Genomic DNA, 109,589 nt, shown 5'->3' with positions numbered 1-109,589 from the left:
CAGGGTGATATTTGAGTGGTCACCCAACCTTTGGAACCAGCTAAAACGGTTACTTGACAAAGACCGTGTGGTACTATAAAATATATTAACGTAGGCAGAGTCTGGGGCTTTAAGGAGTCTGCTGAAACCGCACAGCAAGGGCGGACAGCTTTGGGCTGTCCATAAACGTAGAACCGTGCCCGGCCTGGCGAGTCTAAACGAGGGAGGTGTATGTATGTACGCCGTTATTGCTACAGGAGGCAAGCAGTATCGTGTGAAGGAAGGTGATGTCATTTTTGTTGAGAAATTGGCAGCCGGAGAAGGCGAAACCGTTGAAATCACCGATGTGCTGGCCGTAGGTGAAGGAGAAGACCTGAAGGTAGGCGCTCCTTTTGTTGACGGGGCAAAAGCTGTATTAAAGGTTCTGAGCCATGGTAAGGCCAAGAAAATTATTGTCTTTAAGTATAAGGCCAAGAAGAACTACCGTCGGAAAACCGGTCATCGTCAGCCATATACAAAGGTAACTGTAGAAAAAATTGAGGCCTAGGGTTGAGGGCTATGATAATTGTTTCGGTTGACCGTTCAAATGGAACAATAAATGGTTATACTGTCAAGGGGCATGCCGGATACCGGCCCCCGGGTGAGGATATCGTGTGTGCTGCCGTTTCTATGCTGTCTCAGACCACGCTGTTGGGACTGGTGCGTTTTATCAGGAAAGGCCTTGCCTATGACATTGATGCTTCAGGCACATTAAGCTGCAGGCTGCCTGATGAGCTGAGTAAAAAAGAACAGCTGCAGGCCCAGGCTATTTTGGAGACAATGGTTTTGGGACTAAAGAATCTGCAGGGAAACTATAAAGGATATGTAAGAGTATTTAGGAGGAGGTGGACCTCGTGATTAAAATTGATCTTCAGTTATTTGCCCATAAAAAAGGGGTGGGCAGTTCCCGTAACGGTCGTGATTCCAACCCCCAGTACCTTGGGGTGAAACGCGGCGAAGGAACTGTTGTTACCGCCGGGAACATTATTATCCGCCAGCGCGGCACCAAGATTCATCCGGGCAATAATGTAGGCATAGGAAAAGATGATACACTGTTTGCATTAATTGACGGTGTGGTCAAGTTTGAAAGAAAAGGCAAAGACAAGAAACAGGTCAGTGTATACAGCAGGGCAGAAGCTGTTGTATCATAATAATGCTGCTTAGGGCGTCTCATATGAGGCGTCTTTTTTTTTCTTGTTTTTTGGGATAAGGGACATATTCAGTGAAATAATAACGGTATGACTAAAATTTTCAGTAAACCAGGGGAAAAGCATTATCAGGTCATTATTGTCGGGGCCGGGGTGGCTGGGCTTACAGCAGCCTGTTTCCTGGCCAAGGCGGGTATTCAGGTGCTGCTGTTGGAGCGCGGTCCATATCCGGGTTCCAAGAGTGTCAGCGGGGGCGCTGTTTATTCACTGCCTACCCGGGAACTCCTGCCTGATTTCTGGGAAGAAGCGCCTGTTGAGCGTGTTCTGGTAGATCAGCAGTACTGGCTGATGGCAGAAAGGTCTGCAGTTAAACTGGGCTTTACCAGCCTGGAGATGGACAGTAAGCCATATAACAGGTTATCGATAATGCGGGCCGTATTTGACAGGTGGTATGCCGGAAAAGCCGTATCAGCCGGCGCCGAACTTCTGACCTCCTGTAAGGCCGAGGACCTCATATTAGAAAGTGACCGCGTTTCCGGGGTCAGGGCCAGCGGCGCCAGACAGGGTGATATCAGGGCAGATATGGTAATTCTGGCTCAGGGAGCCAACCCAATGCTGGCGGAGCGGGCAGGTCTCATCAAAAAAACCAAAGCCTCAGCCATGTCATTATATGTCAAAGAAATTATAGCTCTTCCGGAGGAAGTAATAAACGAAAGGTTTAATCTCACCGGGAACCGGGGGGCTGTTATCGGCCTTCTTGGCGAAGCTACGGCAGGGCTCCCGGGTACCGGTTCTATCTATACTTTCAAAGAACATGTGGGTATTAATGTAGGGGTGGGTGTAAAAACTCTAACCCGTAAAAAAGTAAAAATAAGTGAGCTTATGGCGGCCTTGAAGGGTCATCCCGTTGTAGCGCCCCTCTTGAAGGGCGGAACTACGGTAGAGTATCTGGCCCACATGATACCTGAGGGCGGTTTTAATGCGGTGCCGCCATTGGTCTTTGACGGGATGGTGATAGCAGGTGACTCCGGAGGCTTAGTTAATGGAACCCATGGGATAAACCTGGCCATGTATTCAGGTAAATTTGCGGCTGATGCTGCCCAGGAAGCAGTCAAGAGAGGGGACTGTTCACGAAAAGCATTGTATGGTTACCAGAAAAAACTGGAAAAGAGTTTTATCTTTAAAGATATGAGGGCAAACCGTGAGGTTTCCGGCTTGTTCCAAAAGAATCCGACCCTTTTTGCTGATTATATAGGTTTGCTTAACTCAGTATCCACACACCTGTCTATGGTATATCCGGTGTCAAGAAGAGTGAAACGCAGGCTTATCAGGCGTGCCGTTTTAAACGAACAGCCCCTTGGAAAACTTTTGGCAGATGCCATTAAGGCAGTGCGAGTTATGAGGTAGTGCAGATATATGGTGAACTAATGCGGGAGGGGAACTTTTGAAAAAAGGCATCAGCATAATTAACGAAAAAAGATGTAACGACCTCTGTACCGGCACAGATTGTGTATATGTCTGCCCTGTAGGGTTGTTTACTTCATCCGGCAGCGGAGTGACCTTTCATGAGGAAGGACCCTGCCTCGAGTGCGGCGCCTGCCGCCTGGTCTGCGATAATATCATATTTGATTACCCGCCGGCAGGTGAGGGCGTTTTACACCGGTACGGGTAGACCGGTAAAGGATTCATACCGGCAGACGAGACTAGGAGGTGAAGGCAGTGGAAGAAAAAATAAGCAGCCAGCAGGCATTTATCCTGATGGTGCTGGTGTTAATCCCCCCAATTATATGAAGTGTGCCGATTATTACTGTCGGCGACAGGTATCAGGATGTCTGGATAGCTGCTGTTCTGGCTACGGCAATGGGCGCTATTAATGCATTTCTACTGGCAAAACTGGCCGGTCTGTTCCGGGGGCGGACGGTTCTTGGCTTTATGGAGGATTTGGGTGCAGGTGTTTCAGCAAAGGTTGTGGCCTTTATTTTCACGGTTTTTTCGGTGCATATGGCCAGTATAACCCTGAGGGACTTTGCCGAACTGATGGTCACTTCCTTTTATCAGGAGACCCCGTTGATAGTTTTTATTGTTGTCATGGCTGTTTTGGCGTACTGGCTGGCATACATGGGGATTGAGGTTACCGCCAGGGTGGCCCAGTTTGTATTCCCCCTTATTATAGGAGGGATTGTATTACTGAACCTGTCATCCCTTAGTCTTGGCGGGGCGGAAAATATGTTTCCCCTCATCGAAAAAGGAGTGTCTCCGATTGTCCGCGGCGGAATAACCCACTGGGCTTTTTTTGCTGATGTGGCCATATGGTTTTTGCTGATACCACATCTCAACAGCAGTGTGAAGAACTATAACTTTTTGCCTCTGAGTGTGCTGGCAAGCGGACTGCTGCTGGTATTCACTGTTTTTAGTATTGTCCTGGGAATTGGAAACAGGATAGCAGTATTGAGAATCTATCCCTATCTAACCCTTCTTGAGGAGATTTCGCTGGTGGAATTTATTGAACGTGTTGAGGGATTTTTCCTGATAATCTGGGTGGCCTCCAATTTTCTTAAAATCGTTTTATTCCTTTATGCAGGTTCCATAAGCGCCGGCCACCTGTTTAGGCTGGGTGACCACAGGGCTGTACTGCTGCCCCTGATGATAATTGCAGTAAACCTGTCTGTGCTCCTGTTCGATAATTACCAACAACTCAGGTATTTTTTCAGACCGGAGGTCTATGCGCCCTCTGCAGCAATAATCCAGCTGGGAATACCCGCATATATCACGGTTTTGTGGCTGTTTCGGAGTAGAAGTGCGGACAGGATGGCAGACTGATAACAGTTAAAGACAATAATTAACTTAGGGTGGTTCAAATGTTCAAGAAATGGAAAAGAATTATCAAAAAGGCATTTGTAAAACCGCGTAATGAGTCCCAGGCAATTGGCAGCGGTGAGTCCAAAGAGCCGGTCTCGGCAAACCTGAACAAAAACATGACACACCTTAAAGCCGTATTTGACAGGTGTACAGATATCATCTTCCGGGAATTTGAGGCAGCCATCGGTGGTGGAGTCAAAATTGCCATGGTGTATATTGACGGGCTCGTCAACAAGGAAATGCTAACCGAAGACCTTGTCAAAACGCTGATGTATGACGTCTCCAGTCTGAATTCCTCAGCTCCTGTCAATGATCCTGCCGGCTATTTGAGCAGCAGGATAATTGCCTTTACCGAGGTTAAGGTTCAGGATAACCTGATGGATGCAGTACACTCAGTATTAAGCGGTGAAACCATTTTGTTTGTTGACGGAGTCAGCAAGGCTTTTGCCCTATCCACTCAGGACTGGGTACAGCGCGCGGTTACCGAGCCAGCAACGGAAAATGTTGTCCGCGGCCCCAGGGAGGGTTTCACTGAAAGCCTGCAGACAAACTATACTCTGATAAGGAGGCGCATCAAATCATCACGCCTGAAGTTTGAAACCATGAAAATCGGGGCGATTACGAAAACTGCCGTCAGTATCGGATATCTTGAGGGTATAGTTAATAACAAGATAGTTGATGAAGTAAGAAACCGGCTGCAGAGGATTGATATTGACGGAATCCTGGAAAGCGGCTATATCGAGGAATACATAGAAGATGCCCCGATGACTGTTTTCCCCACTGTTCAGGCAACTGAACGGCCTGACAAGGTTGCCGGGGGGCTGTTGGAGGGCCAGGTAGTTATTCTGGTTGATACCACCCCTTTTGTGCTGCTGGTGCCGGTCACTTTTCCACAGCTCCTCCAGGCCAGTGAGGATTACTATCTGAGGTGGCCTTTTGCCAGTTTTATCAGGTTTATCAGGTTTGTCACCCTGAATATCGCGCTGTTGGCGCCGCCCCTGTATATTGCAATTACCACCTATCACCAGGAGATGCTTCCGACCCCTCTGCTGATCTCCATTGCCGCCGCCAGGGAAGGGGTGCCCTTTCCTGCCTTTGTGGAGGCTATGCTTATGGAGACAACTTTTGAAGTGCTCCGGGAAGCAGGGGTGCGCCTGCCCAAGGCTGTCGGCCAGGCGGTAAGTATTGTCGGCGCTCTGGTGATTGGGGATGCGGCGGTTTCGGCAGGTCTGGTCTCACCAGCTATGGTTATCATAGTAGCCCTTACGGCAATATCGTCTTTCAGCCTGCCGTCATATTTCGGGGCCTTTTCCCTGCGTATTCTCAGGTTCCCGCTGATGGCTTTGGCTGCCGCCCTGGGGTTGTTTGGCGTCATGGCAGGGCTGCTGGCCCTGTTGATACACCTTTGCTCCCTAAGGTCCTTTGGGGTTCCTTATATTTCACCGTTGGCGCCCACATCCTGGAGAGACCTGAAAGACATGTTTTTTCGCGCGCCCTGGTGGAGCATGGTCACCCGGCCAAGAATGACCGGAGTGAAGGAACCGGCCCGGCAGGACTATAAGCAGAAGCCCAGGCCGCCCGGGCGTCGTCCCGGGAGTGGGAGCGGCAAATGAAAAAAGACGAGAAAGTATCCAGCATCCAGATGCTGTTTCTCCTGGTTACTACTGTAACAGTGACAGGGTTCCTGTTTGTGCCTTCCATCACCGCCAAGTTTGCATTCCAGGACGGCTGGATTTCCGTAGCTTTGTTTGCTACCATTTTTGGGATAATTGTGGCTCTGGTATGTACGCGGCTGGGTTTATATTATCCGGATAAATCTGTGGTGGAATATGCCCCCGAATTAGTGGGCAAATTTGGCGGTAAACTGATTGGATTGCTTTATGTATTATTTTTTATCCATGTTAATGCAGTTATAGTCAGGGAATTCGGGGACTTCCTGGTAACTGCGTTCCTGCCGGAAACCCCGCTGCTGGTTTTCAATTTAATTGTTGTCCTGCTGGCAGCCTACGCTGTGTATAACGGGATGGAAGTCCTCTGCAGGATGAACCAGTTCCTGTTCCCGATGTTTATAGCGGCTTTTGGTTTTATGGTATTCTTACTAACTGAAAATATCAGTTTTGATAATTTTCTGCCTCTGATGGAACACGGGGTTAAGCCGGTAATCCAGGGTTCACTGGTCCCCGGCGCCTGGAGAGGGGAGATTGTGCTGATCCTGATGTTTTTGCCTTTTTTGAACCAACCCCGGGAAACGGGTCAAACCCTGCTAACCGCTGTCGGCGTGATTGGTTTATTTCTGACCCTGACTGCGGTTACCAGCATAGCCGTATTTGGGCCCTTGCTCACGCAAAACATGGTATTTCCGATATTGGAACTGGCCCGCTATGTTAGCCTGGGGAATTTTCTGGAGCGAATCGAAGCAATAGTTATCATTGTCTGGGTGGCCGGAGTCACCGTCAAGGTGGCGGCATTTTACCTGGCTGCAGTACTGGGGACTGCCCAGTGGCTGCACATTAAAGACTACCGGCCCCTGGTTTACCCTGTCGGTATATTTATTTTAGTATATTCCGTGACCATATTTGAAAATTCCCGGGAACTGGTCGAATTTCTGGCAACAATCTTTGCGCCCTATGCTTATCTTTTTGAAATAATTATTCCCATGGGTTTACTGGCCGTGGCGCTGATCCGGAATAGAGGGGGGCAGAAACAGTGAAAAAAAAGTTAATTGCTTTTGTGATGATTCTTAATCTGCTGCTCATCCCAGGCTGCTGGAGCAGGAGGGAAGTAGAGGACCTGGCCATCGTGACCGCCATCGGGATTGACCGCATGGTTCTTGAAGGGAAGGAAAAGGACAAAATAAGCGTCCTGGTGGCCCGGCCCTCCCAACTGGGGGGGCAGCAGACTAAGGCATCTGCGGAAACTAATGCGGACTGGCTGGTCAGTGAGGTGGGGGACACCTTATATGATGCCATGCGCAAAATACACCGCAGGAGCCCCAGAAACATGAGGATTTATCATAATGAACTGGTAATTATCAGTGAGAATTCCGCCCGCGACGGGGTTGAGGATGTGTTTGATTACCTGCAGCGGCACAAGGATATCAGGCTGCGCACCTGGATGTTCGTCTGCCGCGGGGAAGCTGGGGAAGCCATGAAAGTATTGCCTGAATTTGAAAATATGCTCTCTGAGGAGATTTCGGAAATACTGGTGAAGTCAACTCCCGGTGTCTCAGAAACCCTTGCGGTTGATCTGAGAAAGTTTAGTGATGCCCTGGTGACCCCGGGATGGGATGCCGTGCTGCCTGTCATCAGGGTAATTGAATCGGGTGAAGCCGCAGGAAGCAAGCGTGAGGAGAAAGAGGCCGGGCAGACAATTATGCTGGAGGGTCTGGCAATATTTCACAATAATCGGCTGGCCGGATTTATGTCACCTGAGGAGGTAACGGGTTTTCTTTATATCATTGGGGAAACCCAGAGAGGAGCTATTACCCTGGAACATAAATCCGGAAACGGCAGCCCATCCCAAATCGCTTTGCTGATATCACGGGCTTCAAGTAAACTCAAACCGGTATTTCAGGAAGGCCGTCTGGTGATGGAAATAAACATTAAAGCCGAGGCCGATGTGGTGGAGGTGCAGGGAGATGCGGCTGTAGGCAGCCCGGAGGTCATCAAAGAGCTGAACCGGGAGTTCGGCCAAAAGGTAAAGTCAATTGCTGAAGGGTCACTGGAAACAGCCCAGAAAAAATTTAAAACAGATATTTTCGGGTTCGGCAAAAAAGTGCATCAAAAGTATCCTGATTATTGGAAGGAGGTGGAGCAGGACTGGTATGAGATATATCCCGAGGTGCCTGTCACTGTAAAAGTGGATGCCAAAATAAGGAGAACATCTGTTATTGCAGACCCATTTCAGATTCGATAGGAGGAAACCCCATTGACTATATTTTTGTTGATTATAGTATTTACAGGGATAATTGCTCTGGAAACGCCGGCTATGCTCAAAAAGCGTCAATGGCGGGAGTTAGCCGCTTTTGGTGTTTTGATGCTGGGAGGAATGGCGCTGACATTTGCCCAGGCCCTGGGACTGCCTCTGCCTAATCCCACCACGGGAATAGAAGTGATTTTCAGCCCTGTTGCCGATATGATCAAAGATATTTTGAGCTGAAGCAGGAACTGTATTGGCGTATTTTTTGCCCGGGGCAGGAAAAAATAAACATTGGGAGAATACATGAAAAGATAATTTGTTATGTGGAGGTTTCCCATGGTGAACGATATGATTGAGGTTTTAAGGGTGCAGAGGCATGATTTCATGAATCACCTTCAGGTCATTCTGGGCCTGCTGCAGCTGCAAAAGTATGATCGGGCAGGTCAGTACATAAAAGAGATTGCCGCAGATATGGACCGGGAAGGGGCTTTGGCAAGACTTGGGGCGCCGGGGGTAGTATCGGCTGTGCTTCTGGCGGAGGTGGCAGCCGGGAAGCAGGGTGTTAATATCTCCAAAAACATTGGGGCAGGGCTTGACAGAGGTCTGCGGCATGAAATGACTGTTGCTGAAATAATCAGAGAAATGCTGGCCTTGGCAGTCCGCCTCAGTCAGGCAGAGCCCTGTTCTGGTGGCAGCATCGATTTTGAAATTGCCGAAAAGAACGGAGAATATATTTTTCAGGCCGGTTTCCGGGCCCGGGAGGGAGCAGACAGCCTGGCCCTGGATGCTGGTATTGTTTTTATTGAGGAAGCTGCAGTAAAAGTGCAGGGCCGCCTGGTGACAGCAGTTTCCGCAGACGGGATAACAGTAATCACTCTGTCGGTGCCCAGTAATTAAGTTTCAGGAATGTTAATTAAGTGTCATGAACGCTATAACATTTTTCAAAAAATAACCGAAATTCAGGTGATGAAATTGTTTTATGATAAAGCAAAAGTATATGTTAAGGGTGGCGATGGCGGAAACGGGGTTGTTGCCTTCCGCCGGGAAAAATATGTCCCTCTGGGCGGTCCCAGCGGCGGTGACGGTGGTAATGGGGGAAATGTTATCCTCACTGCAGATGAGGGATTAAGGACACTGGTGGATTTTCGTTACCAGAGGCATTATAAAGCTGACCGGGGAGAGCACGGCCAGGGCAAAGGTATGCACGGCCGCGGCGCAGAGGACATGATGGTAAGGGTTCCGGTAGGGACCGTAGTCAGGGATGCCGAAACAGGAGCACAGCTTGTCGATATGACCGTTCATGGACAGCAGGTTGTGGTTGCTGCCGGCGGTCGGGGCGGCCGGGGCAATGCCCGGTTTGCCACCTCAGCCAATAATGCCCCGCGGATTGCTGAAAAGGGAGAGCCGGGACAGGAAAGATGGCTTCAGCTGGAATTAAAACTGCTTGCTGATGTCGGATTGGTCGGTTTCCCCAATGCGGGTAAATCAACAATTATATCGCGGATTTCTGCTGCCAAGCCCAAAATAGCTGATTATCCTTTTACTACCCTGGTTCCCAACCTGGGTGTGGTCAGGATGCCTGACGGCCAGAGCTTTGTGGTTGCTGATATTCCTGGTCTCATTGAAGGAGCTCATCAGGGTGCGGGACTGGGACATGAATTTCTGCGCCATGTGGAACGTACCAGGGTGCTGGTCCATCTTGTCGATATGGCGGGGGTCGAAGGCCGTGAGCCGATAGCAGACTTCAGGACCATCAACCGCGAGTTGGAGGCTTATAACCCCAGGCTGGCTAAACGGCCGCAAGTGGTTGCCGCCAATAAGATGGACCTTCCCGGGGCTGCCGAAAATTATGAGATTTTTAAAGCAGAGCTGGGTGAAGGTTTTGAAATTTTCCCGGTTTCTGCTGTGACCGGTGAAGGAGTTGAACTCCTCCTGTTCAGGGTGGCTGAGGCGCTCGCTGAGGCAGTTCCAGTTGAGTTAGAGATAACTGAACCGGAAAAGGTGACCCGTGTGTCGGCAGAACCCCGGTTTATAGCTGCCAGGGAAAATGAAGTATATGTGGTGAAAGGGCCGGAGGTCGAAAGGCATTATGCGATGACAGACTTTAACAATGAAGAGGCGTTAAAGCGTTTTCTGCGTATATTGAAGGCCATGGGTGTTGACGACGAACTGAGGAAGCTTGGAGCCCGGGACGGTGATACCATTAGAATAGGCAGCCTGGAATTTGATTTCATGGATTAGACTCTGCATTCAGAAGGAATCTGGCAGAGGAATATTAAACGTGATATAATATGGCTTAACAGTTCAGCATAGAGGAGGTTCCCTATTTTAATGCAACAGGATATAAACTTAACAGGAAAACAAAAACGCTACCTTCGCGGGCTGGGGAGTACTATAGACCCTGTAATCCAGATCGGTAAGGGAGGCGTTGTGCCTGGAATAATTAAGCAGGCAGATGATGCTTTGGAGGCCCGTGAACTGGTCAAGGCAAGGGTACTAAACAACTGCCTTGAAGACACAAAACAGGTGGCCGGGGTTCTGTCACGGGAAACAGGAGCGGCCCTTGTCCAGGTTATCGGACATACGTTCCTCATGTACAGGCCGTCATCGGGAAACCCCGGCATAGAGCTGCCATAACGGGAGGGAGAGAATTGGCGCTGGATTTAGATGAGCTGCGGAACTTTATAAATATAAAACGGATTGTAATTAAGGTAGGTTCCAGTACTCTGAGCTATCCTAACGGGAGACTCAACATCACTCAGATGGAACGGTTGGTCAGGGAACTGGCTGATTTACAGAACCGGGGTATGGAAGTGATTCTGGTGTCATCAGGAGCCCAGGGAGCCGGTATCGGTAAGATGGGAATGTCCCGGAGGCCAAAAACAATACCTGAGAAACAGGCAGCTGCCGCCATTGGACAGGGTCTTTTGATGCATATGTATGAGAAGCTCTTTTCGGAGTACGGGATAACAGTTGCTCAGGTGCTGCTTACCAGGGAGGATATCATGGACCGGAAACGGTTCCTGAATGCCCGGAATGCTCTGAATGCTCTCCTGGGAATGGAAACTATCCCCATTATCAACGAAAATGATACCATTGCAGTTGAAGAAATCAGGTTTGGTGACAATGATGCCTTATCTGCTCTGGTTGCCAGCCTGATAGAAGCAGAACTCCTTATCATATTATCAGATATTGCCGGTCTTTATACAGGCAACCCTTCTACTGATAAAGATGCTACCCTGATTCCCCTTGTTACCGAGATAAATGAGGATATTGAACATACCGCCGGAGGCAGCGGTTCAAGGCTGGGAACCGGGGGCATGGTCACCAAGCTGCAGGCTGCAAAAGTTGCCATGAATTCAGGTTTTCCCATGATTATTGCAAGCGGCAGTGAGAAGAGGATAGTGAGAAGAATAATCGCTGGGGAGCAGCTCGGAACCCTGTTCCTGCCGCGGGAAAACAGGCTGCACTCGAAAAAACGCTGGATTGCTTTTGGCTCAAATGTTCAGGGGATAATCATCATTGACAGCGGAGCCAGAAAGGCTCTGACGGAGGAGGGGAAAAGCCTGCTCCCATCGGGTATTGTCAGTGTTGAGGGCGCCTTTGAAATAGGGAATACGGTAAGTGTATTTCATGAGGATAAGGAAATCGGCAGGGGAATTGTCAATTATTCGTCTCTGGAAATCGATATTATCAGGGGCAAGAAGACCAGGGAGATTGCTAAAATACTCGGGTACAAAGACTTTGATGAGGTAATTCACCGAGACAACTTTGCATTAAATATTTAGGGGGAGATCAAATGGTAAGGGAAGAAGTGGTCAGTAAAGCGGCACTGGCAAAGCAGGCAGCCAGGCTGCTCGGGTCCGTATCTACCGCTGTCAAGAACCAGGCTCTCCTGGTAATGGCTGAAGAACTCCTGGACCGGGCAGATGAAATAGTTGCAGCTAATAAAATTGATATGTCCAAGGGCAGAGAGAAGGGGCTGTCGGCAGCGCTGCTGGACCGCCTGCTGCTGACAGAAAGCAGGATTAACGAAATGGCTGCCGGTTTAAGGGAAATTGCCATGCTTCCAGATCCTGTCGGTGAGATAATATCTATGTGGAAGCGGCCCAATGGTCTGCAGGTCGGGAAGATGAGGGTTCCCGTGGGGGTCATCGGCATCATTTATGAAGCCAGGCCTAATGTTACTGTTGATGCTGCAGGCCTCTGCCTGAAAACAGGCAATGCCGTTATTCTCAGGGGTGGCTCTGAGGCCATTTATTCCAATAAGGCGATTGCGGGGATTATTTCCGAGGCTGCCGTAAGGGCCGGGATACCCGAAGGCGCCATCGCGCTGATTGAGACAACTGACAGGGAGGCTGTTGAAGTCCTCCTGAAACTTAACGAATATATAGATATCCTGATTCCCAGAGGCGGTCCGGGGCTTATTCAGAGAGTTGTGAAAAATGCCACGGTGCCTGTTATTGAGACCGGGGTCGGCAACTGTCACGTTTATGTTGACAATGAAGCCGATCTGGAGATGGCCAAAAGGATAGTCATAAATTCCAAGACACAGCGGCCCGGAGTCTGCAACGCCATGGAGACACTGCTGGTACATCAGGATGTGGCCGAAACTCTGCTTCCTGAACTGCTGGAGACAATGAAGCAGGAATATGGAGTGGAAATCAGGGGATGTCCTGCTGCCAGAGCATTGGTGAATTGGGTAAAAGAAGCTGTGGAAGAAGATTACTATACAGAGTATCTTGACCTTATAATGGCTGTCAGGATTGTCGCTGATATTGATGCTGCCATGGATCATATATACAAGTATGGCACCAGACACACTGAGGCCATAGTTACCACCAATTATAACAAAGCCCGCCGGTTTGTCCAGGAGGTTGATGCGGCTGCAGTTAACATCAATGCTTCCACCAGGTTTACCGACGGCTTCCAGTATGGTTTTGGAGCCGAAATCGGCATCAGCACTCAGAAGCTGCATGCGAGAGGACCGATGGGGCTCACCGAACTGACCACTACCAAATTTATTGTGTATGGAGACGGCCAGATAAGGAAATAGAAGGAAAAGGACATGTGTGGGATGGTTACTGCTGACAATGCCATTGCGCGAAAAATCGGTATCATGGGTGGAACCTTTGACCCGATACATTTTGGGCATCTTTATATTGCTGAGTGTTCCAGGCACAGGTTCGGTCTGGAAAAAGTGATTTTCATTCCGACCGGCGACCCGGTGCACAAGAGCAGGAAAGGGATTACCGGCCCAGCCAGGCGTATGGAGATGACTGCTTTGGCGATCAGGTCAAACCCCTATTTTGATATTTCCAAAATTGAAGTAGACCGCCCCGGTCCGACTTATACGGTTGATACCCTTAACGAGCTTCATGGTGAAGGCACAGGTGACCGGATATTTTTCATCACAGGCGCTGATGCCATCATGGAAATACTGACCTGGAAAGATGTGGACCGGGTATTCCGATTATGTGAATTCATTGCCATAACAAGGCCGGGGTATTCCTTTAAGGAGATAGACCAGGTCCTTAGCAGGTTAACAAAAACACAGAGGGAAAGGATTCATTTCCACCAAACCGGCGGTATCCTTATTTCCTCAACCGATATTCGCCAGCGAGTTCTGTGTGGGGCGCCTATTAAATATCTTGTCCCGGAAAAAGTGGAGGAATACATTAAAGAATACAGGCTTTATCTTCCTGAATAGAAAGGATTCAATTGAACATAATATTTACTAGATTCGACCTAATAAAATAGTATCAGGCAAGTAGGTTCCCGTTTCCAGAATTCATTCCAGACAGCTGTCTGTTTTCCAACGGCACCCTGGGTTTCTCGGAACCTTGGGTGTCATTTTATTCAGGCAGTTTCTTACTAAGAAAGAGAGGTGATGGTCAAGGTGGTCCGCACACTTTATGTCGGCAATCTGCCATGGGCAACCAAGCCTGAGGATTTGGAAGAGTTTTTCAAGGAGCACGGAGAAGTAGTTGGCAGCCGAATTATCACAGACCGTGAAACGGGTCGGTCCAGAGGCTTTGGCTTTGTGGAGGTAACTGACGAGGATGCTGATAAAATGATTGAGACACTGAACGGCGCTGATTTCCAGGGCAGAGCCCTTACGGTAAATGAGGCAAAGCCCAGAGCCAATGAATAAATGACCGGAAGCCTCCTCTGTAAAGTACAGGGAGGTTTGTTTTTTATATTTTGCTGTTTTGGGGGAGAATAGAATGTTAAAAGCACAGATAGAGAGATTTGTCAAAAGTTCATTATCCGATTTTCGCTACCGCCATACACTGGGCGTGGCCCAAACTGCAGTAAAACTTGCAGGTCTTTATGGAGTGGACAGTACGAAAGTGGAAATTGCAGCATTGCTTCATGATATTGCCAGGGACTTTGATGACTCGCTCCTTCTGGAAAACTGCCGTAAATATAACATAGCAGCCGATGAGACGGAAAGAGCGGTACCGGCTCTCCTGCATGGCAGGGTTGGTGCAGAAATTGCTGCCGAGCTTTTTAAAATCACCGATGGTGAAATCCTGGATCCGGTCAGGTATCATACAACTGGTCGGGAAAACATGACAATACCTGATGAAATTTTGTTCCTCGCCGATATGATTGAACCGGGCAGGGATTTTCCGGGTATTGCGGAGCTGCGGGAATTAGCCTTTAAGGACCTGGACCTGGCAGTGCTGGCGGGGCTTGATTCAACTATCAGCTATGTAATTAAAAAGGGTCTCACAATACATCCCGCCAGCATTGAAGCGAGAAACGTCCTCGTGAGGAAAATTAAGGAACGCGGGGTTATTTAGAAGGAACAAAGGGTTTTGAAGACGAATATATATGTAAATAAGCAGGAATTATAACCGGGGGGGAAGCCGATTTGACCCTATCACCAAAACAGATTGCCTTGCTTGCTGCTGACGCGGTAAAAGACAAAAAGGCGAAAGATGTAGTATTACTTGATATTAAGGAAATTTCTGTTGTCTCTGATTATTTTCTTATTTGTACCGGCCTTTCATCAACACAGGTTAAGGCAATAGCTGAGAATACTGAGCAGAAGCTTGAAGAGCACGGAATTACCAAACTGAGGATGGAAGGGTTCAGGGATGCTCATTGGATCCTGATTGATTACGGTATACTGGTTGTTCATATATTTCAGGAAAGTGACCGGGAGTTTTATAACTTGGAACGCTTATGGGGAGATGCCAGGGTGGTTGATCTTTAACCGCCTTTTTTTAGTAGAGAGGTAAATTGAGGTTGAAAGGATTGAAAATATTGGACGGAAGAAAGAAGCTTGGGACCAGGGAAAGACTTGAAATGAAAGAAGTATTTCGCAATTCCAAGCCGGCAGAGAATGTCAAGAGAGGTGATACCCTCAGGGGAAAGGTATACAATATTATTGATACCGGAGCTTTTGTACTTACTGATGAGGGATATATAGGTTTTATCCATGTGCATGAACAGCCCCATCCCCTTAAAAAAGAGATGGCAGTTGAAGGAAGGGTTACTTATGTAAGAGCGGACGGAAGGGTGAACCTGTCTCTTCGACCCTTGAAAGAATATTCACGGGTAACTGATGCGGAAATACTTCTGGAGGTTCTTAAGAAAAGAAAGGGCGCGATGCCGTTTACCGATAATTCTCCCCCTGAAGTTATCAGGGACAAGTTTGGTATCAGCAAATCGGCATTTAAGAGGGCTCTTGGAAAACTGCTGAAAGACGGTCTGGTAGCTGAAGAAGAGGGCTGGATTGTTCTCAAGGGAGAGGACCTTTCATGATATATACAAATTTTGCTTTGATATATGACCGCTTAATGCAAGATATCCCTTATCAGGGCTGGGTCAGTTATCTGGGCAGAATGTTCGGGAAACACGGAATAAATCCGGGGCACATTCTGGACGTCGGGTGTGGGACCGGTAATGTCACTATCCCCCTTGCTGAAACCGGCTTCCGGATAACCGGCCTGGATATGTCCCCGGAGATGCTCTCACTTGCAGAACAAAAGGCTCGGGCCAAAGGCCTCTCGATAGAATGGCTGCAGCAGGACATGAGAAAGATGGAAACCGGTTCCTCAAAATTTGACATGGTAATTTCCATGACTGACAGCTTGAATTATATGTCCGGAGATCGGGAACTTGAGGAGGTTTTCCGCAAGGTGAAACAGTGCCTTAAACCCGGAGGCTGGCTTATTTTTGATTTAAATTCACAATATAAGCTGAGCAGAGTGTTTGGAAATAATACTTTTACCTTAGTAGAAGATGATATCAGTTACATATGGGAAAATTTTTATGACCCGGAGACACATTCCTGTACCATGGACCTGACCTTTTTTGTCAGGGAGCAGGACGGCAGATACCGGAGGTTTACTGAACGGCATCGGGAAACAGGTTATACTGTTGCCGCGATAAATAACCTCCTGGATAAAGCGGGTTTTTCAGTTGCGGCGGTTTACGCTGAAAATTCCTTTGATGCCCCGGTGGAGACAACGGAAAGAATATATTTTGCTGCCTGCAGCAATGCGGAGGATAAGTGAGGCAGCCTCTAAAGAGGGGCTGTCTTTGGCTTTCGGAGTTATAGGGGAATAATTGCTTCCGGGAAGAATTTTAAATAGGTGCTTGACAAAAGTAGTAGTACTAATTAGTATAGAAATATAAATTGATGTAATTGTGCAAATTTTCAATCGGTGACATAATTTTTTGATGAGGTTATAATATGAAACGTACAAAGAAAACCAGGGGACGGTCCCGGATTCGGGACTATTCCACTTTAACCGGAATAAGAAAAAACAGATTTTCCGTACTTATTATTTTCTCAGCCATAATGACAATAAGCCTGCTCTCTTTTGCCATGCCCAGAGAAGTTCAAAAGTTTGTTTTTTTAATTTCGGGTATTCCGGTAATTTACAGTTCACTTGTCCTGGGGGTTAGGAGTGGCATAGCTGCAGCAGCTGCCGGATTTGGGATTCATCTCTATTCTTCCCTTGATTATTTGTTAAGGGATTGGATTGCCGGTCATTACACAGGGGTATTGGTTGAGAATTTCATCATTGTGGCAGCTTTTTTCCTGAGCATGCTGTTTATTAGCAAAGTGCTGGTTGATGAACGGGAGGCACAGGTCAGGTACAGAAAACTGGCCGGCAACTATGCCCTCCTGGTCGGAAAGCTTAAAACTGCAAATGAAGACATTACTGAGATGTTTACCAGTACAATCAAGGCCCTGGCTGCGGCAATTGATGCCAAGGATGCGTATACCAAGGGGCATTCGGAGCGGGTTACCGAATATGCAGTCAAAGTGGCCGGGGAGCTGGGTCTTTCCGAGCCTGAAGTGGATCACGTAATGTATGGGGCTATTATGCATGATATCGGGAAGATTGGAATTGATGAGAAGATACTCAAGAAACCCGAGCCGCTCAGCAGGCATGAGTATAGGCAGGTGAAGAGACATCCCGAAATAGGGGCAGGTATCTTATCATCCATTAAAGTTCTGGAACCGATAATTCCTATTGTGCTGCATCATCATGAGCGGTTTGACGGAACGGGTTACCCGGCGGGGCTCAGGGGGGATAAGATACCCATTGGAGCAAGAATTGTCGGGGTTGTTGATGCTTATGATGCCCTGACTTCAAGCAGGCCTTACCGCAGCTCTACATCTATGTGGCCGGCGGTGGAAGCCCTGCAGCAGGAATCCGGGAAACAGTTTGACCCCAGAGTTCTGGAAGCCTTGATAGCGGTTTTGGCCGGTGAAGCGGAGCAGACTCCGGGGTATTCAGAAGTGTCGGGTGTAAGTTAGCAGGTGTTTTTTCCGCAAAACCCAAAAGCGCCCTTAACCCGGTTGACTTTTCCAAGGGTTTTTAGTAAAATAACATACGTATTATGTTTAAATATTGGTAATCAATGACGGGAAGTATTAGAGGGCTGGTGCCTCTTAAGAGAGCTGCCGGAAGGTGCAAGGCAGCGGGGCAGGCCTTTGAACTCGTCCCTGAGATGTGCAGGCGAAATATGATTTAGTAGTCTGTGCCGGGCAGTCCGTTATCCTGCGAAATAAGTGGGCAGACCGGGTATAGACAACCGGATGCCAATTTGGGTGGTACCACGGAAGCAAGCCTTTCGTCCCTTTTGAGGGATGATAGGCTTTTTTGTTTTTTATGAAATTACCTTTGCTTGGGAGAGTCTCATCAATTAATTTCAAGGAGGAATCAATTTGGCCAGGAGGTTAACTACAGTAGAAGAAGCGCAGGAGGTCAACAGGCAGGAGGGTGTTCTGGAACTTACCCTTGGAGAGCTGCTGGATACCCAGGCGCGCCATCATCCGGATAATGATGCCCTGGTATATGTGGACAGAGGATTGAGATATAATTATACTCAATTTAATGATGTATGCCGCACCGCGGCAAAGGGATTAATGAAAATGGGCGTTAACAGGGGTGATCATATTGCCATTTGGGCTACAAATGTGCCGGAATGGGTGGTTACCCAGTTTGCCACCGGGAAAATGGGCGCTGTTTTAGTTACAGTGAATACCAATTACAAGGCTTTTGAGCTGGAATACATCCTGAAACAGTCTGATGCCACTACCCTTATTTTAATTGATGGGTGGAAGGATTCCAGTTATACCGGGATGGTTAATGAGTTATGTCCTGAGCTTGCGGAATCACAGCCCGGAAAACTGAATTCGGAAAGACTGCCGGTGCTTAAGAATGTTATCTATATTGGGGATAACTGCCCATCGGGAATGTTCTCCTGGTCACAGCTAATGGAAATGGGGGCAGCAGTTCCGGATGCGGAACTCGATGCGAGGCAGAAATCCCTTGAAGCAGATGATGTTATCAATATGCAGTATACATCTGGGACTACCGGGTTCCCCAAGGGAGTAATGCTGACACATAAGAACATCGTTAATAATGCTATCGCGGTATCAAACTGTATGAACTTTACATACCGGGACAGGCTTTGTATCCCGGTGCCCTTTTTTCACTGCTTCGGTTGTGTGCTGGGTACACTGACCTGTGTTGTTGCGGCGGCCACTATGGTTCCCATTGTATCCTACAACCCGGTACAGGTCCTGGAAGCCATAGAAAAAGAGCGCTGTACAGCGGTTCATGGAGTCCCGACCATGTTTATTGCGGAACTGAATCTGGAAGGCTTTGATAAATATGATCTGTCAGCGTTGAGAACCGGGATTATGGCTGGTTCCCCCTGCCCAATTGAAACCATGAAGCAGGTAGTTGAGACAATGGGGGCCAGTGAAATTACCATAACTTATGGACAGACAGAGTCAGCTCCGGCTATTACCATGACCCGGACCAATGACCCTATTGACCTGAGGGTGACTACTGTGGGGCGTAACATTCCGGGAGTAGAAGTGAAAATAGTTGACCCGGAGTCAGGCCGGGAAGTCCCCAGGGGTGTCCAGGGCGAACTCTGTGCCCGGGGCTATAATGTTATGAAAGGCTATTACAAGCTGCCGGAAGCCACCCATGCTGCTATTGATGGTGATGGATGGCTGCACACCGGCGACCTGGCCACGATGGACGAACAGGGCTACTGTAAGATAACAGGTCGTGTCAAGGATATGATAATCCGCGGCGGGGAGAATATATATCCCAGGGAGATCGAGGAGTTCCTCTATACCCATCCCATGATTCTTGATGTTCAGGTGGTGGGAGTGCCGGATATCAAGTATGGTGAGGAAGTCATTGCATATATCCGACTCCGGGAAGGAGAAGAAATGACAGCGGAGGAAATAAAGGAATACTGCCAGGGTAAAATTGCCCGGTATAAGATTCCCCGGTATGTGCAAATAATTGAGGAGTTTCCCATGACTGCAAGTGGGAAAATCCAGAAGTACAAGCTGAGGGAAATGGCCATTGAAAACCTTGGCCTTCAGGATGCTGCTTCAGTGGAAACAGCTTAACAGGAGGAGATAAAGTGAAAGAACGCTATGATTTTTCGGCAATCGAAACCAAATGGCAGAAAATATGGGAAGAAACCGGCTTGCATAAGGTTGTTGACAATGACACCACGAAGGAAAAGTATTATTGTCTGGAGATGTTTCCTTATCCGTCAGGGAATCTGCACATGGGACATGTGAGGAATTATTCCATCGGTGATGTGGTGGCCAGGGTTAAAGCAATGCAGGGATACAATGTCCTCCATCCCATGGGCTGGGATGCCTTCGGGCTGCCGGCAGAAAATGCGGCAATTAAGCATGGCATTCATCCATATCAATGGACCAGAAGCAATATTGAGAACATGAGAAAGCAGTTGTCAAGGCTTGGTTTCAGCTATGATTGGGACCGGGAGGTAACCACCTGCACCCCGGACTATTACAGGTGGACTCAGTGGCTTTTCCTGCAGTTTTATAAAAATGGCCTGGCCTATAAGAAACATGCGGCTGTAAACTGGTGTCCGGGATGTGTTACGGTTCTGGCCAATGAACAGGTGGTTAACGGAGCCTGTGAACGCTGTGGGACCGGTGTGGAAAAAAAAGGTCTGTCCCAATGGTTTCTTAAGATTACCGACTATGCTGACAGGCTTCTGGCTGATATTAAAAAGCTTCACGGATGGCCGGACAAAGTTAAGATTATGCAGGAGAACTGGATCGGACGCAGCGAAGGGGCTGAAGTGAACTTCCGGGTGGACGGTACTGATGATATTATTACAGTATATACCACCAGACCTGATACCATTTACGGGGTTACTTTCATGGTGCTGGCTCCGGAGCACCCGCTGGTGGCAAAACTGACCACCGGAACTCCCTATGAAGCAAGTGTGAGGGATTTTGTGCGCCGGATGCAGAATTTAAGTGAGATTGACAGGACATCGACAGATGCCGAAAAAGAGGGACTCTTTACCGGGGCCCATGTGATAAATCCCATGAATGGGGAAAAAATTCCGCTGTTTATCGCCAATTATGTATTGATGGACTATGGGACCGGAGCTGTTATGGGGGTTCCGGCACACGACCAGAGGGATTTTGATTTTGCTACCAAGTATAGTCTGCAGATTCGGGTTGTTATCCTGCCGGAGGGAGTTCCCGACAAATATGTGCAGCTGACACAGGCTTATGATGCTGAAGGAGTCCTGGTCAATTCCGGGCCTTTTGACGGGCAGAACAATGAGGATGCAATAAAAAATGTGGCCGCCTATATGGAAGAAAAGGGTATTGGGAAGGCAATGGTCAACTTCAGGCTGCGGGACTGGCTCATTTCGCGGCAGCGTTACTGGGGCGCTCCGATTCCCATTATATACTGTGATAAGTGTGGTGAGGTTGCGGTTCCTGAGGAACAGCTTCCGGTACATCTGCCAACTGATGTGGAATTTAAGCCTACAGGGAAGTCACCACTTACCGATTGTGAATCCTTTGTAAATGCAGTATGCCCTGAATGCGGCGGTCCGTCCCGGCGGGAGACAGATACCATGGATACGTTTATCTGTTCATCATGGTATTACCTGAGGTACTGCAGCCCCCATGATGACCGGAATGCTTTCACCAAGGACAACGCTGCTTACTGGATGCCTGTGGAGCAGTATATCGGCGGGGTTGAGCATGCTATCCTGCATCTGCTTTATTCCAGGTTTTTTACCAAGGTCTTTAAGGACCAGGGGCTGGTTGACTTTGATGAACCCTTTACCAACCTGCTGACCCAGGGGATGGTTCTCAAGGATGGGGCCAAGATGTCCAAATCAAAGGGGAATACGGTAAGCCCTGAGGAAACCGTGGCTAAGTACGGGGCAGATACGGCGCGGTTGTTTATCCTATTTGCCGCTCCTCCGGAGCGTGATCTGGAGTGGAGTGATGCTGGAGTTGAAGGTGCTTACAGGTTTCTCAACAGGGTCTGGCGTCTGGTTTATGCGTATATTGACAGGCTCAATGAGTCTCCGGCATCAGAAAAAGTCTCTGAGGCTGACAAGGAGACCAGAAGGCTGACCCATTATACTATTAAAAAAATTACAGATGATGTGAACCAGAGGTTTAATTTCAATACTGCCATCAGTACCATAATGGAATTTGTTAACTGGCTGTACCAGTACAGGGAGAAGAACCCGGTACGCAACAGCCCCATTGAGGCAGAGGCAGTAAACACCCTGGTTATACTGCTGGCGCCGTTTGCGCCCCACTTTGCTGAGGAACTCTGGCATGAGCTGGGTTATCCGGACAGTGTCCACAAACAACCCTGGCCTGAGTATGATCCTGCAGCCCTGGTTCAGGATGAAGTAGAGATAGTGGTCCAGCTTAATGGCAAGGTCAAGAGCAGGATGACGGTGCCGGCTGATATAGATAAAGATGAAATGGAAAAATTTGTTCTGGAACAGGATAAAATTGTGGAGCTGATATCGGGGAAACAGGTGGTTAAGGTTATTGCAGTACCCAAGAAACTGGTAAACATTGTGGTGAAGTAACCTTTAAAGTATTTAATAAGATAGGGGTAGATGTGTTCTGGAAGGCGGAGTCTGTCGTCCGTCCGGCCAGCGACCCGCGAAGCGGGAGCTGATGCCGGCGGAGACGTTGCCCGCCGGAAGAATACATCTACCCCTATTTAATTCAAATGTTTAAACAGCAGAGGCTTTTGGAAAACAACCCAGTTGTTGGTGAGATTTTGGCCAAACAGCCGGGCATGTATTCTTATACCCATTTCTCGTCTGGAAGCGTTATCAGTGACCCGGGATTGTACTCCTACCCACAGATACTGCTGCCGCGGTCCCATGACACAAACCTTGTACTCAGCATTTTCATTGGTATTTTCTAACTGGTTGATGATTTTCAGGAAATCTGTTCTGGTGATATTTTTCAGAAGTGTGCCATAAACAAAGTGGTGCGCATCTGCCGGGTAGTTTCGGGAATTTGAAAAATTCACCTTTTTCACCACCTCGGAAATCCACATTTGCTGCGCCTGCGATGATGCCGATTATTAATTATTTTAGATAATTATAACATGAAATAAAGCTATTTTTCAGAAAATTTTATAAAGTGAGCAGGAAAAATTTAATAGATAGAGAAATTTGGTACAAATCGAATTTTCGGCTGGCCAAGTCTGTTTATGGGGTGATTATTGTGCAGAACAAGAATTATAAGATGTGTTTTGATATCATGGAACTGGAGGGGCTTAATGAAGCCCAGGCTTATGAAAAGGGGCTCACTGCAGGTCAGGCCCTGGATTACCGGACTGAACGCAGTATTGAACGCGCTAGAAACGAGGTAGTGGCTTTTGGGCTGCTGGCTCATGAACGGTGGGAAAAATCGGGGGAATTCAAGTATGTGCTGCTTCATGAATATATCAGGGGCTTAAATCATGGCCTGAAGGAAATGGCTGACCGTCTGACTGAACGGAAGACAGCGAAGCATACTGACAGGGCAGAATAACAACCTTGGGGGGATAATTATGTTCCGGAAGAAGGTCAAAAAGCGGGGTATAGTATGCCTGGCCAGCCTGTTTGCCCTTTTATTTTTCTTTTGCGGATGTGGCAGCCAGAGTGAAGATGACGCTGAAAAAACCACCACAGAGGTTCTCGGTGATTCAATGATTATTGGATTAAAGCATATTACCGGCGAGTTGTCACTGAAAGAGCTTGTAACTGTTAAGGCACAGGGGAATAGGGTCAAAATGAGCAGGATTGACCGGGCTTATGTTTTTGAAGTATCTCCGGATATGAAGAGTATTGCTTATGCTGCTGATGACGGTATCTATGTAAGCAGCTCTAATGGCAGTGACAAGCGGAAAGTCACCGGAATGACGCCAAAGCTTGATCTGAATTCTCGCCAGAAACGGCTTATCGGCAGAGTTATGGCCTGGTCCCCTGACGGTAAACAAATTGCCTTTGTCAGCGGCGGGGATCTTTACATTAAAAACATTGAGGATACTGATCCTGCCAAACTGGTAGCCAAAAGAACTCAGGACCGGGTAACCGTTTCTGATGGTTCGCCTGCACTGGCCCTAAGGATAGATGGAATAGTCTGCCCTGACTGGCTTGATAACAGTACACTCATTTACCAGGACTTCTATATGGAGTTCGACGGTCAGGCTGAGTACCATTATAATATTATGAAGATAAAGGCAGACGGCTCGGAAAAGCAGGTTATCATCCAACAGGGGCGGGAACCATTGGTTTCTCCTGACAGGGAAAAGATTCTCTATCACATCGCCAATGACCGCGGTGGAGAAATAAGGACAGCTAATACTGAGGGGGCAGAATCTATTGTGATTTCAGATCTCCTGGGTTCTGCCAGGGAACCGATGGCATATTCCTGGTCGCGGGATGGCAGCTATATAATTTTTGACGGGTTTGCCATTAGTGCCGGTAGTGGTCAGAAAGCTGTTTTTTCCGGACAGCCTTCACCGCTTGACCAAAGCGGGATAATTGTTGGTGCTCTGCCGACATGCTCCCCTGATGGACGTTGGATTGCCTTCCCGGGAGACGGTGTTCCCAGACTTGTTGAGGTAGTGGAGGGCAATTTTGTTTATGACCTGTCGGGGGCCTTAAATCCATTGAAGGGACTGACAGCGATTTCTTGGGTCGAAGGCTGGTAAGCCTTGCGCAATTTTTCGCTGCAGGGGATAAACTGCTTAATGTGTGAGGGAAATCACATCCGGGTGGAAGCTGCTTCGCAGCGGACACCCGGTTTTTGTATTATTATTTAAGTAAGGTATAATATTGTTGGAGGCCCTGCGGAAACATATAGTAAATAAGGCAGGGGAGGGGATAATTATGATAAATGCCAATAACAGCGAAAACCTGTTTTCCGGTTTCGCTTCGGATTATGACCGGATGATTGATTGGGAAAAAAGGCTGACACGGGAAGCCCCTTTTTTTAAAAGACTTTTTGCGGAAAGGGTGTCGGGAAAGGTCCTGGATACAGCATGTGCAACAGGACGCCATGCATTAATGTTTGGTTCCTGGGGCCTACAGGTGGCAGCTTCTGATGCCAGCTCAGAGATGATAGACAGGGCCAGGGCAAATGCCCTGAATTCAGGATATGATTATGGAAACGGCATTCCGGGCAGTTAACAACCTTTTGGAGGATGACGGACAGTATTTTCTGCAGATAAGAAACTATCCCCGGATATATGCAGTAAATGAAAGGTTTATGCCACTTAATTCGTATCAGCAGGAAGGTAAAGAGTACCTTTACCTTCGCATGAACGACCTTGAACCAGAAATTGTTACCTTTAACATTCTTATTTTATCCCGGGATGAAGCAGGGAAATGGGCCTATCGGGTGGAATCGGAAAAACTTAAGCCCTGGACCTTGAAAGATATTGTTACAGGTCTTGGAAATGCAGGAATGAAAGCTGTTGGGGTATATGGGGATATGTTTTTTAAACCATATGACCCCGGAAATTCACAGGATTTGGTTATCATAGCTGACAAAGCATGATTTGTGGCAGCTAATGATTTAATGAAGCTGGGGGGATGAATAATGGAATGGACCAAAGAGGCATTGACGGAGCTTGAACAAGTGCCGCGGTTTGTCAGACACATGGCCAAAAAGGCAGTAGAAAAAGCAGCTAAGGAAGAGGGAATTGACAGCGTAACCCCCGAAATTGTCCTGAAAACCAAAGAGAAGTATTTTTCTCTCGTGGGTAAGGAAAAGGAGGGGGGCAGCCGAACTACTAAATTAGCTGTAGTCAGGTGTCATACTGTTGCTGAAGTATGTCCCGGAGTTGGCTGTCTCAAAGCCTTCACACACCGCAAACTAAATTTCAGCGAATACGGCCCTGACACCGAAATAATTGGCTTCTTTACCTGTGGCGGATGTTCCGGCAGGAGGGTGTCACGGCTGGTTGAAAAGCTGCTGGACCACGGACTTGATGTTGTTCACCTAAGTTCCTGCATGTGTATGGATGATGATGACTATCCCAGGTGTCCTTTTAAAACCCAGATCAAGAAGGCCATTGAGGCCAAGGGGGTTAAGGTGGTTGAAGGTACACATCACTAAATAAAGACAGTATTCAAGCAGAGGCGGCCTGTCATCAGGCTGCCTCTGCTGATTGACAAACTCTATATTTTTTAAGTATTAAAATGTAACCAAGGACAGGGGTAGATGAATTCCTCGGGCGGGCTACATCTCCGCCGGCATCCACTCCCGCTTTGCGGTCGCGGGCCGGACGGACGACAGACTCCGCCCTCTGGAACACATCTACCCCTGTCTTATAACACTTTAATGCTCAATTTTGTTGACTTTGTCAGCTAGCAGAGGCGGCCTGTCATCAGGCCGCCTCTGCATATTACGGCGAGAGTGATGAGCTACATATTATGTTTCGGGCCGGTAAACAATAGTATCATAGCCGGCGGCCATTTTGGTTCGTTGCAAAGGAGGAAAAATTACATGAATATCACCAGAGATATGACTGTGGGGGATATCCTGAAGGCAAACCCAAAAACGGCCGATGTTTTCAGGTCTTTAGGGATGCAGTGCCTGGGCTGCCCTTCTGCTACAGGGGAGACAGTTGCCGGGGCTGCCAGAACCCATGGGGTTTCCGAGGCAGATCTCCTGCAGAAACTCAATGCTGTTGAACAGGGAGAAATGTCAACTGCTGCCCGAGCTTTGGCTCAGCCTAGAGGCGCCGTTTTACAGAGGGACAAAGAGACATTTGCCATTGTGCCTCATATGCCCGGAGGGATAACTAATGTGGAAACCCTGCGTAAAATTGCAGATGTTGCTGAAAGGTATCATGCGGCAGCGCTGAAATGCACCTCAGCCCAAAGAATAGCAATTGTGGGACTAAAACACGGTGATGTGGAAAAAGCATGGAATGACCTGCAGATGGACCCCGGTCATGCGGCGGGGCTTTGTGTCAGAAGTATAAAAATTTGTCCGGCGACTACATTCTGTAAACGCGGTCAACAAGATGCAGTAGGTCTGGGTCTGGAACTGGATAAAAAATACCATGGCATGGACCTGCCCAGTAAATTTAAGATAGCTGTCAGCGGCTGTCAGAACTCGTGTTCAGAGCCTGCTGTCAGGGACCTTGGAATTATGGGTACACCCAAGGGCTATGTTTTAATGGTTGGCGGAAATGCAGGACTTAATCCCAGACTTGGTGATAAAATCGCTGCAGAGCTGGAACCGGACCAGGTGTTAGATTTGGTTGATAAGATTATTAAATGGTATAAGGATAACGGGAAACACAATGAACGCATAGGAGAATTGATTGACCGCATAGGACTGGACAGGCTTAAACAGGAAGTCTTGGGACAGGTTGCAGCACGACGCTAAGGCGCAAAGAGTGTTTCTAAGGCAAAATAGGGCGCACTGTTGCGCCCTATTTTGCCTGTTTCTTATTAGTGGGGGATTTTTTCTGTTTAACTGACTTAAGATAATCCTCAAACATTTTCAGGTCTGAACCTATTTGTTTCAGTAGAACTTCTTTATTCATAGTGTTTCCTCCGCTTTTGGTTTACATTACCAGTATAGACAGGAAACACTTTAATTATACCTTGCCGGAACTGTTTTTTTTACCAGCCCCAGCCTCCGCCAAACCCTCCCCCAAACCCTCCCCAGGGGAAGAACGGAAAGAACGGGAAGAACGGAAAGAATGGAAAGAAGGGGAAAAAGGGAAACTTGTGGAATCCGCCAAGTCCGCCAGGTCCGCCAAACCCGCCGTCAATTCTTGCCGGGACGTTATAAGGGTCATAGAAATCATTGCGATAGTACATAAATATTTATACCTCCTCATTGACTCAAATTTAACTGGAAATAATCTACCCTCCTAAGTTGCTGCTTCAATTCCTTGTAATTGGCAGTTTGATAACATAATAAGTTTCTTCTGTATATTATGTTAAGCGACAAAATATTGCTCCTGAATGTTGAATAGAAAACCCTTCCTTTAAAAAAATATATTGACGACAAAAAATGACAAAAAAAACAAATGATGTAAGATATAATAAATACAGTAAAAAATTACAGAGTTGTTGGGGTGGGGTACATGTGGACAATTGATAGGAAACATCTGTTAATGGGAGTGGCCCTTCTTTGTGCAATCGTGTTTGGGATTGGATTTAAGGCAGGCCAAATGAAGGAGCAAAAAAACTTCAGACCGGTTATTGCCCAGGCGGATTCGGAACAGGAAAAAAGTACTGAAGATGCCCTGGGACCAGATGGAGCGGAGGGTCAAGGCGAAGTAAGCGATAAAGTTGACCCTGTAATTAACGTACATGTCGCCGGCGCCGTCGAGAAGCCGGGAGTATATACCTTTGCTGAAAATGCCAGGGTATTGGAAGGGGTAAACAAGGCAGTTCCAGCCAAAGATGCAGACCTGGCAGGTATAAACCTGGCTGAAGTGATGCTGGACCAGCAGCAGGTTATTGTTCCCCGCAGGGGCGAGGCGGCCGCATCGGCAGGAATTTCAACTGCGTCCGGGGCGAGCGGTAATACTGTCCAGACAGGAAACGGCAGAAAAACCGGCAAAATAAATATCAATACGGCCGGAGCTGCGGAACTTGTTAGACTGCCGGGGATAGGCCCGGCAACAGCACAGAAAATTATTGACCGGCGTAAGCAGCAGGGAGGGTTTAAGGATATCCGGGAAATAATGAATGTCTCGGGTATTGGGGAGAAGAAGTACAGTGATATCAAAGACCAGATTACTGTTTGACAATATAGGAAATGCGGAGGTGAACTATGTCCAGACCCCTGGTACTGATGCTGATATTTTACACATCAGGAATAATTATCGGATATCTTCTCCATCTCCCTGCATATCTGCTGTTATGTGGTGTTCTTCTTGCGGCAGCCGGGGCAGCAGTCAAAAGATTTGCCGCAAAGGCTGAGATTGCTGCAAAGGGTAATATAAGATTATACTTTTATGCGGCGGCGCTATTGTGCGGGATTTTTATGTGTCGTCTTGAATTATATGTTTTGGAAGGCAGCATTGATTTCCTGGCCGGCAGATACACGGTCTTTACCGGAACAGTGATCACTGAGCCGGACAGGCGCGTTGACAGGACGGACTATGTCGTGAAAACCGAAATGATTGAGTACTCTATACACAGTGACGGCACCCGGGCTGTGACAGGATTCCGGCCCAGAGGGCGGGTGCTTGTTACCATAAAGGGGCCAGGACCGGAATTTGGTTATGGAGACAGGCTGCAGGTTGCGGGAGTGCTTCAAAAAACCGAAGATCCCGGAAACCCCGGGGAATTTAATTATAAGAAGTACCTGGAGGATAGAGGGATTCGTCTGGTACTTAAATCAAGGAACGGAGCAGGACTGAGCAAAATTGGGACAGGCACGGTAAATCCTCTGGTGAAGTTTAGTATTGGACTGAAGGGGAAATTAGTCTCGGTGATAAACAAAAATATGCCTGAGAAGCAGGCAGCTCTGATGGAAGGAATTCTATTCGGTTCTACCGGGAGGATTAATCCGGAAATAAAAGAAGATATGGCTTTAGCAGGTGTTGCCCACATACTTTCGGTTTCGGGATACCATGTCGGCCTGGTGGCAGGTTTTATTATCCTGGCAGGGAATACCCTGGGGTTAAGGAAACCGGTGTGTGATGCTTTGGCAGCGGCTACTACCGGGTTATATGCCTTAATGGCAGGCGCGGGTCCTGCGGTGACACGGGCGCTGATTATGGCCTGGGTATTGCTCTTGGTAAGGTATGTCCGTCAGGAGTATGACTGGCCAAGCTCTATGAGCCTGGCAGGGCTGATAATTTTGATAACAAATCCTTTGGCATTATTCGAGCCGGGTTTTCAATTATCGTTCTTGGCTGCATGGGGCATACTTTGCCTGGCTCCATTGTTTAAAAGGCTTAACAGGATTTTGCCTCCACTGGGCCAGGCTTCATCAGTTGCCTTTGCAGCTCAAATTGCAGTATTTCCAGTGACGGCATATTATTTTAATTATTTTTCGCTTTTTTTTCTTCCGGCTAACCTGATAATAGTACCCCTGATAAGTATTGTCATGCTTCTGGGCGGCATCGCAGCTATTTTGGGGCTTTTCTGGAATCCACCGGCCGAAATTCTAAGTATTTCAGCTGCTGCGGTTCTGGATGTCGCCTTGTTGGCAGCCGGAGTGTTGGCAGGGCTGCCATTTGCAGCCATAAATCTCAGACCGCCGGGCATTATAAAAATCACCTGCTATTACCTAACCTTGGGCCTTCTGATAGAATTTTTCAGGAATTATGAACTCCGTATCAGGGCAAAGCGACTGTGGTATCTTAACCGTTCGGCGCTTGTCCTGGCAGCCCTGGGTGTGTTGGTGGTTCTGCTGTGGGGCGGGATGGCATACAGCAAGTCGGGAATTTTGGAAGTAACATTTATAGATGTCGGTCAGGGTGATGCTGCATTGGTGCAAAGCCCAGGAGGCAGGAATCTCCTCATAGACACGGGAGGTTTTCCTGATAGCCCAACAGGGTTTGATGTCGGAAAACAAATACTGCTTCCTTTTCTTAACAGAAAGGGAGTCAATGATATAGATATTTTGGTGCTCACCCATCCGCATTTGGATCACATCCAGGGAGCATCAGCTTTGCTTGGTAAAATCAAGATTAAGGCCATAGTGGTGGCTCCACAGTTTGCCCAGTATGCGGAAGGTGTCGAGCTGAAACAAAAATTAATCGAGAGGAATATTGAAATCAGAGAGGTTAGTGGAGGAGAAAACATATATTTTGGCGAAGACATAATCCTTGAGGTTTTAAGCCCCAATGGCAGTACAGCTGTTAATGCCAATGATGATTCACTGGTAATCAGGCTGGGATACCGGGATTTTAGGATAATGTTTACCGGTGATGCTGAAACTGTCCCCCTGGAGGCAATTAGTGCAAGCGGTCAGGACTGCGGGGCAGAAATTGTCAAGATACCCCACCATGGAAGCGGTAATGCATGGACAGAGGATTTTTTTCGGGCGGCTGATCCTGAGATTGCAGTGATAAGTGTTGGTCAAAACCTTTTCGGGCATCCTTCACCGAAAGTCCTGGAGGGCCTGAAGCAGATGAATATAAGGGTTGTCAGGACAGATCGGGATGGCGCTGTTACTGTCAGGTCGGACGGATATGGTTACAAAGTCACTACTACAAAAGGGATGAATCGAATTGGATATTAAGGCATTGGAAAACAGTCTGAAAAGGCAGCTAATTTCTCCGCTGTACCTGTTTTACGGAGAGGAAACCTACCTTAGGGACCAGTACCTGGAAAAGTTTAAATCCCTGCTCCCGGATGAATGCCGTGACTTTAACATGGACATTATCGACGGTCGGGATACACCTATGGAGTCAATCATTAACATGGCCACGACCCTGCCTTTTCTGGCTGAGAAAAGGCTGGTCATTGTTAAAAATGCTGAGTTCTTTAAAGCAAAACGTAAAAGTCAGAAAAAAGGTGACAAAGGGGAACAGGATGAGGCAGATGGAGAAAAGCCTGATTCGTCACAGGATACCCTCATCGGGTACCTGGAAAGCCCTGTTGATTCGACCTGCCTGATTTTCTGCTCGGATTCGGTGGACAGGAAACGAAAAATATACAAAAGGATTGAGAAAAATGGTCAGGTTGTTCAATTTGCTCAATTGAAGGGGCGTGACCTGACTGAATGGATAAATCGGACCGCCAGGAAACTGGGGAAAACAATTGATCCTGCAGCAGCGGCGGGACTTGTCACGGCTGCCGGCAGTAACCTGCGTCAGCTTAGAACTGAGCTTGAAAAGCTGGCCTGCTATTCGGAGAGCAGCGCTATTACCGCTGCGGACGTGGAAATGATGGTCAGCAAGACAGCCGAGCTGAGCATTTTTGAGCTGGTTGATGCTGTGGGAGACCGCAATTACAGTAAAGCCATCAGGCTGGCCCGAGAGATGGTCTTTCTCGGTGAACCGGTTATCAGGATACTCTATATGGTAGCCCGCCAATGCAGGCTGCTGCTTCAGGCCAAAAGCCTCCTGGAAACCGGTGTTTCGGCAAGGGAAACGGCAGGCTTGATGCAGGTTCATCCATTTGTAGCTCAGAAGTGTATCGGCCAGGCGCGGAATTTTACTCCCGGGGAACTTAAGTCTTCTCTGGAAAAAATTCTTGAGACTGATGCTGACATCAAGGGTGGAAAACAGGAAGCGGTATTGGCTCTGGAATTATTGATTATTGCTCTGTGTGAGAAAGGATAGGCAGGCTCCCGGGAATGTGTAATGGTACAACACCTCACCTTACACCACCGCCATTTTCGAAGCTTACCTTTAATTTATTTTTAAAAGGATTGAAAAAGGCTGTTGATTTTGTCAACAGCCTGTTTAAAAAGGTTCACTTTTGGTGAGCCTTTTTATTGCTTATGTCCATTTTTCAATCCAATCAGCTTTAGCCAATTTATTGAGCCATATTGTTTAATCTTTTAGCCAGTCTGGATTTCTTGCGGGCAGCAGTGTTTTTATGTAAAACACCTTTGGCAACTGCCTTATCCAGAGCAGTTACTGCCTGTTTAAAAGCATTAGCGGCTTCGTCTTTGTTCTCAGCTTCAACAAATTTACGTAAACGGGTTTTCACACCTGTTTTAATTGCGGTGTTGCGTACGGTATTTTTCCGGATAAGTTCAATTCTTTTGATAGCTGATTTAATGTTTGCCACTGGCTTTTCACCTCCTCAAACATAAAAAAACCTATATAGTAAAGTGTAACTTTCTCAAGTGACAATCTACATTTTACCATGACCATTTAAAAAATGCAAGCACATAAATGTATAGTCCGGTTATTTTTGGTCAAACCTAGATTTAGGCTCTGTGAAGGAGGTGAAAAAGATGCGTGAATGGATAGGCTTCATAGTAAGGTTTATAGTTTCTGCCCTGGTGCTGCTGCTTGTGTCTTATATCCTTCCGGGAATTGAGATTGCAGGCTTTACCGGGGCTCTTATTGCTGCTGCAATTATTGCAATTCTTGGATATGTTGTTGAAAAACTACTGGGTGACAAGGTGTCTCCCCAGAACCGCGGTTTAGTTGGATTTGCAACAGCAGCCGTGGTAATTTATCTGGCCAAGTTCATCATCCCTGCGTACCTGGATGTCTCTGTGATTGGGGCATTATTGGCCGCATTTGTCATCGGAATAATCGATGCCTTTGTACCTACAATGATCAGATAATTGGTCTTGTGTCAGGGAGAAGAAGAGCGTCCCATAACCAAATGGGGCCTCTTTTTTTACCTATTTTTAGGAAGGGGCAGATATATTCCTCCAGAACGGGCCCCCAATCCGTTACCGAAACCCCGACCCTTAAGAAGGGCCGCCGTTTCGACGGATTGGGGGGACCCCCTGACGACTCAGTTTGGTCCCCAATTCGTTACCGTCGTCTCACACTAAAAACCAGCGTGAGACTCCGACGAATCGGGGAGGCCCCTGACCGGTTCCCGCATAGCGGGAACCGACAAACGGACGTCAGACTCGTTCTTCCGGAACACATCTGCCCCTTCCTAAATCCATGCATAAAAAAGTAACGCCTCATTTAATTACGGGACCAGGGAGGCAAAAGGTCATAAATGCCTTGACTGCCGAATATAATTGGGTAGACAAGGAGTGGTTAAAATGAGGCAGGTAAAAGCAGACAGCATTGTACCTCTGGTGAGAAATCTTGGATTATTTTTTTTCGCCATTTTAGTTATTTTTACTGCTGTTATTGCCGGACAGTTTCCTGCCGCTGAGGGGCCTTATATTACAGCGCTCAGTTCCAAGTATTATTATGAAAAAGGCAGAAATCTGGTACAGGGTCTTTCACAAAATGTCGGCAATGAAACTCTAAAAACTCTTCTCAGAGCTGAACTGCCCGTTTTGGCAGCATCTGACTCGGGACAGCCGGCTGCGGTACAGCGCAGGAAAAGCCTGCTGCGGATTAGTTTGAATACTCTTTCCGGTGTCAAGCTGGATGATCCCCTGACTTATCTGAAGTCAGAAATCCCGATGATGGAGGTTACCCCGGCAACTGCTGACACCTATGATGAAACCGGGCCGGATGAGGTTTTGGAGGATCCGGGGGAGGGGCAGCTTCCGGCAGGCAGCTCACAGGAGACCGAGGGCGCTGCAGGTAGTGCGCTGCCGGTAGAAAACCGGGTTAAGTCCGACACCCCTTTGATAGCCCTGTATAATACTCATACCAGTGAAACCTTTGAACTTACCGACGGACTGGCTCACTTGAAGGGAAAAGCCGGCGGGATAGCTCTGGTGACCGGAGAGATAAAGAAGGCAATTGAGGAGGATTACGGTATACCTGTTGTATATTCTGATAAGCTTCATGATACGTCATTTAACAAATCATATGCGGAGTCGGAAAAAACGGTCAAACAGCTATTAGAAGGTAATCCAGGCCTTGAGATGGTCTTCGATATTCACCGCGACGGAGCAGTTACACGGGAGCAAAGTCTGGTCACCATTCATGGTCAACAGGTGGCCCGAATACTTATCATTGTTGGTACCGATGCCAGGGCCGACCATCCCCACTGGCAGGAAAATCTCGAGTTTGCCCGGGAAATTGCCGCTAAAATGGATGCTATGTATCCCGGACTCTCCAGGGGTATCACCACTAAAGAGGGCAGATACCATCAGCAGTACAGCCCGAGAGCGCTGCTGGTGGAAATAGGCAGCGCCAAGAATGCCACTGATGAGGCGGTTGCTTCAGGCCGCCTGTTTGCCAATGTTGTGGTAGCCGTACTTAATGACATGGCTCAAGCCGCGGAAGAAACTAGCGAGTGAAGTAAACTAATGCCAATAATGTAAAAAATATTAATTATTTCTTAGAACAACGGTATTAAACTACGGAAATTAGTGCGTATTAATAATAAGTCAGCTGACAATAAAAGAATGAAGGAGGTACATAGTTTTGAAGAAGCTTATAACTCCACTTTTGGTGTCAGTATTTGTTTTCAGTATGACATTTTCCTGGGCATGCCTTGGGGGCCTTAAGGGGGACTGTGACCGGCTTCGGGATGAGACCTGCCAGTTATCTGCCGCCCAGCTGCGCACCAAAGACCAGGCTAAGGACGGTTCCTGCCAGTTGGCTGCCGCCCAGCTTCGAGTCAAAGACCAGCTCAAGGATGGTTCCTGCCTTATCTAATAGCGCGATTTTGAGAGGCTGCTGACAAAGTTCAGCAGCCTCTCAATTGTTTTACGAATAAATTTCGCGTAAATGAACAATATTATAATTGTTTAAGGGAAATTCACGAACAGGGGTGGAATTTGGTTTGAGAGACAGGACACTTATAATGGTGGCTCTGATATTTCTTGTTCTGACTATTGGAGCAGGGGTGAACAAGTCCCTGATTGCCTGCGGCAGGATGACAGGAGAGCCGCTGGCTCCGGGGTTCAATGAGATATACCGGGAGAAGAGGGAGAATGTGAGGCTATTTTGCAGCCGGATAGTAAAAACGGGGGAAGTACTTCTGGAAAGGGCTGAACGCAAAAAAAATGACCTCGTTCATTAAATTCTCCTTTTCCAGATAACCCAAAAGTGGTATATTAATTAAAGGTAATTGAATGGGTTGTGGAAAGGGGAACAGTACATAATGTCCACAGGCAAAAAGGTAGCCCAGGCAGCAGGCATACTGATGTTAGCCATGATGCTTTCCCGGGTGCTTGGTTATGTCAGGGAGGCTGTCCTGGCTTCGTCTTTTGGCGCCAGTTGGCAGACAGATGCATTTTTGGCTGCTTTCACTATCCCTGATCTGTTTTACGATCTTCTGGTCGGCGGGATTCTGAGCGCCGCTTTTATCCCCGTTTTTTCCGGTTATCTGGCTACCGACAGGGAAGAAGAGGCGTGGGAAATAGCCAGTACAATGATAAACCTGACTGTTCTTTTAATGGCTGTCTGTATTGTATTTGGGATGGTTTTTGCAGTTCCACTGACAAAGCTTGTGGCCTATAATTTTTCCGGGGAAACCCTGGAACTGGCTGTCAGTCTAACCAGGATCATGTTTCCTGCTTTTGTGATTCTGGCCCTTAACGGTCTTATAATGGGTATCCTTAATTCTTACAAACACTTCGCCGCCCCTGCGATTGGTTCGGTAGCATATAATTTTTTTATTATCCTGTTTGGCCTCCTTTTTGCGAAACAGTGGGGCATTATGGCTTTTGCCGTTGGGGTAGTAGTGGGTCACGTTGCTAATCTGGTAATTCAGCTGCCTGTATTATACAAAATGGGGTTAAGGTACAAATTTACCCTGAATCTCCGTCACCCCGGGGTCCGGAAAATGCTTATCCTGATGCTCCCGGCCATGCTGGGGATGGCAGCCAACAGGGTCAATCTGATTGTAAACCAGACCATAGCTTCAACCATTAATGAAGGCAGCATAACGGCGCTGAGACTGGCCAACCGGTTGATGTGGCTTCCCCTGGGTGTTTTTGCCGGGTCCATTGCAGTTGCGGTGTTCCCCACCATGACCTCCCAGGCGGCCCGCAGGGAAATGACTGATTTTAAAAATACCCTTTCCATGGGACTCCGCTCAATTTTTCTGGTAATCATACCGGCATCGGTGGGACTGGCGGTCCTCAGTGAACCAATTATCAGGATGCTGTTTGAACGCGGAGAATTTACTCATGGCGCAACAAAGTTAACGGCATATGCCCTGGTTTTTTATTGTGTGGGGCTTTTCGCTCAGGCAGCTATCTGGATCATCACCAGAGCCTTCTATGCATTTCAGGATACCTTGAGACCCGTTTTAATAGCAATTTCCACAATAGTCATAAATATAGCGCTTAATCTTCTACTACGCCCTGTGATGGCCGAAAGAGGACTTGCGCTGGCTTTTTCCCTGACCGGAATATATAACATGGTGCTGCTATTGTATTTTCTGCGCCGGAAAATCGGGCCTATTGATCTACGGAAAACTACCAGATCATTCTTTCTTATTTTGGGATCGTCAGCAGTTATGGGTGTGGTCGCTTATGCTGTCGCTTATTACCTGGGAACGTTCCTTGACCTGCAGGATGCCTCCAATCAACTGATTCAGGTCGGGGTTTCCATTGGCGCCGGACTGGTTGTATATGTGGTGGCAATTCTTTTGTGCCGCCTGGAGGAAACACAGGTGATTATTAATCTGCTGCGCAGAAAGTTCAAAAAGGTATAAAGAGAAGGAGGCCATCTACTGGCCTTTATAAGGGAGAGAAATATCGGTGGACAAACATAATAAAACCAGAAATTTTTGCATAATTGCCCATATCGATCACGGCAAATCCACTCTGGCAGACCGGCTCCTTGAGGCTACCGGAGCCCTTACCCAGAGGGAGATGGCGGATCAGATACTTGATACCATGGATTTGGAGCGGGAACGCGGGATTACCATTAAGGCTCAGGCCGTAAGGCTGTTCTATCAGGCTGACGATGGTGAGACATACACCCTGAACCTGATTGATACACCGGGACATGTTGACTTTACCTATGAGGTTTCCCGCAGCCTGGCTGCCTGTGAAGGCGCTATTCTGGTTGTTGATGCGGCTCAGGGAATTGAGGCTCAGACCTTGGCCAATGTATACCTGGCCCTGGAACATAACCTGGAGATTATTCCGGTAATTAATAAGATTGATTTGCCCAGCGCCGACCCTGACCGGGTGAAAAGTGAAATTGAAGATATTATCGGCCTGGATACCAGTGATGCTGTACTTGCTTCTGCAAAGGACGGCACAGGGATTAAGGAGATACTGGAACAGATAGTACAGAAAGTGCCTCCTCCGGTGGGGGTTGAAAACGCCCCTCTGAAGGCGCTGGTATTTGACTCCCATTATGACTCCTATAAAGGGGTTATCGCGTATGTCAGGGTTGTTGACGGGCTGGTGAAGCAGGGCATGAAAGTAAGGTTTATGGCCGGCGGCAAGGCTTTTGAAGTCAATGAGGTAGGTATTTTCAGGCCATTTCTGACCACAGTCGGTGAACTGGGTGTGGGTGATGTCGGTTTTATTGCAGCCAGTATCAAGAATGTTAAGGATGTTCAGGTTGGAGATACCATTACCGGGGCTGACAAACCTACTGACAAGCCCTTGCCTGGATATCGGAAAATTACTCCCATGGTATTCAGCGGGCTGTATCCTGTCGACGGGGCAGATTATGATGATCTCCGGGACGCCCTGGAAAAGCTCAGGCTAAACGATGCTTCACTAATGTTTGAAGCGGAAAATTCGGTGGCTCTGGGTTTTGGGTTCAGGCTGGGTTTCCTGGGACTGCTGCATATGGAGATTATCCAGGAACGCCTTGAGAGGGAATACGGACTTGACCTGATTACAACTGCACCCAGCGTTATTTTCCGGATCACCAAAACAAATGGTGAGGTTATCGAAATTGATAACCCGACCAATCTGCCTCCGATGCAAAACATTGAACAAATGGAAGAACCTTTTGTTAAGGCTACCATTATGGTTCCCAACGATTATGTGGGGGCGGTTATGGATTTGGCCCAGGAAAAGCGCGGTATTTTCCAAAATATGGAATATATGAGTGAGGCTAGGGTTATGCTGACATATGAAATGCCGCTGATTGAGATAATTTACGATCTGTTCGACCTTTTAAAATCACGGACCAAGGGTTATGGGTCATTGGATTATGAGTTTTGCGGATACCGGGAATCAAGGCTGGTAAAACTCGATATCCTGGTATCGGGTGAGGTAGTTGATGCCCTGTCATCTATAGTCCATACCGATAAGTCCTATGCCAGAGGGCGTAATCTGGCGGAAAAACTCAAAGACATTATTCCCAGGCACATGTTTGAAATTCCTATCCAGGCTACAATAGGAAATAAGGTTATTGCCCGTGAGACGGTAAAGGCCTTGAGAAAAAATGTGCTGGCCAAGTGCTATGGCGGGGATATTTCACGGAAACGGAAACTGCTGGAAAAGCAAAAAGAGGGAAAAAAACGCATGAAACAGGTGGGCAATGTCGAGATACCCCAGGAAGCATTTATGGCAGTGCTTAAAATGGATTAGCGACCGGCCGCCAAATACGGGTGATTAATATGTCTATCGGGATATATATACATGTTCCCTTTTGCCTGCAAAAATGCAACTACTGTGATTTTATATCTTATCCTTATGACGCAGGTTTGGCTGCGTCTTATGTTTATGCCCTTGAAAGGGAAATGAAGCTGCATGCCGGGAAAATGCCGGCTGACCAAAGGGAGGTCAGGACGGTTTTCCTGGGAGGGGGGACCCCCTCTCTGTTGAGTGGACAACACCTGGCCCTGATACTGGAAAACTGCCGCAGGTATTTTAGAATCAGGGATGATGCGGAAATAACCGTTGAATGCAACCCGGGCACAGTAACCAGAGAGAAATTTGCCCTGATGAGACGAGCCGGGGTTAACCGAATAAGTATAGGGGTCCAGGCATTTCAATCAAGAATTCTTTCATTTCTCGGCAGAATCCATTCCTTTGCCCAAGTTACTGAAGCAGTTAAGGCTTGCAGGGATGAAGGAATTGACAATATTAGCTGTGACCTCATCTACGGGATTCCGGGGCAGACGGGGCAGGACTGGCAGGAGACCCTTGACCGGGTGCTGAACCTGTCACCGGCACATATTTCTGCCTATGGTCTCAAGGTTGAGCCTGAGACTCCCCTGTATAAAGCTGTTGCTTCAGGCAGTGTGGTCCCTTGTGATGAAGATGCGGAGCTGGAAATGTATCAGTATGTTATCAGTATTCTTGCTGCCAGGGGGTTTAAGCATTACGAGATATCCAATTTTGCCCTTCCGGGGATGGAAGCACGCCACAATCTTATTTACTGGCTCAATGAAGAGTATCTGGGATTAGGCCCTGCTGCCCATTCAATGCTTGACAGGCACAGGTTTAGTAATGTGAAATGTGTGGCATCATATATTAAAAAACTGGAGAAAAATGAGTTGGCAGTTCAAGAAATAATTTCATTATCTCTTGAAGATGAGATTTCGGAAACGGTTTTTCTTGGGCTGAGATTGCTGGGCGGATTGGATACCCTGGCCTTTGCCCGGCGTTTCGGGTGTTCGGCTGCCGATATTTTCGGACCTCAGCTTAAAAAACTGACTGACCTGGGTCTGATAAAAATTAACGCAAACAGCATTAGACTAACGGAAAAAGGCCTTCCGCTGGCAAATGAAGTGTTTGTTGAGTTCATATAGGACGATTCCGCTTCTTGACAAAAAAAAATATCAATGGTATTTTTTATTTATAGGTATTTAGCACTCGACTTGATAGAGTGCTAACAAAAAGAGGGTGTTAAGATGACCTTGGATGAACGAAAAAAGAAGGTGCTCCAGGCTATCATCAGGGATTATATCAGTACCGCTGAACCGGTAGGTTCCAGGACAATTGCCAAGAAGTACGAACTTGGGGTCAGTCCGGCAACCATAAGAAATGAAATGGCTGATCTCGAAGAACTGGGTTATATTGAGCAGCCGTACACCTCGGCAGGAAGGATACCTTCAGATAAGGGGTATCGTTACTACGTGGACTGTCTGATGGGCAAAAAGAAACTCTCTGAACAGGAAGAGGGTATTATCCTGGGCGGATACAAGGCCAAGGTTAAGGATATGGGGACGGTCCTCAGGCAGACCAATAGCATTCTCTCGGGGATAACCAATTATACTTCTATAGTAATGGGACCCCAGTTTACCACCAGTAATCTGAGATATGTTCAGCTGGTGCCCCTGGACAGCAGCAGGGCCCTGGTACTGGTAGTCACCGACAGTGGATTGGTGCAGAATAAAATACTGGAGCTGCCCCAGTCTGTTAATGAAGTAGACCTTCAGAAGATAAGCCAGGTAATGAATGCCAAGCTCCAGGGCGTAAGTCTTGATCAGATAAAGCTGACTCTCATTAAAGAGATATATTATGAGCTTTCCAAACACAAACATATTTTTGAAGCCGCCATGGATATGATTCAGGAGACTCTGGACCTTAATCATGAGGAAAAAGTGTACCTGGCCGGTACCCTGAATATTCTTAACCAACCCGAGTTCCGCGACTTAACCAGGGTCAGGACACTCTTGTCCCTGCTGGAACAGGATAAGATATTGAAGGAAATCTTAAATGATGGCAGTCATGCCGAAACAGGGATATCGGTCACCATAGGCGCCGAAAACAGGGTTGACGGTCTGCAGGACTGCAGCACTATTACGGCAACCTACCAGATAGACGGCAGGACCATAGGTTCTGTCGGAATTATCGGGCCTACCCGGATGGATTATGAAAAAGCGGTCTGTATTGTTGAATTTATGACCAGCCATCTGTCAAAAATAATGAAGGACTTTTACAATCATTGATATTTTACGGACACTGATATAGGAGGTTTGCCAATGAGTTTGAAGCAGCAGGCAGCAAAAGGAGCAGATGTGGATGAAAGACTTTCGGCTCTGATCACCAATTCAAATGCGATCAGGGCTATCGCCTCAGCAGTGGAAGGCACCCTTGGTCCCAAGGGGCTGGATACAATGCTTGTCGATAGGTTTGGAGAAGTGGTTATCACCAATGACGGGGTCACCATTCTCACCACAATGGAGGCCAACCACCCGGCAGCCAAAATGCTGATTAATATAGCCAGGGCTCAACAGGCGGAAATCGGTGATGGGACCACTTCGGCAACTGTAATGGCCGGGGCATTGGTGGGCGAAGGCGTGGAACAGGTATCCAAGGGGGTACCGGTAACCAGAGTGATTGAAGGTATCCGCACAGGGATAAAAAAAGCCCTGGAACTGATGCGGGAACGGGCCGTTTCTATCAAAGGCCTCGAGGACCCGGTGCTAAAACAGGTTGCTCTGATTGCCGGCAGGGACCATGAGGATATTGCCGATTTGGTGGTTGCAGCTGCCGGGATGACGGGTGAAGAGAAACTTAAGGATCCTTCATTCAAGCTCTCTGAGGCAATTTTTTCTGAAGAGGGGGCCGACAATGAAGTGTTTATGGGTGTTATCCTTAACAAGGAACGCATCAGCAAACATATGCCCGCTGAAGTATCAGAAGCCAGGGTACTTATTATAGATGACGCTCTTGAGCCCGAGGAACTGGAGGATGAAGCCCTGGCAACAGAGGCCGGGTTTGCCCGGTATCAGGAGCTTCAGGAAGAGTTCCGCAATAATCTGAATAAGATTGTGGAGATGGGTGTAAAGGTTGTTCTGGTAGATCGCGGTATTGACAGTTTTGCCGAAGAAGTGCTTACTGATGCTGAGATTATGGCAGTTCAGCGGGTATCCAACAAAGAACTCCGCAAGGCCGCTGAGCACACCGGAGCCAGGCCGATTAAGCGAACAGGTCTGCGTAAAGAGGCGGCAGATCTGGCAAAATACCTGGGCAGAGCTGAGCGGGTATTTGAGAATGAAAAGCTTGAGCACATAAGGATTCTTGGCGGCGGCGGGAAGCCTATGGCGACTATTCTGGTGGGCGCTGCCACTGAAGAGGTGGTTGGTGAAAGAGCAAGGATCGCCAAGGATGCTGCTGCATCTGTACAGGCTTCTGTTAAAGGAGGCATAGTACCTGGCGGAGGTTCCATTGAACTCGCTCTGGCGCGTGAGGTGGAGAAAGTCAGGGAAAATGTGCGGGGGATGGCGGTTTACGGTATTGACTGTGTTGTGGAAGCGCTGCAAAGACCCTTTTTTCAGATAGTTGCTAATTCAGGCTTTAACCCACTTGAAAAAATCGGTGATGTGGTTGCCGCTCAGTTGAAGGAAGGCAGGGAAAGCCTGGCGATTGACTGTGACACCGGAGATGTTGCAGATATGTTTGCCCTTGGGGTAGCGGATCCGGCGCTGGTAAAGATTCATGCCCTGAAAGCAGCCGGAGAGATTGCCGAAGCCATCCTGCGCATAGACACAATTATTAAGAAAAGAGAAGACTCCGGCGGGCAGTTTGGTAGGGATACAATTGATAATGACGAATTACGTTAATGAATGGGGGGAAAAAGGTGACCTTTAAAAATAAAAACAATGAAGATCAGGGGAACACTGAAGAGTATCTAACTGAAGATTGTTTAAAGGGCGGCGAAAACCAACAGGATACCGGTGCCGAACCGGAAAGGCCGGAGGAAACTGCAGAGGATAACAATCTGAAGGCAAAAGCTGACGAATACCTGCAGCTGCTGCAGAGAGTACAGGCGGATTTTGATAATTTCAGGAGAAGGACTGCACAGGAACGCCAGGAAACGGCAAAATATTGTTCTCAAAGGCTGGCCACGGGCCTGCTGCCGGTTTTGGATAATTTCGAACGGGCCCTTAAGGCAGAGGGAGAAGACCTGCAGGGCTTCCGGAATGGCATCGAACTGATTTACAGACAGCTGCGGGATGTCCTGGAAAAAGAAGGTGTCAAGCCGATGGACGCTGTTGGCAGTCAGTTTGACCCCAACCTGCATGAGGCTGTTATGCAGGAACAGAGCGATCAGTATGACGATAATGTGGTCATGGAGGAGCTTCAGAAGGGTTATCTGCTGGCAGACAGGGTAATCAGGCCTGCCATGGTAAAGGTGGCCCAAAATTAGACGGATTCAATCGCGGGTGTTACAAGTTACAGGTTAATGGTTAAGTTATATTAGATTGAATTAGATTGAATTAGATTGAATTAGATTAATAAATAATATTGATATTAGGAGGTAGAATTATATGAGTAAAGTAATTGGAATTGACTTAGGTACTACATATTCCTGTATGGCGGTTATGGAAGGCGGGGAAGCCACAGTTATCCCAAATGCAGAGGGTTCCAGGACTACACCTTCTGTCGTGGCCTTCTCCAAGACCGGGGAGCGCCTGGTCGGCCAGGTAGCCAAACGACAGGCCGTAACCAACCCCGACGGTACCGTGATGTCCATAAAGAGACATATGGGCTCAGATTACAAAGTAAATCTAAACGGAAAAGAGTACTCCCCCCAGGAAGTGTCAGCAATGATTCTGCAGAAACTGAAGGCAGACGCTGAAGCTTACCTCGGAGAAAAAGTGGAACAGGCTGTAATCACCGTTCCGGCCTATTTTTCCGACAGCCAGCGCCAGGCTACCAAAGATGCCGGTAAAATTGCCGGCCTTGAAGTTCTCCGGATCATTAATGAACCTACTGCAGCAGCTTTGGCATACGGCCTCGAAAAAGGTGAAGACCAGACTATCCTGGTTTATGACCTGGGCGGGGGAACCTTTGATGTGTCCATACTTGAACTTGGTGAAGGTGTTTTTGAGGTTAAAGCTACCAGCGGCAATAACCGTCTTGGTGGAGATGACTTTGATGACAGGATTATGGCATGGATGGTCAGTGAGTTTAAGAAAGAAAGCGGCATTGACCTGGCTAATGACAAGATGGCCATGCAGCGCCTTAAAGAGGCTGCCGAGAAAGCTAAGATCGAACTTTCCGGTGTTACCAGCACCAATGTCAACCTGCCCTTTATCACTGCTGACCAGTCAGGCCCAAAGCACCTTGACCTGACACTGACCAGGGCTAAATTTGAAGATTTGATTGCAGACCTGATCGAAAAAACCATGGAACCCACCAGGCAGGCCCTGTCTGATGCCGGGTTTAGCGCCGACAAGCTTGATAAGATCATTTTGGTGGGAGGCTCAACAAGGGTACCGGCGGTCCAGGCTGCTATTAAAAAGGTAACCGCACAGGAATCCCACAAAGGTGTTAACCCTGATGAGGTAGTAGCCCTCGGCGCTGCCATCCAGGGTGGCGTTCTGGCAGGAGAAGTGAAGGATGTCCTGCTGCTGGATGTTACTCCCCTGTCCCTGGGAATTGAGACTCTTGGCGGGGTGTTTACCAAGCTGATAAACAGGAATACCACGATACCGACTTCCAAGAGCCAAATGTTTTCAACTGCCGCTGATAACCAGACTTCGGTGGAGATCCATGTCCTGCAGGGCGAACGGGAGATGGCTGCATATAACAAGACTCTGGGCAGATTCCAACTGACCGGAATTCCCCCGGCGCCAAGAGGCATTCCTCAGATTGAGGTTAAATTTGATATCGATGCCAATGGAATTGTTCATGTTTCCGCAAAGGATATGGCTTCCGGAAACGAACAAAAAATAACGATAACTTCCTCAGGCGGTTTAAATGATCAGGATATTGAAAAGATGGTCAAGGAAGCTGAAGCTCATGCCGCAGAGGATGCCAAGAAAAAAGAAGAAGTAGACACCAGGAACCAGGCTGATTCACTGGTTTATCAGGCCGAGAAAACCGTAAAGGATTTTGGTGATAAGGCAGATAAAGGATTGGTGGATAAGGTCAACCAGGCAGCTGATGCGCTTAAGGAAGCCCTTAAGGGCAGTGATCTTGAGCTTATCAAGAATAAATCAGAAGAGCTTACTAAGCCGCTTTATGAGCTGACAACTGCTATGTACCAGCAAACCGCACAGGCAGAGGGCCAGGGAGGTCCGGGAGCGGGTAATCCGGGCGGTGCCGGGAGCCAGGCAGATGACAATGTGGTTGATGCCGAGTTCAAGGAAGTAAATGATGACAGCAAGTAATTCCCTTCCGGGAGTTGTTTTCCAGTAAATCTGGGGTAAGAAGGTGTAATATAAATGAGTAAGAAAGATTATTACGAAGTCCTTGGAGTGGATAAAGACGCTTCTGAGGCGGATTTAAAAAAGGCCTTTCGAAAATTGGCCCGCCAGTACCACCCTGATGTAAATCCGGGTGACCAGGAGGCAGAGGCCAAATTCAAAGAGGTAAGTGAGGCTTATGAAGTACTTTCCGACCCCCAGAAAAAGGCCCAGTATGACCAGTTCGGCCATGCGGCTTTCGGAAACGGGGCTGGTGAAGCCGGTTTTGGCGGTGGTTTCCAGGACTTTGGCGGCTTTGGAGATATTTTTGACATGTTTTTCGGAGGCTCAGGCGGTCAACGGCGCAGGGGACCGGCCAAAGGCGCCGACCTCAGGTATAACATGGAAATCACCTTTGAAGAGGCGGCTTTTGGTGTCGAAAAGGATATCAGCATACCCAAGACGGAATTCTGTGATAAGTGTGAGGGGACAGGAGCAGCGCCAGGGAGTTCTCCCAAAAAGTGTACCAAGTGCAGCGGGACCGGTCAGGTCCAATTTGCGCAGACCACACCCTTTGGGCGTTTTGTCCAGTCAAGGGTATGTGAAACCTGTCAAGGTGAAGGTGTTATTATTGAAAAGCCTTGCACCAAGTGTGGCGGGAAGGGAACGGTCAGGAAAACAGCCAAGATTCATGTCAGGATTCCCGGCGGGGTGGATACCGGTTCCAGGCTCCGGGTTGCCGGTGAGGGTGAACCCGGGGATCGCGGCGGCCCCAGAGGCGACCTATATATCTATCTTCAGGTGAAAACACATCGGACCTTTAGGCGAGATGGCAATGATGTGCTTAGTGAGGTGAAGGTTTCCTTCCCCCAGGCAGCCCTCGGCGACGAGCTTGAGGTGCCTACCCTTGACGGCAAAGTTATGTTAAAGATTCCGGAAGGGACACAGTCGGGTACATCCTTCCGCCTGAAAGGCAAGGGTATCACAGACCTGCATGGCTATGGCCGCGGTGACCAGCATGTTAAGGTTATTGTGGTCACACCTACTAAACTGACCGAGGAGCAGAGGGAGCTTTTGCAAAAGTTTGCCGAGACTTCCGGGGAGCACCCTGCAGGAGTTGAACGGGGTTTTTTTGACAAGGTAAAGGATGCGTTCATGGGATAACCGGAAGGCATTGGCCTGACCCTGTTGGCAGCGGGCTCGGGCCAATGCTGTATTATTGTAGGCAGGGAGGAACTGTATTTTGGATGAGAAGGACCAGCGGAAAATCTATCTTCGGGGAATAGCATATACAGTTGCAGCATTTACCGCATGGGGGATTCTGCCATTATACTGGAAGGCTTTAAAACAGGTTCCGGCAGGTGAAATACTGGCCCACAGGATTTTCTGGTCCTTTGTCTTTGCGGCGGCGGCTTTATTTATTTACGGACGCCGCCATGAATTTATCAGCATGCTCTCAATAAGGCCGAACCGGGTTTATGCCCTGGTATGTGCCGGTCTTATCAGCGCTAACTGGTTTACCTATATATGGGCGGTTAATGCAGGCCATGTAGTGGAGGCAAGCCTGGGTTACTATATAAACCCTCTTTTCAGCGTCTTTCTGGGTGTCGTAGTGCTGAAGGAAAAGCTCAATTTCTGGCAGGTGTGTTCCATTTTACTGGCTGCAGCCGGTGTGGCAGTTATCACCGTTACCTATGGCAGGATACCATGGATTGCCCTGATCCTGACACTGACCTTTGGGACTTACGGATTAATCAAAAAGGTTGCCGATATAGAATCCCTTATGGGGCTCACCCTGGAAACAGTGGTCATCGCTCCGGCCGCGCTCGGCTACATAATATTTAAACAGGCAGCCGGTACGGGAAATTTGGGATACTCCCTCAGCTTGGCGGCGTTGCTGGTTTTCTCGGGGATAGTGACAGGCCTTCCCCTATTATGGTTTGCCAAAGGAGCTCAGGTTGTCCCTCTGTCTACAGTCGGGTTGACTCAGTACCTGGCTCCAACCATAACCCTGTTTTTGGGAGTATTCGTATTCAGAGAACCATTTACAGTTGTCGAAGCCATCAGCTTTGGCCTTATCTGGGTGGCGCTCCTGATTTATTCCCTTTCAGGGATGAAGTGGATGTACCGGCTGCAGCCGCGCTTGTTTAAAAAAGCAGGGATGTGATTATTAATGGACTGGCGGGAAATTGCTATAGAAACAGAGCCGGATGCTGTGGAAGCAGTTTCCGCAATACTTATCGACTGCGGCGCCGGAGGAGTGTCGATAGAGGATCCTTATCTGGTTAAGCGGCAGATAGCCGAAAAAATTTGGGATGCTTACGAATTTCCACAGGATATGTTAAACCGGGAATCTGTCCTGGTAAAATCTTATCTGTCTGTTGACAGCAGGCTTGAAGAGAGGGTGGGCCGGATTCGTGAACGGCTGAGGCAGCTTGACAGTGATTTTTTTCCGGGCGCCATCAGGGGAATGGGATTTTCGCAGGTACAGGAAGAAGATTGGGCCAATTCATGGAAGGCATATTATAAGCCGGTAAATATTGGCAGGAGGATTGTAATCAAACCAACGTGGGAAGATTATCATCAGAAGCCGGGTGAACTTGTGATTGCACTTGACCCCGGAATGGCTTTTGGGACCGGGACCCATCCGACCACAGTTATGTGTATCAGATTTTTGGAGGACATTATCCAGGGTGGGGAAACGGTTTTGGATATTGGGACAGGTTCAGGAATTCTTTCCATTGCTGCCGGACTCCTGGGTGCGGGAGAGGTCTGGGCAGTGGATTTTGACCCGGTTGCGGTAACTGTGGCTGCCGAAAACGTGACTCTAAACGGTCTGGAGGACAAAATCAAGGTAATGGAAGGAAATCTTCTGGACGGGGTAACCGGCCAGGCAGACATCCTGACAGCGAACATTGTGGCCGATGTGATTATACGTATATGTCCTGATGCTAACCGGGTTCTGAAAAATGGCGGGGTTTTTGTGGCTTCCGGGATAATCGGCACTCGTTCTGAAGAGGTTTTTGAAGCTGCCCGGGGAGCGGGCTTTGTAATCAAAGAGGTCAGCCGGGAGGGTGAATGGGTGTCATTTCGGGCTGTCAGGGAGGACTAAGATGGCGCGTTTCTTTGTTTCCGAAGTTTTGGCAGGTCAAAAAACCACTGCTATCAAAGGCCCTGATTTGAGACATATCAGTAGAGTCCTGCGCTTAGGCCCCGGGGACAAGATAGAGATAGCTGATGCCGGCGGCAGGGAGTTTGATGCTGAAATTCGGGAAATTACCGGCAAAGAGGTAATTTGTGATATAATTGCAGAAAGAGCAACTGCCACAGAAGCGCCTCTGGAGGTCGTTTTGTACCAGGGACTTCCCAAGGGGGATAAGCTGGACCTGGTTATTCAAAAAAGCACCGAATTAGGTGTGAGCCGGATTGTTCCCGTAATCTGTGAGCGGACAATTGTAAGACTTGACCAAAGGAAGGCTGCCGCCAGGCATACCCGATGGCAGAGGGTTGCCGAGGAAGCGGCTAAACAGTCACGCCGCATGGTTGTTCCGGTGGTTGCAGAACCCCTCGCATTTGTCGATGCTGTTGCGGAAATCACTCCAGATGTTTTAGGAATAATGCCCTGGGAAGAGGAACGATTGGTAGGCATAAAAGACGTCCTGAGAGGTAATAAGATAACTGGGAAAAAGGCAGCAGTATTTATTGGCCCTGAGGGGGGATTTACTCCGGAGGAGGCCAGGCTGTCGCGGAATGCCGGGGTTCTGCCGGTCTCTTTGGGACCTCGCATCATGCGGACTGAAACTGCCGGGATAGTGGCTGCAGCCATTATTTTATATGAACTTGGGGATCTGGGAGGCGTGTCAAATGGCTAAAAAAGCCGCATTCTTTACCCTGGGATGTAAGACAAACCAGTATGAGACAGAAGCCATGGCCAGCGCTTTCCGCAGTCGGGGTTATGAAACAGTGGATTTTGATGAAATTGCAGATATTTATATTATCAATACCTGTACGGTGACTCACCAGGGTGACCGCAAATCAAGACAGGTAATCAGGCGTGCTGTCAGGAAAAATCCGGATGCTGTCATTGGCGTTACGGGGTGCTATGCCCAGACTTCCCCGGGGGAAGTTCTTGATATTCCGGGTGTTGATCTGGTTATCGGTACAAGGGATAAGTCACGGATTGTGGAGCTTGTGGAAGAGGCTGAAAAGTCCCCTGAACCTGTTAATACAGTTAGTGATGTGATGACCTACCGGGAGTTTGAGGACCTGCCCATCCTCGATTATGAGAACAGGACCAGGGCCTTTGTCAAGATTCAGGAGGGATGCAGCAATTTCTGTACTTACTGCATCATTCCTTATGCCAGGGGACCCTTGAGGAGCCGTGCTCCCGAAAATGTACTTGCTGAAGTCAGGAAGCTTATCTCACAGGGTTTTGGAGAAATAGTGTTGACAGGTATCCATATCGGGGCTTATGGGGCCGGGCTAGCAGAACAGACAGATTTGGCCGACCTGGTCGTCCAGATCGCCCTGACTCCGGGAATTAAAAGGCTCAGGCTCGGTTCTGTCGAACCTCTTGACATAACCCCCCGCCTGATAGATGCGGTAGCCCAGATCAAAACAGTCTGCCGGCATCTGCATATTCCGCTGCAGAGCGGTGATGACGATATTCTCAAAATGATGAACAGGAAGTATACCACATTTGAATTTTCGCGCCTGGTTGGGGCAATCAGGGGCCAGATCCCGGAGATAGCGGTAACTACTGATGTAATAACCGGTTTTCCGGGGGAAACAGATGAACACTTTGAAAATACCTATGAGTTCATTAAAGATGTTGGATTCAGCAGAACTCATGTTTTTAAATACTCCCCCAGAAAGGGTACGCCTGCAGCCGGATTTCCCGGGCAGGTTACGGCAGAGGCCAAGGATTTGAGGAGCAGAAGACTGATTGCCCTTGACCGGGAAAACCAGAAAAAGTTTGCTGCAAGGTTTATCGGCAGCAACCTGGAAGTTCTGGCTGAAGAAATGGCTGACAGGGATAATGATTTGTGGGAAGGCCTTACTGATACTTATATCAGGGTAATGTTCAAGAGCAGTGACGATATCAGGGGCAAACTTGTTGATGTCAGGGCAGTGAAGCTGAAAGGTGCTAACCTGCTGGCCAGGATGCGGATTTAATGCCTGCCTTGCAGGAATTTTATCATAGATGTCGAATAAATTTGTTTCGAAAATATGGGCAAAAAAGGAATCGTTAAAAGGAGGTGCTGAATAAATGCAGGATTGCATTTTCTGTAAAATTGCAAAAAAGGAAATTCCCAGTCAGGTTGTTTATGAAGATGAAAGAATTCTGGCTTTCAGGGACATAAGTCCTCTGGCCCCGGTACATGTGCTTATCATACCAAAGGAACACCTGATAAATGTTCTTGATCTCAATGAAAAGAATGTTGATTTAATTGGTCATATCCATCTGGTTGCCAACAAGCTGGCCCGGGAAGCGGGAATTGCCGAAAAAGGCTTTCGGATTGTGACAAACTGTAATGAGGAAGGCGGACAGATAGTTTTCCATATGCATTACCACCTCATTGGCGGTGAGGAACTGAAGAACTTTGCATAATTCGGGTGCAGCCGACTGCTTAAGTTGCCGGGCGTAGTTGACACCTTATTGAGGCATATAGTATAATTAAGAATGTGTAATTTTATGCCCTAACGATATGGCAATGGTCATAGAAATTATTGCAGACCGAATCCCGCATCATTGTCATCAGCGGAGGGAGGGAAAAAGATGGCGGAAATTAAAGTTGGAAAAAATGAAACATTGGACAGTGCTTTACGGCGTTTTAAGAGGTCCTGCCAAAAAGCCGGAGTTTTATCCGAAGTAAGAAGACGTGAACACTATGAGAAGCCAAGTGTAAAGCGGAAGAAGAAGTCTGAAGCAGCTAGGAAGAGAAGGTTCTGGTAATTAAAAGGAGGTTCCTATGTCTCTTAAACAGACGCTGACTGAAGACATGAAAGCCGCCATGAAAGCAAGGGAAAGCGGCAAGAAACGCCTGTCCGTTATCCGTATGGTAATTTCCTCCCTGAAGAATGCTGAGATTGACAAAAGAGCAGAGCTTTCCGAAGACGAGGTAATTGAAGTTCTGTCACGGGAAGTTAAGAAGCGGAAAGATGCCCGGGAAGAGTATGAAAGGGCCGGTCGTCAGGACATTGCTGACGGGCTCAGGGATGAAATTGATATTTTAATGAATTACCTTCCGGAACAGATGTCTGAGGCGGAAATCCGCAGACTGGTTAAGGAAGTGATAGATGAGGTTAAGCCGTCAGGGCCCAGGGAAATGGGTAAGGTTATGGGCAAACTTATGCCGGTGGTAAAAGGAAAGGCTGACGGTAAACTGGTTAACCTGATAGTAAAAGAAATGATTGGGTAGAAGCGAAAGAGAGTGATCCGAATGGATACACTCTCTTTTTTTGGTGCCCATTTTTGCACACTTTCCGGTCTGATTATGTAAAATAGCAGTAACAAATGCAAAAAAATGATTATTTTGGGAGTTATACAGAGGGTTTTCGGCAGCTATGTCGAATTAGACAGATATGGTAACATGCTCCAAAAAGGAGGAACGGCTATTGAGACAGAGGATTGCATCGGCATTTGCCGTGGTAACCATTATATCCGCTGCCTGGCTGATGTCAAGCTATGCCCAGGAGAGTTCTGCTGTTAACAGCCCCGGACCGGAAACCGGGAGAACACATATAATAATGGCTGTCCCTGTTGCCGTTAAAGATGAACCGTTACTTTTCAATGATCACAGCACAGATGAACGGGAGGAACAAACGGAAACCTCCGCTTCGGTTACTAATATTGCCATGAATACAGTGGTGGAAGGACAGGCATCCGCTGAGAAAAAGGAAGCCCAGACCGTAGTAGCCGTTCAGCCCAAAGCGGAGCCTGCACCTAAACCTGTGACCAAGCCGGTATCGAAGACAGTGACCAAGCCGGTATCTGAACCTGCAGTTAAGGCTCAGCCGGCTCCGGATACAGCTAAGAGCAGCCCACAGCCGGCACCGGCCCCTGATGCCGGACAGGAGGAAAAAGATCCTGCATCAAGGAGTGGTTCAGGACAGACTAAAATAGATAAAGTAATCAGTATTGCCAATTCCCTGAAAGGCACCCCATATGTCCGCGGGGGCTCAACACCCAAGGGATTTGACTGTTCAGGGTTTACCAGCTATGTTTTCAGGCTGGGAGCCGGTGTCAGCCTTCCAAGGACCAGTTCCGGCCAGGCCACAGTTGGTAAAGCGGTATCCAAGGATGAACTCCAAATTGGTGATATCGTTTATTTCAACACCAATGGCAAAAGTGTCAGCCATGTGGGCATCTATGTGGGAAATAACAGTTTTATTCATGCTTCTTATACAAAGGGGATAACTGTTACCAGTCTTTCCAACTCCTATTATGTCCCCAAGTATCTGGGTGCGCGCAGGGTACTTTAAAAGACCCAAAAGACTCTCTGGACGCTGAGAGTGATGTAATAGATCAGCTCGCTGTAAAAGCGAAAGGTACGGTAAAGGAAAAGCCAGGTGAACACACAGCGGTGTCCGTGAAATATTGGGCATCGTTTTCGTTGTGCAGCGACAGGGGGGGGGTCGCATTATAGAGGAATTTGTCAAATTAGCAGGAATTTACAACCATTTCAGCGAATAATTAATTTAGATAATTTAACTGCCATATTCAGGATGTGATTTCTGTGAGCAGGACTATTGACCCATGGAAGAAAAAATCAAATCTGCTGTTGCTGTCAAGGCTTGATGAGACAATCAGCATTTGTTACCGCCAGGGGCTCTATCTGAAGGCTGCCCAGGCTGCGGAAAAAGCGTGCCAAATAGCCGGAGAGACTTATGGTCCGGGCCACAGGTCTGCAGCTGTATATGCCGGTAATGCCGCCCGGATGAGGAAGGCTTATGAGGAAAACTGCCTGCATTCGATGAAGGAGAAGGAAGCGGCTTCCCCTAAAACGACAAGGGGTAAACGAAGGTTCAGGCCTGCTTTCGGGGTGGCTGCTGTGCTGGCTTTGGCGCTTTTTGTGACTGCGGGTTTTGCCCAGGGAGCAGCAAATGGTGCTGCTGAAATACCTCCTCCGGTTTATGCAGCAGTTTCAACTGCTGATGGGATGAATATGCCTTATTACAATATTGAAGCTGATTTTGACCCTGCTTCCCGGATGGTGGAGGGAACGGAAGAAGTTACTTTCATGTGCCGGGAAGCTGTGGAGGAAGTCAAATTCAACTTGTATATGAACCGCTACCGGGACAGCAGCCTGGATTCCTCCGAGATCAGGCGTTATGCCGTGCGGAACGGCCAGGATGCAGGTAATATTGAGATTGAGGATGTTACCTATAACGGGGAAACAGTTTATTTTGAAGTTAAGGGTGAGACCCTCAGCGTAGCGCCCGGAACCGGTGGTTTTTTACGCGGGGAACATAACCTGTTGATTAAATTCCGGGTAAAAATTCCCTATATCGCTGATCGCGTAGGCGGCAGTGAAAAGGGAATTTGGCTGGGAAACTGGCTGCCGGTGTTAAGCGCTGATAACCGCGAAAACAGGCCGACTGAGATTGGCGACCCCTTCGTTAATATGTCGTCAACTTATCAATTCCGGTTTTCGGTTCCTCAGGATTTTAACCTTATATTATGTAATGCCAATACTATACAGCAAGAAGGCGGTCGGAAAATATATACCGGTGTTCTGGAAAGGGTTCGCGATTTACCGGTGTTTTTGAATAGGGGATACCGGGAAGCCGTAACCAAAGAGGGAGAGATAGAGGTCCACTATTATTACTATTCACCTGACAGCCGTCCTGAGGCGGTTCTTGCCGCTGCCCGGAAGGCTCTGGCATTTTTTAATAAAAATGTGGGAAAATATCCGTGGCAGCAGCTAAATATTGTGGAAAATGACATGTTCTTAAATGGCATGGAATATTCCACGATGATACTAATCTCAAAAGGGACATCGAGGGGTAACCTGCCAAATACAGTCTTTCACGAGGTGGCCCACCAGTGGTTTTACAATATTGTAGGCAGTGACCAGTATAATGCCCCATATATCGATGAGGGTCTGGTGGAGTTTTTTACCGCTTATGCACAGAGCGGCCGAGTTCCCGGATATACCGGCGATACCGGGGGCCTTAACAGGAGCCTGGAAGGGTTCGGGTCATGGCAGGACTACCGGAATGTGCACTATCGGAATGGGCGGAAATTGTTTGAACAGCTTTATCTGCTGTTGGGAAAAAATGAGTTTGATAATTTCATTAAAGAATATTATGATAGATATAAGTTTGGCTTTGTTTCAGCCACAGAATTCCGGATGATACTGGATGGTAAACTCAGGGAAGACCAGGTGAGCCAGTTACTGGATTAATAATGCATACTTTTTTGACAGGGCAGGGGGAGAATATGGAGTTAGTACTGAATGGGGATCCTGCAGAATATACTGAGTATATCAGGGCCCATGGGGGCAACTTTCTGCAGACACTGGAGTGGGCCAAAGTAAAGGCTGACTGGAAAAATATTTATTTTGTGATTAGGGATAATGGTATTGTCAAGGGGGCCGGAAGCATCCTGATCAGGAGGCTCCCGGTTATCGGGAAGAATTTTATGTACTGTCCCCGGGGACCGGTACTGGACTATACTGACAAAGAAGTCCTCGGTTTTTTTACAGGCAAGATCAAGGAGATATCCCGCCGGTATAATGCCATTATGTTGAAGGTTGACCCTGATATCGAGGCAGCGGAAAAAAATAAGGTGGATAATCTCTTCGGCCTGGGGTATCGCAGAAAACCCCTGACCCTTAATTTTGAGGGTATCCAGCCCCGGTTTGTTTCCCGCCTGGACATTACGTCTGACCTGGAAGAAGTGATGGCAGGTTTTCACCACAAAACCAGGTATAACATCCGCCTGGCAGAACGCAAGGGGGTTAAGGTACGCATCGGCAGCAGGGAAGACCTGAAGGCATTTCATAGTATCATGGAAGTTACGGGTATGCGGGATAATTTTGTGGTCAGGAGCCTGGCATATTTTCAGAAGATGTACGACGAACTGGTTCCCCCCGGCTACATGAGGCTTTACATTGCCGAGTATGGGGACAAGGTGCTTTCGGGGGCTATTTCCCTTGCGTTCGGTGATAAGTGCTGGTATCTCTATGGCGCCAGCAGCAATGAACAGAGGAATTTGATGCCAAACTACCTGATGCAATGGGATATGATTAAATGGGCCAAGGAAGAAGGGTGCGACATTTATGATTTCCGGGGAATTTCCGGAGATATGGACCCTTCCAATCCACTATACGGGCTTTTCAGGTTTAAAAAAGGATTTAATGGCACCTTTACCGAGTTTGCCGGAGAATTTGACCTTGTGTTTGACCCGCTGATGTACAAACTGTGGGATGTGGGGATTCCGTTAGTTAAGAAGCTGCGTTCCAAAGTGATTATGGCTAAAAAGAAACTGCGGAAGTAGGGGATGAACTTGGAGAAATGGATGGAGATAGATCTTGGCAGGTTAAAGGATAATGTTCAGGCCCTGCGAAGTTATTTTGATGTACCCATAATGGCGGTAATAAAGCAGAACGCTTATGGATTGGGAGCCTTAGCGGTGGGGAACTTTCTGGAACAACAGGGGATACAATTTTTTGCTGTGACCACTGTTGCCGAGGGCGCTGAGCTGAGACAGGGCGGGATTAAGTCACCGATCCTGGTTTTTGCTCCCCTGTATCATGACTCCAAGCAGCTTGAGCAGCTGTGGGAATACCGCCTGATTCCTGCCGTTTATTCCCTGGAAGCCGCTGAAATCCTCAACGAACATGCCGTGAAAGCGGACAGGCCTATAGATGTCCATTTGAAAATTGATTCCGGTATGGGGAGAATGGGTTTCACTGCGGAAGAATTACTGTCAGCGGCACAGCGGCTTAAGGAACTGAATGGACTGGTGTATAAGGGTGTGTTTACACATTACAGCAATGCCTTTGAAAAGGAAATGGGCTATACAGCCGTACAGAGGGAGAATTTCCTCAATGTGGTGGCAGAACTTGAGAACCGGGGGCTGGCTATCCCCCTGAAATACAGCGCCAATTCCCTGGCAGCCCTGAAATTCCCGGCGACACATATGGATATGGTCAGCATCGGTTCTGCCTTCCTGGGTAACAGTACCGTTAATTCGGCTGTACCACTGAAGCGGGTATACCGCTGCCGGGTCAGGGTACTTCAGGTACGCAGCCTGCCGAAGGGGAGTTATGTCGGATACAGTAACACATACAGGACTCAGCAGACCACCAGAGCTGCCGTCCTGCCTATTGGGTATACGGACGGCTTCGGGGTTCAGAAAAAGAATGATGCCTTCAGGTTTGCTGATTACCTCAGGGAACAGTACCACCTGATAAAATCCTTCTTTCGCCCGGATAACATGGTATCCTTTGAGGGGAAACCCCTTAAGGTTATTGGGAAAACAAGTTTGCAGCTCACAGTTGTGGATATTGGCAGCCTGCCGGTAAAACCAGGTGATGTGGTTGATGTCAGTCTTAATCCGCTGTTTGCTTCGGCCCGCATGGAACGGATATATGTGGGTGTCGCAGCGGCTGGGGCGGATGTCGGGGGTGTGCCTGCAAGCGAGATTTATGCCGGGGTCAGGGAGGCTGCCGTCACCGGGACGACACAGAAGCAGGATTAGCGGAAACTGTGTTATATTGGGCATCACAATAGGAATAAACATGAAGAGATGAGCAGTGATTATACTGCTCCTTTTTGTTAACGTATAGAAAGGCATCTCTGAGGTGGAATTTTCATATAATAAATTAATTATTACGCATTGATCTCTGGTAAGTTGAGTGATATTTAACAAAAATATCCAGTGTCTTTCTACAAAAAGAAGGATTTTGGATGCCCGTTGTCTAATTAATAATAGAATTTTGTGATTTGATGAAAGCATGGTGTACATTTAACTTAAAAAATTAAATGTGTTATGGAGGAGAACATTATGTGTCTTGTTCTGCAATCAGAGGTTATTCTTGCCAATGTTTTATCACAGGTGGATCAGCAATGCGGGGTTGACAGAAATGAACTAGTGAAGTACTGCGAAGAAGTAAAGAGTGAGCTGGCAAAACTTCCTAGCATGGAATCAGAATATGTATATTTCGATGTGGATGAGCAATCTATCAGAAATGCGGTAAAAATATACCAAACCTTTTTTGCTCAATTTGGAAATAAAATTTTTGGATGCAAAAAAATCAATGTCGATTATTTTAATTCGAGATTTAATCCGGAAGTTTCCGATACCCTTAAGAAAAGTGCGGCGATTTTTATTTCTTCGTGTGCAAAGTGAGTTTTTTGCCGCTAACTAGGGAAGAATTTGTATTTCAAACGACAAGTATTTTTTTTTGACTTTCTATATGGATGATTTTGGGTGTTTATCCTATTTATGATAACAATTTATAAGAATATGCAAAATGGAGAAACGCTATGATCAGATGGAAATATAAAATTCTTAGAGACAATGTTCATGGTTACATCCAGGTTCCTAAACCTTTTATCGAGGAAATTGTCGACACGGGCCTTTTTCAGAGATTAAGATATATTGAACAGACCGGTATGCGAACTTTATATCCTTCTGCCCGACATGACAGATTTATCCATTCCTTGGGAACATTCCACCTCGGAGTTAAGGCATTTGAGGCATTTAGAGGGAATGTTAAAATGTATTATTCTGATAAAGGCGAAGATAGAAATCATTATTTTGTTTTCACCGATAAAGAGGAAAATGAAAATTTTTGGGACAAATGTGGGGTGCTTTTTTCTATTGCCTGCTTGATTCATGACTGTGGGCATTCACCGTTTTCCCATACCCTCGAATATTTATATGACATTTACGTTACTAAGGATGATTCTGAAACATTAAATGATAAGTTGCTAAAGGAATATAACAGTTCTAGTTTTCGTAATGATTTTGATGGGATTGGGAAACCTCATGAGCGGATGAGTGCTTTGTTGGCGAAGACCGAATTTGGAACATCAGTAAAAAAGATAATCCAAGATGAATTTAATGATTATGTGGATTATGATCTGGAATTTATTGCCCGCGCTATTATCGGCTGTAAGTACAAAAACATTGAAAGCAGAGAAAATCAGATAAAAAACTGCATAATTCAATTACTTAACTCTCAATCCATTGATGTTGACGGGTTAGATTACATCGTTAGAGATGCCAGATTATCTGGGGTGGACAATGCTGCATTAGATGTCGATCGGTTGCTTAGCTCTTTAACTATAGTTGAAAAAACCCATTTTAGCAACTGTACGTTAAGCGATGAGCTTTTTGACAACCCAATTTTAGATGGGCTGTTGGTAGGAAAGGTAACTGGCACAATATTAGGTGATATTATAGCTGATAATTTCAGAGGTAGTATTAAAGGACATATTTATCTTAACGGCAAGGCTAGAATCAAGAACTCCATGAAGGCAATTGATGGATATGTAAAAATGGGTGGATATGACTTAGAGGGTCTTCAGTCAACAAAAGAAGTCGTGCCAGTTGAAATTAATGCAAACCTTACAGAGAATCTTATATTGGAAACTGGTAATTTTAGGTGCCAAAAAAATATTGGGATTTCTGGTGATAACGATGCTAAGATACAGATGCCTTCTATTTATCTAAATGGCCGTATTACCGGACAGTTTAGCGGAGAAGTTTTGGGTCATTTTAAGTGTGAAAACAGTAGAGTGGAAGTGGTCCTGGCTTTTCACAAGAATTCACTCAGCGTCTTACGAAATGTGATTTATTCCAGAAATTACGAATATTTATGGATTTATGCGCATCACAAGGTAGTCTATTATTCTAACTATCTGTTGATAGAATTACTACGTATTTCAGCGAAATATCTTATTAATGCCGGTGAGAACATCCGTACGGATAGAGTTCTTACAAATATGCTGTCCATGCTTGAACCAATCGAATATAATGGTCATATATTTTTCCGTACAACCGATTATGATATTATAGCTCTTTTTAAAGAGTGTTACCTTAATGCTGATAGTTGTCCCAATTCTTTTCAGTTAAAAAAAATCTATAAAGAGTTTTTTACTAGAAATTACAAAAAGAGTGTTTGGAAATCATATGCAGAGTATAATTTGTTTTTTAGGGATTGGACTGTTGGTGAGAAAGAGGCTCTTCTTGCTGTTCTTAAAGATAACATGGAATTGAAGGGAAATACGAACTTCGGCTATTTTGTGAATGATTGGCCAGAGGAGTTTAAAAAATATGGAATGGACGATGTTGTTTGGGTTAGTGCAGAGGTGAAGATGAAGGATTTTGATATTGATAATACTTTCATACTTTTAAAGGACAAGCCGATGAGATTGAAGGATGTTTCTACAGATCAGGATTTAAATTATTCAGAAACAATCCCGCTTTTTTATTTGTATTATTCTGCCGAAGAGCCAATAAGTAAAACGAATCGGGAAAAATTGATTTCCTTCTTAAAGGCGAAGGCGAGGGAAAAGGAAAAAGTGAGCTAATGAAGGCATGTGCAGTGGTCAGATAAATAATGGGAAATTAGTTTAATCGAGACATAGAAGACCACGGGATTTGCCCGTGGTTTTCTATATATAAAATATTACTCAACCTTTTTTAGCACATAATAGTATGGTTTCTTACCGCCAAATATGTAATCTCTGTTTTTCCATTCAAAAAACATATAAGTTGTTCCGTCGATTTCTTTTATTTCACATTTGCTTGCTGTTTCTTCTGTTTTATTGATGATTAAGCCTTTAGTCCATGATACTGAAGGATTTGAGTATTTTTCTGATGTTGTTGTTACAGTCAGCTCACCATTTTCCTCAAAAACTAATTCATTTAGGAACAGGTCTGGCAGCCAACTTTTTGTTCCCGGTTTAAAATCACCAACAGCTTCAACAAAATCTACGCTTTTCCATTGACCGAGCATATTGGTGTCATTGATAAAGGGATAGTCTGTCTTATCTTCATTGCGTGCAATTATATAATTTGAATAATCATCACTGTCTACTTTCTTTAATACATAATAGGAAGGCTTTATGTGGAAAAAAATGTATTCCCCGGCTTTCCATTCAAAAAACATATAGGTAGTTCCATTAATCTCTTTTAGCTCACATTTACTGGCTGTTTGTTCTTGTTTATCTAATATCATGTCTTTTGTCCATGTGAAGGCAGTATAGGTTAAAGGTCCATTTTCAGTTGAAAAGAGCATTTTACCTTCTTTAATAAACACCAAAGACCCAAGAAATAAATCACCTTTAACCTGTTTCTTTTCAGGGTTAAAAGTTTCAACTTCATCAATGTAATCCACTGTTTCCCATTTCCCGATTAGCCTAACATCGCTGACGAAAGGGTAGTCGGTTTTGTCAACGTTTCTGAAAACAGTGAAACTGACAAATCCGGCTGAAAACAATGTGAAAAGACTTATTAATGCAATCGCTACAGACCTTTTTAGCCCTAATGGTTTTTTCCCCTTTTTTAGTCGTTTATTCCAGACAGATTCAAACGGGACAGATGTAGATTGATTCTGTAAAGCATTTTCTAATATTGCTCCAATACTGAGATCAGGTTGTTTCATAAAGTTCTCCTCCATTCTTAAGAAAACTGAATTCATTTTGTGGAAGGTTTTTTCTTAAAGTGTTAAGGGCATAGTTTAGCCTGGACTTGCAGGTCCCCAATGGAATACCCATAGAATCCGCCACTTCCTGAAGTTTTAGGCCGAAGTAGAAGTGAAGGATTATTACTTCACGGCTCTTAACCCCTAATCTGTTGATCTCTGTCCACAGCAGTTTTTCTTCTTCGCTTTTCCACACAGCGTTTTCCACTAAATTATAATTTCCTCTTTCGGGAAGGCGGTTAAAGAACTTCAGCCATTTTTGTTTACGCAGCATGTTACGGGTTATATTCAGGGTAATTTTATAAATCCAGGGGTGTATCGGTTTTGAAGAATCATATGTATAATATTTCCGGAACACTTGAATGAATGTATCTTGAGTTATATCATCGGCGAGTTCTTTTGACTTTGTAAGCACTAGAGCTAATCTGTAAACCGAGTTTGAAAACTCCTTGAAAAGCTTTTCCGCACAACTTTTAGATATCTCTTCTTCCAATATTGGTCCTCCTTTCAATTAAATTCATAATATATACACTTCCAAGTGAAAAATGGTTCGATGAAAGACAGTTTTTTAATCCAATATTATACCTCGATGCCTTATAAGTCCAGTGTTCCCAGGTCTTTCCGTATAGTGTGAGTTCCGAAATTCTCAATGACATTGACCCCCTGAGGTTTTTATCTTTCGGGGCTCTTCTTTTCCGGTGTAAAGGAACCCTTTTCAGGTAATTTTTGTCCCACCGGCGGCATACATTTATTTAAGAGACAAGGGGGGGTTAGATGTCCTGGCGTGACCGGAAAAAACAAATTCAACAACAGGTGGCCAATGTGTTTGACATTCCCCGGGACCTGATGATGGACCTGCCCAAGGTAGTCCTGGTGGGAGATGTTCAGGTTCTCATAGAAAATCACCGGGGGATTATGGTCTATACCCCTGAAACGGTAAAGGTCAGTACAACTATTGGGGACCTTGCTGTTACAGGGACAGACCTGACACTGAAAAACATTCTGCCTGACGAGATCATGGTTGAAGGGCGAATTAAATCCGTAATATTTACGGACTAGGAGGCATCGGAAGAGTGCTGGCGCGATTGTGGTCTTTTATTACGGGATATGTATCATTGGTGGTTGAAGGTAAAAATCTTGAAAAATTAATAAATATGGCGGTAAGCCGGGGATTATATCTTTGGGATGTAAAATTGATTGAACCCGGAAAAGCCAGGGTTAAGCTCAGGTTAAACGGAATCTGGGCTTTGCGGCACATCGGACGCCGGACCGGCTGCCGTTTCAGGATAGTCGGCAGGGGTGGGGTCCCTTTTCGGATTGCCGGGATGAAAAAGAGAAAGGTGTTGCTGGCCGGAGCCGTTCTGTCAGCCCTGGTGATTTATCTGCTATCGTCTTTTATCTGGTTTGTGGAGATTAAGGGAAATAAAATCATTCCCCGGGAGAGGCTGCTGAAGACGGCGGAAGAAGCCGGTCTGTCGATGGGAACACTGAAGACGGGGCTTGATAAGGACGGGGTTGAAAAGCACCTCAGAAATGAAATACCCGAAGTTTCATGGGTTGGTATCAAGATTACCGGTACTAGGGCGGTAATAGAGATTGCCGAGAAGGTCCTCGTACCTCCGGCAGATAATTCGCCGGCAAATGTTGTGGCCCGTAAAGACGGTCTTATCCAGGAAATCCTCGTTCTCAGGGGGAAAGCGGCAGTTGTTGAAGGGGACATGGTAAAGAAAGGTGATATCCTGATTACCGGGGTAATTATACCTGAACCTGAGCCGGAAGCTGAGAATGACAGTGAACCGAATGATGAGGAGGATCAGCCTCCTGTGCCTGTTGAACTGGTAAGGGCCAGGGGGATTGTGCGGGCAAAGGTTTGGTATGAAGGCTATGGAGAGTGTCTGCTTGTTAATGCCGGGACCCGCAGAACCGGCCAAAAAGTACAGGTACTCAGCATCAGGGCTTTGAACAAAGATTTTTTGATTAAAGGTCCCAGGTCAATACCATTTCAATCCTATGTTACAGACACAAATGTTAAAAGAATTCCTGCTTGGAGGAATCTCAGCATTCCTGTCGAATTAATTACAATGAATTATTATGAAGTTGAAAGTTACCGTGATATAATAGGCATAACTCAGGCCAAGAAAGCTGCCCGGGAAAGGGCGCTTGCTAACGTAAAAGCTAAACTGCCTTCTGATGCCAGAATACTGAGAGAGATTTTTGAAGAGATTCCGGCCCGCGGAAGCAATGTGGTCAGGGTCAAACAGGTTCTGGAGACCATTGAGGATATTGGCGGTACAGAAACCCTGACAGAAGAACAGCAGCAGTTGAATTAGATCATACTACAATACCGGGAGGTCTCATAATTCTTGATTGTTAAGTCTGAAAAGAAGATTCCGTTGCAGAAGCTTGAAGATGCGGTCAATGTTTTTGGCAATCATGACGAGAATCTGCATTTTATCGAAAACGACCTGGGTGTGCAGATTGTGGTCAGGGATGGCCATCTCGTTGTTTCCGGTGAGATGGAGCGGGTTGAACAGAGTACAGGGGTTTTAAATCAGTTGATCGAACTAAGCGCATTGGGGAACCAAATAACCCTCAGGGAAGTCCAATACAGTATAAAGCTGGTAAAGGATGGTCATGGTGAGAAAATTGGTGATCTGGCTTCAGATGTCATTGCGGTGACTTTCCGGGGGAAACTGGTAAAGCCCAAGACTCACGGGCAAAAGAGATATGTAGATGCTATTGCCGAAAATGATATAGTTTTTGGGATCGGACCTGCAGGAACAGGGAAGACTTACCTGGCAGTTGCTATGGCTGCAAAAGCGCTGAAAGAAAAGGCAATCAACCGGCTGATAATTACCAGGCCCGCGGTGGAGGCAGGGGAAAAGCTGGGGTTTCTGCCGGGGGATCTGCAGGAAAAAGTCAATCCTTACCTGAGACCACTATATGACAGTCTCTATGATATCTTGGGTACTGATAAGACCCAGAAACTGCTGGAGAAAAACATAATTGAAATTGCTCCTCTGGCATATATGAGAGGACGCACCCTTGATGATGCTTTTATAATCCTGGACGAGGCCCAGAATACCACACCTGAACAGATGAAGATGTTCTTGACCCGTATTGGATTCGGGTCCAAGGCGGTTATCACAGGTGATGTTACTCAGGTTGACCTTCCCAGAGGCCAGTATTCCGGACTTTTGGAAGCACGAAAAACCCTTGGCGGGATTGAGGGGATTTCTTTTCAGCAGTTGAGCGGGGCAGATGTTATGAGACACCAACTGGTACAGAAGATTATTGCCGCTTACGAGAAGGCAGAACAGGAAAAGGAGACTGAGAAGTCAAACAAATCTTTGAGTTAAATTGGGAGTGACATGAATGGCACTCGTTATCAGAGACCTGGCATCTTTTTTATGGAAAAAACTGGTGCCGGCTTTAAAGAATACAACAACTAAGCGCCTATTAATTGGAACCGGGTTTTTCATTAGTGTTACAGCTATTCTTTCGATGAACTTTTTGCCGGAAAGAATTGATATTAACGTTGGACAACCTTTTGCCCAGAAAAACCCCATTTTTGCCAACAGGACCATAGAGTTCGAGGATAAAATCAAGACCTCCGAAGCAAAGCGAAGAGCCGCTGAGGCTGTTGGCAAGGTGCATGAGGAGGACCCGGGCGCCCTTGATGAAACAATTGCCGATATTAATAATATTATGAACAAAGTTAAGGCCGTCAGCGGGAATCAGGAAATGACTCCTGAGAACAAGGTGGCTCAGCTGAAAACTGACATTCCCTTCATCCTGCCTGAGGGTGTCTATTCAAGCCTTGCCAAGTATGAAAGCCCAACGGTTCAGGGCCTTGATATAAAAACCCGGGAGATTGTTACAGCTGCCTATAACAAGGGGATTCCTGAAGAAAACATCAGCCAGATAAAGTCATCCATCCTGGAACAGGATGTGGCTGCCGTTAATCTCCCCGAAGATGCCAAGACCTTTATGGGTGCACTGATAGACTATACCCTGAGGCCGAATTTTATTTATAATGCCGAAGAAACCCAGCGGAAAAAGGAAGCAGCTATGGAAGCGGTTGCTCCGGTAAGGGTTGTAGTCCAGAACAACGAAAAGATTGTCGGCCAGGGTGATATTGTAACAGCAGAGCATATTCAGAAGCTTGAAGCTTTGGGGTTATTGAAAGCGCCTGTGCCCGTCAGCGCTGTACTGGGAATTGCTATGATGGTTGCCATCGCCATGGCAGTAGTCATGGTATACCTTTACCAGAATCACAGTAACATTTACCTTAACGAAGGCTTTTTGCTCCTGATAGCCCTTATCGTTATCTGTGAACTGCTGTTGGCAAAAACGGTAATGGCAATTCAGATTAGTTCCGGTTGGGCGGATATGCTCGGGTACATGATACCGGTTGCCGCAGCCAGCATGCTGCTGGCCATTCTCCTGGACACCAGGCTGGCTCTGTTGGCGACGGCTGTGCTGAGCGGGATGGTCGGGGTAATCACCGGGAGCGAACTGCGTTTTGCCCTTGTGGGGATGATTTCCGGGCTGGTTGCCGTCTATAGTGTCTCCAGACTCAGCCAGCGTTCCGATATGGCTAAAGCGGGGCTGGTTTATGTCAGCTCGGCAAATATCCTGGCAATTATATCTGTAGAGCTGGTAACCAGGGGAGTTGATTCAACATCCCTGGCTATTGGAGTGCTGTTTGGCCTTTTAAACGGAATTTTTTCAGCAGTCCTGACTATCGGGGTCCTGCCATACCTGGAAAGCGCTTTTGGGATCACCTCATCAGTCAAGCTGCTGGAGCTTGCCAATCCGGGACAGCCCCTGTTAAAGCAACTGCTTATGGAAGCGCCCGGTACATATCACCACAGCATACTTGTCGGCAACCTGGCAGAAGCTGCGGCTGATGCCGTAGGTGGTGATTCACTGCTGGTCAGGGTGGGTTCTTATTATCACGATATCGGGAAACTGCGCCGCCCGTATTTCTTTATTGAGAACCAGTTATCAAGTGAAAACCCGCATGATAAGCTTACTCCTAACCTTAGTACTCTGATTATTACTTCACATACAAAAGATGGCGCTGAAATTGCCGGTGAATATAAATTACCCAGAATGGTCATTGACATCATTGAACAACACCACGGCACAAGTCTGGTAAGTTTCTTTTTCCACCGGGCTCTCGAAAACGACAAAAATGAGAAAACGGTAAATGAGGAGGATTTCCGGTATGAGGGGCCTAAGCCGCAGAACAAGGAGGCCGCACTGGTTATGATGGCGGATTCTGTGGAAGCAGCGGTAAGGGCTCTGCAGAAACCGACCCCAGGCAGGATTGAAGGACTGGTCCGCAGGGTTATTAAGGAAAAGCTGCTTGATGGGCAGTTAGATGAATGTGACCTGACATTTAAGGATTTGGATATTATTGCAGGGGCTTTTGTACGAGTGTTGTCGGGAATTTTCCACACCCGGGTAGAATACCCGGAAACAGTGATTAAGGAAATCGAAAGGAGAAAAGCCAGAGATGCCAGTATTCGTAAACAATCTTCAGGAAAAAGTGCCGGTGACCAACAAGCTACTTGATGCTATGGAAATGGTTGCGGCGACTTCACTTAAAGTTGAGGGCCGAGAGGACGACCCTGAAGTCACCATTGCTTTTGTTGATGATGCGTATATCAAGGAACTTAATTATAAATTTCGCCATAAGGGCGATGCCACCGATGTACTCTCTTTTCCAATGGAGGAGGCCGGTGAAGGGGAGCCTGTGATTAACGGGGAGGATGAGATTAACGGGGAGTCTGAGAATATCCTGGGAGATATTGTGATTTCGATGGAAATGGCACAGCGTCAGGCTGAAGAGTACGGACACGACCTGATGAGGGAGATGGCCTTTTTGGCGACACATGGTATGTTTCACCTCTTGGGCTATGATCATGATAACGAAGACAGGCGCAGGATTATGAGGGAGCGTGAGGAAAAGGTTCTTTCACTGGTGAATATCACACGATAATATATCAAAGAGGGGTGGATAATGAATAAAGCCACCCTGTTAACTTTCTTGGGGGTGTTTTAGTATAAGGCTTATGTCTTGGGTGAAAAAGCAAACAGTATTTATCCTGCTGATACTGGGTACCTGTCTGTTAATATTTTCAGGCTGCTCCGGACCTGGGTCCGGAAATGACGATGGCAGGGATACTGTCAACAGTTCGGGATATAGTCAAAGAGAGGGCAAGCTTAAGGTTCCTGAACCACTGCCCAGAACAGTCCGCTGTCCGCTTTCAGGTGACATGGTTCCTGAAGGTACTACCGACAGGCGGCCCCTGGCGGTAATGATAGAAAATGCCCCTGCTGCCAGACCGCAGTCAGGGCTGGACAAGGCAGACATAATCTACGAGATTTTGGCTGAAGGCGAGATTACAAGGTTTCTGGCAGTCTATCTGCATGGTGACACCAGTGAACTGGGGCCTGTCCGCAGCGCCAGACCGTATTACATAGAGCGCATGTTCGAGTATAATGCAATATACGCCTATTGCGGCGGCAGTGAGGATGCCAAAAAGATGGTTCGGGTTCAGGGGGTTGCTTCCCTGGATGAATTTGGGGTTGGCCGGCAGGCTTACTGGAGAATAAAAGAACGCCAGGCTCCACATAATCTCTATACCGATACGGAAAAACTGAGACAAGTGGGGGAAAAAAGAGGTTATGAAAAAACCGTGGCACTCCCCGGATTCAGTTTTTTGGGTGAGGGTGAAGAGAATCCCGGCGGGATTTCAGCAGATAAAGTAATAATCAATTACCTTAAGAGCTACAGCGTTGTCCGGTGGGATTATGATACCGGAACCGGACTCTACCTCAGGAGTAATGGCGGAAAAGCCCACAGGGATGCGGTTACCGGCAGGCAGCTTACCGGGGCAAATATTATAATCCAATATGCAAAAACAAGAATAATAGACAACGAAGGCCGCAGGGACATAGAAATGGTGGGAAGCGGCAGGGCGCTCCTGCTGACCGGCGGCCAGGTATATACCGGAAAGTGGTCCAAAAGAGGGATGCGCTCTCAGACATTCTTTTATGACGAGAACGGTGCGGAATGGAAGCTGAATCCGGGACAGACCTGGATTGAGGTTGTGCCCGCGACCCTCAAAATTGAGTATTAGGCACAAGTGTTTAGCGCTTACAGTTGAGGATGAGCTGTAATTGTTCAGGATTGAGAGAAGGTGGATGAATTGGCTATTGAAATAACGAGGGATGAAATCGATATGCTGCTGGCTGAAGCCAGAGCAGTACGGGAAAATGCCTATGCCCCGTATTCCCGGTTTAAAGTGGGTGCGGCGCTGCTGGGCAGTGATGGGACAGTCTATACAGGGTGTAATGTGGAAAATGTCTCTTACGGGCTCACCAACTGTGCCGAAAGGACAGCTCTTTTTAAGGCGGTTTCCCAGGGGCAAAAGGATTTTAAAGCTATAGCCATATTTGCCGATACTGAGGATTTTTGCACTCCCTGCGGCGGCTGCCGGCAGGTAATGGCTGAGTTTGGCAACCTGCTGGTAATCCAGTTTAATAAGCGCGGGGATTATGTTATCAATACAGTGGCAGAATTGCTTCCGGGCAGTTTTCATGCCGGGATTTTGGGAAAGGAGACGGTAGAATGAATACCAAAGTGGGATTCAAATCCGGGTTCATAGCTTTGGTGGGCAGGCCCAATGTGGGGAAATCCACCCTGATGAACCGCATGGTTGGCCGGAAACTGGCCATCATGTCTGACAAGCCCCAGACAACCAGAAATAAGATTACGGCAATCCTGACAACTGATGAGGCTCAGTTGGTATTTATTGATACTCCGGGTATCCATAAACCAAAACATAAGCTGGGTGAATATATGGTAAAAGTGGCCCGGAATGCTCTGAAGGAAGTTGATGTTATTTTATTCCTGATTGAAGCCTCAGAAAAAGAGATTGGGCCTGGTGACCTTTATATCAAAGATGTTCTCGGCCAGACAAAAACACCGGTAATATTGGTAATAAATAAGACTGACCTGGTAAAACGAGATGATCTCTTTCCCCTGATAGATAAGTACCGCAGCATCATGGAATTCCGTGAGGTAGTCCCGGTTTCCGCCCTTGAAGGGGACAATGTGGATACTCTCATCAAACTGGTATCAGGATTGCTTCCCGAAGGGCCGATGTATTATCCGGATGGTATGGTGACAGACCAGCCGGAACAGGCCATAATCCGGGAGATAATTCGGGAAAAGGTGCTCCACCTTACCAGGGAAGAGATTCCGCATTCGGTTGCTGTTGAAATAGAGGAAATTGTACCGCGAGATAATGATCTGATTTATGTAAGGGCAGTTATTTTTACGGAAAAAGAATCACAAAAGGGAATAGTTGTCGGCAAGAATGGCACAATGCTGAAAAAGGTCGGGGGGATGGCTCGGGAAGACATAGAGAATCTTCTTGGCTCAAAGGTTTATCTGGACCTGTGGGTAAAGGTCAAGAAAGACTGGAGAAATAAAGACAGCATCCTCCGGAACCTGGGCTATGAATTCAAGGATAGATGAAATTGTCCTATTGTGAAAGGCCTAAGTGAAAAGTGTGCAAATAATTCCTCGTGAAACAAAAACTCAGCCGGTATCCGCTCCCGCTTCGCGGATTGCGGACCGGCAGACGTTTTAATCGTTTCACTGAGGAAAACATTTGCACACTTTTCTTTAATAAACAAGAACTTTTTGCAAAACGCTATAGCTTATGATATAATAAATTATGGTTAATTTTGCCAATAACGAGGTGACATGAAATGGAGTTAAGCGAAGCGATTAAACAAGTGCGTTTGGAGCTATGTTTGTCCCAAGAGGGGTTTGCCCGTGAGCTTCATGTTGGATTTACATCTGTGAACCGATGGGAGAACAATCATGCAAAGCCGAATCAAATAGCCCGTCATGCTATAATAGAGCTTTGTAAGAACAAAAGCATTAGTCCTGAATTGATGGAGTTGCTCATGAAAACAAAGTAGTCGTTGCGTAGTTTTGAAAAAGGGTTTGGCTATTACTATTTTATAGTATGAGGGGATTTAGGTATGAAATCTGAACAGCAAATAGAGGTAGAGTTTATTGAAAAGCTTCGAGATTTAAAATACACATATCGGGAAGACATTCGAGACAAAGCGGCACTTGAAGCTAATTTTAAGGCGCATTTTCAAAGATTAAACAAAGTCAATTTAAGTGACTCCGAATTTGCACGCCTGAAAGATAGAATTATTTCATCTGATGTGTTTACAGCAGCAAAAACATTACGAGAAATAAATACATTTAAACGTGATGATGATACGCCACTGCAATATACACTCGTTAATATCAAAGACTGGTGTAAAAATGAATTTGAAGTAATAAACCAACTACGCATAAACACTGATAACAGCAACCACCGTTATGATGTTATTATCCTCATCAATGGTGTTCCTGTTGTTCAGGTTGAGCTGAAGTCACTGCAAATCACACCTAAAAAAGCAATGGAGCAAATTGTAGAATATAAAAATGACCCGGGCAATGGTTATACAAACTCATTGCTTTGCTTTATGCAGCTTTTTATTGTGAGCAATGAGAGTAACACATATTATTTCGCCAACAATCACAAGGAGCACTTTTGTTTTAATGCAGAAGAGCGCTTTTTGCCAATTTACCAGATGGCAGATGAGGAAAATAACAAAATTACCCATCTGCTTGATTTTTCTAATAGGTTTCTGCCAAAATGCACTCTTGGGCAATTAATAAACCGATACATGGTACTTGTGGTAAGTGAACAGAAATTGATGATTATGCGTCCTTATCAGATTTATGCTGTTAAGGCAATAATGGATTGTATCGAGCAGAATCGCGGGAACGGATATATCTGGCATACTACCGGAAGTGGAAAAACACTTACATCGTTTAAAACATCAACACTTTTGAAGGACAATCCTGAAGTAGAGAAGTGTTTATTCGTCGTTGACAGAAAAGACCTTGATAGACAAACTCGATTGGAGTTTAATAAATTTCAAGAAGGATGCGTTGAAGAGAATACCAACACAGAAAGTTTAGTTAAACGGCTTACTTCGGATGATTATCGTGATAAAGTTATTGTTACTACAATTCAAAAGCTTGGGCTAGCTCTTGATGAAGACAGCAAGCGCAACCAAGAGAAAAAGAAAAGAGGCGAACCTACCTACAAAGACCGATTGGCAAAGCTCACCGATAAACGGATGGCCATTATTTTTGACGAATGTCATCGCTCACAGTTTGGAGATAATCATGAAGCAATTAAAAACTTTTTTCCGAAAGCACAACTTTTCGGCTTTACCGGAACACCAATATTTGATGAAAATGCAACATACAAGAAAATTGATGGCACGGTTGGTTCTTATATCACAACAAAAGATGTTTTTGAAAAAGAACTGCATACCTATACCATAACGAATGCCATTGATGACCGTAACGTGCTTCGTTTTCACATCGATTATTTTAAGCCGGAAGATGTCAAAAAAGCAGCAAAAGTCTCTGATACTGTAAGTAAAAAAGCGATTGCCGAAGCAATACTATCAAAACACGATGCCGCTACTAATGGTAGACGTTACAATGCGATTTTTGCCACAGCTTCTATTAACGACGCGATAGAATATTTTGAGCTCTTCAAGTTGTTACAAGAGGAACGCAAAAAGAACGAGGGGGAAAGCTTTAAGCCATTAAATATTGTCTGTGTTTTTTCTCCTCCAGCTGAGGGGAATAAAGATGTTAAGCAGCTACAGGAAGACCTACAGCAAGAAAAAGCTGACAATGAACAAGAGCCCGATAAGAAAAAGGCTGCACTTAAAAGCATTATTGATGACTATAATAAGCAGTACGGCACAAACCACAACATTAACGAATTCGATTTATACTATCAAGATGTGCAAAAACGCATCAAAGACCAAATGTACCCTAATTCCGATTATCCGCATGAAAACAAAATTGATGTAACAATTGTGGTGGATATGCTTTTAACCGGCTTTGATTCCAAGTATCTTAACACCTTGTACGTTGATAAAAATTTAAAACAACACGGCTTAATTCAAGCATTTTCAAGAACAAACCGTGTTTTGAACGACACAAAGCCTTACGGAAATATTCTTGACTTTAGAGGGCAAGAAAAAGGTGTAGATGAAGCTATTGCGCTGTTCTCGGGGCAAGATAACAGTAGCAGGGCAAAAGAAATTTGGCTTGTAGACCCGGCTCCTGTGGTGGTTGAAAAGCTGGACAAGGCAGTTGCCGAGCTTGAAAAATTTATGGAATCACAAGGGTTAGAATGCAAACCGGAACAAGTAAACAACCTAAAGGGCGATGCCGCACGAGGCGAATTTATCAACAAATTCAAGGAAGTGCAGCGCCTTAAAACCCAGCTTGACCAATATACAGATATTAAAGAAGAGCAAACGGCAAAAATTGAGGAATTGTTGCCGGAAGACACTTTGCGTGCGTTTCGTGGTGTCTATATTGAAACAGCTCAAATGCTAAAAGCACAGCAAGGCAAAGATATCAGGGATAAATATCCGTTGATTGAACAGCTTGACTTTGAGTTTGTTCTATTTTCCTCTGCCATAATTGATTATGACTACATCATGTCACTAATTTCTAGGTATACACAACCAGATGTGCCTAAAAAAGAAAAAATGAGCCGTGAGCAGCTCATTAGTTTGCTTTGTTCAAATTCAAATATGCTGGAAGAGCGTGAAGATATTATTGCTTATATCAGCACACTGGAAGCCGGAAAAGGCTTGGATGAAAAGGAAATAAAAGCCGGATACCAAAAATTCAAGGAAGAAAAAGCAGTAAAAGAAATGGAATCAATTGCAAACAAACATGACATAGAGCCCGTATCACTGCAGGCCTTTGTAGATGAAATTATGGTGCGTATGATTTTTGACGGTGAAAAACTGAGTGATTTATTAAAGCCTCTGGAGCTTGGCTGGAGAGATAGGACTAAGAAAGAACTGGAATTGATGGATGATTTAATTCCGCTGCTGAAAAAGCTGGCAAGCGGACGTGTGATTGTGGGGCTGAATGCGTATGAATAAGAAAGAAAAAGTGACTTTAGTGCCAAAGCTTAGGTTTCCGGAGTTTCACTCAACGGGAGAATGGAAAAAATATAGGCTCATTGAAGTTGCTGAGCGTATTACACAAAAAGTAGGCGATAAGTCCCTTACAACATTAAGTATTTCTGCCGGGATTGGTTTTGTATCCCAAGAAGAGAAATTCAGCCGAGATATTTCCGGCAAACAATATGAGAACTATATATACTTGAAAAAAGGAGCCTTTTCTTATAACAAAGGGAATTCCAAAAAGTTCCCACAGGGTTGTATTTACGAGCTAAAAGAATTTGAAGAAGCCGCTGTGCCAAATGCTTTTATAAGTTTCCGTTTCAATGATGATTATGTATCAAGCTTCTATAAAGGTTACTTTGATAATAACTTTCACGGAAAACAATTGGCGAGATTTATTACAAGTAGTGCGAGAAGTGATGGACTATTAAACATCAGCCCTTCAGATTTTTTTAGTATCGTTTTGCCTACTCCAAAAGAAAAATCTGAACAACAAAAAATTGCTGATTGCCTGTCTTCACTTGATGACCTTATCACTGTAGAGGATAAAAAGCTTGAAGCTCTCAAAATGCACAAAAAAGGCTTAATGCAGAAGTTGTTTCCTGCCGATGGAGCAACTGTACCAGAATGGAGGTTTCCGGAGTTTAGGGCTAGTGGGGAGTGGGAATTACGTCAATTTAGAGATTTTGCGAAAGTGACTACAGGAAACAAAGACACACAAAATAAAGTTGATAATGGTAAATATCCATTTTTTGTACGTTCTCAGACTGTTGAGAAAATAGACACATACACATTTGACTGCGAAGCTATTTTAACATCCGGAGATGGCGTTGGTGTTGGGAAAAACTTTCACTATATTGTTGGGAAGTTCGATTTTCATCAAAGAGTTTATTGCATTTATAATTTCGAAGATACAGTTTCTGGAAAATTTGTTTATCAATATTTTTCTGAGCATTTTAAAAAACGAGTAATGCAGTTAAGTGCAAAAAACTCTGTTGATTCTGTTAGAATGTCAATGGTCACAGATATGCCTATATATATACCGAAACTTAAAGAGCAGCAAAAAGTTGCCGATTGTCTTTCTTCACTTGATGATTTGATAACCGCACAAGCAGAAAAAATTGAAGTTTTGAAATTACACAAAAAGGGCTTGATGCAAGGGCTGTTCCCTTCTGCTAAGGAGGTGGGGGAATGAGTTATAATGTTCCTTCGAAAATTGCAAAAGAATCCTTTAAGACAATGATTCTTAATAAATTGAACAATGATAAATTCAGCCACTACAAAAAAATGTTTAACGATAATTTCAAATGTCCCAGAAATTCGGAAGAATATACCTTGAAAGAAAATTTATCCGATGACTTACTTGCAAAATTGGACTTTGTACTTAAAAGGATCGGATATAATCAATTTGATTCGATTAAAGATATTGCCGAATATTTTAGGATGCTGTTAGATGAAAAGAAGTACATTGTACTGTTTGCATATAACGGTACAGGTAAGACGAGGCTTTCCGTAGAGTTTAAATCATTGGGTCAACAGTTAATTGGTGATACTGGAGAAAAAATAGCTGATACTTTATACTATAACGCATTTACTGAAGATATTTTTTATTGGGATAATGATTTAGATAATGATACCGAACGCTTCTTAAAGTTAAATAGCAACTCCAAATTTTTTGCAGGGCTTAAAGAATTAGAAATGGAAAGTAGAATTCGTCCATTGCTCCATAGATATGCCGATTTTGATTTCACTATAAATTATGAGAGTTTGGCAATTAGCTTTTCCAGAGATGTACTAACTTCTGGCACTACTCAGAGGATTGATAATATAAAAATATCTCGTGGTGAAGAAAACATCTTTGTTTGGTGTTTCTTTCTTGCTGTTGTGCAGTTGGTAGTGGATAAAGTAGAATCGTATAATTGGGTAAAGTATATCTATGTCGATGACCCTATTTCTTCTTTGGATGACAATAATGTTATTGCCGTTGCAAGTCATTTGGCACAATTAATGAGTGGTAATGATGTTAAAGTAATTGTTTCATCACATCACACATTGTTTTTTAATGTTTTATGTAACGAAATTAATAAAGCAGAACAATTATTTTTACAGATAAACGCCAAGAGTGGTACCTATATGCTTAAAGACACCACAAAAACACCTTTCTTTCATCATGTTGCCTTATTAAAGGAGTTGAAAAAAGCATCTGATTCAGGGGAATTATATACATATCACTTTAATATTCTCAGAAATATATTAGAAAGAACAGCATCTTTTCATGGTTTTGCGCACTTCTCTTCTTGTATTAGAAAAGGAGCGGATGAAGATGAACCTGTCTATACCAGAATAATAAATCTTTTGAGCCATGGTAACTATTCTTTATTTGACCCTAAAGAAATGGTCGAAGAAAACAAAGAACACTTCAAAAATATATTGAATAACTTTTTAGAGGATTATAAATTTAATCAAAAGCTATTTGAAGATGTTCAAGTTCAGGAGGAACAACAATGACTGAAAATCAACAAAAACAATTAGGCGCAACCCTATGGGGTATTGCCGATAAATTACGCGGAGCCATGAATGCCGATGATTTCCGTGATTACATGCTGTCTTTCCTTTTCTTGCGCTATCTTTCAGATAATTATGAGGAGGCGGCGAAAAAAGAGCTTGGCAGCGATTATCTACAATGTGAAAAGGAAATTAATGGCATCTATAGTGCTGGCAAGAAAGATGAGGCTATTAATTTGCTGAAAGAACAAATATCGGATTATTTCAGCATACAACAACTAGAAGAAAACGCAAAAAAGATGATGATTGACGATCATCTTGCATCGTTAGATAGTAGTAAAAAGTTAACCCCGCTTGTCTTATGGTACAATAATAATTTAGATCAAGTGACGACGTTTGAAAAACAAATGCGCCGTAAAGTTCATTTTGTAATTAAACCACACTATCTCTGGAGTAATATATATGAATTAGCTCGCACGCAGAGCAAGGATCTTTTGAAAAACTTGCAGGCAGCTTTTAAGTTTATAGAAAATGAATCCTTTGATAGTACATTTCGTGGACTATTCTCAGAAGTTAACCTTGACTCTGATAAACTTGGGAAAAATTATGAATTGCGCAATACAACCCTGTGTTCGATTATAACTGCTATTGCCGACGGATTATCTGAGTTCCAAAATGAGAGTGATATTTTAGGCGATGCCTATGAATACTTAATCGGGCAGTTTGCAGCGGGCTCAGGCAAAAAAGCCGGAGAGTTCTATACACCCCAGCAGATCTCAACCATCCTTTCTCGCATCGTTACCCTTGATAGCCAAGACCCAAGCACAGGCAAAAAGAAGCATCTCAAAAACGTGCTTGACTTTGCGTGTGGCTCCGGCTCGCTTCTAATTAATGTTAGAAAGCAGCTTGGTGCTAATAGAATCGGTCAGATATACGGACAGGAAAAGAATATCACAACTTACAACCTTGCTCGTATGAATATGCTTCTGCATGGGCTTAAAGATTCCGAGTTTAAAATATTTCACGGAGATTCACTGCTAAATGATTGGGACATTCTCAACGAAATGAACCCAGCAAAAAAGTTGGAATGTGATGCAGTAGTAGCCAATCCACCTTTCAGCTACCGCTGGGAGCCTAACGAAACCCTGGCAGAGGATTTTCGCTTTAAAAGTTACGGCCTTGCACCAAAATCAGCAGCCGACTTTGCATTTTTGCTTCATGGATTTCACTTTTTAAGTGATGAGGGAACAATGGCAATCATCTTGCCTCATGGTGTTCTGTTCCGTGGTGGTGCAGAGGAAAAAATCAGAATAAAGCTACTCAAGGATGGGAATATTGACACGATTATTGGTTTGCCGGCTAACCTGTTTTTCTCAACAGGCATTCCAGTCTGCATTCTTGTGCTAAAAAAGTGCAAAAAATTTGATGACGTGCTGTTTATCAATGCAAGTGAGTACTACGACAGGGGCAAACGGCAAAATGTGCTATTGCCAGAGCATATCGACAAAATAGTTGACACATATCAATATCGAAAAGAAGATGACAAAAAATACTCTCGCCGTGTATCTATGGAAGAAATTGAAAAGAATGATTTCAATTTAAACATTTCAAGATATGTTAGCACGGCTGTGGAAGAAGAAATTGTTGACCTTGCAGATGTAAAAAAGGGTTTGGATACAATAGAAGATACTATTAGCAAGGCTAAGGCTAAGCACAATCATTTTTTAAAAGAGCTTGGTTTACCTGAGTTGCCATAAAGGGAGGGAGTTGTTTCAGGTATATCTGAAAGCCGCCTAATGAATTTGACATTTGCCATCATTGCACAGGACAGCTTCGAGCACGGCTTTCGGCTTAGCGTCAAGTTAACAACTGCAATATATAACACCAAAGGTGGCATATCCGATGAAGATTTGGATATGCCACTTTTGCTATGAGAATAGATATGGAAACTTTAAAAACCATAGGAATTTGCATCATAGCTGCTAAAAATATGGAGTGAAGAATATGCTGTGTAAAATTTGGATGCACTTAATGTTAGCATCTCAAAAGAAAAAATCCTGCAAGAAGTTAATACCGTCTGCGCTTCCGCCGATGTTGCAGGATGCCATAATAAATGCTATGCTAGAAAAGAACAGAATCGGATTTATGGATTATAGGGAACAGAGGAGGAACAAATGGCTGCAGAAGATTTTTCTATAAGCCCCGGTGAAATGGCCAGGTATATTGACCACACAATCCTGAGGCCTGACGCGACAACCGCCGATATCCGCAAGTTATGTGAGGAAGCGGCTCATTATGGTTTTGCAGCTGTCTGTGTAAATCCCATTTTTGTTGGCGCTGCAGTCAAACTGCTGGTTGGAACCGGGGTTAAGGTATGTACTGTGGCAGGTTTTCCACTGGGGGCTTGCACAACCGGGATGAAAGCATGGGAAGCTGCTGCTGCTGCTAATGAAGGAGCCCATGAAATAGATATGGTAATTGGGATAGGGATGTTGAAGGAAAAGCGGTATGAGGCTGTCGGCAGCGATATATCTGAAGTTGTCCGGGCAGTTAGAAGAGTCAATCCCCAGGGGATTTTAAAAGTGATAATTGAGACCTGCCTCCTTGATAATGAAGAAAAGGTTAAGGCCTGCAGAATTGCGGAAGCAGCTGGAGCAAATTTCGTCAAGACATCAACAGGTTTTGCTTCAGGCGGGGCTTTGTCTGAAGACGTTGCCTTGATGAGAAGAAGCGTTGGCCGGTCTGTAGGCGTAAAGGCAGCCGGCGGTATCCGGTCTGCGGTACAGGCGATGGACATGATCAAGGCGGGAGCTGCCAGGGTTGGCACCAGCTCCGGGGTGCTTATCATGAAAGAACTGGAATGGGAATAACCCCCCAGTATACGCCTTTTCTCTTACGGAGATGATAAATAATGCTGATCCGGACAAAATGTTGCAATCCTAATAAGAGGGGATGAGCTGAAATGAGAACCAGTGAAGCGCTTTGGGAAATATTTAGGACTACGGGACATATTGGAGCCTATTTGCTGTATAAAGATTTTGGCATTGCAGAATCAGCCGCAGAAGAGATGCTGCCGAACAGAGGATTTGACTATCTGGATAATACCGGTGTGGATTAGGATGAAAGATTATCAAACAGAAGGAATTATAATCAGGGTGCGTGATTATGGTGAGGCTGACCGGATTGTTACCATTCTTACAAGTGGATATGGAAAGGTGCAGGCTATTGCCAAAGGCTGCCGCAAGCCCAAAAGTCGTAAACGGGGGCTAATTCAGCTTTTTACTCATGCTGACTTTGTCTTATACCGGGGGCGTAACCTGGACACAATTACCCAGTGTGAAGGCAAGGAGTCCTTTGCGGGCATCAGGGGTGACCTGGACAGGATGGCTTATGCCGCTTATCTGGCAGAGGTTCTGGATGGTTTTGCTGTTTCTGGGGAAATCCAGGAAGATTTGTTTTATCTTGCCCTGGTGTGCCTGCATTTGCTGACTGTTGAAGACCCGGAACTGGTAACCCGGGTTTTTGAGGTAAGGATTATGAGATTACTGGGATATATGCCTCACTTGGATGACTGTGTTCACTGCGGAAGTTCGCTGAAGGGTTCGCAGGTGGCTTTCAGTTCGAGCATGGGGGGCGGGTTGTGCGGCATCTGTTCTTCCACTGACCCGGAGGCCGCAGTCTGTACCCTGGGAACACTGAATATGCTGAAACAGCTGTCAAGATGGGATTTGAAAAGGCTGAGAGTGCTCAGGCTGACTGCAAAGATGAAAAGGGAAATTGGTGAAATAATGCAGCAATATATTAGTCAGAGAATTGAAAAGAGAATCAGGTCAGCAGACTTCATTCAATCTCTGGCATCAGTGCAAAATAAAGGGGAATTCGGGGAATACTAGTTACGGAACACATGAATAATTACCTTGATAGTTATGGGCAGCGCTTTAAAAAGGAGGGGCAATATGAGTGACGAACTTGAGAAACTTGATATAATCAGGGAACGTATGGGGATTTCCTATCGTGAGGCTAAAGAATGCCTGGAAGAGGCCGGGGGTGACCTGGTTGAGGCTATCGTTTTGGCTGAGGAACGGACCGCAAGGGAGTGCAGCAGCAGGTGGCTGGAAAAGGGTGAGGAATTATTCGGTGAGCTCAAATCTTACATAAACCGGGGCAACCGTACGCGGATCAGGCTTAAGCGGGAAGATAAGACTATTGCAGAGTTCCCGGCTACTGCAGGGGCTATCGGCGTTCTGGCAGTTCTGGCCAGTACCCAGCTGGCAGTTGTGGCAGGCATAGGCACAGTGGCGGCAGTTGCCGGCAAGGTAACCCTGGAAGTGGAGAAACCCGATGGAAATACCAAGATAATCCCGATTAACAGGCCCAGACAGTGAATGATTGACTTTTGAAAGCAATTTTGGTAAAGTATTTGTATTAATAACTTGATAAGACAGGCTATGAAGGAGACACAGACTGATTCCCGGTTTTTTAGAGAGCCGGTGGCAGGTGCAAACCGGCAGCAGGGGCAGGATAAGGCACTCCGGAGCTGTAGGAGGAAAGCGGTTATCAGTACCGGGGTATGCCCTGAAGGTACAGCGCCGTTAGTAAAGCCTGCCTGTTTTCAAGCGGGCCGGAGTTAAACCCGGCCAATCAGGGTGGAACCGCGGGAGATAACCTCTCGTCCCTGGCTCGTAGGCCGGGGATGAGAGGTTTTTTGAACTTTGCAGACTCCCTGAAATGACCGAAAATGTAATATAGTGAGTTGGGCAGCAAGACTCATAACGGCAGCACTGCAAGGAAAATCTTGTACAACAACTCACCATATGCAACGGTCATTTCCGGAGCCTACAATGATGGAAAAAACAAAAAGTTTTGGGCGCAATAACTTGGCCTTAAAGGGAATTTCATTTTCGAGGGACTCAGGGCATTTTTTAAAAGGAGGTACATAGAGTGAACTTTCAGGAGATTATATTAACCTTAAACAAATTCTGGGCAGACCGGGGCTGTATCATACAGCAGCCTTATGATGTTGAAAAGGGCGCCGGAACCATGAACCCTGCAACATTCCTGCGGGCTTTGGGGCCCGAACCATGGAATGTTGCCTATGTTGAGCCATCCCGCAGGCCAACAGACGGAAGGTACGGCGAAAACCCCAACAGGCTGCAGCATTACTACCAGTTCCAGGTCATTCTGAAACCAAACCCTGATGATGTAATTGAGCAATATCTCGATAGTCTGAAGGCAATTGGGATTGATCCGGATCATCATGATATCAGGTTTGTTGAGGATAACTGGGAATCACCGACCCTGGGGGCCTGGGGGCTTGGCTGGGAGGTTTGGCTGGATGGTATGGAAATAACCCAGTTTACCTATTTCCAGCAGTGCGGCGGAATCGATTGCAAGCCGGTCTGTGCCGAAATCACCTATGGACTGGAAAGGCTGGCAATGTTCATTCAGAAGGTTGACAGTGTTTTTAACATCACCTGGGTTGGAGATATTACCTATGGTGATGTGCATCACCGGGGAGAAGTGGAACACTCCCATTATAACTTTGAGATAGCTGATACCGAGATGTTGTTTGAGATGTTTAACATGTTTGAAAAAGAAGCTATAAGGATAATTGAAAAGGGTTATGTGCTTCCGGCCTATGACTATGTTCTGAAGTGTTCCCATACCTTTAACCTGCTTGATGCCAGGGGAGCTATCAGTGTTACCGAAAGGCAGGGGTATATTGCCCGGGTGCGGAATATGGCCAGGCATTGTGCCCAGGCATATGTTGAACAGCGCGAGCGGATGGGATATCCTCTGCTGAAAAAGGGAGGTGTGGTCAATGGCTAAGGACTTTATTCTGGAAATTGGGACCGAGGAAATCCCGGCCCGTTTTATGCCTTCAGCCATAAACCAGTTAAAGGAGATTGCCGGAAGGTGGGTAAAGGAAAACCGGCTGGCCTGTGATGAACTGGCTGCTTATGGCACACCAAGGCGTCTGGCAGTGTATATTACCGGACTTGCTGAGGAACAGGACGATTTTGTGGATATGGTCAAAGGGCCTTCCAAAAAGGCTGCTTTTGATGAAAGCGGGAGCCCCACCAAGGCTGCAGAGGGTTTTGCCAAAGGCCAGGGCGTGAATGTATCTGATCTTATAGTCCAGGAAACTCCCAACGGAGAATATATCTTTGCTGAAAAAAGGCAGGCCGGACAGGAAACTGCCGGTGTCCTGCCGGGATTTTGCCTTGAATTGATTAATGGGTTGTCTTTCCCCAAACCCATGCGCTGGGGTAATCAGGAAATGCGTTTTGCCCGGCCTATAAGGTGGCTGCTGGCTCTTTTCGGCAATACAGTAATCCCGTTTGAGATTGAGGGTCTGGCATCAGGCCGGCTAACCTATGGACACAGGTTTCTTTCCCAGGGACCAATTGAGCTTTATCAGGCTCCTGACTACCTGGATAGGCTAAAGGATGCCTTTGTTATCGCAGACCACGTGGAACGGAGAGAAAAAATCTGGAATCAGGTGTTAAAAGTTGCTGAACGTGAAGGCGGAGCAGTGCTGCCAGATGATGAACTGCTGGATGAGGTTACCCATCTGCTGGAATATCCCACTGCATTGTGCGGGACATTTAACCGGGATTACCTGCGGCTGCCCAAAGAGGTGCTAATAACTCCCATGCGGGAGCACCAGCGCTATTTTCCGGTGGTAGACTCCAAAGGCATACTAATGAACAAGTTTATTACCCTAAGGAACGGGACCGATTCCTTCCTTGACACTGTAAAAGAAGGTAATGAAAAGGTTCTCAGGGCGCGGCTGGCTGATGCTGAGTTCTTTTACGAGGAGGACCTGAAAACACCTTTGCGCGATAATGTCGCTAAACTTAACAAAATAGTCTTTCAGGAAAGTCTGGGCACGGTTTTTGAGAAAGTTGAGCGTATCGGAGCGCTTGGCAGGTATCTTGCATCTGAAATGGGGCTAAACGAAGAAAACCTCCTGGAGGACATTGAACAGGGCGCTTACCTGTGTAAGGCTGACCTGGTGACAAACATGGTTTACGAATTTCCCGAACTGCAGGGAATTATGGGCAGGGAATATGCCGTTAGTAACGGTGAAAAAGTATCAGTAGCCCAGGCAGTATTTGAACACTATCTGCCACGGTTTTCGGGAGATATTCTTCCTGAGACAACAGCAGGATCGATTATCAGTATCGCCGACAAGATCGATACCATTGTCGGGTGTTTCGCTGCAGGTATCCAGCCTACAGGCTCCCAGGATCCTTATGCCTTAAGAAGGCAGGCCCTGGGGATATGCCATATTGCTATTGAAGGGAAACTTAACTTCTCACTTAACAATCTAATTGAAAAGTCATACCAGTGTTATGCAGACAGTATCAAAGCCCAGCTTTCAGCCGAGGAAACTGCGGTGGAGGTCAGGGAGTTTTTTAGGCAGCGTCTCAAAAATATATTTGCTGACAAAGGGTTTACTTATGATGTTATTGATGCCGTACTCAGTGTGGGCTATGACAGGCTGACAGGTACCCTCATCAGGGCTGAGGCTTTGACTAACCTGCGCAGTCAGGAAATTTTCGGAAAGCTGCTGACAGCTTACACAAGGGTATCCAATCTGGCCAAAAATGCGGAAACTGATGACATTGATCCGGGATTGTTTACCGAGGATGTAGAAAAAGAGCTTTATAGCGAGTTTATAAAAGCAAAGGATGAAATGAAAATCTATCTTGAGGAAAGGCAGTACCGGCAGTTCCTGCAGCGATTTGCCCTGTTGCAGCAGCATATTGATAATTTCTTTGAAGGTGTAATGGTTATGGTTGATGATGAAAAAATCAAGAGTAACCGCCTGGCGCTGCTGAGGAATATTGCCGGGCTAACCGGGGCAGTTGCCGACCTGACAAAAATAGTTGCCTGATCTGAAAGTAATATTTTCAGAGGTTAATTCATAGATTGATTCGTGGTTATGAGAAATGAGGATAAATTTAGAGGATTTTTGCGGCATAAAGGAGGACATTAAGGATAAATATAGTATATTAATAAGAGTAATTTCATAATTAGTATAACACAATTGATCCGGGAAAGACGGTGAGCATGTGGAACTTACCAAAAGACAGGAAAAGATTGTCAAAATTGTAAAGAACGAAGGCCCGATTACCGGCAGCAAGATTGCTGCAAAACTGTCCCTGATAAGGTCTACACTGCGTCCTGACCTGGCGATACTGACCATGTCCGGCATTTTGGAGGCACGGCCTCGGGTAGGGTATTATTATGCCGGAAAGACTCCCACTAATTTTATTGCTGAAGCAATTCAGAAAATAACTGTCGGAGACGTGAAATCAGTACCCGTTGTCGTTAAGGCAGATGCAACGGTATATGATGCTGTTGTTACTATGTTTCTGGAAGATGTGGGAACCCTGTTTGTTGTCAGGGAAGGGGGGATTCTTGATGGGATTATTTCCCGGAAAGACCTGCTGAAAGCGACAATGGGTGGTGCAGATATACATAAAATGCCTATAAGTGTAGTTATGACAAGGATGCCCAATCTGATAACAACAACTCCGGAGGAACCCATCCTGGTTGCAGCTGAGAAGCTTACTGGCAGGGAGGTAGATTCCCTTCCTGTAGTCAGGGTTTTGCTGAACGGGGATGGGAATGAAGAGCTTGAAGTTATTGGCCGGGTTACTAAAACGACGATTACGCGCCTTTTTGTCGAGCTGGGACATGGGAAATGACAAATATACAGAGATGTGACAAAAGAGATGTGACAAAAGAGATATGACAAAATACGGGCGAGCAAACTAAAAATACGCAAAAAAGGAGGAGATACTGATCACAACAAAACAGGAACAACAACCGGTAGTCTTTGTTGTATCTGATTCCGTAGGTGAGACTGCAGATTTTGTTGCTCGAGCCGCTGTCAGTCAGTTTAATGCCGGTTTTGTTGACATGAGGCTGAGCGCCTATGTTAATACCCCGGAACATATTATCGAGATTGTTAATGAAGCCAAAGATGTTCCGGGAATTATTGCCTATACTATTGTGCTTCCAGAGCTTAGGGAGACCTTGGTTAAAGAGGCGGAGCAAAAAGGAGTGCCCATTGTCGACATACTTGGTCCCATGATGGATGCCCTGACGAGGATATCAGGACGGGCTCCCAAAATGAAAGCAGGGCTGTTGCATAAACTGGACCAAAATTATTTTAAGAAGGTAGAAGCTATTGAGTTCGCCGTTAAGTATGACGATGGGAAGGACCCAAGGGGCATAATGCGGGCTGATGTAGTTATTATAGGGGTTTCTCGAACTTCCAAGACCCCGCTCTGTATGTACCTGGCCCACAAAAGCATCAAGGCGGCTAACGTTCCGCTGGTTCCGGAAGTATTGCCTCCTGAAGAAATTTTTAGTCTGCCCAAGAAAAAAATTATCGGACTTACTATTAAGCCTGAGCTTTTAAATGAGATTAGGCAGGAACGCTTAAAAACCCTTGGTCTTAAATCAGGAGCTGATTACGCCAGTCTGGAACGAATTCTTATTGAGTTGGATTACGCTGATGGAATTATGCGAAAAGCAGGTTGCCCGATAATAGATGTATCCAATAAAGCCGTTGAGGAAACAGCTAGCAAGGTTCTGGAAATTATCAGACACCAGACCTAATTAATAATCAAATATTTTTTAATGTAATGAGGGGGATAGGACAATGGGGAAGAAGTATGTGTATTCTTTTGAAGAGGGTAAAGCAGATATGAAAGGTTTGTTGGGAGGGAAGGGAGCTAACCTGGCAGAAATGACCAATATTGGTCTTCCCGTGCCAACAGGTATTACAGTAACAACTGAGGCCTGTAACGACTACTATGCCCAAGGTGGGAAGATGCCCGAAGGACTTGAAGCAGAAATAAAAGAGAAAATGGTTGGTCTTGAGGCTAAAATTGGCAAAAACTTTGGGGATGCCGCCAATCCGCTGCTTCTTTCAATACGGTCAGGGGCAAAGTTTTCCATGCCCGGAATGATGGATACAATCCTTAACCTGGGGCTAAATGACCAGACATGTGAGGCCATGGTCAAAGCGACAAACAATGAAAGGTTTGTTCTTGACTGTTACCGCCGTTTTATTCAGATGTTTAGCGGTGTTGTTCTTGGTTTGGAACACCACAAGTTTGAAAGTGTTTTGGATGCTCAGAAGGAAAAGCGGGGGGTTCATTTCGACACTGAACTCGATGCCGATGACCTTAGGGAGGTTGTTGCCGCATACAAGAAAGTGGTCAAACGGGAAACCGGAAACGACTTCCCGGAAGACCCTATGCAGCAGCTTCTGCTGGCAGTTCAGGCAGTGTTTGGCTCCTGGAACAACCAAAGAGCGATAGTATATCGCAGGCTCAACCAGATTCCCGACGACCTGGGGACTGCGGTCAATATCCAGTCAATGGTATTCGGAAATATGGGTGAGGACTGCGGTACAGGGGTTGCCTTTACACGTAACCCTTCTACCGGAGAAAAAGCGCTGTATGGTGAATACCTTATCAATGCTCAGGGCGAGGATGTGGTTGCCGGTATCAGGACACCCCAGCCGATTAGCAAACTCCAGGAAGAAATGCCGGTGATTTATCAGCAGTTTGTGGATATCTGCAAGACCCTTGAACAGCATTACCAGAATATGCAGGATATAGAGTTCACCATTGAGAAAGGCAAACTTTACATATTACAAACCCGTCATGGTAAGAGGACAGCCAATGCTGCCATCAAAATTGCAGTTGAAATGGCGGCTGAAGGCCTGATTGACAAGAATGAAGCGGTCCTCCGGGTTGAACCGGGCGCTCTCGACCAGCTTCTGCACAGGAGGATTGACCCTGCTGCTAAATTTGAAGTAATCGCCAAAGGTTTGCCGGCATCGCCCGGAGCAGCCTCCGGCACCGTTGTTTTCGATGCCGATGAGGCTGAAAAGCAGGGCCAGTCCGGACAAAAGGTAGTCCTTGTCCGGACTGAAACTACACCTGACGATATTCACGGTATTGTGGCTGCCCAGGGTGTTCTTACCAGCCGGGGGGGTATGACCAGCCACGCTGCTGTCGTTGCCCGCGGGATGGGAAAACCGTGTGTCTGCGGTTGTGAAGCTATTAAGATAAACTACGCCGAAAAACTGTTTAGTGTCAATGGCACAGTAGTCCGTGAAGGAGACACTGTTTCTATTGATGGGGCCACCGGTCAGGTGATTTTGGGTACTGTTCCCATGATTGACCCTGAACTGTCCCCCGAGTTCCAGGAACTGCTGGGTTGGGCTGATGACATTAGGACTATGGCTGTAAGGGCCAATGCCGATACTCCCGAGGATGCCGCCAAAGCTCGCGAGTTTGGCGCTGAAGGAATAGGGCTGTGCCGCACTGAGCACATGTTTATGGCTCAGGACAGACTGCCTGTTGTGCAGGAGATGATTCTTGCCGAAACGCTTGAGGACAGGGAAGCTGCTCTGGAAAAGCTTTTACCGGTACAGCAGGGAGATTTCTACGGCATCCTTAAAGCTATGGAAGGGTTCCCGGTGTATATCCGGCTGCTGGACCCGCCGCTCCATGAGTTCCTGCCAAATATTGAGGAACTGGTGGTGGAGATTACTGAGCTTAAATGTACCGGCGGCGATAAAAACCTCATTGCTGAGAAAGAAGAACTTCTGCGTAAGGTAAGACAGCTTCATGAATTTAACCCGATGCTGGGTCACCGGGGCTGCCGCCTCGGGGTAACCTTCCCGGAAATTTATGCAATGCAGGTTAAAGCTATTTACCAGGCCACTGCACAACTGGTCAAAGAGGGTGTGGATGCAGAACCGGAGGTAATGATTCCACTTGTTATTCATGTGAATGAACTTAAAATGCTTCGGGAGCAGGCTGTGGAAATTGCTAAAGCAGTCCAGCAGGAACACGGCATTGACTTCGATATCCATATCGGCACTATGATAGAGCTGCCAAGGGCTGCTGTTACGGCAGATGAAATTGCCACCCAAGCCGATTTCTTCTCTTTTGGCACAAATGACCTTACCCAGACAACCCTTGGATTCAGCCGTGACGATGCTGAAGGCAAGTTTCTCCCTGATTACATCAATAAGAAGATCCTGACAGACAACCCATTCGTGGTCCTGGACCAGGCAGGTGTCGGCAAGCTGGTTAAACTGGGCACAGACCTGGGGCGTCAAGCCAATCCGGCGCTCAAGGTTGGAATCTGCGGTGAACACGGCGGCGAACCCAGTTCGATAGGTTTCTGCCACCGGATTGGTATGAACTATGTGAGCTGTTCCCCATACCGTGTGCCTATTGCCCGGCTGGCTTCTGCACAGGCTGCCGCCGGCGGGGAAAGTTCTGTAAGTACGAAGTAAAGTAAGGGTATTGTCTTTTAGAAATTTTAAGAGACAGTACCCTATCTTTGTTAATTGTCAAGTTTTAGTTAGGGCGGGGGACTCACTCCGCACCTTTTGTTAGGAATTAGTTTTCTAACAATTTTCGCAAAACATAGTCCTTATTGAAACGTAACGACAAAAGCGTTACAATATTATCAGAAGGAGATGATTAGCATGGAAAAAACTACGACCTTAAATTTAAGAGTTAATCCTGAAGTAAAAAGAAAGGCTGAGGAAGTCCTTTCACAACTCGGCATACCTATGTCCACAGCGATAGATATTTATCTGAAGCAAATTTCTATGACCGGCGGAATACCTTTTGCTGTAACGCTGCCGAAAGCACCGGTTTCCGTAAACGCCGATTTGATGACAACGGACGAAATTCATGCGAAGTTAAAGGAAGGATACAACGATATCGAAAAAGGTAATGTACAAGATGCATCTGCTGCCTTTAAGAGATTTCGGAAGACGCATGCATGAAGCAGTATAAAGTTCAGATTACGGATAAGGCATTTTCCGATATGGAGGAGATTTATAATTATATCGCAGAGCAACTACAGGCACGGGAAGCGGCCATGGGACAGTATAACAGGATAGCTGACGCAATCGAAACTCTTGATACGTGTAGATAACTTTTCTGTATTCTTCCATATCAGAGAAGAGCGGGTAATCATTACAAACGTTTTGTACAGTGCCAGTGATGTAGCCAAGCGGTTACGTGATTCCTGGCTCTTTTCATTTTGCTATAAAGTATGGAAAAGTTATGACGCACGTGTGAATATGTAAATTTTGTAAAACTATTTTCAATTTTAATCGTCCTAATCAGTAAATATTTTTGTGATTTATAGATGTGATCAACCATGACCGGCGGAATACCTTTTGCTGTAACGCTGCCGAAAGCACCGGTTTCCGTAAACTATGGCATACCAGTCGTTGGAGGTTTAGTATGCAATATAGAAGATTGAATCAACTCAAAAAGGAGTACTTACGGATCCCCATTCCACAAGGATTGGATTTTATTAAAAAAACTGGTGTAGCAGTAGCTTCAGCAGCTATTTTCGTTGTCTTGCTTACAGCAGGGGTCAATAGCAGCCCAGTCTTTGCAGCAGCACTAACAAAAGTGCCGGTCATAGGTGGGATTGTAAGGGTGCTGACTTTTAGAGAATATACTGTAAACGAGGATCGATTCAATGCAGATATAAAAGTGCCTTCAATACATGGTTTAGAAAATAAAGCCCTCGAAAACAGTTTAAATGAAAAATATCTTGCTGAAAATAAAAAGTTATATGAAGAGTTTAAGGTTGAAATGGAAAATATGCAAAAAAATGGACAAGGTAATTCCGCTGTAGACAGTGGGTATATGATAAAGACTGATACGAATAAGATATTATCTATAGGGCGGTATACTGTAATTACCAATGCCTCAGGAGTAGAAAAACTCAAATATGATACAATAGATAAGGAAAATGAGATTTTAATAACTTTACCAAGCTTGTTTAAAGACAATAGTTATGTAGAAATTATTAGTGAAAATATAAAATTACAAAGTTGCCGTAATGATTCCGATTAAATATTCAGATTCGCGACGGATATGATTGATTACTACTACCGCTATTTCGTTATTCCTTACTGCTTCGCTTTCCGCGGTAAGTTGATTTAAAAAAGCCACAAAGTTTAAGCTTTGATTGATTGCATACATTGTAAACTGTTTAATATTTTCCAACAAAACAGGGCTGAATATTCCCTTCGATCTGATAACTGCTTCAGTGTAACGGACTGCAACTCCTTCCGCTTGAGCAAGGGCTAGTTCCCAATCTTTTAATTGTTCCACAAAATTACTTTCCAGGTTTTCGACAATTTGGCGGATTACTACAGTATGCTCACTTTCCTGATGCTTCCAAAACTCTATTTCATCTAGTATCCTTAGTGGAGTCTTATCACCGTAAAAATATTGCATAAAAAAACCCCCTGTTTTCCTAATTATTGAGTAAATAGTATATTATTATATGGGGGGAGGAGTGAGAAGGTGATTGTTGGGAATCTGCCTCAAACCTCGTCCACGCCGGAGCAGACGGTTAACCTCTTTTTTCCGGATATTCAAATGAATTTTTAAGTATACTAACTGTAGCTAGGGTAGGGGAACCAAATTCGAAAAGGTGGGAAACGAATGAGTCTGTTACTTGACAGGGACATGAAGAAAAACATCATGGATGAAGGTTATCTCAGTAAGGCAATTGTGACTGTTGAACTCGAAATCAGAAAGGTAAAGCTGTACCAGGAAAAGGCACATAACATAAAAGTAAAGAAGTATTTTCAGGGGCAGGAAAACGCTTTACACTCGGGATTAAAAGACCTGAAACAGTGCCTGGCAAAGCTGGTATAAAATAATTATGGGTAAACGGAAAGGAGAAATGAGATGACAGACAGGTATGAGGTTGGGCAGGGGGAACTTACAGACCTGGACATGCTTTATGATTATAAAAAAGACTCCGCATATGCGGCTGCCTGTTATACAACAATGGCCATGGAAGTCCACCACGATTTTGTCCGGGATTTATTTATAAAAATGGCCACATTTTCTCTGGCAAGTGAGGAAAAAGTGGCAGATTTGGTAGCCCAAATGGGTGGGGTTAGCTGATAAGGCGGAATCAGACTATTTTCATAACCTAATAAAATCCTGTAGACAGAGTATATCGAATGTGATAAAATTAACAAGTGAAAAATTCAATAGCTGATACAGGTGCCCACCAGGGATAATAGGGAATCAGGTGCAAGTCCTGAGCGGTCCCGCCACTGTAAGTGATTAGTGTCTTGTGAAATGCCACTCGTTTTTTCGGGAACGGGGAAGGTACAAGCCACGATAATTCACGAGTCAGGAGACCTGCCTGTATTACGACACTGAGACCTTCGAGGAAAGGTACGGTATGTTAAAACTATACCAAAAAAGTACCGATCCTCGCTGTGGCGGGGATTTTAATTTTAGTGCAGGTAAAATGCTAAGTCAATCTCCTTCCTTAAGGAAGGTTATTGTTAAACCCATTCTCTAATCCGGTAGAATAGCTGTATTCTACCACTTTTTTTTGAGGTAATTTCTGAATGCGGCAGGAATTATACATATTGCTATAGAAACATAAATTTAGTATAATATAGTTACCGGCGGCAGAAGTCGTCCGTGCATGCAGAATGCATGTTACTGTGTTTAATGGTAAGATGTTAAAATGATTATTTTAAGATGTTCAAAAGAAACATTATAAGATATCAGCGTTTTATTTTAAACATAATAAGTTATCAATCAGGCCACGAAGGTCGGGAGGTTTGCTGAAGCAATCCCGTGTTTGTGGTTTTTTAATTTTGTGGAGGTGACTTACATGCATATTCCTGATGGTTTCCTTGATACAAAAATGATAGCTGCATCTCTGGCAGTAAGCGCTCCTTTGGTAGGTGTGGCTGTGGCCAGGACTAAAAAGGTTTTTGATGACCGGCAGATACCCAAAATGAGTGTTATGGCTGCATTTATCTTTGCAGCCCAGATGGTAAATTTTCCAATCGCCGGCGGGACTTCGGGACACCTTTTGGGAGCGGCCTTGGCAGCAATACTGCTGGGACCGTGGAGCGCTGTCCTGATAATGACAACAGTCCTGATAATCCAGTGCCTGGTTTTCCTGGACGGTGGCTTAACAGCGCTGGGAGGAAATATTCTGCTGATGGGAATTGTGGCGCCCTGGGTAGGCTGGTGGGTGTATCGGCTTTTTGCAGGGAAATCAACTGATCGGATCAGAGTGCTGGGAGCAACTTTTTTGGCTGGCTGGTGTTCAACAATTGCGGCATCGGTGGTTGGGACCCTTCTGATTGTGTTTTCCGGCTATGTTACCCTAAATATTGCTCTCCCTGCCATGCTGGGTTGGCATGTGCTGATCGGTGTAGGTGAAGGTCTGATAACATCAGTTGTGGTGGCCTATCTTACCCAGGTTAAATCCGAGCTGGTTTTTCAAAAACAGAAGGCGTGAGGTGATATATATGAAAAAAGGTGTTTTTTTAGCTCTCTTAGTGTCCCTGGCTATTGCGGCTTTTCTCTCTCCCTTTGCTTCCACAAGTCCTGATGGTCTGGAACGGGTAGCTGAAGATAAAGGGTTCCTTCACCTTAGTGAAGGAAAACAAGTGGTTAAATCCCCCATGCCTGATTATGTTATGCCCGGAGTGAAAAATGAGACTACTGCCGGCAGCCTTGCAGGTGTGGCCGGTACCCTAATTACTTTTGCTGTGATGTATGGGGTCGGAAAAATATATATCAGGAAATCCCGCCGTGTAGGTGGCCGTCAGTGAAAATTGCGGTAATCGACGGACAGGGGGGAGGAATCGGAAGGGTTATTGTCGAAAGGCTCAGAAAAGACCTTCCTGAGGATACAGAGATAATTGCCCTGGGGACAAATGCCCTGGCTGCTGCCCAGATGATAAAGGCCGGGGCCAATGAAGGGGCCAGCGGTGAAGCGGCGGTTGTTTACAACTCCCCAAAAGCGGACCTGATAATGGGTACAATCAATATCATCATGCCAAATTCCATGCTTGGCGAATTTACGGCACCTATGGCTGAAGCTGTAGTCGGGAGCAGTGCGCAGAAAATATTACTTCCATTGACCCGAAGCAGTGTGAAAATAGTCAGGATTAGGGAAGAACCGCTGCCGCACTTGGTTGAGGCTGCGGTGCATGAAGTTAAGAAGATTTTGGAGGTGGGTACAGGTGTGTGAGGCAAATGCGTATATCTTAAAAGACGGTGTTGAGGAGCTGTTTCTGGAGAGTGTGGATAAAGTTGTTTCACGTGAAGATGGCATTCTGTTGGAAAACATTTTTGGGCAGCAAAAGCTGGTAAGGGCAAGGATTAAGGAAATGGCCCTGGTGAACCACAGAATTATCCTGGAGAAAACTGAGTAAACATCAAATACAAAATCTTCTGGACATGGCAGTCTTTGTCATGCTACAATAATTATATCAAAGCGGAATAACAAAAAAACTACAAAATAAGCAGAATAAGTGCCTTTGCCTCCACCAGGAGGAGGGCTTAAAAGGGAAGCCGGTGTGAGTCCGGCACGGTCCCGCCACTGTATGGGGGAGTCTCTCTGCAGAATGCCACTGGAAATTTTCCGGGAAGGCGCAGAGGGGCGGTGAACCTGAGTCAGGAGACCTGCTTGTTCTGAGATCACTGACCCACGACGGATGGGAGGGTTGGATTTTCGGTATGCCTGACATATAACTCTCTGCCATGGGTAGGGAGTTTCGTTCTTTCCTGCCACTGAACAGGCTAAACACACAAAAATCAAATAAATGTATTGAATGAGTGCCTCTGCCTCCACCAGGAGGAGGGCTTAAAAGGGAAGCCGGTGTGAGTCCGGCGCGGTCCCGCCACTGTATAGGGGAGCCTCTCTGCAGAATGCCACTGGAAATTTTCCGGGAAGGCGCAGAGGGGTGGTGAACCTGAGTCAGGAGACCTGCTTGTTCTAAGTTCACTGGACCCACGACAGATGGGGGGGTGGGGTATGAGAATACCTGATATTAATCTCTCCATAGATTTCTGGGGAGATTTTTTAGTTTGTCAGAGGACATTACTTTGGTTGAATACTAATTATTTAGGGGTTGAGACAGAATGAAAAAGCATAAGCTTAATAAAGGTTTTATCGGTTTGCTGATATTTATATTTCTTTTTGGCAGTATTGTTCCGGTAGGTTTAACTGAACCTGCTGCTGCCGAGGAAAGCACTGTTACTTATTCCGCTGATGAGTTAGCTGATAAAGCTGTTGAATTTATCAATGGGAAGTTTGTATCTGGAGAAGGTATTGATGGGTATACGGCTTACATACTGACAATTGCCGGAGAAGACCTTACAAGCGGGCAGTGGATCAGAGACGGTAAGAGCCTAAAACGCGAAATCCAAGATCTGACCGACTTGGTAGGTGATGATGTTAATTTGATATCCTATATTACAGCCACCCAGAACAATGACGGCAGCTTTGGACCATATGCCAATATGTATGGGACCAGAACAGCTCTGCAGGCTCTGGCTGTGACACGAGGCGACCTTGAGCCTGAATCCGCGGCTGCCATCAGGGTGAATGATGCCATAACCAATGCCGTTAACTATTTCAAGGCTCTGGGTTATCAAGACGGGGAACTGACTTATGAGGCCGCGGGGTGGGATTTTGATTATCGCTGTGTGGAAGCCCTTGTTGCAGCAGGTGAAGACATCTCTGAAGTGGGTGACTGGGTATATGACGGGCTGTCTTTAGGGGAAACAGTTATTAGCTCTGCAACCGCCGCTGCTGCCGACAGTGCGAACCTCAGTGCGGCAGATTTGGCCAAAGAACTCAGTGCCCTCTATGCCGCTGCTCCGGAATCGGCTGAAGTTATTGCTGATTTGGCTGACGCTATCAAGGGAAAGGCGGGTACGGTTTCCGGACAGGTTTACTTTGGCAGCAGTATTTACGATAATACGGTTGTCCTGACTGCTCTCGGCAGGACTGGCACCCTTTCCGGTATTGATGAGGAAGGTGCGCTGGCTTATATTAACAGCTTCAAGACTGTAGTCAATGATTACTATGGCAATTCCATTGGCATTGCCTGGGGTGGCTGGGAACCCAAGGAAGCAGACCTGACGGCCCAGATTCTTACAGCTCTCAGCTTCTTTGACGGGGCTCACGACAATGAGAGTCAGGTGTACCCGGATATTCAGGGAGGGCTGGCATACTTGAGAAGTGTTCAGGATGCTAATACGGCAGCAGTTAAGGTGCAGTGGGACAGTACCGCCGCCACTGCCGAGGCTCTGATTGCCCTGAAGTCTCTCGGGGAAGTCTATACCGGTTCTGAGTCAGCATGGGTGTTAGACTCTCAGACCAAAACAATTGCCCAGTTATTGCTGGCAGTTAACGCCTGGGATGACACCTCACGAACTGACCGGCTTTCAGGCATCCTGGCAGGGCGGCAGAAGATATCTGAACCTGGGCAGGGCTCTTTTGAAGACAGTGTCTACAGTGATATGTGGGCATATATTGCCCTTGGTGAAGCGGGTAAAATTGCTGATATCAATACAACTGACGCGGTAACATACATATTATCCAAACAGAGTACCACTGAAGCAGTATATGGCGGGTCATGGGGTGAAAGCTTTTTCGGCACATATTATGAAGATGTTTTGTCAAGTATTCAGGCAGTACGTGCGCTAGGTTATTTCCCTGAAGCCGATACTAACCCAACTGTCGAGGAAGCTGTCTATAATGGTTTAAATTATCTTATTAGAGTTCAGCAGGATGACGACAGTGTGTTTTACGTCTGGGATGATGCCGCAGTTGACACCGCAGAACTGATAGTAATGCTGCGGGAGACCGGTTGTGACCCTGAAGGTGATCACTGGACCAAAACATCAGGTGCAACCCGGGTGAATCCGGTATCATATCTGCTGACAGGAACCTTCAATGAAGATGACGGCAGTTTTGGAAGTTCCCAAAATATTGGCAGTGCTGCCGCAGTCCTTTACGGGTGTATTGCCATGGAGAATGCGGATATCGTGGGTACTGTGGAAAACGGGCTGAAATACCTGAATGACCAGTACTTAGATGACGGGACTGACGAAAACGATACCTACTTATTAGAACAATATGGCGGCGAAAGGGCTTCTATTGCCCTAAGCCTTGCATCTCAGGATATAGCTTCCGGCCAATGGAGCAGGGGCGGTGATACCCTGGCGGACAGGATAATTGCAAAAGCTGCGGGAGTAACGGAAGCGGATACCGTGATTGACACGGCTAAAGCACTTGTCAGTCTGAGCGGGATGACAGGTGAAAATGCCGCCCTGCAACGCAGCCGTTTGGTTGGGATGATTGCAACCAAACAGTTGGAAGACGGGAATTTCTCCGATGGGGAAATATATAACGAAATGTGGCCTTACCTGGCGCTGACCCTGGCAGACGGATGGGATATGCTGGCTGCTGAAAAGAGGGCGGCGGCCAGAGACTGGCTGATTGATGCCCAGACAGAGGTGGACCCGGACAAGGGCAGTTGGATGCATTCCTTTGGTGTGGATACAGTCTCTAGTGCTCAGGCAATTTATGTGTTGACTCATTTTCCGGAGGCTAATACTGAAGCTTCGGCCACGTGGCAGGCGGTTCAGGACGGCCTGACCTGGCTGAAATCGAAGCAGCTTGAGACCGGGGCAATCAATGGCAGCCCGGGCTGGGATATTCCGGTTGTCGATACTGCGGAAGCTGTTTTGGCAGTATTGGCGGCAGGGGGAAATCCAGCCGGGCCGGAATGGATACAAGATGGAAATAGTCTTATAGACCACCTTTTGCTGCAGGAATGCCAGAATTCAGACGGCAGCTTTGGGGATAAGGAAAGTTATGCCGGCAATGTCGGTTCAACAGTGCCGGCTTTGCTAGCACTGCTGGAATACAACGACAGCTTTAGCTGGGTTGATTTTAGCACAGTTAATGTTGCTTATGATACCGGGGATAATGATGACCCCACAACCCCTGGCGGCAGTAATCCCGGGACTACACCTGAAGAAGAATTTGAAGTTGAAATTGCCATTGTAGGCAAGGAAGGAGTCCAAAAACCTATTCTGGGACGTGACGAGGTTACTGTAAATGAGGATAGTGAATATGGACTGACCGTCCTGGGGGCTCTTGACGCAACCGGTAAGGAATATGATCTCGGTTTTATTGAGAGTGGCGGGAAGGTTGAAAGCATCGAGGGCGAGCTTAACAGCGGGATGAACGGCTGGATGTACAAGGTCAATGACAGGCCCGGTACCGGCCCTGCTGCTTACGCCTCTGTGGACGAAGGGGATCGCATCATTTGGTGGTACAGTGACAGTATGAATTCTACAGGTCCTGAATGGGAGGACATCCCCCTTGAAGATGGAACAAAGGCTAATACTCAGAGTGATTTGGATAATGCAGAACTTTCCGATGATGCCAGAGAGACTCTGGATAAAATAGAGGAAACTTTAGGCCTGAAAGACGGTGAAGAACTGGGACCACTGGGCCAGGCAGCTATTGCCGTGATAGTATTGGATAATGACCGGACGATGGCCTGGGGTGAAAGAAAGGAAATAAAGACCAGGCTGGCAGGGAATGTTGTTGATTTGAGCCAGACGGTATCTTCAAGCAAGGATGTTACTGTTACTGACAGTTTGAACGAAATTGCCCTGGAGATACCTTCCGGAGCGCTTGACAGCAATACTAAGTTAACTATTCAGGAAAACAGTCTTTCCGGTGATGCGGAAAAGGTTGTTCCTACCGGATTCAGGGCTGTTTCTTCGGTCTACAGTTTTGGTCCTGACGGAACAGTATTTGATACTCCAGCCATACTGCGAATCAGAGTTGCTATACCTCCTCAGGTGAAACCGGAGAACCTGGCACTGGCCTGGTATGATACAGACAAGAAACAATGGGTCTCCATCCCTGCCGTTTATGATGCCCAAAATGGGGTAATGGCAGTGAGAGTGGAACATTTTACAGATTTTGCGGTCTTTGGCAGAGAGGCTGCCAGAAAATTTGCAGACGTTACTGCCGACACATACAGTTGGGCCTACCGGAGTATAGAAACCCTCGCAGGTGCCGGTATTATAAATGGAACCAGTGAGAAGAATTTTGAGCCGGCACGGTCTATCACCAGGGCGGAATTGGTGGCCCTGATGGCACGGACACTGGGTCTGAAGCAGGATGTATCTGAGTTTGCAGAATTTAAAGACGTGCCCTCGAACAAGTGGTATGCCGCCGAAGTGACTGCCGCCGTCCAGGCTGGGCTGATTAAGGGTTATGGAGACGGCAGATTCGGACCCGATGATATGATTACAAGGGAACAGTTGGCTGTGATTATTGCTAATGCTATGGAATTAGAAGCCGAAGGAGCACAGCTTTCATTCAGTGACCGGGATAATGTATCATCATGGGCCGCTGACGGCATAGCCGCTGCTGCCGGGCAGGGCTTGGTAACCGGTTTTCCCGCAGGGGACTTCCGCCCACGCGGTCAGGCTACCAGGGCTCAATGTGCGGTAGTTATCCACCGAATGCTGGAACTAAACTGGTAATTAATTAACGAGGGGGATCCGGTATGAAGAGGTTTTGGGTTTTAGTGATTGCACTTGCTTTCATATTTGGCGCTGCGGGATGCAGTTCCGGGGATTCCGGGAAGGAAGCTTTGGACACTGCAGGGGCTGCGGTAGCTCAAAAAGGCGGGAACTCTTCTAATGAAACAGGCTCGGGTGCCGGTGGAGTCTCTTCAGCAAATGCCAACGGTCAGGCGCAGGACACTTCAGCGGCGGTGGGCAGTGCATCCGGAACAGCGGCTGCGGGGGCTTCCGGTGGAGGAGTCTCCGGCAAGACAGCTAGGGATAACTCCGGATCTGCAGCGGGCAGTCCGCAAGATAAGCCTGCTGGGGCAGTATCCGCACAAGAACCCGATGGCACGGCAAAAAACGAGTCTGAGGCGACAGGAGACAAAGCAGCCCTTTGGGTGACCCAGAATTTTTCTTCATCAGTTTTACTTGATAAACAGATTGCAGTTAACCGGAACGTTTCTGTATTGGATATTGTCAAAGCAAACCTTGAGGTTGATACGGCCTATGGCGGAGGCTTCATAAACGCCATTAACGGCCTGCAGTCAGGCTATACCGGAAAGCTGTTCGGCGGTAGGAAAATGGATTGGTTTTACTGGGTAAATGGGATTATGGTGGCTGAAGGGGCAGGTGACTACATCCCCCTGTCAGGAGACCGGATATGGTGGGACTATCATGACTGGGGCTCCGGCTCATTTGTCACTGCGGTTGTTGGGGCCTATCCCCAGCCTTTTGTAAATGGTTTTGACGGCAGAAATGAAGGGACCCTGGTTGCCTTTGCACCTGGATCTGAGGCCCAGGCCGAAAAGGTCGCCGGAGCACTAAGGCGCCAGGGGGCGCCACGGGTAGCCTTATCAGCGTTGTCCGGTGTTGACCCTGCCAAAAGGAGCAAGATGACTGTGATTGTCGGCCTGTGGCCTGAACTGGAAAAAGGCAGTTTTTTTGCTGAGCTCAATGAAAACAGCCGGAAAACCGGCATATATGTTGATTTCGCCAAGGATAGCTTCACTGCCCTTGATTATGAGCGCAATGAAGCAGGTGTATATAAAGCCGGTACGGGAGCTGTTGTGGCTACCGGACGGGGACTGGGGGACCGGTATCCCCTCTGGCTGGTAACAGGTGTCGATGCCACCGGGCTTAACAGTGCAGTGAGTATTATCTGTGACAGCCCGGCCCAGTTGAGCCGGAAAGTTGGCGTATTGGTAACCGGAGGCAGGGTGAAGGCAGTACCTGAGTGATGCCGGGTGAAGGCAGTACTTGAGCAATGCAGGGAAGGTGAAAAATATGTATTTTTACCGGGACAGGGGGTTGTTTCTGCAAAAATTGCATCCGGTTACCGTATTTCTGTATACAGGTTTATTAATGGTGTTGGCGGTTATCTACAGCAACCCCCTATATCTTACTGCCATGCTGGCTGTTATAATCTGGACCATTATTGAACTGGAAGGGCGGGAAACTCTGAAAGGGTATGGTAAAATTGCCGGGATGATGTCAGTATTTATCCTGGTAATCAATCCTCTGCTAAGCCGTGAAGGGCAGACAATCCTTTGGCACGGGCCCAGGATACCGGTTATCGGGCTGATGGATATTTCCCTGGAAGCGGTGCTTTACGGACTGAACATGGCTTTACGCATGTTCCTGCTGATTGCAGTATTTGCGATGTATAATCTGATGATGGACCCTGACCGGGCCATGTCAGCAGTCTCCCGGGTAGCCAGGAAATCGGCAGTTGTGCTGGCGCTTACTGTTCGCCTGATACCGGGCATGGCGGCTCAGGCGCGAAATGTGGCCGATATCCAGCGGGCCAGGGGAGTTAACCTGGATAGCGGAGGGATATATCAGCGGTGGAAAAAACGGATTCCTTTTCTCAGGGTAATGCTCCTAACATCTCTGGAAAACTCCTGGCATACGGCAGAAGCTATGGAGGCGCGGGCATTTGGGAGCGGACCGCCGACACGCTATGTGACAGAGGTCTGGCGTCCCCGGGATACCTGGATCGCCGTCGCAGTTACAGCAGCGCTGCTGACAGCTATGGCCGGACTATTATCTGGGGCAGGCAGTTATGAGTTTTATCCCCGGGTGGGCGACCTGCCGGGAAGCGGAGAAGAAGTTTTGGTATTAATTATTCTGTCAATAATGCTGGCCGTACCGCCGGCACTGGCAAGGGGGTATAAAGGATGGAGCTTTATAGGACGGAGAATTTGACGTACATTTACCCCGATTTGGTGCGTCCGGCTCTGGACGAGGTAAGTATGAATGTGGATGACGGGGAGTTCCTTCTCCTGCTGGGTGATTCGGGATGTGGAAAGTCAACCCTGCTGAGGGCCCTTGCCGGACTGATGCCTGATTTCTATGGCGGGAAAATAGGCGGTCGGGTTCTGTTCCGGGGCAGGGACATAGACAGGATGGATAGAAGGCAGCTCCTCAGGAATGTGGGTATGGTATTCCAGGATCCTGAAAAGCAGTTGGTGAAAACAAGAGTAGAACAGGAAATTGCCTTCGGGCTGGAAAACCTGGGGCTGTCCCCGGTAGATATGAGAAAAAGGGTTGCTGAAATACTTAACTTTTTTGATCTTTCCGGGTTAAAGGATACTTCTGTCAGTGACCTCTCAGGAGGGCAGAAACAAAAGGTTGTTCTTGCTTCTGTAATGGCAATGCAGCCAAAAGTGCTGCTGCTGGATGAACCAACCTCACAGCTGGACCCGGTGGCGGCTGAAGAGGTATTTAATACCCTGAAAAGGCTGAATGAGGAACTGGGATTGACCATAGTCCTGGTAGAACAGCGCCTGGACCGGTGTTTTCATATAGCAGACCGGGTCATTGTCATGGACCGGGGACAAATCAAAAATGAGGGTACCCCGCAGGAGGCTGCAGCATGGGCAATCAGGAATAAACGGTATATCCTCCCCCCGGTGACAGAATTCTTCTGCTGTGCGGGAAGTGACAGGCCTCCCCTGACAGTAAGGGAGGGACGCAAAAGGCTCTCCGGGATGGGATTCAGACCTCGGGAAGACAATGAACCCTCCAAAACCGCCAAACCGGTGTTAAAGAAACTCTGGGAGCGGTTGGGCAAAAAAATAAGTAATCGGGAAACTGTGGGCGGGTCACTGGTTAAGCTCCATGACCTGTGGTTTAGATATGAAGAGAGAGATGAGGTTTTAAAGGGTGTTTCTCTGGAAATAGGCGCTGGAGAATTTACTGTGATCCTGGGTGAAAACGGCGCCGGGAAGAGTACCCTGATTAAAACCATGAATGGCCTTCTCCAGCCTGACCGGGGGGCGGTCCTTGTTGACGGGCGCAGCACAGCAAGCCTGAGGATTGACCAGATAGCTGCCACCATCGGTTACCTGGGACAGAATCCCAATGACTACCTGTTTCATGATACAGTAGATGAAGAGTTGAAATTCACCATGGATAATCTGGGCATCGCTGATGAGGGACAAATAGAACAGGTGCTTGACAGGCTGGGTATCTTGGAATATCGTTATGAAAACCCCCGTGATCTAAGTGGTGGACAGCGGCAGAGGGTTGCCCTGGCTTCAGTGCTGGTGGCAGGCCCCAAGGTCCTGCTGCTGGATGAACCTACCAGGGGTCTGGATGCGAACCTGAAACAGCGTCTGGGAAATTTTTTACAAGGCCTTGCCGCTGAAGGAACATCAGTTGTTATGATAACTCACGATATTGAGTTTGCAGCCCGTTATACCCAAAGGGTGATTCTCCTCTTTGACGGCAGGGTTGTGGCTGATGGGGATAAATATGAAGTGCTGAGCGGAGGCGTGTTTTACAGTCCCCAGATACAGAAGCTGTTCAGAGGTTTTGAGACAGGGGTACTTACTGTGGATGACGCTTTAAGCCGGTGGGAGGGATTGTCGGTTGAAGTCAGTTAAGGCCCTCTCTTATGCGGCCCTGGTTCTTGCGGTTATCCTGATTCCGGCAGCCTTGGGGCTGGGACTCTCCCTTGCCGATTCTGTGAACTGGAGCATTATTTCTACTCTGATCATGATACTTGTGATGACAGCTTTCTATTTCCGGTTTGAGAGGCACCGGGTTAATTCCAAAGACCTGGCGGTTATTGCCACCATGGCTGCCCTGGCAGCAGCAGGGCGGGTCCCTTTTGCGGCTATTCCGAGCCTGCAGCCGACCACCTTTTTAGTTATCATAACAGGATATGTTTTTGGAGTTCAGCCGGGATTTATGGTAGGGGCAACTGCAGCTCTGGTATCCAACTTTATGTTGGGACAGGGGCCTTGGACCCCATGGCAAATGTTGGCCTGGGGCCTTGCCGGAGTAACTGCCGGCTTACTTGGTAAGGTAATGAAGGTTAATCATCCCGAAAAGGGACCGGCCGGTGTTTTCGGAGAAGCAAGAAGGCTGACCGCCTGGCGGCTTAAACTGAGCTTTTTTGCCTTGGCATGGGGTTTCCTCTTTGGGTGGCTGATGAATATATACACCTGGACCACCTTTGTCTACCCGTTGGACTGGGATTCCTTTTGGGCGACACAGGTCACTAGCCTGCCAATGGATGTGATTCATGCCGCCGGAAACTTTCTCTTTGCATTTGTGTTAGGACCCCAGTTTATCCGGGTTCTCATGAGGTTCCGAAAAAGAATGATGGTGGAAAGGTTGCCTGATAGACTGAAGTGGGAAATACTTCGCCAGGATTAACGTAAATTGTTTAAAGGAGCGTAACAGCCATGAAGAAGTACACCAGATACAGCAAAAAGTTAGTGGGAACCGTACTGATACTGGTTTTGGTTTGCACAGCAATTTATGCAGGGCCTGCTTCAACCGGGGGCTCAATCTACGCTGCCGGTACAATGGGATTAGATTTCGCATTTGCCGGTACACGGGTGTCTCCGGAAGAGGTACGAAAGGCCCTCGACAGCGGGGTTAAATACCTGCATGAATACTATGAAGCCAAGGAGTTCCGGGGCCTGCTTGAGGACTGGGCGCCCATTGGGCTCAGTGCAGCCGGGGAAGACCTGGCTGGCCCGGAATGGTCGGTTGGAGACAGAAGCGCACAGGATGCCATGCTTGCGGACCTGAGCACAGGAACCTTATTAAAGTATGGCCGAAATACCGACTACCAAAGAGTAATATTGAATCTGGCTGCTCTTGGCATTGACCCTTCAAATACGGAAGGAGTAAATTATGCTAATGTTCTGGCCAAAAGCCAGCTTGTTTCAGGAAAGTTTGCTGACGCAGTTGGTGAACAGGTGATTGGTGAACAGCTGGTTAATGCCCAGGTTTGGGGGATAATTGCTATGAAGGCTGCCAAAATTGAAGGGATGAATGAGGAAAAGGCCAGCAGTTGGTTGGCGGCGCACATAAATCCCGATAATGGATACAGTATAGATACAACAGTGGAACAGAGTGATATTGACATGTCGGGAATGGCTCTAATTGCTTTTGCCGTTTTGGGCGAGAGTGACAGCAGTGAGCCGGTGGTGAAGGTTTTGGAATACCTGAAGAATAACCAGCAGCCGAGTGGCGGTTTTGCAGCCTGGAGCATGGAGACATCTGAGTCACCGGCAGCAGTTATCCAGGGACTGACGGCACTGGGACTTGACCCTCAGGCCGAACGTTGGACAACACAAAACGGCAGCCCATTAAGGGCATTACTTGATTACCAGCAGCCTGATGGGGGATTTGCCCACTATGAAGGGGGCGGTTCCAACCTGAAGGCCACAGCACAGGCGGTGATGGCTTTGGCTGATTACATAAACGGTACATCTGCATTCCAGCGTATGGCACAGGGACAATTACAGCAAAGCGGCATTTTCAGTGACATGCAGGAAAGTCACTGGGCCTATCCGGTTGTCAAAGACCTTGTGGAAAGCAGTGTGGTTAACGGCTATCCTGACAACACCTTTCGTCCTGACAATCCTGTCACCAGGGCCGAATTTGCCACAATCCTGGTTAAAGGGCTGAACTTGCAGGGGCAGATGACTACAACAACAGCCCGGTTCAGGGATTTGCCTTTGGGCCATTGGGCTAATCAGGCAGTGGCTGCATCTGTCGAAAGGGGTTATATCAAGGGAATGAGTGAAACCACTTTTGCTCCCACGGCAAACATCACCGGAGCCCAGGTAGCGGCAATGCTGGTCAGGGCGGGCGGTCACGAGGAAGAAGCGCAGGCGGTCACCGGTGACACCTGGTATGCAGGGTATATTCGGGCGGCTGAAACCCTTGGCTTGCTTTACCCGGGGTTTGATGCTGACCAACAGGCCACAAGAGCACAGTGTGCTTACAGTGTAAATGTACTAAGGGAGACGACTGTTTTTTTGAATTGACCTTTTAAAAAAGAGATAGGGATGTTATAATTAAAGTGGTAATAAGTAAAAGCTAGCAGATACTAGGAAGGTATCCTCTAAGGCGACTTATTGACCAGTAAACTCCAGGATAACGACCATGAAGGTCAGGCCGGATGAACCGGCATGATTTTTCGTGGTCTTTTTATTTGTTCGCTGCCGATTAAAATGTAGAAGAGGTGTTATTAATGGGATGGAAAACCTTACCGGAGAAAGGGAAATTTATTGCCTGCGCCGTTCTTTTTGTAATAACGGTGGGGGCAGCGGGGTTAATTGCAGTCGGGTGTGGCGGAGAACCGGAAGCTGATTCGAAAAAGGCATCAAATCTTAGTGTTGTGGAAGAGACAATCCCTACATACACAATATCTGACCCAACCGGAGACTGGGGATATCCCTCACCATATTCCCATTACCGGCGCGGCCCGGGTTATATCAGGATGAGTCTGATATTTGACACCCTGGTATGGAAGGACGAAAAAGGCCAGATACCGGCTCTGGCAGAAAAATGGCACTATAACTCGGAGGAGAACTCTTTCTCCTTTGACCTCAATAAAAATGTTAAGTGGCATGACGGACAAAAATTTACCGCCGCAGATGTTGCCTTCACCTTTGCATATGTGAAGAAACATCCTTATAACATGATTGATTGTTCACAGATTTCTAAGGTTGAGGTAATTGATGAATACAGAGTGAAGATCTATCTCAGTGAAAAGTACGCCCCGTTTCTCAATAATATTGCCGGAGCCCTGCCCATCCTTCCGGAACATATCTGGCAAGATGTCACCAACCCGGAAGAGTTTATTGAACCGGAAGCGATTGTCGGCACCGGACCCTATAAGCTGCTGGACTACAGCAGGGAACATGGGACCTACCTTTATGCGGCTAACCGGGACTATTACCTGGGGTGTCCGGCGGTACAGGAGCTTAAATTTGTCAAAGTCAGTAATGAGATGGCTGTACCGGCCATGGAACGGGGGGAGGTTAATTTTGCCCAAATTCCGCCTGAAATGCAAGATCAACTGGCAGGCTCAGGCTTCGAGGTAATTAAAACCAAGTATGACTGGGCCTTGAAATTAATGATAAACCATAGGAAAAATCCTTTATCTGCCAAGGAGTTCAGGCATGCTCTGGCATTTGCCATCGACCGGGAAGCGCTGGTTGAGAATACCAAGAGGGGCTATGCCCTGGCAGGAAGCCCCGGTCTGCTGTCTCCTGATTCCCAGTGGTATAATCAGGACGTGGCACAGTACGGCTATGACCCCGAAAAGGCGGCTGCACTGTTAACCACACAGGGCTACCACCGTGAGCATGACTTTTTTACGCAAAACGGAAAGGAACTGGCTCTGGAGATGTTGATTACTCCTGAGTATGAGAGAGATGGACAGTTTATCAAACAGCAGTTGGAGAAAGCCGGCATCAGGGTTAACCTGAAAAGCATGGAGCCAAAGACCCTTGATACCATGGTCGGTGATTGGAAGTTCGATCTTGCCCTGTCAGGGAACGGAAGTATTGGGGGGGATGCGGAAATCCTTAATAAGGTGATTCTGGACCAAACTTTTATTAGCGCCAGATATGACGCCAACCGGGAACTTAATGAGCTGCTTACGGAACAGCTTACTGTTCTTGACCCGGGGGAGCGGGAGGTAAAGGTCAGGAGAAGCCAGGCGCTTTTTGCCCGGGAGTTGCCTTTTCTGACCCTGTATTATCCTGACTGGTACTATGCTCATGATGGGAAAGTCAAGTTTTTCAATACTCCAAAGGGTATCAGTTATGGGATTCCTCTTCTCCTGAACAAGGCTGCTTTCACTGATATTAGGGGGTAAGACGGTGTTTAGAATAAAGGATTCAAGCAACTATATAATAGCATTTCTGATTATCCTGGCAGTTAATTTTTTTCTCCCCCGAATGATGCCGGGAGACCCGCTGACAGCCATCTATGGTGAAGAAGCCTTGATTCACATGACTCCTGAGACCAGGGCAGAACTGGTCAATAGGTTTGCCCTGAACCAGCCGCTGTGGGAGCAGTTTTCGGGATACCTGGCGGCTTTGGTAAGGGGGGATCTGGGTTATTCTTACTACTATAATGAGGCTGTATCAGCAGTTATTTTAAGAGCTGTTCCCTGGACCCTGTTGTTGGTGGGAACGGCAGTAACGATATCTGCTCTGGCAGGGAGCATTGCCGGGATGGAATCAGGCTGGAGACGCGGAACTAGGTTTGACAGGCTTTTGCTCACAGGAATCATGTTTTTGGAAGGTTTCCCGGATTTCTTTATCGGGATGGTGATGCTAATTGTTTTTGGGGTGATCCTGAATGTTTTCCCACTGGCGGGGGCAATGACCCCATATGCCGGATATACAGGTCTGGCTATAGTTCTCGATGTTGCTAAACACCTGGTTCTGCCGGCATTTTCCCTAGCTCTGGTGAACCTGGGAGGCTCCTTTCTGCTGGCTCGGAATACTATGGTGACTACTTTGAGTGAGGCCTATATTTTTACCGCCAGGGCAAAGGGACTCAGGGACCGGGTAGTCAGATACCGCCATGCCGGGAGAAATTCACTTTTGCCTGTGATTACTCATATCGGAATACAGTTTGGCCGAATGGTAACCGGGGCTTTGTTTATTGAGACGGTCTTCTCTTATCCTGGGCTGGGACTCCTGATCCAAAGAGGGCTGCAGGCCAGAGACTACCCTGTATTGCAAGGTGTCTTTCTGGTAGTGACAATTATGGTGTTAATTACGAATTTGTTTATGGAAGTACTTTATAAAAAAATTGATCCGAGGTTGAAGCCATGCATATCAACTACTGGCAAGAAATTAAGACAAACAGTTTAGGGAGAATCGGAATGGCGCTCTTAGTTTTGGTGGTAGGCGCGGCCCTTCTGGCGCCTGTACTGGCACCCTTTGACCCTTTCGCACAGACACCCGATTCGCTGGAACCCCCTTCGAGACAGCACTTACTGGGAACCAACGATGTCGGTCAGGATATCCTGTCACGCCTGCTGTACGGGGCCCGGACATCATTTGTGACAGCGGTGGCAGTGGCTTTTGCGGCTACAGCGCTCAGCCTGGCTGCCGGGGCAACTGCCGGGTTAATCGGAGGGCATTATGAGAAATTGGTGATGCGCCTGGTTGACGGTCTGTTGGTAGTCCCGCCAATGCTGGTGGTAATTATCGCTGCAGCTTATATCCAGCCCGGCATGGTTCATCTTGTTTTGCTGCTGTCACTGCTTGGCTGGCCGGCAGGTGCAAGGATAATCAGGGCTCAGACCCTGGCCCTGAAAGAAAAGATACATGTCAGGGCTTCCCGGACCTTTGGGGCCGGACCCCTGTATGTAATAAAAAGGCATATTATTCCTGATCTCGGTCCGGTGTTAACAGCAAACTTTATCAGGGGGGCGCGGCGCGCGGTTTTTATGGAAGCAGGGCTGTCCTTTCTGGGGGTCACCGACCCGATGACAGTAAGCTGGGGAAAAATGCTTTATCACTCATTAAAATACGTCTATCTTGATGTTTGGCAGTGGTGGCTGTTGCCGGTGGGGATGGCGCTGTCACTGACAGTGTTGTCTTTTACCCTGATAGGTTATTCACTGGAAGAGGCCATGGACCCCAGGTTGAGGAGGGAAAAGCATGCTTAGTCTGACAAACCTCTCGGTAAAGTACGGCAAAAATCTGATTCTAAATGACATCAGCTTTACCCTGCAAAGGGGAGAATCCCTTGTTTTGATAGGGGAGTCCGGCACGGGTAAAACAACTCTGGCCAAAAGCATTATCGGCCTGGGGGATGGTCGGTGTTCCGGAGAGATCAGGTATCGGGGGCAAAACCTGTTATCAATGAGGGGAGAGGAAATGGCTCGGATTAGATGGAACAAGATTGCCATGGTGTTTCAGAATGTGGAAAGCGCTTTGAATCCGCTTTTCAATATACTGGAACAGGTAGCGGAGCCAATGATTGAGCATGGGTTGCTGAGTCCGCGCGAAGCCCGTTCCAAAGCCGGTGACATGCTTAAAAGGGTGGGGCTTTCTACTATTCATTTCCTGTTATATCCGCATCAACTCAGCGGCGGGCAGAAACAGCGTGCCCTGATAGCCATGGCAATGGCAAATAATCCGGAGGTATTAATACTGGATGAACCCACTTCGGCACTTGACCCGGTGACTAAGAAAGAAATAATAGAGCTGCTTAGGGAGATTGGCAAGAAGTGTGCCTTGCTGGTAGTGACCCATGACCTGGCTGCTGCTTCCAGGCTGGCAGAACGGACGGCAGTCCTTTATGGAGGCAGAATTGTAGAGGCGGGACCCACTAGGGCCCTCCTGGCAGACCCAAGACACCCGTATACCCGTGGCTTGATCCGCTCATATCCTGACATGAACGGTACCAAAGACCTTCAGGGGATACCCGGGAGGCTGTCCAGGCCTGAGCAGGGCTGCCCGTTTGAACCGCGTTGTACTCAGCGGGTTGATATATGCAGGGAATCACATCCAGAACCTGGGGAAGCCGGCTCTGCACCCGGGCAAACCGGTGGGTGGATGATTGCCTGTCACCGGGGCGGGATTGTGCCCCTGCTGGAAACCCGTGGTCTAAGCACTGCGTTTGGTCGTGTCAGAGCCCTGAGCCGGACCAATCTCACTGTTTTAGAGGGAGAAACGGTTGCTCTGGTAGGTGAGAGCGGTTCTGGCAAGACGACACTGGCCAGGACAGTGATGGGACTCCACAGTCAGTCTGAAGGGGAGGTATATCTGGAGGGAGCTATTGTTGGCAAAAGAGATAAAGAATTTTACAGGAAAGTTCAGATGATTTATCAGAACCCGGCAGAATCTATCAGCCACAGGCAGAATGTGCTGGAAGCTGTAAGTGAACCACTGGACATCCACCGGATGGGCAGTCCCGCAGAGCGGAAAGAAAAGATAAAAAGGGTACTGGATGAGGTGGAACTGCCATCAAATGACGAGTTCCTGATGACCTATCCACACCACCTTAGCGGCGGCGAGGCTCAAAGGGTAGCTATTGCCAGGGCTCTGATCCTGGAACCTAAAATGCTGGTCGCAGATGAACCAACATCTGCCTTGGATCCCAGTGTCCAGGCAAAAGTCCTCAAGCTTTTTCTTAACCTGCAGGAAAAAAGAGGGTTAAGTATAATCTTTATTACTCATGATATTGCCCTGGCCAGGAAGGTCAGTGACCGGATAGTGGTGCTTAAGGACGGCCACATCGTAGAGGACGGACCTGCC

At 46.7% G+C, this 109,589-nt stretch carries 105 protein-coding genes, 3 riboswitches and 1 other annotated feature (1 of these 109 running past the window's edge); of the genes, 99 read left to right on the top strand and 6 right to left on the bottom strand.

Translation table 11 applies throughout. The features are described from left to right. Positions 1 to 214 precede the first annotated feature (214 nt). The 24 genes from rplU to leuS all read left to right on the top strand — a co-directional run bounded on the left by rplU (position 215) and on the right by leuS (position 22,343). Positions 215 to 526: a 50S ribosomal protein L21 gene (gene rplU / locus Ga0451573_RS04230; RefSeq protein WP_231682626.1), complete on the top strand. Its 312-nt coding sequence runs from the start codon at positions 215 to 217 to the stop codon at positions 524 to 526. 11 nt (positions 527 to 537) lie between these two features. Beyond that, on the top strand, positions 538 to 876 hold the full coding sequence (locus Ga0451573_RS04225) for a ribosomal-processing cysteine protease Prp (protein WP_231682625.1): 339 nt from the start codon (positions 538 to 540) through the stop codon (positions 874 to 876). Beyond that, complete coding sequence (gene rpmA, locus Ga0451573_RS04220; protein WP_231682624.1) at positions 873 to 1,169, top strand: 50S ribosomal protein L27; 297 nt, start codon at positions 873 to 875, stop codon at positions 1,167 to 1,169. The genes Ga0451573_RS04225 and rpmA overlap by 4 nt, the downstream gene beginning before the upstream one ends. Positions 1,170 to 1,256: 87 nt before the next feature. Then, positions 1,257 to 2,573, top strand: a complete 1,317-nt coding sequence (locus Ga0451573_RS04215) for an FAD-dependent oxidoreductase (protein WP_231682623.1) — start codon at positions 1,257 to 1,259, stop codon at positions 2,571 to 2,573. 37 nt (positions 2,574 to 2,610) lie between these two features. Then, complete coding sequence (locus Ga0451573_RS04210) at positions 2,611 to 2,838, top strand: ferredoxin family protein (protein WP_231682622.1); 228 nt, start codon at positions 2,611 to 2,613, stop codon at positions 2,836 to 2,838. A 122-nt stretch (positions 2,839 to 2,960) separates the two neighbouring features. Then, complete coding sequence (locus Ga0451573_RS04205) at positions 2,961 to 3,986, top strand: GerAB/ArcD/ProY family transporter (RefSeq protein WP_231682621.1); 1,026 nt, start codon at positions 2,961 to 2,963, stop codon at positions 3,984 to 3,986. Between the two features lie 38 nt (positions 3,987 to 4,024). Continuing rightward, entirely contained in the window at positions 4,025 to 5,638 is a 1,614-nt protein-coding gene (locus Ga0451573_RS04200) for a spore germination protein (protein ID WP_231682620.1), read from the top strand. Beyond that, entirely contained in the window at positions 5,635 to 6,735 is a 1,101-nt protein-coding gene (locus tag Ga0451573_RS04195; protein ID WP_231682619.1) for a GerAB/ArcD/ProY family transporter, read from the top strand. Before Ga0451573_RS04200 ends, Ga0451573_RS04195 begins: the two co-directional genes overlap by 4 nt. Further along, a complete protein-coding gene (locus Ga0451573_RS04190) occupies positions 6,732 to 7,940 on the top strand; it encodes a Ger(x)C family spore germination protein (RefSeq protein ID WP_231682618.1) in 1,209 nt (402 codons plus the stop codon). Before Ga0451573_RS04195 ends, Ga0451573_RS04190 begins: the two co-directional genes overlap by 4 nt. A 12-nt stretch (positions 7,941 to 7,952) precedes the next feature. Continuing rightward, complete coding sequence (locus Ga0451573_RS04185) at positions 7,953 to 8,183, top strand: hypothetical protein (RefSeq protein ID WP_231682617.1); 231 nt, start codon at positions 7,953 to 7,955, stop codon at positions 8,181 to 8,183. 96 nt (positions 8,184 to 8,279) lie between these two features. Beyond that, positions 8,280 to 8,840 (top strand): Spo0B domain-containing protein, encoded by a 561-nt coding sequence (locus Ga0451573_RS04180; RefSeq protein WP_231682616.1) that lies wholly within the window; start codon positions 8,280 to 8,282, stop codon positions 8,838 to 8,840. 75 nt (positions 8,841 to 8,915) lie between these two features. Then, positions 8,916 to 10,184, top strand: a complete 1,269-nt coding sequence (gene obgE, locus Ga0451573_RS04175) for a GTPase ObgE (protein WP_231682615.1) — start codon at positions 8,916 to 8,918, stop codon at positions 10,182 to 10,184. 90 nt (positions 10,185 to 10,274) lie between these two features. Next, positions 10,275 to 10,580 carry a ribosome assembly RNA-binding protein YhbY gene (gene yhbY / locus Ga0451573_RS04170; protein WP_231682614.1) on the top strand — a complete coding sequence of 102 codons (306 nt, stop codon included), beginning with the start codon at positions 10,275 to 10,277 and terminating at the stop codon, positions 10,578 to 10,580. Positions 10,581 to 10,594: 14 nt separating this feature from the next. Continuing rightward, the gene (gene proB, locus Ga0451573_RS04165) at positions 10,595 to 11,731 is read left to right on the top strand and encodes a glutamate 5-kinase (protein WP_231682613.1); all 1,137 of its coding nucleotides are present in this window, start codon (positions 10,595 to 10,597) and stop codon (positions 11,729 to 11,731) included. 11 nt (positions 11,732 to 11,742) lie between these two features. Next, positions 11,743 to 12,999, top strand: a complete 1,257-nt coding sequence (locus Ga0451573_RS04160; protein ID WP_231682612.1) for a glutamate-5-semialdehyde dehydrogenase — start codon at positions 11,743 to 11,745, stop codon at positions 12,997 to 12,999. Between the two features lie 12 nt (positions 13,000 to 13,011). Then, positions 13,012 to 13,653 (top strand): nicotinate-nucleotide adenylyltransferase, encoded by a 642-nt coding sequence (nadD, locus tag Ga0451573_RS04155; protein WP_231682611.1) that lies wholly within the window; start codon positions 13,012 to 13,014, stop codon positions 13,651 to 13,653. 189 nt (positions 13,654 to 13,842) lie between these two features. Next, entirely contained in the window at positions 13,843 to 14,097 is a 255-nt protein-coding gene (rbp, locus tag Ga0451573_RS04150) for an RNA-binding regulator (protein ID WP_231682610.1), read from the top strand. 73 nt (positions 14,098 to 14,170) lie between these two features. Further along, on the top strand, positions 14,171 to 14,752 hold the full coding sequence (yqeK, locus tag Ga0451573_RS04145) for a bis(5'-nucleosyl)-tetraphosphatase (symmetrical) YqeK (RefSeq protein WP_231682609.1): 582 nt from the start codon (positions 14,171 to 14,173) through the stop codon (positions 14,750 to 14,752). A 71-nt stretch (positions 14,753 to 14,823) separates the two neighbouring features. Continuing rightward, positions 14,824 to 15,168, top strand: a complete 345-nt coding sequence (rsfS, locus tag Ga0451573_RS04140) for a ribosome silencing factor (protein ID WP_231682608.1) — start codon at positions 14,824 to 14,826, stop codon at positions 15,166 to 15,168. A 50-nt stretch (positions 15,169 to 15,218) separates the two neighbouring features. Continuing rightward, a complete protein-coding gene (locus Ga0451573_RS04135) occupies positions 15,219 to 15,719 on the top strand; it encodes a S1 RNA-binding domain-containing protein (RefSeq protein WP_231682607.1) in 501 nt (166 codons plus the stop codon). Further along, positions 15,716 to 16,474 (top strand): class I SAM-dependent DNA methyltransferase, encoded by a 759-nt coding sequence (locus Ga0451573_RS04130; protein WP_231682606.1) that lies wholly within the window; start codon positions 15,716 to 15,718, stop codon positions 16,472 to 16,474. The genes Ga0451573_RS04135 and Ga0451573_RS04130 overlap by 4 nt, the downstream gene beginning before the upstream one ends. A gap of 179 nt (positions 16,475 to 16,653) precedes the next feature. Further along, positions 16,654 to 17,730 carry an HD-GYP domain-containing protein gene (locus Ga0451573_RS04125; protein WP_231682605.1) on the top strand — a complete coding sequence of 359 codons (1,077 nt, stop codon included), beginning with the start codon at positions 16,654 to 16,656 and terminating at the stop codon, positions 17,728 to 17,730. Between the two features lie 95 nt (positions 17,731 to 17,825). Further along, positions 17,826 to 18,058: a binding site (T-box leader), on the top strand. Between the two features lie 143 nt (positions 18,059 to 18,201). Then, positions 18,202 to 19,854, top strand: a complete 1,653-nt coding sequence (locus Ga0451573_RS04120) for an AMP-binding protein (RefSeq protein ID WP_231682641.1) — start codon at positions 18,202 to 18,204, stop codon at positions 19,852 to 19,854. A gap of 14 nt (positions 19,855 to 19,868) precedes the next feature. After that, entirely contained in the window at positions 19,869 to 22,343 is a 2,475-nt protein-coding gene (gene leuS / locus Ga0451573_RS04115; RefSeq protein WP_231682604.1) for a leucine--tRNA ligase, read from the top strand. Between the two features lie 137 nt (positions 22,344 to 22,480). Here leuS and Ga0451573_RS04110 read toward each other — a convergent pair whose 3' ends face one another. Next, the gene (locus Ga0451573_RS04110; protein ID WP_231682603.1) at positions 22,481 to 22,798 is read right to left on the bottom strand and encodes a hypothetical protein; all 318 of its coding nucleotides are present in this window, start codon (positions 22,796 to 22,798) and stop codon (positions 22,481 to 22,483) included. A 197-nt stretch (positions 22,799 to 22,995) separates the two neighbouring features. Here Ga0451573_RS04110 and Ga0451573_RS04105 point away from each other — a divergent pair, with 197 nt between their 5' ends. The 6 genes from Ga0451573_RS04105 (at position 22,996) to Ga0451573_RS04080 (ending at position 27,159) form a co-directional block, all read left to right on the top strand. Next, the gene (locus Ga0451573_RS04105; protein ID WP_231682602.1) at positions 22,996 to 23,304 is read left to right on the top strand and encodes a hypothetical protein; all 309 of its coding nucleotides are present in this window, start codon (positions 22,996 to 22,998) and stop codon (positions 23,302 to 23,304) included. A gap of 19 nt (positions 23,305 to 23,323) precedes the next feature. Further along, positions 23,324 to 24,469, top strand: a complete 1,146-nt coding sequence (locus Ga0451573_RS04100; protein WP_231682601.1) for a TolB family protein — start codon at positions 23,324 to 23,326, stop codon at positions 24,467 to 24,469. Between the two features lie 178 nt (positions 24,470 to 24,647). Then, positions 24,648 to 24,947 carry a class I SAM-dependent methyltransferase gene (locus Ga0451573_RS04095; RefSeq protein WP_231682600.1) on the top strand — a complete coding sequence of 100 codons (300 nt, stop codon included), beginning with the start codon at positions 24,648 to 24,650 and terminating at the stop codon, positions 24,945 to 24,947. Beyond that, a complete protein-coding gene (locus Ga0451573_RS04090) occupies positions 24,922 to 25,317 on the top strand; it encodes a hypothetical protein (RefSeq protein WP_231682599.1) in 396 nt (131 codons plus the stop codon). The genes Ga0451573_RS04095 and Ga0451573_RS04090 overlap by 26 nt, the downstream gene beginning before the upstream one ends. A 42-nt stretch (positions 25,318 to 25,359) precedes the next feature. Further along, a complete protein-coding gene (locus Ga0451573_RS04085) occupies positions 25,360 to 25,878 on the top strand; it encodes a CGGC domain-containing protein (protein ID WP_231682598.1) in 519 nt (172 codons plus the stop codon). 390 nt (positions 25,879 to 26,268) lie between these two features. Then, positions 26,269 to 27,159 carry a DUF1858 domain-containing protein gene (locus tag Ga0451573_RS04080; RefSeq protein ID WP_231682597.1) on the top strand — a complete coding sequence of 297 codons (891 nt, stop codon included), beginning with the start codon at positions 26,269 to 26,271 and terminating at the stop codon, positions 27,157 to 27,159. A gap of 239 nt (positions 27,160 to 27,398) precedes the next feature. Here the strand turns inward: Ga0451573_RS04080 and Ga0451573_RS04075 are convergent, their stop codons facing one another. After that, positions 27,399 to 27,599, bottom strand: a complete 201-nt coding sequence (locus Ga0451573_RS04075) for a hypothetical protein (RefSeq protein WP_231682596.1) — start codon at positions 27,597 to 27,599, stop codon at positions 27,399 to 27,401. Positions 27,600 to 27,868: 269 nt separating this feature from the next. Here Ga0451573_RS04075 and Ga0451573_RS04070 point away from each other — a divergent pair, with 269 nt between their 5' ends. Genes Ga0451573_RS04070 through holA form a run of 3 tightly spaced genes read left to right on the top strand, consistent with a single transcriptional unit; the run spans position 27,869 to position 32,032 of the window. Next, positions 27,869 to 28,537 (top strand): helix-hairpin-helix domain-containing protein, encoded by a 669-nt coding sequence (locus Ga0451573_RS04070; RefSeq protein ID WP_231682595.1) that lies wholly within the window; start codon positions 27,869 to 27,871, stop codon positions 28,535 to 28,537. Positions 28,538 to 28,563: 26 nt separating this feature from the next. Continuing rightward, positions 28,564 to 30,987: a DNA internalization-related competence protein ComEC/Rec2 gene (locus Ga0451573_RS04065; protein ID WP_231682594.1), complete on the top strand. Its 2,424-nt coding sequence runs from the start codon at positions 28,564 to 28,566 to the stop codon at positions 30,985 to 30,987. Beyond that, the gene (gene holA, locus Ga0451573_RS04060; protein WP_231682593.1) at positions 30,977 to 32,032 is read left to right on the top strand and encodes a DNA polymerase III subunit delta; all 1,056 of its coding nucleotides are present in this window, start codon (positions 30,977 to 30,979) and stop codon (positions 32,030 to 32,032) included. The genes Ga0451573_RS04065 and holA overlap by 11 nt, the downstream gene beginning before the upstream one ends. 196 nt (positions 32,033 to 32,228) lie before the next feature. Here holA and rpsT read toward each other — a convergent pair whose 3' ends face one another. Continuing rightward, complete coding sequence (gene rpsT, locus Ga0451573_RS04055; protein ID WP_231682592.1) at positions 32,229 to 32,486, bottom strand: 30S ribosomal protein S20; 258 nt, start codon at positions 32,484 to 32,486, stop codon at positions 32,229 to 32,231. 169 nt (positions 32,487 to 32,655) lie between these two features. On the opposite strand from rpsT, the gene Ga0451573_RS04050 reads away from it, so the two are divergent. The 25 genes from Ga0451573_RS04050 to Ga0451573_RS03930 all read left to right on the top strand — a co-directional run bounded on the left by Ga0451573_RS04050 (position 32,656) and on the right by Ga0451573_RS03930 (position 59,855). After that, positions 32,656 to 32,994: a phage holin family protein gene (locus Ga0451573_RS04050; protein ID WP_231682591.1), complete on the top strand. Its 339-nt coding sequence runs from the start codon at positions 32,656 to 32,658 to the stop codon at positions 32,992 to 32,994. Between the two features lie 438 nt (positions 32,995 to 33,432). Continuing rightward, positions 33,433 to 34,593: a stage II sporulation protein P gene (gene spoIIP / locus Ga0451573_RS04045; protein WP_231682590.1), complete on the top strand. Its 1,161-nt coding sequence runs from the start codon at positions 33,433 to 33,435 to the stop codon at positions 34,591 to 34,593. 127 nt (positions 34,594 to 34,720) lie between these two features. Further along, positions 34,721 to 34,954 (top strand): hypothetical protein, encoded by a 234-nt coding sequence (locus Ga0451573_RS04040; RefSeq protein WP_231682589.1) that lies wholly within the window; start codon positions 34,721 to 34,723, stop codon positions 34,952 to 34,954. 127 nt (positions 34,955 to 35,081) lie between these two features. Continuing rightward, complete coding sequence (locus Ga0451573_RS04035) at positions 35,082 to 35,321, top strand: hypothetical protein (RefSeq protein WP_231682588.1); 240 nt, start codon at positions 35,082 to 35,084, stop codon at positions 35,319 to 35,321. Between the two features lie 81 nt (positions 35,322 to 35,402). After that, positions 35,403 to 36,962, top strand: coding sequence for a murein biosynthesis integral membrane protein MurJ (gene murJ, locus Ga0451573_RS04030; RefSeq protein WP_231682587.1), 1,560 nt, complete (start codon positions 35,403 to 35,405; stop codon positions 36,960 to 36,962). A gap of 46 nt (positions 36,963 to 37,008) precedes the next feature. Then, complete coding sequence (lepA, locus tag Ga0451573_RS04025) at positions 37,009 to 38,808, top strand: translation elongation factor 4 (protein WP_435052283.1); 1,800 nt, start codon at positions 37,009 to 37,011, stop codon at positions 38,806 to 38,808. Positions 38,809 to 38,837: 29 nt separating this feature from the next. Further along, a complete protein-coding gene (hemW, locus tag Ga0451573_RS04020) occupies positions 38,838 to 39,974 on the top strand; it encodes a radical SAM family heme chaperone HemW (RefSeq protein ID WP_231682586.1) in 1,137 nt (378 codons plus the stop codon). 102 nt (positions 39,975 to 40,076) lie between these two features. Beyond that, positions 40,077 to 41,117: a heat-inducible transcriptional repressor HrcA gene (gene hrcA / locus Ga0451573_RS04015; RefSeq protein ID WP_231682585.1), complete on the top strand. Its 1,041-nt coding sequence runs from the start codon at positions 40,077 to 40,079 to the stop codon at positions 41,115 to 41,117. Positions 41,118 to 41,150: 33 nt separating this feature from the next. Continuing rightward, positions 41,151 to 42,734, top strand: coding sequence for a TCP-1/cpn60 chaperonin family protein (locus Ga0451573_RS04010; protein WP_231682584.1), 1,584 nt, complete (start codon positions 41,151 to 41,153; stop codon positions 42,732 to 42,734). Positions 42,735 to 42,751: 17 nt separating this feature from the next. Continuing rightward, positions 42,752 to 43,321 carry a nucleotide exchange factor GrpE gene (gene grpE, locus Ga0451573_RS04005; protein WP_231682583.1) on the top strand — a complete coding sequence of 190 codons (570 nt, stop codon included), beginning with the start codon at positions 42,752 to 42,754 and terminating at the stop codon, positions 43,319 to 43,321. 121 nt (positions 43,322 to 43,442) lie between these two features. Beyond that, entirely contained in the window at positions 43,443 to 45,290 is a 1,848-nt protein-coding gene (gene dnaK, locus Ga0451573_RS04000; protein ID WP_231682582.1) for a molecular chaperone DnaK, read from the top strand. Between the two features lie 54 nt (positions 45,291 to 45,344). Further along, on the top strand, positions 45,345 to 46,469 hold the full coding sequence (gene dnaJ, locus Ga0451573_RS03995; RefSeq protein ID WP_231682581.1) for a molecular chaperone DnaJ: 1,125 nt from the start codon (positions 45,345 to 45,347) through the stop codon (positions 46,467 to 46,469). Positions 46,470 to 46,548: 79 nt separating this feature from the next. Next, complete coding sequence (gene rarD, locus Ga0451573_RS03990) at positions 46,549 to 47,472, top strand: EamA family transporter RarD (RefSeq protein WP_231682580.1); 924 nt, start codon at positions 46,549 to 46,551, stop codon at positions 47,470 to 47,472. A gap of 6 nt (positions 47,473 to 47,478) precedes the next feature. Further along, entirely contained in the window at positions 47,479 to 48,417 is a 939-nt protein-coding gene (gene prmA / locus Ga0451573_RS03985; protein WP_231682579.1) for a 50S ribosomal protein L11 methyltransferase, read from the top strand. A 1-nt stretch (position 48,418) separates the two neighbouring features. Beyond that, the gene (locus tag Ga0451573_RS03980; RefSeq protein WP_231682578.1) at positions 48,419 to 49,177 is read left to right on the top strand and encodes a 16S rRNA (uracil(1498)-N(3))-methyltransferase; all 759 of its coding nucleotides are present in this window, start codon (positions 48,419 to 48,421) and stop codon (positions 49,175 to 49,177) included. Continuing rightward, a complete protein-coding gene (gene mtaB / locus Ga0451573_RS03975) occupies positions 49,170 to 50,480 on the top strand; it encodes a tRNA (N(6)-L-threonylcarbamoyladenosine(37)-C(2))-methylthiotransferase MtaB (protein ID WP_231682577.1) in 1,311 nt (436 codons plus the stop codon). Before Ga0451573_RS03980 ends, mtaB begins: the two co-directional genes overlap by 8 nt. Positions 50,481 to 50,574: 94 nt before the next feature. After that, positions 50,575 to 50,916, top strand: coding sequence for a histidine triad nucleotide-binding protein (locus Ga0451573_RS03970; protein WP_231682576.1), 342 nt, complete (start codon positions 50,575 to 50,577; stop codon positions 50,914 to 50,916). Positions 50,917 to 51,084: 168 nt separating this feature from the next. Next, entirely contained in the window at positions 51,085 to 51,261 is a 177-nt protein-coding gene (gene rpsU / locus Ga0451573_RS03965; protein ID WP_231682575.1) for a 30S ribosomal protein S21, read from the top strand. Positions 51,262 to 51,277: 16 nt separating this feature from the next. Next, the gene (locus tag Ga0451573_RS03960; protein ID WP_231682574.1) at positions 51,278 to 51,727 is read left to right on the top strand and encodes a GatB/YqeY domain-containing protein; all 450 of its coding nucleotides are present in this window, start codon (positions 51,278 to 51,280) and stop codon (positions 51,725 to 51,727) included. Between the two features lie 196 nt (positions 51,728 to 51,923). Continuing rightward, positions 51,924 to 52,790: a C40 family peptidase gene (locus Ga0451573_RS03955; protein ID WP_231682573.1), complete on the top strand. Its 867-nt coding sequence runs from the start codon at positions 51,924 to 51,926 to the stop codon at positions 52,788 to 52,790. Between the two features lie 254 nt (positions 52,791 to 53,044). Continuing rightward, on the top strand, positions 53,045 to 54,715 hold the full coding sequence (locus Ga0451573_RS19990) for a M1 family aminopeptidase (protein WP_231682572.1): 1,671 nt from the start codon (positions 53,045 to 53,047) through the stop codon (positions 54,713 to 54,715). A 35-nt stretch (positions 54,716 to 54,750) separates the two neighbouring features. Next, a complete protein-coding gene (locus Ga0451573_RS03945) occupies positions 54,751 to 55,809 on the top strand; it encodes a lipid II:glycine glycyltransferase FemX (RefSeq protein ID WP_231682571.1) in 1,059 nt (352 codons plus the stop codon). A 3-nt stretch (positions 55,810 to 55,812) separates the two neighbouring features. Further along, positions 55,813 to 57,015, top strand: a complete 1,203-nt coding sequence (gene alr, locus Ga0451573_RS03940) for an alanine racemase (RefSeq protein WP_231682570.1) — start codon at positions 55,813 to 55,815, stop codon at positions 57,013 to 57,015. A 306-nt stretch (positions 57,016 to 57,321) separates the two neighbouring features. Continuing rightward, positions 57,322 to 57,666, top strand: coding sequence for a hypothetical protein (locus tag Ga0451573_RS03935; RefSeq protein ID WP_231682569.1), 345 nt, complete (start codon positions 57,322 to 57,324; stop codon positions 57,664 to 57,666). A gap of 137 nt (positions 57,667 to 57,803) precedes the next feature. Further along, positions 57,804 to 59,855 (top strand): HD domain-containing protein, encoded by a 2,052-nt coding sequence (locus Ga0451573_RS03930; protein WP_231682568.1) that lies wholly within the window; start codon positions 57,804 to 57,806, stop codon positions 59,853 to 59,855. A 98-nt stretch (positions 59,856 to 59,953) separates the two neighbouring features. Here the strand turns inward: Ga0451573_RS03930 and Ga0451573_RS03925 are convergent, their stop codons facing one another. Together Ga0451573_RS03925 and Ga0451573_RS03920 are read right to left on the bottom strand one after the other, a co-directional pair. Then, a complete protein-coding gene (locus Ga0451573_RS03925; protein ID WP_231682567.1) occupies positions 59,954 to 60,931 on the bottom strand; it encodes a hypothetical protein in 978 nt (325 codons plus the stop codon). Continuing rightward, on the bottom strand, positions 60,918 to 61,463 hold the full coding sequence (locus tag Ga0451573_RS03920) for an RNA polymerase sigma factor (RefSeq protein ID WP_231682566.1): 546 nt from the start codon (positions 61,461 to 61,463) through the stop codon (positions 60,918 to 60,920). The genes Ga0451573_RS03925 and Ga0451573_RS03920 overlap by 14 nt, the downstream gene beginning before the upstream one ends. Positions 61,464 to 61,744: 281 nt before the next feature. Here Ga0451573_RS03920 and yqfC point away from each other — a divergent pair, with 281 nt between their 5' ends. The 25 genes from yqfC to Ga0451573_RS03795 all read left to right on the top strand — a co-directional run bounded on the left by yqfC (position 61,745) and on the right by Ga0451573_RS03795 (position 89,514). Beyond that, positions 61,745 to 62,029, top strand: a complete 285-nt coding sequence (gene yqfC / locus Ga0451573_RS03915) for a sporulation protein YqfC (RefSeq protein WP_231682565.1) — start codon at positions 61,745 to 61,747, stop codon at positions 62,027 to 62,029. A gap of 14 nt (positions 62,030 to 62,043) precedes the next feature. Next, positions 62,044 to 63,300 carry a sporulation protein YqfD gene (yqfD, locus tag Ga0451573_RS03910; RefSeq protein ID WP_231682564.1) on the top strand — a complete coding sequence of 419 codons (1,257 nt, stop codon included), beginning with the start codon at positions 62,044 to 62,046 and terminating at the stop codon, positions 63,298 to 63,300. A 33-nt stretch (positions 63,301 to 63,333) separates the two neighbouring features. Beyond that, a complete protein-coding gene (locus tag Ga0451573_RS03905; protein WP_231682563.1) occupies positions 63,334 to 64,329 on the top strand; it encodes a PhoH family protein in 996 nt (331 codons plus the stop codon). Between the two features lie 16 nt (positions 64,330 to 64,345). Continuing rightward, positions 64,346 to 66,553, top strand: a complete 2,208-nt coding sequence (locus tag Ga0451573_RS03900; RefSeq protein WP_231682562.1) for an HD family phosphohydrolase — start codon at positions 64,346 to 64,348, stop codon at positions 66,551 to 66,553. Further along, positions 66,495 to 66,980 (top strand): rRNA maturation RNase YbeY, encoded by a 486-nt coding sequence (gene ybeY / locus Ga0451573_RS03895; protein ID WP_231682561.1) that lies wholly within the window; start codon positions 66,495 to 66,497, stop codon positions 66,978 to 66,980. The genes Ga0451573_RS03900 and ybeY overlap by 59 nt, the downstream gene beginning before the upstream one ends. 82 nt (positions 66,981 to 67,062) lie before the next feature. Next, on the top strand, positions 67,063 to 68,124 hold the full coding sequence (locus Ga0451573_RS03890; protein WP_231682560.1) for a DUF3048 domain-containing protein: 1,062 nt from the start codon (positions 67,063 to 67,065) through the stop codon (positions 68,122 to 68,124). Between the two features lie 60 nt (positions 68,125 to 68,184). Next, positions 68,185 to 68,619, top strand: coding sequence for a cytidine deaminase (locus tag Ga0451573_RS03885; RefSeq protein ID WP_435052282.1), 435 nt, complete (start codon positions 68,185 to 68,187; stop codon positions 68,617 to 68,619). Continuing rightward, entirely contained in the window at positions 68,616 to 69,527 is a 912-nt protein-coding gene (era, locus tag Ga0451573_RS03880; RefSeq protein WP_231682559.1) for a GTPase Era, read from the top strand. Before Ga0451573_RS03885 ends, era begins: the two co-directional genes overlap by 4 nt. A 236-nt stretch (positions 69,528 to 69,763) precedes the next feature. After that, complete coding sequence (locus tag Ga0451573_RS03875) at positions 69,764 to 69,979, top strand: helix-turn-helix domain-containing protein (RefSeq protein WP_231682558.1); 216 nt, start codon at positions 69,764 to 69,766, stop codon at positions 69,977 to 69,979. A gap of 63 nt (positions 69,980 to 70,042) precedes the next feature. Beyond that, positions 70,043 to 73,051 (top strand): type I restriction endonuclease subunit R, encoded by a 3,009-nt coding sequence (locus Ga0451573_RS03870; RefSeq protein ID WP_231682557.1) that lies wholly within the window; start codon positions 70,043 to 70,045, stop codon positions 73,049 to 73,051. Beyond that, positions 73,044 to 74,270, top strand: a complete 1,227-nt coding sequence (locus Ga0451573_RS03865; RefSeq protein ID WP_231682556.1) for a restriction endonuclease subunit S — start codon at positions 73,044 to 73,046, stop codon at positions 74,268 to 74,270. Before Ga0451573_RS03870 ends, Ga0451573_RS03865 begins: the two co-directional genes overlap by 8 nt. Next, positions 74,267 to 75,583 (top strand): AAA family ATPase, encoded by a 1,317-nt coding sequence (locus Ga0451573_RS03860; RefSeq protein ID WP_231682555.1) that lies wholly within the window; start codon positions 74,267 to 74,269, stop codon positions 75,581 to 75,583. The genes Ga0451573_RS03865 and Ga0451573_RS03860 overlap by 4 nt, the downstream gene beginning before the upstream one ends. After that, a complete protein-coding gene (locus tag Ga0451573_RS03855; RefSeq protein ID WP_231682554.1) occupies positions 75,580 to 77,337 on the top strand; it encodes a type I restriction-modification system subunit M in 1,758 nt (585 codons plus the stop codon). Before Ga0451573_RS03860 ends, Ga0451573_RS03855 begins: the two co-directional genes overlap by 4 nt. 417 nt (positions 77,338 to 77,754) lie before the next feature. After that, positions 77,755 to 78,450, top strand: a complete 696-nt coding sequence (gene deoC, locus Ga0451573_RS03850) for a deoxyribose-phosphate aldolase (protein WP_231682553.1) — start codon at positions 77,755 to 77,757, stop codon at positions 78,448 to 78,450. A gap of 92 nt (positions 78,451 to 78,542) precedes the next feature. Next, the gene (locus tag Ga0451573_RS03845) at positions 78,543 to 78,698 is read left to right on the top strand and encodes a YqzL family protein (protein WP_231682552.1); all 156 of its coding nucleotides are present in this window, start codon (positions 78,543 to 78,545) and stop codon (positions 78,696 to 78,698) included. Between the two features lies 1 nt (position 78,699). Beyond that, on the top strand, positions 78,700 to 79,473 hold the full coding sequence (gene recO, locus Ga0451573_RS03840) for a DNA repair protein RecO (RefSeq protein WP_231682551.1): 774 nt from the start codon (positions 78,700 to 78,702) through the stop codon (positions 79,471 to 79,473). Positions 79,474 to 79,536: 63 nt separating this feature from the next. Then, positions 79,537 to 79,965 (top strand): DUF4342 domain-containing protein, encoded by a 429-nt coding sequence (locus Ga0451573_RS03835; RefSeq protein WP_231682550.1) that lies wholly within the window; start codon positions 79,537 to 79,539, stop codon positions 79,963 to 79,965. Positions 79,966 to 80,521: 556 nt separating this feature from the next. After that, entirely contained in the window at positions 80,522 to 81,409 is an 888-nt protein-coding gene (gene glyQ / locus Ga0451573_RS03830; RefSeq protein WP_231682549.1) for a glycine--tRNA ligase subunit alpha, read from the top strand. After that, on the top strand, positions 81,402 to 83,483 hold the full coding sequence (gene glyS / locus Ga0451573_RS03825; RefSeq protein WP_231682548.1) for a glycine--tRNA ligase subunit beta: 2,082 nt from the start codon (positions 81,402 to 81,404) through the stop codon (positions 83,481 to 83,483). Before glyQ ends, glyS begins: the two co-directional genes overlap by 8 nt. Positions 83,484 to 83,661: 178 nt before the next feature. Further along, positions 83,662 to 84,300: a transcriptional regulator CcpN gene (gene ccpN, locus Ga0451573_RS03820; RefSeq protein WP_231682547.1), complete on the top strand. Its 639-nt coding sequence runs from the start codon at positions 83,662 to 83,664 to the stop codon at positions 84,298 to 84,300. A 97-nt stretch (positions 84,301 to 84,397) separates the two neighbouring features. Further along, positions 84,398 to 85,219 (top strand): pyruvate, water dikinase regulatory protein, encoded by an 822-nt coding sequence (locus Ga0451573_RS03815; protein WP_231682638.1) that lies wholly within the window; start codon positions 84,398 to 84,400, stop codon positions 85,217 to 85,219. 43 nt (positions 85,220 to 85,262) lie between these two features. After that, positions 85,263 to 87,923: a pyruvate, phosphate dikinase gene (ppdK, locus tag Ga0451573_RS03810; RefSeq protein ID WP_231682546.1), complete on the top strand. Its 2,661-nt coding sequence runs from the start codon at positions 85,263 to 85,265 to the stop codon at positions 87,921 to 87,923. A 195-nt stretch (positions 87,924 to 88,118) separates the two neighbouring features. Continuing rightward, positions 88,119 to 88,424: a type II toxin-antitoxin system RelB/DinJ family antitoxin gene (locus Ga0451573_RS03805; protein WP_231682545.1), complete on the top strand. Its 306-nt coding sequence runs from the start codon at positions 88,119 to 88,121 to the stop codon at positions 88,422 to 88,424. Further along, entirely contained in the window at positions 88,421 to 88,576 is a 156-nt protein-coding gene (locus Ga0451573_RS20160) for a type II toxin-antitoxin system RelE/ParE family toxin (protein WP_337833071.1), read from the top strand. Before Ga0451573_RS03805 ends, Ga0451573_RS20160 begins: the two co-directional genes overlap by 4 nt. 314 nt (positions 88,577 to 88,890) lie before the next feature. Further along, entirely contained in the window at positions 88,891 to 89,514 is a 624-nt protein-coding gene (locus Ga0451573_RS03795) for a DUF4179 domain-containing protein (RefSeq protein ID WP_231682544.1), read from the top strand. On the opposite strand, the gene Ga0451573_RS03790 is transcribed toward Ga0451573_RS03795, so the two are convergent. Next, entirely contained in the window at positions 89,485 to 89,901 is a 417-nt protein-coding gene (locus Ga0451573_RS03790) for a DUF2935 domain-containing protein (protein ID WP_231682543.1), read from the bottom strand. The two genes, Ga0451573_RS03795 and Ga0451573_RS03790, sit on opposite strands and share 30 nt — an antisense overlap. 210 nt (positions 89,902 to 90,111) lie before the next feature. Here Ga0451573_RS03790 and Ga0451573_RS03785 point away from each other — a divergent pair, with 210 nt between their 5' ends. From Ga0451573_RS03785 to Ga0451573_RS03710, 16 genes are all read left to right on the top strand, one after another. Next, the gene (locus Ga0451573_RS03785; protein ID WP_231682542.1) at positions 90,112 to 90,327 is read left to right on the top strand and encodes a hypothetical protein; all 216 of its coding nucleotides are present in this window, start codon (positions 90,112 to 90,114) and stop codon (positions 90,325 to 90,327) included. A 33-nt stretch (positions 90,328 to 90,360) separates the two neighbouring features. Beyond that, complete coding sequence (locus Ga0451573_RS03780; protein WP_231682541.1) at positions 90,361 to 90,582, top strand: spore coat protein; 222 nt, start codon at positions 90,361 to 90,363, stop codon at positions 90,580 to 90,582. Positions 90,583 to 90,665: 83 nt separating this feature from the next. Continuing rightward, a riboswitch (cobalamin riboswitch) is annotated at positions 90,666 to 90,847 on the top strand. Positions 90,848 to 91,312: 465 nt separating this feature from the next. Then, a complete protein-coding gene (locus Ga0451573_RS03775; RefSeq protein WP_231682540.1) occupies positions 91,313 to 91,951 on the top strand; it encodes an energy-coupling factor ABC transporter permease in 639 nt (212 codons plus the stop codon). Positions 91,952 to 91,961: 10 nt separating this feature from the next. After that, on the top strand, positions 91,962 to 92,267 hold the full coding sequence (locus Ga0451573_RS03770; protein WP_231682539.1) for a PDGLE domain-containing protein: 306 nt from the start codon (positions 91,962 to 91,964) through the stop codon (positions 92,265 to 92,267). Next, a complete protein-coding gene (locus Ga0451573_RS03765; RefSeq protein WP_231682538.1) occupies positions 92,264 to 92,689 on the top strand; it encodes a DUF3842 family protein in 426 nt (141 codons plus the stop codon). The genes Ga0451573_RS03770 and Ga0451573_RS03765 overlap by 4 nt, the downstream gene beginning before the upstream one ends. After that, positions 92,682 to 92,873 carry a CooT family nickel-binding protein gene (locus Ga0451573_RS03760; protein ID WP_231682537.1) on the top strand — a complete coding sequence of 64 codons (192 nt, stop codon included), beginning with the start codon at positions 92,682 to 92,684 and terminating at the stop codon, positions 92,871 to 92,873. The genes Ga0451573_RS03765 and Ga0451573_RS03760 overlap by 8 nt, the downstream gene beginning before the upstream one ends. 80 nt (positions 92,874 to 92,953) lie before the next feature. Beyond that, positions 92,954 to 93,145, top strand: a riboswitch (cobalamin riboswitch). Positions 93,146 to 93,257: 112 nt separating this feature from the next. After that, positions 93,258 to 93,449, top strand: a riboswitch (cobalamin riboswitch). A 133-nt stretch (positions 93,450 to 93,582) separates the two neighbouring features. Further along, positions 93,583 to 98,022 carry an S-layer homology domain-containing protein gene (locus tag Ga0451573_RS03755; protein ID WP_231682536.1) on the top strand — a complete coding sequence of 1,480 codons (4,440 nt, stop codon included), beginning with the start codon at positions 93,583 to 93,585 and terminating at the stop codon, positions 98,020 to 98,022. Between the two features lie 23 nt (positions 98,023 to 98,045). Beyond that, the gene (locus Ga0451573_RS03750) at positions 98,046 to 99,287 is read left to right on the top strand and encodes a DUF4430 domain-containing protein (protein WP_231682535.1); all 1,242 of its coding nucleotides are present in this window, start codon (positions 98,046 to 98,048) and stop codon (positions 99,285 to 99,287) included. A gap of 46 nt (positions 99,288 to 99,333) precedes the next feature. Continuing rightward, a complete protein-coding gene (locus Ga0451573_RS03745; protein ID WP_231682534.1) occupies positions 99,334 to 100,254 on the top strand; it encodes an energy-coupling factor transporter transmembrane component T in 921 nt (306 codons plus the stop codon). Beyond that, positions 100,227 to 101,936 (top strand): ABC transporter ATP-binding protein, encoded by a 1,710-nt coding sequence (locus Ga0451573_RS03740; RefSeq protein ID WP_231682533.1) that lies wholly within the window; start codon positions 100,227 to 100,229, stop codon positions 101,934 to 101,936. Before Ga0451573_RS03745 ends, Ga0451573_RS03740 begins: the two co-directional genes overlap by 28 nt. Further along, positions 101,923 to 102,714, top strand: a complete 792-nt coding sequence (locus Ga0451573_RS03735) for an ECF transporter S component (RefSeq protein WP_231682532.1) — start codon at positions 101,923 to 101,925, stop codon at positions 102,712 to 102,714. The genes Ga0451573_RS03740 and Ga0451573_RS03735 overlap by 14 nt, the downstream gene beginning before the upstream one ends. Positions 102,715 to 102,743: 29 nt before the next feature. Next, positions 102,744 to 104,342, top strand: coding sequence for an S-layer homology domain-containing protein (locus tag Ga0451573_RS03730; protein ID WP_231682531.1), 1,599 nt, complete (start codon positions 102,744 to 102,746; stop codon positions 104,340 to 104,342). 206 nt (positions 104,343 to 104,548) lie between these two features. Further along, complete coding sequence (locus Ga0451573_RS03725; protein WP_231682530.1) at positions 104,549 to 106,183, top strand: ABC transporter substrate-binding protein; 1,635 nt, start codon at positions 104,549 to 104,551, stop codon at positions 106,181 to 106,183. A 4-nt stretch (positions 106,184 to 106,187) separates the two neighbouring features. Next, positions 106,188 to 107,192 (top strand): ABC transporter permease, encoded by a 1,005-nt coding sequence (locus Ga0451573_RS03720; protein ID WP_231682529.1) that lies wholly within the window; start codon positions 106,188 to 106,190, stop codon positions 107,190 to 107,192. A gap of 11 nt (positions 107,193 to 107,203) precedes the next feature. Then, entirely contained in the window at positions 107,204 to 107,995 is a 792-nt protein-coding gene (locus tag Ga0451573_RS03715; RefSeq protein ID WP_231682528.1) for an ABC transporter permease, read from the top strand. Then, a protein-coding gene (locus tag Ga0451573_RS03710) for an ABC transporter ATP-binding protein (RefSeq protein ID WP_231682527.1) crosses the window boundary here: on the top strand, positions 107,988 to 109,589 show its 5' portion. It continues 123 nt past the right edge of the window; the window shows 1,602 of its 1,725 coding nt (coding positions 1-1,602); the start codon lies at positions 107,988 to 107,990; its stop codon lies beyond the right edge, outside the window. The genes Ga0451573_RS03715 and Ga0451573_RS03710 overlap by 8 nt, the downstream gene beginning before the upstream one ends.

It is taken from the genome of Phosphitispora fastidiosa (assembly GCF_019008365.1).
Lineage (GTDB): Bacteria > Bacillota > Thermincolia > Thermincolales > UBA2595 > Phosphitispora > Phosphitispora fastidiosa.
The sequence above is the reverse complement of the archived record's forward strand: the minus strand, read 5'-3'. Positions and strand labels throughout refer to the sequence as shown.

Coding starts and splice junctions, on each gene's coding strand:
- rplU (WP_231682626.1), top strand. CDS start 215: ATGTACGCCGTTATTGCTACAGGAGGCAAGCAGTATCGTGTGAAGGAA.
- Ga0451573_RS04225 (WP_231682625.1), top strand. CDS start 538: ATGATAATTGTTTCGGTTGACCGTTCAAATGGAACAATAAATGGTTAT.
- Ga0451573_RS04215 (WP_231682623.1), top strand. CDS start 1,257: ATGACTAAAATTTTCAGTAAACCAGGGGAAAAGCATTATCAGGTCATT.
- Ga0451573_RS04200 (WP_231682620.1), top strand. CDS start 4,025: ATGTTCAAGAAATGGAAAAGAATTATCAAAAAGGCATTTGTAAAACCG.
- Ga0451573_RS04195 (WP_231682619.1), top strand. CDS start 5,635: ATGAAAAAAGACGAGAAAGTATCCAGCATCCAGATGCTGTTTCTCCTG.
- Ga0451573_RS04180 (WP_231682616.1), top strand. CDS start 8,280: ATGGTGAACGATATGATTGAGGTTTTAAGGGTGCAGAGGCATGATTTC.
- yhbY (WP_231682614.1), top strand. CDS start 10,275: ATGCAACAGGATATAAACTTAACAGGAAAACAAAAACGCTACCTTCGC.
- Ga0451573_RS04160 (WP_231682612.1), top strand. CDS start 11,743: ATGGTAAGGGAAGAAGTGGTCAGTAAAGCGGCACTGGCAAAGCAGGCA.
- nadD (WP_231682611.1), top strand. CDS start 13,012: ATGTGTGGGATGGTTACTGCTGACAATGCCATTGCGCGAAAAATCGGT.
- yqeK (WP_231682609.1), top strand. CDS start 14,171: ATGTTAAAAGCACAGATAGAGAGATTTGTCAAAAGTTCATTATCCGAT.
- Ga0451573_RS04130 (WP_231682606.1), top strand. CDS start 15,716: ATGATATATACAAATTTTGCTTTGATATATGACCGCTTAATGCAAGAT.
- Ga0451573_RS04125 (WP_231682605.1), top strand. CDS start 16,654: ATGAAACGTACAAAGAAAACCAGGGGACGGTCCCGGATTCGGGACTAT.
- Ga0451573_RS04100 (WP_231682601.1), top strand. CDS start 23,324: ATGTTCCGGAAGAAGGTCAAAAAGCGGGGTATAGTATGCCTGGCCAGC.
- Ga0451573_RS04095 (WP_231682600.1), top strand. CDS start 24,648: ATGATAAATGCCAATAACAGCGAAAACCTGTTTTCCGGTTTCGCTTCG.
- Ga0451573_RS04090 (WP_231682599.1), top strand. CDS start 24,922: ATGGAAACGGCATTCCGGGCAGTTAACAACCTTTTGGAGGATGACGGA.
- Ga0451573_RS04085 (WP_231682598.1), top strand. CDS start 25,360: ATGGAATGGACCAAAGAGGCATTGACGGAGCTTGAACAAGTGCCGCGG.
- Ga0451573_RS04080 (WP_231682597.1), top strand. CDS start 26,269: ATGAATATCACCAGAGATATGACTGTGGGGGATATCCTGAAGGCAAAC.
- Ga0451573_RS04075 (WP_231682596.1), bottom strand. CDS start 27,599: ATGTACTATCGCAATGATTTCTATGACCCTTATAACGTCCCGGCAAGA.
- Ga0451573_RS04070 (WP_231682595.1), top strand. CDS start 27,869: ATGTGGACAATTGATAGGAAACATCTGTTAATGGGAGTGGCCCTTCTT.
- Ga0451573_RS04065 (WP_231682594.1), top strand. CDS start 28,564: ATGTCCAGACCCCTGGTACTGATGCTGATATTTTACACATCAGGAATA.
- Ga0451573_RS04050 (WP_231682591.1), top strand. CDS start 32,656: ATGCGTGAATGGATAGGCTTCATAGTAAGGTTTATAGTTTCTGCCCTG.
- spoIIP (WP_231682590.1), top strand. CDS start 33,433: ATGAGGCAGGTAAAAGCAGACAGCATTGTACCTCTGGTGAGAAATCTT.
- murJ (WP_231682587.1), top strand. CDS start 35,403: ATGTCCACAGGCAAAAAGGTAGCCCAGGCAGCAGGCATACTGATGTTA.
- hemW (WP_231682586.1), top strand. CDS start 38,838: ATGTCTATCGGGATATATATACATGTTCCCTTTTGCCTGCAAAAATGC.
- hrcA (WP_231682585.1), top strand. CDS start 40,077: ATGACCTTGGATGAACGAAAAAAGAAGGTGCTCCAGGCTATCATCAGG.
- Ga0451573_RS04010 (WP_231682584.1), top strand. CDS start 41,151: ATGAGTTTGAAGCAGCAGGCAGCAAAAGGAGCAGATGTGGATGAAAGA.
- dnaK (WP_231682582.1), top strand. CDS start 43,443: ATGAGTAAAGTAATTGGAATTGACTTAGGTACTACATATTCCTGTATG.
- dnaJ (WP_231682581.1), top strand. CDS start 45,345: ATGAGTAAGAAAGATTATTACGAAGTCCTTGGAGTGGATAAAGACGCT.
- prmA (WP_231682579.1), top strand. CDS start 47,479: ATGGACTGGCGGGAAATTGCTATAGAAACAGAGCCGGATGCTGTGGAA.
- Ga0451573_RS03980 (WP_231682578.1), top strand. CDS start 48,419: ATGGCGCGTTTCTTTGTTTCCGAAGTTTTGGCAGGTCAAAAAACCACT.
- mtaB (WP_231682577.1), top strand. CDS start 49,170: ATGGCTAAAAAAGCCGCATTCTTTACCCTGGGATGTAAGACAAACCAG.
- Ga0451573_RS03970 (WP_231682576.1), top strand. CDS start 50,575: ATGCAGGATTGCATTTTCTGTAAAATTGCAAAAAAGGAAATTCCCAGT.
- rpsU (WP_231682575.1), top strand. CDS start 51,085: ATGGCGGAAATTAAAGTTGGAAAAAATGAAACATTGGACAGTGCTTTA.
- Ga0451573_RS03960 (WP_231682574.1), top strand. CDS start 51,278: ATGTCTCTTAAACAGACGCTGACTGAAGACATGAAAGCCGCCATGAAA.
- Ga0451573_RS03945 (WP_231682571.1), top strand. CDS start 54,751: ATGGAGTTAGTACTGAATGGGGATCCTGCAGAATATACTGAGTATATC.
- alr (WP_231682570.1), top strand. CDS start 55,813: ATGAACTTGGAGAAATGGATGGAGATAGATCTTGGCAGGTTAAAGGAT.
- Ga0451573_RS03935 (WP_231682569.1), top strand. CDS start 57,322: ATGTGTCTTGTTCTGCAATCAGAGGTTATTCTTGCCAATGTTTTATCA.
- Ga0451573_RS03930 (WP_231682568.1), top strand. CDS start 57,804: ATGATCAGATGGAAATATAAAATTCTTAGAGACAATGTTCATGGTTAC.
- Ga0451573_RS03925 (WP_231682567.1), bottom strand. CDS start 60,931: ATGAAACAACCTGATCTCAGTATTGGAGCAATATTAGAAAATGCTTTA.
- yqfC (WP_231682565.1), top strand. CDS start 61,745: ATGTCCTGGCGTGACCGGAAAAAACAAATTCAACAACAGGTGGCCAAT.
- Ga0451573_RS03900 (WP_231682562.1), top strand. CDS start 64,346: ATGGCACTCGTTATCAGAGACCTGGCATCTTTTTTATGGAAAAAACTG.
- ybeY (WP_231682561.1), top strand. CDS start 66,495: ATGCCAGTATTCGTAAACAATCTTCAGGAAAAAGTGCCGGTGACCAAC.
- era (WP_231682559.1), top strand. CDS start 68,616: ATGAATACCAAAGTGGGATTCAAATCCGGGTTCATAGCTTTGGTGGGC.
- Ga0451573_RS03875 (WP_231682558.1), top strand. CDS start 69,764: ATGGAGTTAAGCGAAGCGATTAAACAAGTGCGTTTGGAGCTATGTTTG.
- Ga0451573_RS03870 (WP_231682557.1), top strand. CDS start 70,043: ATGAAATCTGAACAGCAAATAGAGGTAGAGTTTATTGAAAAGCTTCGA.
- Ga0451573_RS03865 (WP_231682556.1), top strand. CDS start 73,044: ATGAATAAGAAAGAAAAAGTGACTTTAGTGCCAAAGCTTAGGTTTCCG.
- Ga0451573_RS03860 (WP_231682555.1), top strand. CDS start 74,267: ATGAGTTATAATGTTCCTTCGAAAATTGCAAAAGAATCCTTTAAGACA.
- Ga0451573_RS03855 (WP_231682554.1), top strand. CDS start 75,580: ATGACTGAAAATCAACAAAAACAATTAGGCGCAACCCTATGGGGTATT.
- deoC (WP_231682553.1), top strand. CDS start 77,755: ATGGCTGCAGAAGATTTTTCTATAAGCCCCGGTGAAATGGCCAGGTAT.
- Ga0451573_RS03845 (WP_231682552.1), top strand. CDS start 78,543: ATGAGAACCAGTGAAGCGCTTTGGGAAATATTTAGGACTACGGGACAT.
- recO (WP_231682551.1), top strand. CDS start 78,700: ATGAAAGATTATCAAACAGAAGGAATTATAATCAGGGTGCGTGATTAT.
- Ga0451573_RS03835 (WP_231682550.1), top strand. CDS start 79,537: ATGAGTGACGAACTTGAGAAACTTGATATAATCAGGGAACGTATGGGG.
- glyS (WP_231682548.1), top strand. CDS start 81,402: ATGGCTAAGGACTTTATTCTGGAAATTGGGACCGAGGAAATCCCGGCC.
- ppdK (WP_231682546.1), top strand. CDS start 85,263: ATGGGGAAGAAGTATGTGTATTCTTTTGAAGAGGGTAAAGCAGATATG.
- Ga0451573_RS03805 (WP_231682545.1), top strand. CDS start 88,119: ATGGAAAAAACTACGACCTTAAATTTAAGAGTTAATCCTGAAGTAAAA.
- Ga0451573_RS20160 (WP_337833071.1), top strand. CDS start 88,421: ATGAAGCAGTATAAAGTTCAGATTACGGATAAGGCATTTTCCGATATG.
- Ga0451573_RS03795 (WP_231682544.1), top strand. CDS start 88,891: ATGCAATATAGAAGATTGAATCAACTCAAAAAGGAGTACTTACGGATC.
- Ga0451573_RS03790 (WP_231682543.1), bottom strand. CDS start 89,901: ATGCAATATTTTTACGGTGATAAGACTCCACTAAGGATACTAGATGAA.
- Ga0451573_RS03785 (WP_231682542.1), top strand. CDS start 90,112: ATGAGTCTGTTACTTGACAGGGACATGAAGAAAAACATCATGGATGAA.
- Ga0451573_RS03780 (WP_231682541.1), top strand. CDS start 90,361: ATGACAGACAGGTATGAGGTTGGGCAGGGGGAACTTACAGACCTGGAC.
- Ga0451573_RS03775 (WP_231682540.1), top strand. CDS start 91,313: ATGCATATTCCTGATGGTTTCCTTGATACAAAAATGATAGCTGCATCT.
- Ga0451573_RS03770 (WP_231682539.1), top strand. CDS start 91,962: ATGAAAAAAGGTGTTTTTTTAGCTCTCTTAGTGTCCCTGGCTATTGCG.
- Ga0451573_RS03755 (WP_231682536.1), top strand. CDS start 93,583: ATGAAAAAGCATAAGCTTAATAAAGGTTTTATCGGTTTGCTGATATTT.
- Ga0451573_RS03750 (WP_231682535.1), top strand. CDS start 98,046: ATGAAGAGGTTTTGGGTTTTAGTGATTGCACTTGCTTTCATATTTGGC.
- Ga0451573_RS03745 (WP_231682534.1), top strand. CDS start 99,334: ATGTATTTTTACCGGGACAGGGGGTTGTTTCTGCAAAAATTGCATCCG.
- Ga0451573_RS03740 (WP_231682533.1), top strand. CDS start 100,227: ATGGAGCTTTATAGGACGGAGAATTTGACGTACATTTACCCCGATTTG.
- Ga0451573_RS03730 (WP_231682531.1), top strand. CDS start 102,744: ATGAAGAAGTACACCAGATACAGCAAAAAGTTAGTGGGAACCGTACTG.
- Ga0451573_RS03725 (WP_231682530.1), top strand. CDS start 104,549: ATGGGATGGAAAACCTTACCGGAGAAAGGGAAATTTATTGCCTGCGCC.
- Ga0451573_RS03715 (WP_231682528.1), top strand. CDS start 107,204: ATGGCGCTCTTAGTTTTGGTGGTAGGCGCGGCCCTTCTGGCGCCTGTA.